The following is a 115,019-nucleotide window of genomic DNA, read 5'->3' as shown; positions in this document are numbered from 1 at the left end:
TCGAGACTGGCAAGCGGCTCATCAAGCAGCAACAAACGAGGCCGGCTCAATAGAGCTCGGGCAATCGCTACGCGTTGTTGCTGACCTCCGGACAGCTGCTGAGGATAGTGGCGCAGCAACCTACTAATTCCGCACAAGTCGGCAATTTGCTCCACAGCACTCTGAGTACCTCCCTTCTTCTCAGTTACTGGAGCCCGCTTAGCACTAAAACAAAGATTACCGGCTACATCTAAATGAGGAAAAAGCGAGGGGTCTTGGAACACCATACCGACCCCACGCTGCCAAGCGGGCTGCGTTGCCGCACTGCCAAGCCACGTGCCCCATGGCGATTCAATGCTACCGGTTACCCCCGGATGAATACCCGCAATGGCGCGTAATAATGAACTTTTGCCACAGCCCGATGGGCCGAACAGTGCTGTAATGCCTTGCAGGTCAATGGAACTCGACACCTGCAAGAGAAAATCTCCTTGCTGTGCTTCTATGCTGATATCAAGGCTCATCTTTCACCCGCCGACATTAATTTATTTCGGCCATTCACACTATACACGGCGAGTAACACCAACATCGAAAATATAAGAAGGCCAATGGACAGTAAATGCGCTCGTTCATAATTTAATGACTCAACATGATCGTAAATAGCTATCGACACCACCTGTGTTTCACCCGGAATATTGCCACCGATCATGAGCACCACTCCAAACTCTCCTAGCGTGTGCGCAAATGACAATACAGCAGCGGAAATTACCCCCGGTTTTGCGAGTGGTATAACAACGTGCCAGAACCTGTCCCACGGGTTAGAACGAAGAGTAGTTGCTACATCGAGAAGCTTTGCAGGAATGGCAGTGAAGGCATTTTGCAAAGGCTGCACAGCAAAAGGAAGAGAATATATTACCGAGCCTATCACTAACCCCGAAAAGCTAAAGGCTAAATGATTGAGTCCTAACGCTTCTAAGCTTCCTCCAATAGGCCCATTAGGCCCAAGTGCAACAAGCAGATAGAAACCTAATACCGTAGGAGGCAATACCAAAGGTAAAGCCACAATGGCTTCGAATAAGGGTCGGGTTCGGCTTTTGGTTTGACTAAGCCACCATGCAAAAGGAATGGAAATAACTAACAATATGAAAGTGGAAATGAGCGCCAACCGTAAGGTGACCCAAATGGCTAATAGATCATTTCCAGTCATGGCAGCATAAACCCATGAGCTTGAAAAATAGCTCCAGCGTCCTGTCGCAAAAACGTAAAAAAATGCTGCGCTTGTTCGTTCATTATTCCATGCTCTGTAAGCATCATACCCTGAACAATAGGAACGTAGCCGGTGTCTATGGGGATTGCTGAGTAACGTCCAAAGGTTGCTAACTCGGCACTATTTAACACTGTCAGCGCACTAATACCTATTTGCGCCCCGCCGCTTCTCACTAAATGAGCCACTTGCGCCGCGCTCTCCGCAAAAACTAAGTGCTTGGTCAGTGCTTCCCCATTATCCAGTTGAGTAAGCCAGGCTAACGCCATTTTTCCATATGGAGCGGTTTGAGGATTGGCAATCGCGATGCGCCTTGCATTCTCTAGATCCGTCAAACTTGGCGTGTGCTCTTGCGCGTGCCAGAGGGCAATGCTACCCAGTGCATAAGGCACCGCCTCACCATGACGACTGTTTCTCTCTCGAAGCTGTTGAGGGTATTCTATATCGGCAGACATAAACACATGAAAGGGCGCGCCATTTTGAATTTGACTAAAAAATCGCCCAGAAGGGCCAAACACCGCCTCCACATTGCTTTGCCGGTGTTTCTTTTCAAAGGCCTCTATTAAAGTCGGCATGACATAACGTAGATCAGAGGCAGCTGCAACTCGGATTGTTTCACCAAACGCGCTAGTAGAAAGAAAAGCGCCGATTAGCAACAGGTAATAACGTGCTTTCATTTCTGATCATTCCATCGCTGTACGGCGTGCTGATCGCTTTCCTTCGCCTCCACCCAGTAACTTGCCTCTTTAGTGACCTCTTTTTTCCAAAACGGAGCCCGTGTTTTCAAAAAGTCCATCAAGAACATGCTGGCTGCAAAGGCGTCTGCTCTGTGCTTTGCCGCCACCCCAACAAACACAATTTGATCATTCAGTTGCAAGTGGCCGATACGATGAATGATTTGAATAGGGCCGAGCTGCCAGCGCTGACGAGCCTCATTACTAATACCTTGCAACGCTTTTTCGGTCATTCCGGGATAGTGCTCTAGAAACATGCCACTCAATTGCGCGTCAACTAACTCTCGTACTAAACCGGTAAAGGTTACCACCGCACCATAGGCTGCGCTCCTGCGTAGCTGTTCATAATTGTCCGCCACTGAGAAGTCCTGCTCTTGAATACGGATGGTGGTAGTCGCTGCCATAATCAGCCTCCTGTAACGGGCGGGAAAAACGCCACTTCGTCACCAACGGCGAGCGGATGTTCTGTATCACAAAGCTGCTGATTCACTGCACAAAGTAAGGTCCCCTGCTGCAAATGAGGCTTCCAACGTGGATTCTGCTCTATCAGTTGCTGCAACAGCTCATCGACACGACTCGCAGTTGTCTCCATTTCCACATTCGGCGTTCCTAGCTGCTCTTTTAATGACGCAAAAAATAAAACCCTTATCATCATGATTGTGCTACTCCTGCGTTTCTTGGTTCGCTGAACGCCAGTGCCCTGATTTACCACCTATTTTTTCAACTAACTGAATGCCACCAATAACCATGGCGGGGTCGACTGCTTTTGCCATATCGTAAAGTGTTAGCGCAGCGACAGATGCAGCAGTAAGAGCCTCCATTTCAATACCCGTTTTGCCTTCCGTCACGCAGGTGGCCAATACATGAATTTGGCCTTGCTGTGGCTTTGGTGCAATGTCAATCGTTACCTTGTTGAGTGGCAAGGGATGACATAACGGAATGAGGTCGCTGGTTTTCTTGGCAGCCATAATGCCCGCAATACGGGCGGTAGCGAACACGTCGCCTTTTTTTTCAGCCGCTCGCTCAAGTAACTCCACTACATTTACCGCTGTTGTTAACACGGCTTGAGCACTTGCTTGCCGCCGAGTGGCCTGCTTGTCCGTGATGTCAACCATATGAGCGGCGCCATCCTCACTAACGTGGGTGAGTTTAGCCATTGCAAACTCCTTTCTGAATATGCGCGACAAAGTTACATGGTCCTTGGCGGGCGTCCAGTTGTGGCGAAATTAATTGCGTCCAAGCCAGCTCCGCAGCACTCAGTGAACCTGGAATTGCGAACAACACCTTATCATTGACCAACCCCGCAAACGCTTGGGACTGTAGTGCCGATGAGCCAATTTGCTGGAATGAAAGCTGTCGGAAAAGCTCACCGAATCCAGGGATGGTTTGTGCTAGTAAGGGTTCTATAGCCGCTTGAGTACAGTTTCCTTGAGCAAATCCGGTTCCACCATGAGTAAGGATAACATCCACTTGCGAATCACCTATCCACGCACTTACCTTGGCTCTTAATTCATAAAAATCATTGCCGCAAATTTCATGGTGTGCGAGTAGGTGGCCCTTGGCTTGTATCTGGCTGTCAAGCCACTGCCCGGTGCTGTCGGTTGCTTCCGTGTGTCGATTTGAAATACTCGCTCGAACAATTCGAAGCGGTACAAAATCATTGGCTTTGCTCATACGCTCTCCACTCCTGAGGGGTATTCGTATTCATCAGTGCTTGCGGTGTTCTACAGGCTCGCTCTTGAACCGAAAGTGCCTTTAGAAAGCGGGCAACGGAACAGTGTTCATTTGGGTCTGACAGCCACTGATGTAAAAGGGCTTTGGTCTCACCTGTATTGGGGATTACACAAGGCAATGGGTTGTTCTCAAACATCACACAGTCACCCTGCGCAGCAAGTAACTGATGCAAAAGTGCAACGGATAGTCGCGGCTGGTCCACCGGAACCACTAAAACACGTTGGTACTTACAGTAAGGTAAACAGGCTTCAATGCCTGCAAGTGGACCACGCTGCTGGACTTTATCTGCAATGGTAGAGAAACCCTCTAACGCGCAGTTTCTACTGATGTGGATATCATTTAAACCCGCATGCTGTAAACATTCATAGGTTCGCTCTAATAATGTTTGCGGCAACGGGCTGGTCGATAATTTTAGCAGTGCTTTATCTGTTCCCATGCGAGAAGACCGCCCGCCGGCTAAAAGAATGGCGCTTGCCTCAGACACACTCATCGATTTTAACCACCGATAATCGAGAGGTTTTTAGTCGAGCCTGTTTGCTTGTCGTGCAAAAAGTGACTCACTTTCTTGCCTTGAACCGACTCCTGTATTCTCTCCATCAAGGGGCCGGGATCATCGCTTTGCATTAGGTCACGAAGACTAATATGGTTTTCGGTAAATAAGCAGAGAAACAGCGCACCACGGCTAGATACGCGAAGTCGGTTGCAATCTGCACAAAAATCTTTGCTGTAGGGCATGATTAGCCCCATCGAACCAGCAAATTCGGGGTGCACAAACTCCTGTGCGGGCCCCGCGGTTTTGCTTTTCAGGCGTTGCGTCCAGCCTTGCTCCAGTAAGGTTTCTTTAATCGACTCGCCATTTATGTGATGGCGTCGATAATAGGCGTGATTGTCTCCAGTTTGCATAAGTTCAATAAAGCGCAAAGACACGGGTCTCGTACGAATATATTCGAGAAATTCAGGTAACTCCTTACCATTGTGCTCTTTCAACAAAACGGTATTGACCTTGACACGCTTTAAGCTTGATTGCGAAGCACGATCGATTCCCTCCAGAATTTCCGGTAACTTATTCTGTCCGGTTACTAAATGAAATGTGCTGGGGTCAAGACTGTCTACGCTAACATTAACCGCGTCTAAACCGGCTTCTACCCATTTATCTAAGTCTTTCATTAACCGATAGCCGTTGGTCGTCATTGCTACCTCTTCAATACCCGGCACCGCTTTGACCGTACGTATCACGTCAACCAAATCTTTTCGTAAACAGGGCTCACCGCCGGTTAAGCGCACTTTTCGTGTTCCGAGCAGAGCAAAAGCGGTAACAACTCTTCGAATTTCATCGAGATTTATTTCTTCTTTGCGCGAGGTACAATCGGGGCCGTCAGGCAAACAGTAATCACAACGAAAGTTACAACTTTCTGTTAGGGAAAGTCGCAAATAGGTAAAACGACGGGCATACGCGTCTTGTAGCATGTTCTCACCTTTCCAAAGTCGGGAGGTTAACGCGTTTCCATGCTAACCCTGGTGGCTGAATTGCCACGGCGCACTGTCCATACAAGTTGTAACATAAGAAGCAAACTTGCTTAGGCGCAGCCGCTCGGCGGATATGCTCTAGACTAATCGATACCGCAATGAACTTTTATTCACATGAAGGGAGTGCCACGCATACCCCATAGGGGATACCTCGATGCCAACTCCTTTTACAATGGTTTAGTTAAGGCGAGAAAAATAATTGCGGTTAACGTTGTTATGGCGAGGCTAAACGCTACCACTCGGTAGTTGGGTTGTAACGGCCGATGCAGCGCAAACCAACCAAAGCCAATGTAAATCACAACACCTATAATTTTCACTGTAATCCATAAGTGCTGGCCTATCTGCCACCGAGTCACTAGGAGCAATGCTATGGCGGTTGCTAAAAGCAGTGTATCGTTCACTGGTGGCAAGCGTTTCATCCAGCCTTGGTGCGCGTAATCGTTCCCCTTAATGGAAAGCATAAAACGTATTACAAACAAGCTAATCGTAATACAGACCGTACCAATATGAAGAATCTTTAGCGCCAAATAGCCACTCATTATGCTTTCCTTAGTTTTGCGACCAGTCGGGAAATACAATCCCCTCTTTTAATTGCTTTAACTCAGGCCTATGCTCAAACGCAATTCTTTGTGCCAAGGCTTCACCCTTCGCTGTTAAGTGCACCTCAATTTTTCGCTTATCGCTTTCAGAGCGCACACGCGTCACCAAGCCTAATGCTTCGCAACGGTCCACCAACATTACGGTGCCATGGTGTTTAGCCTGTAGCTTTTCCGACAGTTCCCCCACGGTCGCCCATTTTCGTGCTTCAAAGCTTTTTGTGTGGAGTAATAATTGATATTGCAATGAGGTTACCCCATAGCTTTTACAAATTTCTTCGCTACGGCGAAGATAAACGCGCAACCGATAACGAAACTCAGACAGCCGAGAAAATTCCGATGGAGTTATTTCACTCATAATTTCTACTCCTTTGAAAGGCAATGCCTCACTTGCGAAAATGTTGCCAACCCCAACTCACCGCGTTATCCCGCCGTTCGCAGTTTTCAGGGGTGCATTTTAGCCCGTAAAGGCTTTATACTCGAGGGGCCTTTTGCCTTGCGGCGGCCCTCTTTTTGAGGCGTCATTTTATGGCGATGTAACTAGCCTACCAATAATGCAAGGTTAAACAATAACTATTAGGAACTAAGCGAATGCAAAAGAAAACTCTTACCGCGCTAGCGGTTGGTTTGGTGCTTTCAATGTCAGCCTGTTCTGACCAGCCGGCCAACACGAACGGCGCTGCCGACACTGCAGCCCAATCGATGCAAGCTGCCAATGCCGATTTTTATGCCAACAACCCGTTTGCGCAACCGTCGTCATTGCAATACGAAGCGCCCGACTTCCGTATTATTGAAGACGAGCATTTTATGCCTGCTTTTGAGCAAGGCATGGCTGAACACAAAGCAGAAATTCAGGCGATTATTAACAACCCTGAAGCGCCAACCTTCGAAAACACTATTGTTGCCATGGAAAAGAGCGGTGAGCTTCTTTCTCGTGTATCGCGTGTATTTTATAGCCTCAGTGGTACCGACAGCAACGAAGCACGGCGTGCATTGCAGCGCGAGTTGTCGCCTAAAATGTCGGCCCACTCCGACGATATTAACCTAAACCCAGATTTGTTTGCGCGGGTTGAAGCCGTTTATAACCAACGCGACTCGCTCAACCTCGATGCAGAGTCGGAGCGTCTACTGGAAGTTTATTACAACCGCTTTGTACGCTCTGGTGCTAAGTTGACCGCTGAACAACGCCAGCAAATCCGTGCTTTGAATGAAGAGCATGCCAACCTCACCACGCAGTTCTCACAGAACCAGTTGGCCATTACTCGAGCCATTGCTGTGGTAGTGGACAGCGAAGAAGAGCTCGACGGTATGTCGGCTTCGCAAATTCGTGCAGCGCGCACTGCAGCAGAAGCGGCGGGTCACGAAGGCAAATACCTGATCAGCATTACCAACACCACGCGCCAGCCTGTGCTTGCGTCACTGAACAACCGCGAATTACGCCAGCGCGTTTGGGAAGCTTCGGCTTATCGTGGTACCTCTGGTGAATACGACAACCGCCCAATTGTGAAGCGTTTAACAGAAATTCGGGCCGAGCGCGCGGAGCTCTTAGGGTACGAAAACTGGGCACAGTACCAGCTCGAAAACACCATGGCGGAGAAGCCAGAAAATGTGTACAACATGCTTGGTAGTATGGTGCCTGCAGTAGTAGAAAACACACTGCGTGAACAAGCCGACATTCAACGCATGATTGGGCGTGAAGGCGGTGATTTTGAAGTACAACCTTGGGACTGGGCATATTATGCCGAGAAAGTTCGCCAAGAACTGTACGACATGAACGAAAGTGAAGTGCGCGAATACTTTGAGTTCAACCGCGTATTGCACGACGGCGTGTTCTATACCATGTATCGCTTGTATGGCATTACCTTCAAGCTTCGCGAAGACCTACCGTCTTATCACCCAGACGTAGAAGTGTACGAAGTGTTTGATCACGACGGTACGAGCATGGCTATTTTCTATGCCGACTACTTTGCCCGTGAAGGCAAGCGTGGTGGTGCATGGATGACTTCTTTCGTAGGTCAGTCTGGCTTGCTTGAGAAAAAGCCTGTGGTTATTAACGTAATGAATATTCCAAAAGCTCCTGAAGGCGAGCCTACGTTAATTTCATACGACCATGTTACAACTATGTTCCACGAACTAGGCCATGGTATTCACGGCATGTTCTCGAAAGTGAAATACCCAACGCTTGCTGGCACTTCGGTGTCGCGCGACTTCGTTGAGTTCCCCTCTACCTTCGAGGAAGACTGGGCCGCATACCCAGATGTGCTTACCAATTACGCCAAGCACTACGAAACTGGCGAGCCGATTCCTGCAGAATTACTGCAAAAAGTGCTCGACTCACGCAGCTTTAACCAAGGCTTCGACACCCTAGAGTACATTTCGGCGGCACTACTCGACATGGAATGGCACACTTTAGGTACCGACGCTAACGTAGAAGACGTGGAAGCATTCGAAGCTGCCGCCCTTGAAAAGCATGGCGTGAACCTTCCTGCAGTTCCACCGCGCTATAAGTCAACCTACTTCAACCATTCCATTGGTGGTGGTTATTCAGCAGGTTACTATGCATACATGTGGAGTGAAATTCTAGCCGCCGACGCCTTTGCATATATGCAAACTCAAGGTGGTTTAACCCGCGAAAATGGGGGTATGTACCGCCGCAATATTCTAGAAGTTGGTAACTCACGTCCGCCAATGGAATCGTACATTCAGTTCCGTGGGCAAGAGCCAACAACCGACGCGCTGCTGATTCGTCGTGGTTTAAAAACAAACGTAGACTAAGCTTCTGGAGTTCGCAGTAAGCTAAATCAAAATGCCAGTCTTACGACTGGCATTTTTTTATACCTCTAGCCGTTCAAGTAACGCGACGAGGTCCGAATTACCTTCCGCCAACGCCTGCGCTTGTTGGTAATGCTGCTGAGCACTTTCCTGCTCGTTAAGCTGCTGGTAAATAGCACTTAAGCGTGCATGCACAAAGCCATTTCCAATGTTTTCTGGAACGTTATTTTCAGCCAATAACGTAAGTAACCTGTCGCGCCCTTGTTCCAGCGCCAACCCCGTTTCGGCAGCCATTTTGCCCCACTGATAGTCAATTTGCGCGCGTTGCTCTGCACTCACTTGCTCGGGTTCAGCCTGCACAAGACGGTCGATAATTTGCAGTTGCTCGAGTACCTTCGAACGATCGTCACTGTTATTGCGCATAAACACATAGTTCATTCGTGCACTCACAAGGTTCGGATAAGCTTCAAACCACGCGTTGTAAGCCTGCTCAATTGCTTCGTATTGGTCACTTTCACTGTTCATTAAAAAGGTAACCCGCAGCGGAAACTGCCAACCGCTCTCGAGCGCTTCTAGCCTCTCCATCAACCGACCTGCTTTTTCCTTGTCACCACCAACAATACCGGGCGCAGCAAAATAGAACATAGCTAAACTAAACACTGACACCTCATGGTTCGGATTTATCTCCACCGCCTTCTCCCAACTTTTGCGCATGCTTCGGGCAATAAATGGCATACGCATCATCGACGCGTCATTCATTTTCAACATGTCAACTTGGCCGGCTATAAAATGATAGTCAGCGGTATTGCCGTGAGCGCGCTTGAGCGAATCGAGCGCCCGCTCCGCGGCACGCCCTTTACCTTGCTCAATCAGTGCGTACACCTCGTGAAACGGCTCGGCAATGCCGCTACGAATGTCCATGGCCTGCGCTGGCAACATGAGCCCCACCAACATGAACAGACAAATGAGCGTTTTGGCTTTTAACATGGCTAGATATCCTTGTAAGGTTTAGGCGAGCATATCCGCTTTTGAACAAAAAAAAAGCGCTGGGTTCATGCCCAGCGCTTATTATTTGTTAACAAATGTTTTTTAATCGTCGATTGCACGTACTCGGCGTTCTTCATGAACGTCGCCATTACTGTCGCGCCGGCGCTCAATGATGACTTCCATGCGTTTACGGGCTTCGTCGTGGCGTGCCGCAGCTTCGCGTGCACGCGCTCGTGCTTCCTCGCGGCGTTCTTCACGAAAGCCTTGTAAACCGTCGCTAAAGCCGGCCAAGTCAATCATGCCAGTACCGTCTTGGTCAAGCCGAGCAAACATCGCTTCGGCGCGCTCACGGGCTTGCCGCTCCATCACTTCGGTCATTTCTGGCAACGACACATAGCCGTCGTTATCCAGGTCAAATTCAATAAATTGCTGCTCCCACGCGCGTGTTCGCACTTCGCGAATGCGTTCCGGCGAAGGTGGGGTTGGTGGCATGGGTGCCACAGCAGTGTCGATATGCTCAAACCACATGGTGCGGTTTTGCTCTTGCGCCATAGCAGCACCACTGAAAGCGAGTAGGACGGCTACCGCCATTGTTGTTTGCTGAAATTTAGTCATTAGGTTTTCCTCTCATTGGGTTCCGGTTGGGTCACTCACCCCACGAATATGCACCCACACTGTGCAGCAAAAATGGAGCAATTATGGAGAAACTGTGGAGTTTTGATAAACAAACCGGTAGCCCGCTCCATAAACAGACTCGATAAATTCAACATTCGGCGCTACCGCATTGAGCTTCGCCCGCACGTTCTTTATATGGCTGTCGACCGTACGGTCACTCACTACGCGGTGGTCTGGGTAGGCTTTGTTCATCAGTTCCTCGCGACTAAACACCCGCAGCGGGCGTTCGGCGAACGTCTGCAATAATTTAAACTCCAATACGGTGAGCGGTACCACCTGGTTATTCCAACTCACTTGCATGGCGTCGGCTTGAATCACTAAGCGTACATTGTCGCTGTGTGGCTGTTCATACCAACTCGCGCGCCGCAACATCGACTCTACGCGTGCCACAACTTCGCGGGGGCTAAAGGGCTTCACCAGGTAGTCGTCTGCGCCCAACTTAAGCCCTAAAACGCGATCAAGCTCGTCGCTTTTTGCGCTAATAAACAGAATTGGAACCTTACTGCGTTCACGAATTTTTCGACACACTTCTAAGCCGTCGAGCCCCGGCATCATAATATCCAGTAACACAATACTTGGCGGCTCTGTGCTGGTTTCTAAGTCAGCTAACAGCGTGTCGCCGCGCGTGAAACAGCTGCAGGCAAAGCCTGCGTGGGTTAAATAATCGCGCAGTAGGTTGCTGATCTCTAGCTCGTCGTCTGCTATCCACACCCGTTGCATCATAAGGCTGCCTTTTTTGTGGGTGTGGGTGTGGGTGTGGGTAAAGGTATGCACAGTCGCACACAGAGCCCCCCCAGAGTAGAGGGCGAAAATTCTACTCGCCCGCCATGCGCTTGCAGGATACTGCGCACGATTGCCAACCCGAGCCCACTTCCACCTTGGGCTCGGTTACGAGACAAGTCGGGCCGGTACAATCGTTCACCCAATTGGCTGCAATCTGCGGCGCTAACACTCGGCGCCGTGTCGTCGAACTGCCAACAAATTTGCTGTGAATGAAAGGCCAGCGTGCAGGCTACCTGCCCCGGCGCAGACGTATACCTGAGGCTATTCTCAAATAAGTTAACTAACGCTTGTTCAATTCGAACATAATCACAATAAACAGGCTGCGCCTGCCCCGTACAATTAAAGTGCAAGTTCAATCCGGCCGCTTCGTAACGATAACGCACACGATTGACAATACGGCTGGTTAATTCAACCACATCTGTGGGCTGCATTGTGTAGTGCAATTTTCCATGATCAGACTGCGCCAGCAAATGAAGATCTTCAGTGAGCCGAACAAGCTGCAAAACTTGCTCATATAAGCGCTGTTGGTGTTGCGGGTCTGCATTGCGAATACCGTCTTGCACCGCTTCAAGGTCGCCGCGTAATACCGTTAACGGTGTTCTCAGCTCGTGAGCTATGTCTGACAGCAACTGCTGGCGCTGCGTTCTCCCCGTCTGCAAAGCTTTTGCTAGTACCGCCATATCCTGTGTAAGCGCCGCTACCGGGTCACGCCGAGTCGCCTTTGTATGCGGGCTATCGTCCGTAGCTTCCACCTCATAATTACCCTCTGCAAGTGCTTGGCTTACCGCAGCCAAGCGCGTCAATTTGCGGCGCAACCAAAGGCTAATCCATGCAGCACTGAGCGCCGCCAGCACTACCGCAACTAAACCCGCATAAATAAATGCGTGCCCTTGTTGTGCGCGAAACACTTCGTCGATGGGCCCCACCGCTATTGCCGGTTGCGGTGCACTAAGTAATCCAACGCTCTTTGTGCCGACCAACACCGGAACCGTAACCGGGTTGTCAATCGCATTACCAAAAACCGGTTCGCCTTGCTCGGTTACCAAGCTCAACGCGGTGAATGCTAACTGGTCGTCGAAATTGAGTGCCCCAGAGCGGTTAAACAAGTCGCGTTGCACTTGCCGTAAGGCACGCTGCCAGATCAGTAGGCTCGGTGTATCGGGTGCCGATTCCTGCGCGTAGTAGTCGGCTAAGATAACGGCCACTTGGCTCAGCCGCTGGCGTTCCTGAGCAACCTGATAATTACTGAAATTATGCAAAAAATAAGCGCGCGAGCCAAAAATAAGCACCGCAATGAGCACTAAGCTTGTACTACAAATGGTTAAAAATAGGCGAATTTGAGTGTTCATGGCGTAGCAAGATCGTGCAAGGGCACTTCAGCAAAGTAAATCGCTGAGCGCGGGCCGTGGCTGGAATAATAACTTACATAAGCTGTGTCGTTTTTTATCACTAAACCGGCGTAACTGGTGTCGCCTGCGGAAGGCAAGCGCCCACACTCAGTTAATGCACCGGTATGTTCGTTCACCCATACCAAGCTGGTGCGCGCCGACACTAATTCACCGTTGTTATAACCGTACAAACGCACAACGGCCAACAGTTTACCATTTGCGAGTACTTGCATAACGGGGCCACCAATGCGTTCCGAGCTCTCCAGCCAATGCCATTGAGTATAAGGCGGGTCTGCCCAACCCAATAAAGCCGCTTGCGGGTCGCGGCGCAGCAAGCAATAGGCTTTTTGCCCTACAAAACATAGACCAGCTTCATTTGAATATTCCTGCACCTGTGGCCCACGCATGCGTTTTACCAAAGGCTCAAAGTCAACTGCGTTGGTGGTGCGGTAAAGCCGAGAATGGGAGTCGCCACCAGTTTTATAGCTAATGCCTAAGCCTTGTTGCTGGGTATTAAAAGCAACGCGCCACAACCATTGGTCGGGTTCACCAGCCGTTTTTGGGGCACTCCAGCCGTGCTTTTCACCTGTGCTAACCCAAGCAAACACTTGGTGAGAATAGCCGTGCTCTGCGCGCGGTACCCACATGGCGACCAGCAAAACTAACTCACCTTGTGGGTTTACAACTAGCTTAGGGTCGCGTAAGTCGCCACTCATTTCGAAATAGCCCACCGTGCGCCAATTTACTTTATTGGTGGAGCGAATCACGCGTATTCTGCCGTCACGCTCCATGTGCCCGGCAGATTCTCGGAACGCACACCACCAAGCACCTTGGAACCAAGCTAAGTCGGTAAAGGCATTATGCGGCGCCCGGCTCCAAATCCTGCGGGCAGAAAACAAAGGTAGCGCTTCACTCATTATGCACCGTGCCAATTTGCGTCGCCATATCGCGCAGCGCCTGATGCCACGTTGAGCTCAATGCCGACACTAAATTTGCATAGTCGGAACCTTCAACAGCAACCTGCTGGTCGGCAATACCACTTTGAATAAAATGCTCGTCGGTGTTGCGTAAGAACCACTGCACCCGCACTCTGGCTTGGCCTTCATTATTTAAGTGAAACGCGTCCACATAAAAATCAATGCGGTAATCCATAGTACGCAAGTAGCCGGTACTTAATAATGGCACCCACTGGCTATTGGGCATCAGCTGCGACATGCCTTGACGAAATTGCCGCTCAATTTGCTGTTCCAGCCTGTCTGCCCAGCGGTGTTGGCGGGTCAACCGCATTTCATTTGGCGCCTCTTCCACTACTAACGATGAGCCCGACAAAAATTCTGCAAGCCGAATGGAGCCCACGGCAACTCGAATATTGGCGTTACTTTCTGGCAACGTAAAGGCGGGCTCTGTAAGTACAAAATGGCGGATCTGCGGCGGTTCACTCGCACAACCCACAAGGCCTAAGCTCAGGGCAAACATTGAGATTAAAAATACTCTCATGGGTTTCTCCTAATCGGTGGATCTGCCGGTATTTCGGTGTCAAAAAAAAGTGCCCGCGGACTGTCGCGCAGCGTTTCGCCAAACGGCTCTAGGTCTCGTAATATGCTGTTAAGTCGCTCAATGGAGCGCGTCAGTTCGTTGTACGCAGGCGCGTCTATAGAATAGCCAGCAAAGGTACGCTCTAATTCATCGAGCGCCCGAACGAGCGCACTGGGTAATTCCAGCATATCTTCTTGGGCTAACAGCACACTCAGTTGTTCGCTGGCGTTGGCAATAGCTGCCAGTGTGGCCTCCGAGTTTTCTAGGGTTTGCGTGGCGGTGTCTACAAACTCACTTAAACGAATGTTGTTTAAACTATCCAATAGCGCCGTTAATTTTTGGTCCAGCTGGGTAAAGCTATTGGTCACCGAAGGAAATAAAGGAAGCTCTGATTCCACCTGCGTCAATAACAACGGTTCGTCTGGATAAAAGTTCAAGTCGACGAATAATGCACCGGTTAACAAATTACCCGCTCGTAAACTGGCACGTAACCCTTGCTGAAACATAAGAGGTAACTGCTGTTGCCAGCGGCTCAATGCCTCGGCATTCACCTGCCCGCCCAAACGCTCGGGCTCAATACGAATAACCACGGGTATTTTCATTTCAAGCAACGAAGCCGAAGAGCCGACTACGCCCCGATACGGCACTTGCTCTACAGTGCCAACGCGAACGCCTTTATATTCAACCGGCGAACCTTTATTCAGCCCACGCACACTGTCTTCGAACAACACAATAAAGCGAACCACCTCAGTAAAGCGTGCTTGCCGAGCGTCTTCTTCACTGCCATAGAGTTCGAAAGCGCTACTTTGCGCCACCACTGGGCCTGGATCTGAACCGTCGAACACGGCGAAACTCACGCCACCGCCAATTAAAGACTCAAGTGAGCCTATCTCTACCCGCACGCCTTGCGAGTCGAGATCCATTTTTGCGCCAGCACTCATCCAAAAACGAACATTTTCGGTCACCAGTTGGTCATAAGGCGCTTGCACAAAAACCTGGTAATTCATATGGCGCTCTTCTGGGTCAAAATCGATACGCTCAACCCGCCCCACCCGATACCCACGAAACAGTACCGGGTCGCCCACGCCTAGCATACCGGCGTCGGCCGACTGTAATTCTATTCGCACGCCTTGCATGGAACTCGGTGTAATCGGCGGCGTGTCGAGTGCCACAAAGCGGCGTTGGTTGTCGGCTGCTTGACCAGGTTCCAACTGAATAAACGCGCCCGACAACAAGGTGGTTAAACCGCTAATACCTTCACGGCCTACCCGCGGCTTTACCACCCAAAACTCGGTACCGCTATTCAGTAGGCGTTCCGTGTCTTGGTACATGCGCACCTCAACAATTGCACTGGTGAGTTGTGCCGATAAGCGCACCGACTCCACACGGCCCACGGCAACGTCTTGCGCTTTCACAAGTGTTTTCCCTGCCTCAATACCTTCGGCACTGTCTACCTCAATGGTTACCAAAGGGCCGCGACTGGTAATAGTGTCGTAGGCCATCCACACGCCAATAGCGAGGGCGACAATAGGCACCAACCATACGGAACTTATGCGTCGGCTTACTTGTCGTTCTGCGCGCACAAGCGGCTGTTTTTCTGAGCTCATGGTTTTTGTCCAGTTTCAATCATGTTAAGCGTACTGTGTTGTTCGGAACTCGACTGCCACAGTAGCCGAGGGTCGAACACCATGGCTGCGATCATGGTAATAATAACCACTGCAGCGAAGGCGGCTGCCGCTGTTCCCGGATAAATACTAAGAATAACGCCAGCCTGAATGAGTGCCACCATAATGGCAACTACAAAAACGTCTATCATCGACCAACGGCCCACGAGTTCGGTGTAACGATACCAACGCATTCGCCGTTGTGTCGCTTGTGCCTGTGGGTGCGCGGCAAGCCAACACAAGTAACTTAACACTAAAATTTTCGCAATGGGCACAATAAAACTAGCCACAAAAATTACCAGTGCAACGAAGTAACTCTCCATTTCAATCATTTGCAGAACCCCACCTAAAATAGTGGAATAAGTGGTACCGCCCACACTTACGGTTTCCATCATGGGGTATAAATTTGCGGGTACATACAGCACCACGGCGGTGAGTAGCAGCGCCCAGGTTGCTTGTAGCCGCTGTGGCGAAGGCCGCGCGAGTGGGGTATGACAGCGCATACAGGTGGGCTGCGTGTCGTGGTTAATTAAGCCGCAACATGGGCATCCCACAGCCTGCTGTTCAGTCGCCGTGGCGCCAGTTCGAATGCCGAGCGGTGGTTTTGGCTCGCCTTTTAACGCAAACCAAAGCCAGTCGGCGTCTACTAAACTTACGGTTTTCACCAATAAAACAACGTAGCCGCAAAAAGCAACAAAGGACCAGCCATAGTCAATTTCTGCCATGCCCACAAGCTTGGCTAAGCTCACCAATACGCCCACCAAAAACACGTCGGTCATCAACCAAGGTTTCATTTTGCTTAAATTTCGGGCTAACACCATAGCGCCAGGGAATACACGGTTGTCGAGTCGCTTTTGCGCTATCACGCTGCTATACAAATACAGCACCGAAATAAGAAATATGCCGGGTAAAATTATAATGGCTAAAGCAATAAGCAAAGCAAGTAGCGGCCAGTCGTTATTGAACATGGCCAAGGCGGCGTCGGCCAGCACAATCTCTTGCCGGTTGCCAGCCAACGTAAAGGCAAGGAATGGAAAAGGAAGAGTGAGCAAAAGCATGGCTAGCGCGCCACTGCCATAAGCGAGAACCCGTTGGCCGGCACTACTATGGCGATGCGCAAGTTCGCGGCCACAGCGCGGGCAGCACGCCACTTCGTTGGCTCGTAGCACTGGCAACGCCGACACCCAGTCACATTCTGGGCAGGCTCGCCAGCGACGGCTACTCATTACGACTCGCTTTTCTCGTTAGCAGCAAGCAAGGCTTCAACCTGCTGCTCTAATGCGTCTATGCGGGTGCGTAAATGCAATACCATGTTCTGTTGCACCTCTAGTTCGTCGCGCGTTACCACGTCGAGCTTACCCAGTTGTTGCTGTAGGCTTTGTTTTACTTTTTGTTCAAGATTGTCGGCAGCACCCCGAACACCCGGTGGAATACTCTCGGTGATTTGGCGGGCGAGTTGCTCAATTTTTTTTCCGTCGATCATGATTATTCCTATGTTTTAGGGCTTGGTTTATGCGGTTAATATAGCACGCCTTTTGCTGTATTCCCGGATTTTACACAAGCAAAACACATTCAGCCTAGCGTGCTTTTAAGGTACACTTCACCGCACATTAAATCTTCATTTAATACAGGTCGTTCGCCTTCATGCAACTCAATCCGCAACAACAAAGCGCTGTAGAGCATACAACCGGTCCGCTACTGGTTTTGGCCGGTGCGGGGAGCGGCAAAACGCGAGTAATTACCGAAAAAATTGCCCATTTAATTACCGAATGTGACTACCAACCACGCCATATTGCCGCCGTTACCTTTACCAACAAGGCCGCGCGAGAAATGCGTGAGCGTATAGGTCAGCGGTTAGGGCGGGCTAATACTCGCGGCCTGCGGGTGTCGACCTTTCACACGTTAGGCCTCGACCTCATTCGGCGAGAGAGTATGCATTTGGGCTTTAAGCCGGGCTTTTCCCTATTCGACGACCAAGACACCTACGCGCTTCTCAACGCCTTAAGTGAACAAACACTGAACGGCGACAAAGCCCTTATCCAGCGTTTACAACAGCAAATTGGCCAGTGGAAAAACGCCATGCTGCTTCCTGATCAACTTCACCTGGGGTCAGACCCCGACGCACAGCTTTTCGCTCAACTTTACACCGACTACCAACGCCATTTAAAAGCCTATAACGCGCTCGACTTCGACGACCTTATTTTGCTTCCTACCTTGTTATTGAAGCAAAACGAATCGGTACGTACGCGCTGGCAACAGCGCATTCAGTATCTGCTGGTAGACGAGTATCAAGACACTAACACCAGCCAGTATCAACTGGTCAAACTCTTGGTAGGTGACCGCGCGCGCTTCACCGTAGTTGGCGACGACGACCAAAGTATTTATTCATGGCGCGGCGCTCAGCCCGAAAACCTTGCGTTGTTGCAAAGTGACTTCCCGTCGTTAAAAGTGATCAAACTCGAACAAAATTACCGTTCCGTGGGGCGGGTGCTAAAGTCGGCCAACATACTCATCGCCAATAACCCGCACGTATTCGAAAAGAAGCTGTTTTCACAAATGGAGTATGGCGAGCCGTTGCGGGTGATCTACGGTCGCAACGAGGAAAATGAAGCAGAGCGGGTTGTTGCCGAAATTGTTCGCGAGCGTTTCCTAAGCCAAACACGCTACGGCGAATATGTAATTTTGTATCGCGGAAACCACCAGTCGCGGGTTTTTGAAAAAGCCCTTATGGCAAACCGTATTCCCTACAAAATTACTGGTGGACAGTCGTTTTTCGCGCGCGCCGAAGTAAAAGACATTATGGCGTACTTACGCTTAGTGGTGAACCCTACTGACGACAACGCCTTACTGCGTATTATCAATACACCGCGGCGTGGCATTGGCCCTAGCACGTTGGAGCGCATTGGCCAACTCGCGCACCAGCAAAATATAAGCTTGTTCGAAGCCTGCCAACACCCAGGGCTCAAAACAATTCTGGCAACCCGCGCTTATCAAGACGTTGAGCAGTTCAGCAGCATGATTACACAAGCCATGCGCGACGCGAGCGGCGATCAAACCGATATTATCGCTGCGGTAAAGACGCTGATTCAACAAACCGGGTACGAAGACTTTTTGTTTGAAACCAGCCCGAGCGCTGCAGCCGCAGAGATGCGGGTAAAGAACATTAATGAACTTTACCGCTGGGTGGTTGGCATGATTGAAGGCGACGCCGATCATGACCCGATGAATTTGGAGCAAGTGGTTGCGCGGTTGGTGCTGCGCGACATGCTGTCGCGCCAAGACGAAGAAGACGACAGTGATCAAGTACAGCTGATGACCCTGCACTCCTCAAAAGGCCTAGAGTTTCCCTATGTATTTATGGTGGGCATGGAAGAAGGGCTGTTACCGCACCAAACCAGTATCGACAACGACGATATAGAAGAAGAGCGCCGGCTTGCCTATGTGGGGATTACGCGTGCGCAGCAAAAATTAACCTTTACCATGGCTAAAGAACGCCGTCAGTTTGGTGAGTTAATTCGGCCGGAGCCAAGTCGCTTTTTGCTTGAATTGCCACAAGACGACGTAGCATGGGAAGACCAAAAAAAGAAAGTAAGCGAGGAAGAGCAGCTCGAAAAGAACGCCGCCCATGTTGCGCGCATTCGCGCTATGCTGAATCGTTAACCCGTCGTTTCGGCACGCTAGCAACTAACGCCGATTGCGGCGACGCTAGTTCTTCAGGTTTACTGAGTAAGTGCCCCTGACCAAAATGAACGCCTAATTCATGCAGCTGTTTGAGTTGGCTTTCCGACTCTATGCCTTCTGCGGTGAGGCGTATGCCAAGCTCTTCGCACAGGGTAACCACGTGCCGGACCATAGCTTGCGCCCGATCTTTCTTCGCCACTTGGGCCACAAAGCGATGATCAAGCTTAACCATGTCGAATGGGAAATTATAAATAAATTGCAGCGGCCCTGAACCACGACCAAAATCGTCGAGTGCCAACTGTACGCCAAACTCTTTGAGCCTGCGTAAACTTGCGAGCAAGCGGCGTGGGTCTTCGTTCAGCAGTGCTTCTTCGTTAAACTCAAAAACTAACGCAGTCGCATTCACGCCCAGCTGCTCAACCGTATCCATAATACGCTGCACATGCCGTGTTCTTAATAAATGTTGAATCGACAAATTAAGGTGTATTGGTGCGGTTTTTAAACCTGCTTTGTCGCGATCACACAGCAGTTCACAGGCTTGAGCAAGCATCCAATTGTCGAGTTCTAAAATAGCGCCTGAACGCTCGGCTAGAGCCATAAAGTCGGCGGGCCGAACAATTTCGTCACCTTTCTTCCAGCGCATCAGGAGCTCATAGCCCGCAACGGTTTTTACGTCTAGGTCGTAGAGTTCTTGGTACCAAAGCACAAAGTCTTCGTTCACTTGCGCGTGGCGCAGCGCCGTTTCTTGATTAATTGCCGCCACCAAACCACTGCGAATGGTTTCGTCGAACACCACATAGCGGCCTCGGCCCATGCTCTTCGCTTCGTACATGGCGGCATCGGCGTCACGCAAAAGCCGCTCTACCGTGTCTGCCTCGTCACGCCATGTGGCAATACCGATACTGGCGCCACTAAAATGCTCCTGCCCTTCCAACACGAAGGGCGCACGCATAAGCTCAATAATTCGAGCCGCAACGTCTTTAACGTCGTCAAGGTGAACAATACGGTCGAGTAATACCACAAACTCGTCACCACCAAGCCGCGCCAGTAAATCGTGCTCCCGAATAGTTCCACTCAAACGCTCACTCACCTCGAGTAAGAAGGTGTCACCGGCGGAGTGCCCTAAGGTGTCGTTAATGTTTTTAAAGCGATCAAGATCAACAAACAAAATGGCAAAATATTCTTTATTTCTTCGCTTTTGCGCCGCTAACGCTTGCCGTACACGATCGGTAAACATGGCGCGGTTCGGTAGCCCTGTAAGCGTATCATGGTGCGCGTCGTGGTAGAGCCGTGCTTCTATTTTCTTCCGCCGCTCAATTTCTTCAACGAGCTCTTCGGTTCGTTCAGCAATTCGTTTTTCCAGAAATACATTGGCGCGAGCGAGCTTTTCTGCCGAGCGCCGACGCTCAATCGCCACCGCCACGTGCTGGGAAACGAAATTTAAGAGCTCAAGGTCGTCTGTGCTGTAGCGCTGTTCGTCGCTGTACGTTTGTACTGCCAGCACACCAAACACTTCGCCGTTCATGGTCAGCGGCGAGCCTAGCCATTCGCGCGCTAATTTACCGTGGTCTCCCGCACTTACTACTTCGCCGCGCCGGATTAAGTCGTCGCGTTTGCTTGCATTCACAAACACCGGCCGGCCGGTTCTCAGTACGTACTCAGTTAACCCTTTTTGTAATCGGCGTTGCCGTGCCTCAAAGCCGCTTTCGTCAACATAATACGGGAAATATACTTGCTGCTGATTTTCTGTCAGCAGTGCCACATAAAAGTTATCGGCGTTTAATAATTTGTCGATTTGCCGATGTAAATCGCTGTAAAACGCGCGCATATCTTCGGCGGTATTTGTTAACTCAGAAATGGCGTAAAGCACGCTGGTTTGTAGTTCCGCCTTTTCCCGGTCCGTGACTTCTTTTAATAAGTTTTCGTTGGCAAACCGTAATTCGGCGGTTTGATGCTGAATTTCCTTTTCCATCCATTCGCGTTGCCGGAAACGCTCTAAGGCATTCACCACGTGCTGCGAAACGAACATCAGAAGTTCTAGATCGTCTTCTTGATACCGCACTTCCTCTGCGTAGCTTTGCACCACCATGGCGCCAATTACTTCGTCGCCAAGCACCAAAGGCACCCCGAGCCAATCAACCGGCAATGCCCCCATACTTTGCACTTCGCCACTTTCGGCTAACTCTTTAATACGTGCTTTAGTTGCAAGGAGCGGCTCGGCCGTGCGCAAAATATAGCCGGTCATACCACGCATAAGTGCGTCTACCGGAACTTCAGCTATGAAATCGGCGGAGTCATATTCGTCGGCAAAATAAGGGAAACTAAAGGAAGTGCGGTTTTCGTTATAAAGGCAAATATAGAAGTTTCGGGCAGCCATAAGTTGGCCAATAATGCGATGCACCGAGGCATACAGCTGCTCCATGCTTTGTGCAGAACTGGCTAATTCAGAAATACGGAAAAGCGCCTGCTGAATGACTTCAGCTTGCCGATACTTCTGAGTCAGTGACTTGAGCCGCTCAACCACTTTTTCTAAGCGTCGAACTTTGTCTGCGTCACTCACCTGTACACCTTTCGGCGGCACTTGCGAAAACGAACTCACTCGCTCTCTATCCCTCATTTTCTTGCTTTGTTAATGTTAGTTGTCTACCTCTACGGGCGTAACAAATCAACTCAGCAAACACATTCAATATGCGTGTTGTTATATGATTGTTGTTAAGGCTTCAAGTGTTGAGTATAACTTGAGCGTTCGAAGATGAAAAGCATTCTGGTTCGACCTCGGATATAAAAAAACCGCCCGAAGGCGGTTTTCTAGCTAATTAATTGATCTCTAATTAATTATAGGTCTGAAATCATGTATTCAATTGCGGCGAGAATTTCATCGTCAGAACAATTCATACAAGTACCACGCGGTGGCATGGCATTAAAACCATTGATTGAGTGGTCGAGTAACACGTCCATACCTTGGGCAATTCGTGGTTCCCAGTCTTCTGCCACATTACGCTTCGGCGCACCCAGTACACCGCTGTTGTGGCATGCAGCACACGATGCATTAAATACTTGCTCTCCAGAGCGTTCGCCCGCCTGTTGCCCTGCTGACGCAGTGTTCTCTTCCGCACCTGCAACCCGTACTTTTGCAACTGGTTTAATACGTTCAGCAATAGCTTCACGCGACATGTCTTGTGTTGCCGCCATTACACTTCCTGCCACGGCAACACCCGCAACAACAGCTAGAATGTGTTTCCACTTAAACTGGGTTAAAAATTTCACGATACGCTCCTGAGCTTTATTACTGCCGAAACTGAATACAATTTTCGCCGATTATACGGTTTTCAAGCCGTAACGTAAACGGATTGATGAATATGTATTCAACCTACTTTAATCTACGCCACATTCCCTTGATAAAGATCAATGATAAACTGAAGCTACTGCGACTTATATAGAGGCAAATGTGAGCTCTGTTGCCAACACTTTACACAAAAACCTTGATCAGACAAAACCACTACAGCGAAAAATTGCTTTACTCGATCTAGACGCGTTTTTTGCGGCCGTAGAAGTTCAAAAAGATCCCAAGCTGGCCAAAGTGCCTTTCGCGGTGGGCGGCGGTGGGGAACGTGGCGTTGTAGCAACCTGTAATTACTTAGCGCGTAAATTCGGTGTTCGTAGCGCTATGTCGGGTTATAAAGCCCGCAAGCTGTGCCCAGAACTTATTTTTGTAGCACCAGACATGGCCGCATACCGAAAGGTTTCGCAACAGGTAAAAACCATATTGCTGGGTTACACCTCGTGCGTTGAGCCGGCATCCATTGACGAATTCTATCTTGATCTCACCCATGTTACGGTTCATCACGGTAGCGCGACATTGATTATGGAGGCCATTCGCAGCGAACTCCGCGCGCTGGGCATTACCGCTTCTGCTGGTATTTCGAATCAGAAAATGGTGGCTAAAATTGCTTCCAACCACAATAAACCAGACGGCCAGTTTGTGGTTCCACCCAAGCAAGTGGTGCCTTATTTAGCTACGCTACCCTTAGCAAAAATTCCGGGAGTAGGCCCTAAAAGCCAAGAAAAACTGGCCATAGCAGGGTTTCGAACAGGTCGTGATGTACAACAAGCCGAGCTCAGTAGAATTCAAAGCGTACTTGGTGAACACAGTGGCTATATTTTGCACCAACGCTGTTTGGGGTTTGACCCACGCGAAGTTGAAACCGACCGCGTGCGCAAACAAATTAGTGTTGAAGACACATTTTTACGCGACATTTACGGGTTGAAAGAGGCCGAGCAGCTACTCGAGAACATGTTGCTGCCAGCCCTGCGCAAACGCCTTAAACAGCAAAGTTGGCAGCAAACCCGTATTCGTACCCAAACCATTAAACTTAAATTCAATGATTTTCAGCAAACTACCTTATCGCGCGCGGCCAACAAGGTATCGCCGTCACTCTTTTACCAATTATTGAAAGAGGCATGGACGCGGGCGAACGGCCGTGGTGTGCGTTTAATGGGCGTTGGTATTACCCTGCCCGATCCCGACGAAAATCGTCAGTTAGAGCTGGATTTAGAGTGACTGTGCCACCTGCGCTGTGGGCTGAATGCGGCAGTTCCCTTGCAGCGGCCGCTGTGCCGGATTAAACCCAAGCTCATTGAGCAGGTCATTGGCATTATAGTAATAGCCAAGCAACCACAGCACGTAACGCACGTCTACATGAATTAACCGATGATGGGTGCGTTCATACACCCATTCGCTCATGGTCGATTCGGCCATAAGGTCAAACACTAAACCCACCAAGCGCCCTTCGGTGTTAAATGTCGGTGAGCCCGAACTGCCTAGTGTACCGTCGGCTGTACTAATAAAGTTTACCGGTACGGAGCGGCGCGACACGCTACTAAAGCATTGCTGGCCATGGCGCTCCACCATAGTACGAAAGCGCCTTGGTAACGACTGATCTTCCGTTTCAATCAAGTGATCTCTAAATACATCTAAGTAAGTTAGCGCTAAGCGAAAATGATTGGGGTTGTCGTCGGGCCGATACCCTAACACCTGGCCTTCGCTAATGCGCAAGGTGCGATTCGCATTTGCTGGCAGCGTTCGCCCTTGGGTTTGGTCGAATTCCCGCTGCGCGGCAATCATTCGCGGGCGCGCATAAGCAATACGGCCACGGCTGTCGATTTCACGCGCGTCCATGGCCAACCGGTCGTTAAATGTTTGGGTGGCAAACATAAGCCAAGGCTCTTGTGAACTTTCAATATCTTTTAACGGCCGCTCAAACCAAGTTTCTCGTTGATCGTCGTCGAGCAACTGCGGCTCGGTGTACAGTTGCTCAACACGCGCTTGCAACTGTTCCAAGGTTACCCCGTCTTGGAGGTTGAAAAAGGCGGTAACTGCAGGCATTTGTTGGCTGGCGGGTAGCTCCTGGTAACGCTGTAACAAATACACCAGAATTGCTTTTTCGAGCTCAATATCAAGCCGACCCGCAAAAGATTCAAGCTGCGCCTGCAAGTTATATAAATCGCGCTGTTGAAAACCTCGCGCGCGAATATCTGCAGGTAAGGTTTGTTCATAAGCGTAGCGGTGCACCAATAACGCCGAACCTGGTAAGCTTAGCTCTTGTAAAAAGCGCCACCACAGTTGCTGTGGCATCCATAAACGGTCTTCGGCGAGTTGCTGCTGCAACGTCCACCACGCATTACTATAGGTTGCCTCCCGCTCGGCGTCGGCCAACCAATTGAGCAACGCCACCTGATTACGTTCCGACTTTTGCTGCATACCATGCTCTTGATACTCACGCAGCTGCGCTTCTAAATTAGTAATTTGGTTTTGCAAACGCAACAACGTGGGCTGATACCGAATGGAGCGCATCTCGTCGCCGCTTACATTGTCTTTAATAAGCTGATAAAAGTCGCGCAAATAACGTAAGTGTTGCGGATATTGCTCACTAAAAGCCCACTGCATTTCGGCGGCCGTTCGAAAGCGTTGGGTTGTGCCCGGATAACCCGCCACACGCACCATGTCGAAAAACGTTAGGTGGGAGTCTGCCACTTGCGCGAAGTCGCCGGACTGATAGGGAATATTCGTTTCATTGTAGTCTGCCGGATGGCCGTTGGGGTCGGTATAAACCCGCATAATTGCAACGTCTGCGGCAAAGCGCGGCCATTGCCAGTTTGCCGCTTCGCCACCGAATAATGCCACCTCATTTGCGGGTACAAATACCAACCGAACGTCGCGAAAACGCTGCTCACGTACTAACAAATAATTTAAACCGTCTTGGTGTTCTTGCACCTGGCAGCGCTGGTGCGCAAAGGTACTTTCACAGGCTGACAAAATACGATTCCGATTACGGGTTAAACGTAAATGGCGCTCGCGTGGTGACATCCGCTCTGTTACACCCTCTAACATGGCAGCGGTAATGTCTTCTTGAGAAAGGGTAATGGAGGCAAAAAAACCCGGCGCAGCGGGCAGTTCCTGCGACTGTTCTTCGGCTAAATACCCACGCCGACGAATGCGCCGGTTTTCGGTACTCAGCATTTGCATGGTTTCTTCAATACAATGGGCATTCGTCATCAGCAGCCCTTGTGCCGATACAAATACACCGCTGCACGAGCCAACCCGCACCACTGCTCCTAATGGAATGTTATTGATAAGATCGGGTTGTTCACTGGGCAACCACATTCCTTCTGAAGCACGCGCAGTCATACCAAAGGCGAGTAACACCAAACCGGCACCCGCAATTAATCCATTAAAAAACTGCTTCATATATGAGCCTTTGTGCTGAGCATTTTGCTCGAGAAAAAAATAGCAGCCTAGTGTGCCGTTAACAGGACGCTTACTATAACCGATTTACGCACATTTTACATAAATGCAACACACATAGTTTCGGTGCGTTCGGTTAATTTTTCTGCTACAATCCCGCGCTTTCAAAAAGCGACTAAAAGGAGCACGCGCCATGGCCTCCGTACTTATATTAATGGGTTCCAAATCAGACTGGCCCGTCATGCAACATGCTGCCACTATGTTAGAAGAGCTTGGCGTGAGTTGGGAAGCGCGCGTTGTGTCTGCGCACCGCACACCCGACTTGTTGCAAACCACTATGGCTGAAGCCGAACAAACCGATGTAAAAGTAATCATTGCGGGGGCAGGTGGTGCTGCGCATTTACCCGGAATGCTTGCGGCCTTTACCTGCCTGCCCGTTTTTGGTGTACCGGTGCCCTCGAAACAATTGAAAGGGCTCGACAGCCTGCTATCCATAGTACAAATGCCCAAGGGTGTTGCCGTTGGCACGCTGGCCGTAGGCCAAGCTGGGGCCGCGAATGCGGGACTTTTGGCGGCGCAAGTTTTGGGTACCACTAATCCTGCTATTCAAGACGCTGTTCGCGCTTTTCGCAGCAAACAACGCGAAACTGTACTTGAAAACAGCACTTTGGAGCTCGACAAATGAACGTGCTGATTCTCGGCAATGGACAACTTGGTCAAATGCTGGGGCAAGCCAGCATTCAACTCGGCCACGAGTGTTTGCTGGTGAATACACGCACGAATCAAGTTATGCCTGTAGGTGCGCATACGGCTGTTTCGCTTTCCCTAGAACAAGCCGTAGCATGGGCCGACGTGGTGAGTTGGGAGCATGAGCAAATCTCCGACCAACATGTAGCGTTAGCGCAACATAAATTACTGACAGATCCGGCGCAAATTAAGCCTCTTACACACCGACAGCACGAAAAAGCACTGTGCGATGAATTGACTTTAGCGACGTCTCCTTGGCAAGCTTTTCAAACCGCCAGCGAGCTCGAGGCTATTCTTCAGCAATGGCAAGGCAAAGCTGTAATTAAAGCCGCCGAAGGTGGCTACGACGGCAAAGGGCAATGGCGTTGGCAGCCAAATGACCCTATTGCACCGCTGCTGGAAACTGCAGGGCAACAACCGGGCATTGTGGAAGCGATGATCCCCTTTAGCCGTGAAGTTTCTATTGTAGGGGCGCGACACCGCGACGGTAGTATTCATTGTTATCCGTTGGTGGAAAATGTACACACCCAAGGTATTCTCAGTTATACCCTTGCTAATCTCACGGCCATTCCAGCTCACTTACAAGCCACTGCAGAAGCATGGTTCGCAAAACTTACCGCTCATTTAGGTTATGTAGGTACACTTGCTATTGAATTTTTCGTAGTTGGCGAAGGCGACAGCGCAACCCTGCTTGTGAACGAAGTAGCACCAAGGGTTCACAATAGTGGTCACTGGAGCATGATTGGCAGCAATTGCAGCCAATTCAGTTTGCACATGCGCAGCTTAACGGGAGCACTGATCCCCCCCCTGCAAAACAACCCAGTACTTATGTTGAACGTTATTGGCGTAGTTGAAATTCCAGCGACACTATGGCGTGACCCATCGGCGCAGCCGTTCTGGTACGGTAAGGAAGCTCGCCCTGGTCGTAAAGTGGGCCATGTGAATGTTCAGGTGCAAGATATCGAGCAGGCCAAAGGCTACATTAATACCTACACGAAAGCGCTTCACATTTAAAATCAACCCCTTAGGCAATAGTTACGCGCCAATTTGAACCAATTGGCGCCGGTTCTCGTTCTAAAACTACATTTATTTTGGAACCGAACCATGCGCACTGCACGGCCAACACAAGAGTATGTTTTTATGCAAGGACGAACTGAGCCTCAACCCCGTTATTTCACTTGGGCGGCACTTGGCCTATTCACTTTACTGCTGGCAGAATGGTCGCGCTGGTTCGGTATTCAAGGCAGCGAAACGTCTGCTATTTGGCCACCAGCTGGAATATTTCTTGGCGCGTCGCTCGCGCTTGGCCTGCGAGCCCTTTGGGTGCTCGCACCGGTTATGCTGCTTTGGTCAATCGGTTTTCAGGGCATGCCGCTCAGCATGGCGATAGGCGGTGTACTGGGGCTGAGTATTGGTACTGCGGTCGCTCATTTCTTAATTGTCCGCAGCCGCAAAACCATAGAGCCCCAGCACCGTTTGAACCACTTGCCGAATCTCTACTTTAAAGGTGCGGTGCTCGGCTCGGGCATTTCTGCACTCATTGGGGCGCTTACATGGCGCCTTACAAACCCCAATGTTGCCGAATTTAACGTACAAGACATCTGGCTCGTTTATTGGTTATTCGAAGCGCTTGGCGTTATTTTGTTCGCTCCACTTTATTTGAATCTGTTTCGCGCGCCACGGATATTCATTTTTGAATTCATTGCCGATCTCAAAACCCGTAGAATTCAAGTTTGGCTAGCGCTCGTCGTTACCGCTTTAGTGATGAGTGTTGTACTCGATAGCGTTGGAGACGGCCGCTACGCGCCCATTTTTGCCTTTGCCTTATTCCCGCTTATTTGTTGGTACGCAGTAGAAGGCCGCACCAGCAGTTTGAACTTACTTATCCCTATTTTTGCCGGTATTTTTGTGTATTTCTCACTTTATAATATTGCCGGCTTACCCACAGTCAATAACTTCACCGACTTATTACGGATACTTATGCAAGTGGGTATTTTGGCCGTGATGGCACAGCTTGTGGGTGCCATAAACCGCCAGCGAAATGACTTACTGCAGCGGTTTCGAGACTTGTCTGAGCAAGACTTCTTAACCGGCTTAGCAAACGACCGAGGTATTGACACTGCACTTCGGCACGCCATAGACAAAGAGGCAGAGTCGGGTAAAACGCAGTGGCTTATTTTTATTCAGCTGCCCGATATTCAAGCCATTAAAGATCTGTTGGGGCTCGAAGGAGCCGCTCGGGTGGAACGTTCAATTGCAGCCCAACTCAAGGTTGCTTGCCCCGACGCAACCTTAGCAAGAATAAACCAAGGTCGGTTTGTGGTATTGCAAAATGCAGACTCGCCTGAGCGCATTGAGCAGCTTGCCGCTGAGCTTTACCACAGCTTAACCGACCCAAACGAGAAAGACGACTTGGCAACTCGCCTACGAATTTCCATGGGCGTAGTGCCCATTAACGGCACACTGAGTTCACCACGGCAATATTTAAATGCAGCAGCCCACGCTTCTACCATAGCCCGCAGCAAAGCTTTAAGTTTGCATTGGTTGGCGAACCCAGAACAGGTTGCCAACTCCCATTTCGAGCTTACTAAGCGGTTTGAGCGCTTAAAGCACGCCATTGAAGAAGACAATCTGGTGCTCTACGCACAAGAAATTCGCCCATTACACGCCAATAATGGCCGTCTTTCCTTTGAAATTTTAGTGCGTATGCGCGACAGCGAAGGCAATATTCTGACACCGGGTGAGTTTTTACCTGCGGCAGAAGCATTTGGCATGATGCCTGTATTAGACCGCTGGGTAATAGAAAACACCATGAAGTTCTTAGCCGAACAAAGCCCCTGTATCGATAAATTGCAAAAGTGCGCTATTAATCTGAGCGGTGCGTCACTCTCCGACCCCGAATTTGCTAGCTTTATAGGCAGTTGCTTACAACGCTACCAAGTACCACCCGCCTGCATTACCTTTGAAGTGACGGAAACCGAGGCTATTCGCAATCCAGCAGAGGCATTGCAATTTATACACGATGTACACGAGCTAGGTTGTAAGGTTGCCCTCGACGACTTCGGCACGGGCTTGGCGTCGTTCGACTATTTACGCCAATACCCTTTCGACGAATTGAAAATAGACGGTGTGTTCATTAAAGAGCTGATTGCCAACGATGTAGACAAAAGCATTGTTAGCGCTATTTGCCAAGTGGCGGGTGCCATGAAACTACAAACCGTAGCTGAATTTGTGGAAGACGTAAGTTGGTCTGAAGTGTTAGCAGGGCTTGGCGTGGATTTCGCGCAGGGGTATGGTATTGGAAAGCCACAACCACTAAGTGACATTTGCCATGCCGCACAACAACCAGCCATTTAGCGAAGCGCAAAACCATAACCATCAACCTTCACACTACATATTGGCACTCGACCAAGGTACCACGTCTAGCCGTGCCTTGGTGTTTAACCGTAACTTAGAGGTACTGGGCCGCGGCCAGCATGAGTTTGCCCAGCACTTTCCTGAGAATGGTTGGGTGGAGCATGATCCGGAAGATATCTGGCAAACCACCCAAGCCGCTATAAAAGACGCCCTCGCAGCCGCGCAACTCAGCGCCCAAGACATTGCTTGCATAGGCATTACCAACCAAAGAGAAACCACCGTTTTATGGCATCGAGAAACCGGCAAACCGCTCTACAACGCCATTGTATGGCAAGATCGGCGTACCGCTGAGCGCTGCCACGCATTCAAAGAACAAGGGTTAGAGCCTGACATTCAAGAGCGCACGGGGCTGCTGCTCGACCCCTACTTTTCCGGAACTAAATTACAATGGTTACTCGACAACGTTACGGGCGCGCGCGAACAAGCCGAAAATGGCGAACTCTGTTTCGGCACCATCGACAGTTTTCTATTGTGGCGACTCACCGGGGGTAAGGCCCACGCTACCGACGCCAGTAATGCCTCTCGCACCATGCTAATGAATATAAACAACGGTGAATGGGACCCGAAATTGTTGGAGTATTTCAATATCCCACCCGCGTTACTGCCAAAAATTTGCGACAACGCCCATGCCTTTGGGCATACCGACAAAGCTTTGTTTGGTGCGAGTATTCCCATCACCGCCATGGTGGGCGACCAACAAGGCGCGCTTATGGGGCAAGCCTGTATTCATAATGGCCAAGGCAAAAGCACCTATGGCACCGGCTGCTTTCTGCTGATGAACAGTGGCGACACGCCCTTAGTGTCGGAGCACAAACTACTTTCAACCATCGCCTGGCAACTGAAGGGTAAGCGCACTTACGCTTTAGAAGGAAGTATTTTTATGGCAGGCGCTATTGTGCAGTGGCTCCGTGACAAACTAGGAATAATTAAAACCGCCGCAGAAACCGAATCCTTAGCCGAAAAAGTGCCTTGGAGCCAAACGGAACTGCTTATTCCCGCTTTTACCGGTTTAGGTGCGCCCTATTGGCAACCCCATGCACGGGCTGCACTATTTGGCATGACCCGCGACACCGGCCGCGAGCAGATTGCTGCGGCGGCATTGCGCAGTGTTGCGTTGCAAACTGAAGATCTACTCAAAGCCATGCGCGACGACGGCATTCACCCCGAGCAACTGCGCGTAGACGGCGGTATGACCGAAAACAATTGGTTTTTACAAGCGCTAGCAGATGTGACCGGTTATTCTGTGGTGCGCGCCAGCAGTAGCGAAATTACGGTGCGCGGGGCCGCATTTTTAGCGGGTTTGCAGTTCGGTTTATTTAGTAACCTGCACGACATCGAGTCACTTTCTGGCAGTAATGGGGAATTTACGGGCACCCTCAGCGCCAGCGAAAGGCAGCAGCAACACAAACGTTGGTTGGCGGCCATCGATAAAGTTCGCTAGAATGCTTGCCCTTTTTCTAAACGGCCGCTGTACGTAAGGGTCGTGGTTTGTACGCTGATAACGCACGAGGTGAAATTGAACACTAACAATGAAAAGCTTTTCCAGCTTGCGACCGAAGCTATGCAGCGCTCGTATTCGCCTTATTCTAAGTTTCCCGTAGGCGCAGCCATTCGTACGCCTTCTGGGCAAACATTTTTAGGCTGCAATGTTGAAAATGCGTCGTACCCAGAAGGAACCTGCGCCGAAGCCGGCGCTATTGCCGCCATGGTAATGGCCGGTGAACACCAAATTGAAGACATATTCGTGATTGGCCAAGGCGACGGCTTAGTAACGCCATGCGGCGGCTGCCGGCAACGCATTCGCGAATTCGCCACCGCCAAAACGCGTATTCATATTTGTGGGCCCGAGGGCGTGCGCCAAGTATTCACGCTCGACGCATTACTGCCACATTCTTTTGGCCCTGAACATCTCGACTAAGGAGCTGCTATGAGCACCGCAACCCAAGCCACCGCCACGTTGGCATTTTCCTTATTGGATTTAACCAGCTTAACCGACAATGAAACGATCGCGGATATAGAACAACTGGCAGAGAACGCGTCACTCACCACCGCAAACGGCGAACGCCTGCAGGTTGCAGCGCTTTGTGTTTATCCGCGCTTTATACCTTATGCGCGCAAGGCGCTCGATCAGCGTGGGCTAGAACGCGTGCGTATAGCGACTGTAAGCAACTTTCCGCATGGCGGTAGCGACATTGATATTGCGGTAGCAGAAACCAAAGCCTGCGTGGCCTATGGTGCCGACGAAGTAGACGTTGTGTTTCCCTATCACGCTTTTCTCGCCGGCGACAAACAAACTGCGTCGTTACTTATAAAAGCCTGCAAAGCGACCTGCGGCACGCATGCACTGCTCAAAGTCATTTTAGAAACCGGTGAATTAGCAACACCACAAGCCATAGCAGAGGCCAGTGAGTTAGCACTTGCAGCCGGCGCCGACTTTATAAAAACCTCAACCGGCAAGGCAACGGTAAATGCAACGACAGAAGCAGCCCATTTAATGTTGCAAGCCATAGCAGGCTATGGCCAACGACCGGCGGGTTTTAAACCTGCTGGGGGCATTAAAAACCTTACCGACGCCACTGTTTATATAGAGAAAGTGCGCGCACTGCTCGGTGAAGAAGCCGTAAGCCCAGCACGCTTTCGTATTGGCGCAAGCTCAGTTCGTACAGATTTAGCACAGGTGCTTGGCGAAACTCGCACCTCCACTCAACCCCAAGGAGGGTATTAAGTATGTTACCCCAAGAGATTATTCGCGCGAAGCGCGACGGCAAGGAGCTCTCGCGGGAGCAAATCGCCTATTTTGTTCGCGGTATTACCGCCGGTTATGTTTCCGAAGGCCAAATTGCAGCGTTTGCCATGGCGGTATTCTTTAAAGGCATGAAAATGGCCGAGCGCGTGGCGCTCACCGAAGAAATGCGCAATTCGGGTAGTGTATTGACTTGGCAAAGCCTGAATCTTCCCGGCCCGGTGGTGGACAAACATTCAACAGGCGGCGTAAGCGACTCCGTGAGCCTTATGCTCGGCCCGTTAGTGGCTGCCTGCGGCGGATATGTGCCCATGATCGCAGGCCGCGGGCTCGGCCATACCGGCGGTACTATCGACAAACTCGAAAGTATTCCGGGTTATAATGTTGCACCAACTGAGCAAGACTTTAAACGCATTGTAAAAGAGCTCGGCGTGGCCATTATTGGTCAAACCGGTGAAATTGCCCCGGCCGATAAGCGTTTTTATAGTATTCGCGACGTAACCGCTACGGTTGACTCCATTCCGCTCATTACAGCCTCGATTTTGTCGAAGAAATTGGCTGCTGGGTTACAAGCACTTGCCATGGACGTAAAAACTGGTAATGGCGCTTTTATGGTTGAACAAGAAGACGCACGGCAACTCGCAGAAAGTATCGTTACCGTTGCGAATCAGTCCGGTGTACCGACCTCTGCCACTATTACGGATATGAACCAAGCATTGGGCTCAACCGCAGGTAATGCCATTGAAATGCGCGAAGCCATTGACTACCTAACAGGTAAATATCGTAACCCGCGCTTGCATCAAGTTACCCTCGCACTCGCCGAGCAAATGCTGTTACTTACTGGCCTCGCCAGCAATGCCGCCGACGCGCAAAGCAAACTCAACCACGCACTCGACTCTGGTGCTGCCGCCGAGCGCTTTAGCAAAATGGTGCATGCATTAGGGGGCCCTACAGACCTTATCGAGAACGCGAGTAAGCACTTACCTTTAGCGGCAATTACGCTCCCTGTTTATGCAAACGGCGAAGGTTATGTGAAACGCATTGAAACCCGCGACGTGGGCATAGCCGTAGTAACCTTAGGCGGTGGTCGGTCTGAGCCAAGCCAACGTATTGACCATAGTGTCGGCTTAAGTGAGCTAGTGGGTATTGGCGAACAAGTAAGCGCGAATAAACCAATAGGTGTGGTACATGCGCGCACCGAGGAAGAAGCGCAAGCTGCCGCGCAGACCTTACAGCAGGCGTACAGCGTGAGCCCACAACCGGTAGAAGCACCGCCTGTGGTATACTCGGTGTTAAACCCAAAGTAAAAAAGTATGCGATAACGAGGGAAAACTAATGGCCCGTGCAATTGTTCTGATGTTTGATTCCTTTGGCGTAGGCGCCGCCGACGACGCCGCTGCTTTTGGTGACGTTGGCGCTAACACATTCGGCCATATTGCAGAGGCATGCGCCGAGGGTAAAGCGAACGAGCAACGCAGCGGGCCATTGTCGCTACCCAATTTAACTGCGCTTGGTTTAGCGCGGTTAGGCGCAGAAGCCGCTGGCCACCCCTTTCCGGGGCTAAATCAATCCGTTGAACCCACCGCTATATTTGGCTTTGCTCAAGAGCTGAGTAACGGCAAAGACACCCCCAGCGGACATTGGGAAATGGCCGGAGTGCCGGTGCTTTTTGACTGGCACTACTTTCCAACCACAGTGCCCACCTTCCCTGCAAGCCTCACCGACGCGTTGATAACAGCAGGCGACCTGCCGGGTATATTGGGCAACTGCCATGCTTCAGGCACGACTATTATTGCGGAGCTTGGCGAAGAGCACATGGCGAGTGGCAAGCCTATTTTCTATACGTCTGCAGATTCCGTGTTGCAAATTGCCGCCCATGAAGAAACCTTTGGGTTAGAGCGGCTCCTTAAACTGTGCGAGCAAGCGCGCGAGCTACTCGATCAACAAGGGCTCAACGTAGGCCGCGTAATCGCTCGACCGTTTTTAGGCGACACTCCAAACAATTTCAAACGTACAGCAAACCGGCGTGATTACTCAGTACTCCCGCCCGCGCCTACGGTATTAGTGAAAAACCAAGAGGCCGGTAACGAAGTGATCAGCATTGGCAAAATAGCCGACATATACGCCCACCAAGGGATCACTCAAAAAGTAAAAGCCAGTGGCAACGACGCGCTGTTTGACGCGACATTGCAGGCCATTCGTACGGCGCCGGAAGGCAGTATTATTTTCCCTAATTTCGTTGATTTCGATATGGAATACGGGCACCGCCGTAATGTTGCGGGCTATGCGCGTGCGCTCGAAGCGATCGACAAACGTTTACCCGAACTTATTCGTGAACTGCGTGAAGACGACGTGGTATTTATTACGGCCGACCATGGCTGCGACCCAACTTGGGAAGGCACCGACCATACCCGCGAATACGTACCGGTTATAGCCTTTGGTCCTAAAGTTACGGCGAAAAATATTGGAAAACGCGACACCTTCGCCGATATTGGCCAAAGTATTGCGAGCCACTTAGGGCTCGCACCACTCGAATACGGCAAGAGCTTTTTATAAAACCTGCTGCAACCAGCGTGAAATGTCTTGAATCTGTGGTCCACACACTTGGTGGGCCATCGGGTAGGTTTGGTGAATCACGCTATAACCCTTGCCTTCTAACCATTGCTTCGCTTGTTCACCCAGCATTGCTGGCACGATAGGATCTTGGCTGCCATGTTGCACAAGTATCGGCGTTGATTGCTGAGCTGCGTTCGGCTCAATCGAGTCTTTGGTCGCCAAGTACGTAGACAACGCCATAATACCCGCCAACTTTTTAGCAAAGGTTAAACCCGCTTCATACGCCACCGCGCCGCCCTGCGAAAAGCCAGCCAGCACAATACGCTCCGGCGCAATACCGCGCTCGATCTCACGCTCAATCAAAGCGTGTGCCGCATTCGCCGAGGCTCGCAATTGTGCTTCGTCAACGCTACGCTCAATCGACATTTCCAAAATATCGTACCACGCAGGCATGGTCATGCCGTTGTTAATGGTCACCGGTATTTTCGGTGCATGAGGAAAAATAAAGCGCGCATGGGTGCCTTCGGGCAATTGAATATGGGGCACAATGGGTTCAAAGTCGTGGCCGTCGGCCCCCAGCCCATGTAACCAAATAACACTGGCATTGGCGGTGCCATTCGCAGGCTCAATTTCTACGCAAGGAAGGTACTGCTCTGTCATTCCTGAGTCCTTATTCATCAGTTAATTCCGTTGTTATGGAAAGTTCATTATTGCTAATGGTGCGGTGTACCGGGCATTTATTGGCAATTTCAAGCAATCGTTCACGCTGTTCCGTGGTTAAATCGCCTTCAATTTTAATATGCCGTTCAATACTTTCGTCGCTGCCTTTGCCTTTGTTGTGTTTAAGATCAACAGTAACCTTCTCAAGTGGCCATTCCTTCCTCTTGGCGTACATACGCAAGGTCATGGAGGTGCAAGCCCCTAATCCCGCGAGCACCATTTCCATGGGCGCTGGGCCCTCGTCGGCCCCACCTAGGCTTTCGGGTTCGTCGGCTAACCAGCGGTGATTATAAGTGGTCACCTGTTGTGTGTAGGGCGCTATTTTTTCTTCCACCCGCACACAACCTTCCTTTACTTCATGGCTCATGAATTGTCCTCTTGCTGACTTTCCTGTTGCTGAAAATTTTTACAACGCATTACTTGAAAAATAAAACACGAGTACCTAGATCAAGTTGTGCAGGGGTGGGGCTCCATGAGCACACTCAAACTGCATAACATTATATCGCTCAAGAGAGGATACACTATGAACACGATTGATTTAACACCACTTTATCGTAACAGCGTTGGCTTCGACCGCTTGGCCTCATTACTCGACAACGCCCTTCGCGGCGACACTGGCACCGGCGGCTACCCTCCGTACAACATTGAAGCCACCGAAGAGAACCAGTATACCATTACCATTGCCGTTGCAGGCTTTGAGGAAAATGAGCTCGACATTCAGGTAGAGCGCAGCATACTTACCGTGCGCGGTAAAAAAGCCGAAGACGACAGCAATCGCAAATACCTTTATCAAGGCATTGCAGCACGCGCTTTTGAGCGCAAATTTAACCTCGCCGAACACGTAGAAGTAACCGACGCTGAACTACGCAACGGCTTGCTCAATATCTATTTGGTGAAGGAAATTCCGGAAGCCATGAAGGCGCGCAGTATTAGCATTAAAAATGCCGACCGCGCATTAGAAAATAAAGGGTAAGCAACCCCCAACAAAAAACCCGGCGAGCGCCGGGTTTTTTATTAGCTGAAATTTATTCCGCGGTTTTAGGGTACACCTTCACCCACTCTGTTAACATGCGAACACCGTAGCCCGTTGCACCGGCAGGGTGAATACCACTCGGGCCGTCAACCTGTGCATTACCCGCCATATCAATATGAATCCATGGCGTGTCGCCCACAAAACGTTGCAATAACATAGCGCCAGCACTTGCACCCGGCGAACCGGTGTTTTTCATGTCGGCAATGCGGCTTGAAATTGAGCGTTCAAAACGTGGGTCTAAAGGCAAACGCCAAACCCGTTCGTTCACCGTTTCGGCTGCTTCAGCTAAGGTTTCATACACCAGCTCATTGTTCGCAAACACCGCCGAAAAGTCAGTCCCTACCGCAGTCATTTTGGCGCCGGTTAGGGTGGCAATGTCGGCAATAGCGCGAGGGTTGTAATGCTCACGCACATACCATAAGCCGTCAGCCAAAATAAGTCGCCCTTCGGCGTCGGTATTCGCTACTTCAATGGTTAAGCCCGAGCCCGTAGTGACCACGTCGCCCGGCAATAAGGCTTCGCCAGAAATAGAGTTTTGCGACAATGGTACGACACCCACTACGTTTTGTTCCAAACGCTGACCCGCAATGGCAGCCACCGCGCCCACTACAGCCGCGCCACCCGCTTTATCGGTGGGCATACGGTGAATTGACGCAGCGTTGGTCTTTAAGTTGTAGCCGCCGGTGTCGTGAGTGTTTCCTTTACCCACCAATGCAATTGGCTGCTCGCTACTACCTTCCCAATGCGCAATTAATAGGTGTGCCTTATGCTGGCTACCCTGCGACACTCCATAAAGCGCGCCCATACCCATTTCCAGCACTTGCTCAGGAGTAAGAATAGTAACGTTCACGCCTAACGGCTCAAGCGCTTGGCGAGCATATTCGGCAAAAGCGGCCGGATAACCTGCGCTACCCGGTAAATTAGTAAGCTCACGCGCTAGAAAAACGCCCTGAGCTAAGGCTTGCATAGCTTCAAATTCGCGCTCAGCATGCGAACGGCTGGTTACATGGTAATGATACGTTTGCGCTGGGCGTGCCGCCGGCGAACTTTGGTAGCGGTCAAAACGGTAGTTGCGTAAGTCTACGCCGTGCGCAAGCTGCGCTAAAATACGGCCATTGTAAACAGGGTTGCTAATTAGCTCAGCGTTCACCTGCACAGTTTCCGCCTTGGTGTTGTTAATCATGTTCGCTAACGCCGCACCCGCGTCTTCCACTTTGGTTCGCGCGGCTTCCGCAGGGTCGCCCACGCCAACTAAAATAAGCCGTGTAACACCCAGCCCAGCAGGTGCATTTACCGTTTCTTGTTGGCCCATTTTCCCTTCGAACCCAGCCACTTCGGCAATACGAGCCACTTGTTCAACAGTGCTGGTGCTCCAGCCTGCAAGTTGAATAGCTGCGCCTTCTGGCACAACGACAACAAGGGTGTCGGCTTGCTCAGCCGCTTGAGTTGCAATAACCGTTTGCGTTGACAAGTACGAAGTAACCAACGGATTCTCAATCGTGGCGTTCGCACTAAATGAAGCACCAAATAATGCCATGCTCAGTAAGCTGGCTTTCATAATCGGCTTAAGTTTCATTACTTTTTCCTTGGTTTTAGTTTTCAAATTCATTGCATTCGATTGCATGGTAAATAAACAATTAACGCAAGCGGTTTGCGTTATCTTGTGAAAAAAACATGGTGGAGAGCTGATCTGCCGGAAGTGGCCTGTTAATCCAATACCCTTGGAAATAATGGCACCCTTGCTCCGCTAATAGCTGAAGCTGCTCGGCGGTTTCCACCCCTTCCGCAACCAGCTCCATATTCAACGACTCGCCAAGCGAGATAATGGTTCGCGTTAAAGTACGGCGGCTTTCGTTGGTATGCAGCGACTGCACAAACGACTGATCAATTTTTAGCTTATCGAGCGGTAACCGGTTTAAGTAGCTTAGGGACGAATAACCGGTGCCAAAATCGTCGAGCGCGAACTGTACACCATGAGCGCGCAAGGCCTGCATTTTTTCAATTGCATTCTCGGTTTCATCCATAAGCATCGATTCCGTAATTTCCAACACCAAGTGCGCAGCGCTGGCTCCAGTTTGCTGCAAAATGTCGAGCACTCGCTGCACAAAGTCATGCGCCCGCAACTGGCGCACACTGATGTTTACCGCCACCATAAGATGAGCAGTTTGCGGTTCGCTATGCCAGCGCACCAGCTGTTCACAGGCCGCTTTTAGAATCCATTCACCTAACGCAATAATGTCACCCGACTCTTCCGCAATGGCGATAAAGTCGGCAGGGTTTACGCGGCCGCGTTCAGGGTGGTTCCAGCGCACTAAGGCTTCCACGCCTGCAACTTCGCTTTTTGCGTTCACCACACATTGATAGTGCAGCTCAAACTGGCTTTGTTGAATGGCCACCGGCAAGCTTCGCAGTAATTCCATACGCTCAGAAAGAAGCGACTGAATACTCTCATCGTAAAATAATTGTGTGTTGCGCCCTGCTGCTTTTGCCTGTTGTACCGCCTGCTCCGCCTGTTGCACCAGTATGTCTATGTCGTTACTAGGGCCATTGCTTGCTAATCCGTTACTTGCAAATAAATGCCGGCTCTGACCGTTGAACAGAGTAATGCCCATGCTGGCCGTTATTTTTTGTTGCGCTCCCTCAACTGTGAATGGGCAGTCAAATACCCGCGCGAGCTCACCCGTTAAAGCTCGGGTTTGCGAGGCCGCTACTTGCGGCTCCGCTGCTAGCCGAGTTTGCACCACCACAAATTCATCACTACTGAGCCGGCCGACAACATCGTTTTCCCGAATACCTTGCTGAAGCCGTTCGGCTATTTGTTTTAAAATAAGGTCGCCACCAGTTTGGCCGAGCGACTCGTTAATAATTTTAAACCGATCAATGTCGATCACAATTAACGCGCAGTGTTCGGGTTGCTTGGCCAGCCTCGCTAACAGCTGCTGAATACGCTCACGCACTAAGCGCCGATTCGGCAACTGAGTCAGGCTGTCGTAAAAAGCTAATTGATTAATCTCAGCTTCCGCTTTTTTGCTCGTAGTAATGTCAATCAACACACCATTCCAGCGCCCTTCATGCTGGCTGTCTGGCACAGCGCGTAATTCGAGCCAACGTACTTCGCTACCGTTAAGTAATCGGCCGCGCCATTCAAACGGCTCGTTTGCCGCCACAGCTTGGCTGCTAACATGCTGGTATTCATAGCGGTCTGCCGGGTGTATTTTCTCTTCTGCAAGGGCAAACACTTTATTCAATGGAACCTCTGGCGAAATTCCAGTGATTTCGCGCGCTCTCTGGTTCACATACAGCAAAGTTTGTTTGTGGTTCGCGTCCACTTGGCCTTGGTACACCCCAACCGGGAGCATTTGGGTAAGTTGGTCGTATTGTAATACCGAGTGATTAAGCTCTTCATTCAGTTCACGCAGGTCTGCGTCGGCCACCGCTAGTAAATTTCGCGCCCGAACGTAGCCGTAATACAGCGCACCAAGCGCCACCAACCACACTAAAAAGGGTAGCAACAACGAACTCAACCAGGCTTGCACCACTTTGCGCTTGTCGCGCATGGCAACCGCCGACATACCGTATTCCGGAATAGACTCCACCCATAAGTAATAAGGTAGCGTGCCTCCCGCCACCTGATAGGGCCGGTCGTAAACCGTGAGGCCCGGCTGGCTGCGTACAATAGCCATAAGCGGATTCGACACCGGAGTAGAAAACACGCGATCGCGACGTTCTATGGTGAGCGGCAAGGGATACAAATAACCCAAGTATTGGTCATTACGCACCAGTGCAATTTCTAACCCTTCGTCCACTTGCATACGCGACCATGGCGCGTCGGGTGCGTCGAGCCGAAGCCCCGCCGACATCACCGCAACAATCTCATCATTAGCGTCGAAAATAGGCGCGCGCAACGGAATCAGCCATTCTTGCAGCGGTTCAAAGTAACGCGGCCGGCCGACCTGAAAACGCCCTGTTTCCAGTACCCGTATGAACTCTTCCGCTGTAACCGGATCAGCCAACATGCTTGGCACCTCAGTGACCAGCTGATCCACACTACCCACCACAAACTCACCCGAGGTGTCGAACAGTGCATAACCGAGCATTGCACTGTGGCTGCCCTGCGCCCTGCGTAAGTAACTTTCGCCACGTTGCGCCGACTCCAACGTACCGCGGTAGATAAGCTCTTCGCCGAGTGCGCGTAAAACAGTGTCTTGGGTGGAGAAGTAACTGCGGAAGCCTTGGGTTAACACACCACTAAGGTAACGCAATTCTTGTTGCTGAGCACTGAGGGTTCTTTGCCAAGTAATACTGGCGACCAACAGCGCCACCGCCAGAAGAATAACAACAGTTAAGTACACAAACGCACGTAGAATGCGATTGCGCTGTTCAGCAGGCTCACTCAGGGGCTTGCCTTGCGAGTTACGGACGCGAAATAAAATAACTACAGCCTCTTTACCACCAATGAACCGGCAGACTTACCACAGAGCAGGCGCCCATTGCACCATTCACTTTCTCTAATATTGGTAATCTAACCAGTTCGGCGTAGTGTTGCAAGCCCAAGTGGAAGCCCTTAGAGCAACTGCAGAAAACGCCCGCTTTGCCACATCCCCAACATAAGGCCAGCAAAGCCACCACCGTAACCAAAAGTCATGCCCAGTAGTGCGCCATAAAGATTGCTTTTGTAGCGTTTCAAGCCCTCTCCGCTTTGTTTTGCTTCAGCTCGTAAGCGTGGCCCAATAACTCCCCAAACCGCACGATTTTGCCGAACCAATCCAGCGATTAACGCAAGATAAGCCAGCACGGGCAACAGCCAACCCGCGCTAAAAGCATAAGCAGCGGTTAACAGCATACCGCCTAGGGCAACCCAGGCTACGGTGTAATTACGAATACCAATTAAACGGTTTCGCTCCTGTGCATTTGTCGCCATTTTTATCGGCCCATGCATGCCTGCAATAACACCTACCACAGCGACCAAAGCGGCCAAAAAAGCACCGCCCAATAACCAGAGTAGCTTACCGATCCAAGTGCTCGACTGGCCCGCCGCATAGGCTGAGCTCATAGCAACCGACACAGGTGCAGCTGTTGTCAATACGCCTTTGGCCAGCAAAGCCGCAACAAAAGTTGCGGGCAACGCAGACTGTACAACGGCTCTGCCATACTGCTTTAACCAAGCCTCTTTCAATGACTCACGCACTCGTTGTAAGCGCTTACGTATGGTTGCTTCAGGCATGCCGAGCAGTGTTGCAACGTGTGCGCTCGACTGGTCTTCGCGGTAATAGAGCAACACCAGTTCATGACTTTCAATCGGCAATTGCAGCAATAAATGCCTTACCAGTAAGTTTTGTTCATTGCGCTCAAACTCCTGCTCGGTACTTTGATAAGTGCTATAGCTCGCCAATAAATGCTCAGCCTCTTCACTACTCAGCCGCGCTTGCACTTTATTCGTGCGTAAATAGTTTAATGCTCTACGCCGCGTGAGCTGCCTTATCCAGGGTAAAAAGCTCGCGCTGTTCTTGAGCGTATGCAGTTGCTGCCACACCTGCACAAATACGTCTTGCGTTACGTCTTCGCTGGCGTCTAAATCTTTTACTATAGCCAGTGCAATACAACTTACCGTGTTTCGGGTTCGTGTGAGCAGTCGAACCAATGCCTGTTTGTCACCGCCCTGCGCTGCAACAACGTCGGAACTTATCGCGTCTATTACCCCCGTGTTCATTGTGTATGCTCCAAAATACGCTGAACAAGCCATTCGGGCTGTTCTAACATTATAAAATGGCGTGCTTGCGTATTCATCACCAGCGCAGGCCCTTCTTGCGCAGGGAGGTTCTCAAGCTGCTGCCGGTACAAATTCTCAGCCTCGCCACGCATAGCTTCGGGCAATGCGCCACTTGCGCCAAGAATTAACACGGGTTGCTCAATGGTATGCAGCGCACCGCGGAGGTCCCACATCAAGAGGTCATGCACTGCAACACCCGCAACACCGGGGGCCGACTCAGCACTCATTTTCATGATCCATTGCTGATGCTCCCGACTTTCTGCGTGAATGCCTATATTTTGCAACATGGTATGTTCCAAGGCTTCGGCATTCGGCAGGCCGCGGTAGAAAGCCAACATGTTTTGCGCCGGCGCCGCCATTTGTTCTGGTGTTGTTGTTGGGTCGCGGGTATACACCGGAGCTAAATAAGGTAAGCCGTCGATTGACACAACGCGGCCAATTTGCGCAGGCGCTTCCACCGCCAGTGCCAAGGCTAAAAACCCGCCCAGGCTATGCCCTACAATAACTGGCTGAGTAAGCCCCTCAACCTCTACATAGGCAAGCAGCTGTTGCTGAACTGCCCGCAGCCAACCCGGCTCCGGCGCTTCGTTACCGTTGATCGCAGGTGTTCGGCCAAAGCCTTTTAATTCAATGAGGTGAAGTTCGAAATGCTGAGCCAGCTCGGCCTCAATGGGGCTCCACACGCGCGCGTCGGACATTAAACCCGGAATAAGCACCATGACAGGGCCAGAGCCCTTCTTAGTAACGTGAAATAGCGGAGTTGCTTCATTCGCCTGTAAAGTGCTAGCGGTAAACAAGCACAAAGCGAGCAATAAATAGTGAATGTAGTTTTTCATAAACAGCCTCTTGTGGTGTTGCAGTAAGTTTCTCCACCTAGACACCACCACAAGAGTAACTGTGACATATTTTTCGCACCAATTTTGCAATTCGCGCTAATTTTGCAACAAAAACAACGCCGACTGCGGAATTTGCGCCGCTCGACCCATTAAAGTCACCGTCGACTGCTGAATAATTTGTTGCTTGGTAAGGTCTGCGGTAGCGACAGCATAATCGGTGTCCATAATTTTGCTTTTCGCTCCACCTACATTCTCCGCCATATTCATCATATTGCGCATACTCGACTGAAACGCATTTTGCTTCGCACCCAATTCCGCTCGGGTCTCCGCAACTTGCGTAAGCGCATTGTCTAACGCGCTCAATATTTCCGATGAGCCCCCACTATTGGAACTCGTGTAAGTTCCAATCGAGCCTGCGGTCATATCAATAAAGTCGGCATTATTGGTTGATTCAAAGGCGATACGAAAGTCAGGCTGCACCCCGTTGGTGATCACGTCTTCGAAACTGGGCTCCGCGGAACTTACCACCGCACCACCTAGAGTGCTGTTAATGGCGTTAATCAACAGGTTATTGTCGGTTGCACCGTTGCCAGTAAAGTTCACCACCACTTCTTCGTAGCTCGCTCCCGCGTTATTCGAAACCGCAAAGCGCCGCTCACCAGCACTGTAGGTATTTTCAAATAAAACAATACCTTGGTTCGCACCTGGGTAAGCACCTGCACCGGAAATATCGCTTGCTGCCAGTGCTGGCCCACCCGTTACAGTTGCTGTAGCTACGTTCAAGCCTTGTAGCCCAAGCTCTGTTCGGTTAAAGCCTTCTGCTAGTTTGGTGAGGTCAAGCTCCATCACTTGACCCTTGTTCGCACCGTCGGAAAACTCGCCTCTAAAGCTGCCGTCGAGTAGTTTTTTCCCACCAAACTCGGTGGTTTCCGCGGTTCGGTCAATTTCGTCAAGTAAAGCATTCGCTTCTTTGTTCAGCGCTATTTTATCGGCAGCGCTTAAAATTCCATTTTGCGCTTGAACGGCCAGCTGGCGAATGCGCTGTAAACTTTTTTCTGTGCCTGCTAAAGCTCCTTCTGCTATTTGCGTAATCGCAATACCGTCGTTGGCATTGCGTACTGCTTGGTTTAACCCTTGAAACTGGCCAGCTAACCGGCCCCCTATTTGTAAATTTGCTGCATCGTCTGCTGCACGACTAATCCGCCTCCCCGTCGACAACTGCTCGAGCGCGCCATTCAGCCCGCCCGAGGATTCGAAGAGTCTTTTTTGTGCATTCAGCGACAGCATGTTGGTTTGTACAACAATAGCCATACACTGACCTCACTTTTGCTATGAGCTCATGGGTAACTCCCTATTTTGCCCAACCCCTCGACTTCAATTTTATGCACTCGTGTCCGTGCTGTGCAAAAAACACTGTGTTGGCTAACTTTTTTCGGCTTCCTCAAACTTTACTTTAGGGGTAGTTGTTAATTTTTTAATTAACATGCGGTCATTAAAAGACCAGCCACGCCACATACGCAAAAGTAAAGCTCACTAAATACGCCAATCCCAGCCATGCCCATAGCCGCATTGCTGGTGTTAACCTTTGCCGGCGAACCAAACTGTAATTTAGCCAGGCAAACAACGGCGTGGTGGTAAACGCCAGCGCCATTGCAAAAGTCAGCATAGGGCCCAAAGCACCGGAAAAAAATACAATAATAAGGTAGCCAGAAGCGCCTTGCAGAAGCAAAAATGTATTTAATAGCGTCGAACTAGAGGCTTTTGGCCTTAATTTGCCCCAACATTCGCTCAAAATTCGCGAATAACCATCCAGCACCGTTAAGGTGGTGCCAAACATACACACAAACGCAATAAAGGCGACCAACCAGCGTGACCATTCACCTATAGTGGCCGCGTACATGTTGGTAAGCTGCTGCGCAAACGCACCCCCTGCCAGTGCAATTTCCGTGTTCGTGCCAAACTGAATTAACGCACCCAAACTAAGGAAAACCAAAGCCAATACCGTGGTGCTCCAATACCCCAAGTTAAAATCCAGCATGGCGAAGGGCCGCGTGTCCGGTTGTTTTTTATATTTCTCCTGCAGCCACAAACTATTAATTACCGACACCTCAATAGGTGCTGGCATCCACCCCATCATGGCAATAAGAAAGCCAAACATGGCCAGTTGCCAAGGGCTCGGCGCCACGTAGTCGGCCGCCACCGCCGCCCCTTGCTGCCACGCAATAGCCAGTGCCGCCAAGGTAGCTACAGAAAGCAACGCCATAAACACCTTCGCGGTTTTGTCGAGCAGTGGGTACTTGCCAATCATTAAAAACGCCCAACACACCAGCAACAGAAAGCCACTCAACCACAGAATATGGGGCGGGCTGGGCACCAGCCAGCTGGCAAAATACTGTAACAGCGCCGCGGTAAGAATCAGCACCCCCGCCGTGTTCACCACCGCCGCCACAATACTCAAGGCCACAAAAACCCAAAAGTAACCCCGGCCTTTACGCCAATAACCCTCAATAAGGCTATGATTTTGCTCCGCCGCATACGACACCGCAAAACGAAAAAACGGATACTTCAACACATTCACTAGCAACACCACCCACAACAACTGCCAGCCAAATAACGCACCCGCCTGCGTAGACGCCACCAAATGCGAACCACCAATAGCCGCCGTCGCCATAAGCAGCCCCGGCCCTAACCCCCGTATAGAACCCTTCGGAAAAACAGCAGAAAGCATGAACAAAACCCTCAGTGCCAACAAGAATAAAACAAAACTAGCGCAGCTCTCGGCATTCAACAAGCACAAGATAATTCCGCGCAAGCCTAGACATTAGCGCCAGAATTCCCTAAAATCGCCGCCTGTTTCGCCTGCATAGCAGCGCCAAAACAAAAAACAAAGCGCCCGTAGCTCAGCTGGATAGAGCGCTGCCCTCCGGAGGCAGAGGCCAGAGGTTCGAATCCTCTCGGGCGCGCCAAAACGTCAAAACCCACCTTCATGGTGGGTTTTTGCGTTTTAGTGCCTGGGAGATGAGAACCTCTTCAGGTTCGACAAAACGGCAGGAAGCCGTTTTGGACGTATGAGCGCAGCGAATGCGCCCGCAGGGTGAGCGCCATGGATGGCGCGAATCAATCCTCTCGGGCGCGCCATTTCCTTGGCCTGTAGTGATTTTCTTCCTTTCGTATTTATTCTTAAGTCTTCTCTTTGATACTTTTTCGGTGTGACCGTTAGCTGTTTTGGCTGATTTTTCTGTGAATCAGGGCTGTGACAAATCTGTGACAGATTTGTGCCACGACAAGAAGCACATAATTTGGCTCTTCAATAAAATGACCGTTAGCTCAAGTCTTTATGACACGGGTTCTTGCCATTGCTCTCGGGTACGGTATGCTCGGCTCATATGGTTACCACCTTGTCGATTAAACTTAGAGGTAGCCTATGGCTTCAAATTATGGCTGAATAGGTGCGGTTTCTGCGACGCTTACGAAAGTCCCATTTGATGTGCCCAGGCGACGGCAAATGTCTTCAACCTTAGCTCCGGCCTCATGCTCTTTGATGACCTTGATGATTTGTTCTTCCCTATAACGTTTTTCATTTCAAAATCTCCACTTAACCCATCTTATTGGAAATTCCATTGATATCATGGTTCTATTCTTGGGGGAGAGTTCACAGTCTTACGCCATAAAGTGCAAGCCCGTGAAAACGATTAAGCGAGCCGCCATCCTAAGTTGTTCGTCATCGCCCACAGGATATTTTGCGATATGACCCCAGCCTGCGAAAATCAAAAAGCGGGAATCGGAGTCTGCGTCATCTATGGTGTCTGCAATATTCTGAGCCTGGGTTTGTTCGCGAACTCCAAGGGCAGAAGCCCCTTCAGGCACTTCCTGAGTCGGTTCATAACCAAATACCTCAAAACCCAGGTCATGAGCTCGCTCTACCATTGCGGCAAATGCCGGTTCATGGGTATAAAAGCCTTCATCGGGATATTTATCGCCCGGCCCAAATGACTCAAAACCAATATATGTGAAACCTTGATCTTTAAAGCTTTCTAACATATTCAGCGGCCAGACTCTGGACGCCAGGTGGAAGTGGTTTTCGTTAATCATCACGACTTTATAGTCATTGAACGCGGTTTCTGCCCAGTGCTCTGCAGACGATAGTGAAGGGTCACCATCCTCGAAGCATTTATCAGGTAAAGGCAGCATTCCTTCGATGTCGTAAACTAAATCCTGGCGGCCTACAAAGGTATAGTAGGTAGCAAGCATCTGCGCTCGATAGCGCTCCGGCTCCAGTTTTTGCACCAACTCATAAGTCTCTCCAAAAGCACCGTACTCTAAAAGCGGTTGCATCTCCCGAGCCTGGCTTGAAAGCGATAAGACCGCGAATAAAGTGAGCAATAAGCGCTGAGAAAGTTCCTTATAATTAATCATAGTATGTCCTTATCATGATCTTAATGGCAATGTATGTCCTTAGGGCGTAACTCAGACTAGCTGAATTCGCAGGCGAGTTACTAATCTAAGTTATACATGGCAAAAAAATTCGACACACAGACTCAGATAATTTTTTCACAATCACAATTTTTGCGTTGGGTAATGGTCATTTTTTCTAATTGGGTTATGTGACTAAGGTCGACGGTTAACGATCGAAAAAGGTGTGCTTTTTGCGGGCTCCCAATAGAGCGCCTCTGCTATACGTGAATGCGTATAGATAATGGTTTATACGAACTCGCGTATAGGCTCGATATTATACGCACACGCGTATACACCTTGACTTATACGCGTGTGCGTATAATACTGGTTTTAGACGAACTTGCGTATAAGAGAGGATGTAATGAAAATCACTGATCCCAAAGCATTATCGATCTACCTACGGGATGAACGAAGACGTCGCGACCTGAGTCAAGCTAAGGTTGGTGATTTAGTTGGACTTAGGCAGGGGACGGTCTCTAAATTTGAGTCCATGCCAGAGAAAATGCAGCTCGATACGTTGTTTCGCTTGCTGTCCGCTTTAGAGCTCGAGCTGGCAGTGAAACCCAAAGGTAGCATTCTGAAGGAGAACGTTGATTCGTCAACGCGTGGTGATAAATGGACTGAGGAGTGGTAATGAATACGCTCGACGTCTATATGAACGGCTACCGCGTAGGTCACCTGAGTCGAAATGATTCCGGCGCCCACGTATTTCGTTATGATGAAATGTGGATTGATAAAGATGGTGCACGGCCAATATCTTTGTCTATGCCTTTACGTCATGACGCTTATTCAGGGCGCGAGGTTATTAACTTTTTTGATAACCTGCTGCCTGATAACGAGGAAGTTAGAGACCGGATAGTTGCCCGTTATCAAGTCGACTCCGATCAAGCATTTGACCTACTGGCGGCTATTGGGAAAGATAGTGTTGGTGCATTACAGTTCGTTCCGGCAGGAGAAAAGCCAGGAAATATTCGTGAACTGCGTTATGAAAAGCTCACCGAAGAGAAGTTAGAGCGTGTTTTAAAAGGCTACCAGTCCAAGGCGCCCTTGGGCATGCTTCGGGAGTTGGACGATTTTAGAATATCAATTGCTGGGGCTCAGGAAAAAACAGCCTTGTTAAAAATAGATGGTGTATGGTGTATTCCAAGTGGAAACACGCCGACTACTCATATCATTAAACTTCCGATTGGGAAGATTCAAAGCCACGATCACACAATCGATTTAAGTGACAGCGTCGAAAATGAAATGCTCTGCTTAAAAATTGCACGAGCATTCGGTTTTGAAGCACCGGATTGTGAGGTGATTATCACACCAAATGTTAAAGCCCTAGCCATTGAGCGCTTTGATCGTAAGTATTCAAGTGATCACTCCTGGTTAATGCGACTCCCTCAAGAAGACTATTGCCAGGTGCTTGGCCTGCCATCTGCACGAAAATACGAATCGGATAACGGTCCGTCGATTGCCAATATTATGAAACATCTTCAGGGGTCTGCTGATCCCACACGTGATCGTGAGACTTTTATGGGGGCACAGGTGCTTTTCTTTCTATTAGGCGCGACTGATGGGCACGCAAAGAATTTCTCTGTGCATATTGAACCTTATGGGGCTTTCCGTTTAACGCCTTTATACGACATTATTTCTGCTTATACTGCTGTGGGTGGAACAGGCCTCAATATTCGCGACTTGAAACTTGCGATGAGCTTGCGGGGGACGGGGGGTAAAAAGTGGAACATTTATCAAATTTTTAAGCGACATTTTTTAAACGCGGCGAAAGAGGCTGAATTCAGTCCGACCAGAATGAGCGAAATTATCACCGGCATGTGCGACCAAGTTGATGAGGTCATTGAGCGAGTGAAGAACGATTTGCCTGATGACTTCCCCACGAGCGTCTCGACACCAATCTTTGATGGTATGCGGGAGCGTAAACATCGACTACTTATCGAATGAGCACTTCTTAGTGTTTGGTGTATCTCGCCAATTATAAAAAAGCTCTGAGATTAACCATGAATAACACCCTACGCCCGCAGGGCGAAGGGTGCCAATACTTCAGTCAAATCGTTAATTTGGGGTTTCGAGGAGACCCTCGAAATTAAAAATTACTGGCTAATGGTCCATTTTGACTTAGTAACTTGTGCCAACTTTTGCAGTGGTCTGATTTGTTCCGTTCTAATGTGTGGCTAAACGTCTTAGCCTCGAAACTCATTAAGTTATTGATATACCGATTAAACCCATTTTCGCATAGTTAACGCGATATTACCCAGTTTCGTAGGTTTTTGCTCCGGAGTCAGAGGTCGCTCCACAACCAGCACCTTTCGGTCTATTTAGGACGATACAAGAGTTAGCTAACCTCAACAAGAACAAAAATCATACAGTTACATGAGTGCTATTTATGTCGGCTGCACGATGTTGTTGAGTTCAAACAAACAGTTTGACTAACATTAAATCCACGTCAATAATTAACGTATATAGACAGCATTGCAAACCAATAAGAGCATCACATGCTAAATCACGAAGCAGGTAAAACGCTAAAGCAAAAAGTTCCGCTTGGTATGATAGCAACGAAACGTTGGCTACAAGAGCAAGGGTTAAGTTTACACTACATCGACAACTCCATCCGAAGAGGAGCTTTAGTCGTAGCCGTTCCCGGTGTCTATTACCGAGATGAAGCACGTCCGACTTGGCAGGGCGTGGTCGCTTCACTGCAGCGAATGGCAACGTTCGCAGTCAATGTGGGGGGGCTGACCGCTCTAGAGTTAAATGGTGTAAGCCATTACGTAAACCAAAGTGGAAAACGCACGATTGGTCTATATTGCCCTGAGAAGCTTCCTGGATGGGTTGATAAAATTGGTGTGGAAGCTACTTACGAATGGCATGGAACGAAGCGATTGTGGCCTGAGTCACTCATGCACGACCAGCGCGTTCTACGTCCTTATGAATGGTCAAAAGGTCTTCCGGAAATAACGTGTTCGTGCGTTGAAAAAGCCTATCTGGAAGTACTCAACGAGGTGCCTAAGCACGTCAGTTTCGAGCATGCTGACGCGCTTCTTCAGGGGTTACATAACTTGTCACCTCGTAAGTTGGATACGCTGTTAAAAGGCTGTCTTAATGTAAAAGTGAAACGGTTATTTTTTTGGTTAGCGGAGCGTAATCAACAACCCTGGTATAAATACTTGAAGTCTGAGGATTACGACTTAGGAGCAGGTAAGAGAGTCGTGGCGGTAAATGGTCGCCTAGAAAGCAAATGGCAAATTACGGTACCCAAGGAAATGTAAATTATCATGGATAGAAATAGCATTTATTATCGCCAGGTTCAGTTGCTTATGCAGGTGCTTCCATTTGTTGCTGCTCATGACTGTTTTGCGCTCAAAGGCGGTACAGCGATTAACCTATTTGTCAGGGATTTTCCAAGGTTGTCGGTTGATATTGACCTCGTCTTCTTACCTATGATGGATAGGGGTGAGGCACTTCAAACAATCACAAGTCACCTAGAGCAAATAGCGGGAAACCTCACCGCAAAGCTGCAAGATGTGACTGTCATACGCTCATTTGAAGTTAAAAAGGACGCGCTCCGTTTATTGGTGGAACGTGATGTTGGCGGTAGAAAGGTTCAGATAAAGATAGAACTGTCACCTGTTCTTCGAGGAACGGTCTACGAATCAAACGCTTTGAGTGTTACTGAAGCGGTTGAAAATGAATTCGGATTCGCGGAAATTTCAGTGGTCAGTTTTGCCGACCTTTATGCTGGTAAAATATGCGCCGCACTCGATCGGCAACACCCGAGGGACTTGTTTGACGTCAAACTACTCTTGGATAATGAGGGCCTCACGGATGATATACGTAAAGCGTTAATTGTTTATATGCTCAGCCACCCGCGTCCTATTTCGGAATTATTACGACCCAATTTCAAAGATATTGCTGCTCTTTATGAGGGGGAATTTAAGTCGATGGCGGACATTGATGTCCCGTTAGCCGAGCTTATGGCTTCGCGTGAGGAAATTGTAAAACGTATGCATGCTACATTTACTGACGACGAGAGAGCGTTTTTTTTGACGTTTAAGTCACGCAAACCGGATTGGTCATTACTCGGACTTGCCAGTGTTCAGCAGTTGCCTGCTGTTCGTTGGAAACTGAATAACCTTGAAAAAATGAATGAGGAAAGGCACCAGATAGCTTATAACAAACTTAAGGAAGCTCTCAGTTCATAACGCGTCGTGTTCTTCCAAAACAACTGAATCGCCGCTTGCGTCCATACGCCGCAATCATCTCGCATACTTTCTTATTAAAGATGCAATCGTTTGCTTTTCAGTAGACTCTTTCATCTTGAGACCCTCGTACCGAAGGCTAGTTTTGAAGTTCTCGATATTTGGAACAAAGCGCTCTCGTTTGTTGCCATGAGTTTTTGTGGTTTTCATTACCATGTCCCTCATACTGAAATGATTAAATTATAGGCTACTCTACGTACCCAAAGTCCAGTTTAAAGGTGGAATTTTTTCCACCTAAAAACTCAGATTTTCCGGATATTCAGAATTTTTTGTCGTGAGGCAAAGGTCAAAAGTTGAAATTCCGGCGTCGGTTTTCTGTGACTAACTTTGCCATTAAATGATCTCAAAAGTGCCGATTTTGATGCCAAGCAGAAAGCCACAACACCGCTTAAAACCTTGCTATGCCTAGCTTTCACGATTTACATCCGAACCCGATACTACCCTCCGGAGGCAGAGGTCACAGGTTCGACTCCTGTCGGGTGCGCCATATTTTACATGCACTTCCGCGATAGTGGCCACTAACAGAAAAGGTTCTCGGGACCATTTCGGTTGAAGATGAACTTTTGGTAGCGGTAAGTGACTTCGGTCAAGGCATTCCTGAGCAAGATATCCCGTTTATCTTTGAACCTTTTTATCGAGGAAAGAACAGTACACAAAGCAAGGTCGAGGGTGTTGGTCTTGGGCTTTATTTATGCGCGCAGATCGCCCGTGCACATGGCGGGCGCCTTGAAGTTAACAGTGAACTTGGCTCTGGGAGCTGTTTTCAGGCGCACTTACCTGTTTTATGAAGCTTCTATATATGACCCTTGTGTGCGCTTTTAACTCGATACATGCGTTGATCTGCGAGCTCTAAGAGCGCTTTAGATGTTGTTGCATCCACTGGGAAGTACGCGACACCGATGCTGACACCCACCGGTTTAGGGCTGTTGTATTTTCCTGCAAGTTGACGTGTTGAGGTCTCAAAACGACGTACTAAGTCCTCAATGAATGTTTTCGACTTCACTCCACGCAACACACCCACAAACTCATCACCGCCGACGCGGGAAAGTACATCCTTCTCACGCAGCTCAGACTTGAGTTTGGTTGCAAGCTCTACCAAGAACTCATCACCGGCTCTATGCCCAACGTGATCATTGAGCGACTTGAAATTATCCAAGTCAAAATAAATCACCGCAGTCATGTGCGTGTTAGTTTCTGTATTGACAACATGTTCGAGCTCTTTTTCTAGCGCTCGGCGATTTAACAATCCCGTTAACGGATCTTGGTTTACCAAGCCTTCTAAATGGTCTTGTTTTGCTATCAATTCTGAAATGTCACTCGACACACCGATATAGTGACTGATTTCGTGGTCATCATTGTACAATGTGTCTATCGTCAGAAGCTGCGGATAGGCTTCTCCAGACTTCTTACGGTTCCACAGCTCCCCCCGCCAATGACCCGTTTCAGCGAGTTGCTGCCACATGGCTTGATAAAACGACTTTGACTGTCTACCTGAAGAGAGAATTGAGGGGGTTTTGCCTAGCACATCTTCTTTTCGATACCCCGTTGAGGTTTCAAAAGCCTCATTAACGTCGGTAATGTTGCCCTCGCTATCAGTTATCATTACCGCCTGATTCGTGGCCAAGAAAACTGCAGACATCAATTTAAGCTGTTCACGTTGACGCATCTCATGCGTCACCTCATGCAAATAACCATGCCAGATAATTGAACCATCTTCTTGACGGCGAGGCGTTGATTTCCCCTCTACCCAAATTTCACCTTTGGTAGGGTGGAGCACACGGTAGCTCGCAATCCAGTCTTCAAGCGACTCCATGGACTTAATAATACTTTGCTCCACTGCAGGGCGATCCTTCGGAGACAAAACCTCCATGACAATCTGGGCATCTTGCGTAATCTGTTCTGGCGTGCAGCCATAAATTTCTTCAACCATGGCGGACGCGAAAGGGAAAGACGCGTGGCCGTCTTTATCAATCTTGTATTGAAACACGAACCCGGGCAGATTATCGGCAAACAACTCTAACTTTTCTTTGAGCCGCGCGATTTCCTTTTCCTTTTCCCATTGTTCTGTAATGTCTACGTGAATGCCATACATCCACTCCGGGTTGCCATCTTGATCCCAAGTAAAAACCTTACCCTTGTCCAATACCTTAACCAGATGCCCATTTTTGTGGCGCATTCGCGCTTCACAAACATATTGGTCGGTCTTACCGGTAAAATAATCCTGCAACTTCTGATTGGAAATCTCTAGATCTTCTTCATACACAAACTTCATCCAAATTTCGATTGAAACAGGAGATATTTCATCTAGCGTATAGCCGACAATATTTGCCCAAGCTTCATTAAAACGCGTTTCACCAGTCTGAACATTCCAAACCCAAGTTCCAACGTTTCCGCCGGACAAAATAAGGCTGTTGTCTGACTTCAGTATATCTTCCAAAGATTGGGTCACAGTTAATTACCAAAAATTTATATGAGTCATTTATAATATCTACTATATTGTAGTTGTACACAATGGCAATAAAATTGATTTGTTTCAATTCTTTTGCATTTATCATGAGCTTTACGGCGCCTTACAAGCCGCCGCTATTGGAAACGACTTTTGAACATACACCCCTCACATCAATCTGATTTCAACAATAGTCGACTCGTATTCGCCCTCATGTTGTGTATTGCTTTCTTGGCCTTTACTTTCCAAGCTGGAGAATGGGTATCAATTCAACCTGCATTCCTTACTTTACATACGATCTTTGAAGTGGCTTCAGTCGTTGTTTCCGTGCTCGTTTTTTCTGTGGTTTGGAATACGCGTAAATTTACGAAAAATTCAAACTTATTGGTCATGGCATGCCTGATGTTGATGGTGGCGGCTCTCGACTTTTGTCACACCTTTTCGTACGCAGGTATGCCAGACTTTGTGACACCATCCTCGCCAGAGAAAGCTATTAGCTTTTGGCTGGCTGCGCGCGCCGCAGGCACGGTCGGATTGCTGATTCTTGCATTGCAACCGTGGTGGCAACTCCCCAAACTTAACAGCTACCAAGTGCTCTTATGGGTATCTTTACTCACTTTAGCCGTCATTTACACCGTGCTATTTCAGGCGCACCTCATTCCAGAAACATTTACTCCCGACACTGGTTTAACCCCTTTCAAAAAGGGCTTTGAATACAGTTTGATTACATTAAATGCAGTCGCCGCGTGGTTATTTTTTCGAACGCTCAAAAACAAAAAGGCGGGCACGAATACAAGCGCGCTTCTCAATGTGGCCCTCATTGTTGTTGTGAGTGAATATTTTTTCACTTTATATGCCGACGTAACCGACATTTACAATTTGTTTGGTCATGTATTTAAAGTGTTCGCCTACTTTTTCTTATACCGAGCCATTTATGTAGAAACCGTCGTTTTTCCTTATCTGTCTCTAGCGGAAGCAAAACAGCAATTGTCGACCACGATCAGTATGCTGCCAGATTCCATTTTCGAAATAACAAAGCACGGTAAAATTGTAAAAGTTTACGCAAACCCTGACCCTCGCAGCCTAATACCCCACAATCCCGTCGGTCAGAACCTTTTTTCTGTACTTTCGGTTGAGGCTCGTAACTTAGTTGAGCAGGCAATGCAGCAAGCCACCGCATCAGGCCGAAGCGAAAGGCGTATTTTTGAATTAAGTGATGACTATTTCGTTGAAGCCTCTTTGGCGCTCAATAAAAATGCATCCGGTGAGCAGCTCACCTATCTTGTCGTTTCTAGAGATGTTTCGGACCGTGTAAAACAAGTGGAGGAAATTAGGACACTCTCCATGGCGGTTGATCAAAGCCCTATTCCCATTTTAATCACCAATACAAAGGCTGAGATCGAGTATGTGAATCAGGCTTATCAGACATTCTCTGGATATAGCACCCACGAGCTTCTCGGCAAGAACCCAAATATTGTGGCTTCTACCAAAAACAATCGCGCGGTCTATGAAGAGATGTGGCAAAACCTCACTCGTAATGAAACGTGGCAGGGTGATTTGATTAATATCGGCAAGCAAGGCAAGGAAGTCATTCAAAGAGCCACCATTTTCCCAATTTTAAACGAGCAAGGCCTGACTTATAAGTACATCTCATTCCAGCCAGACGTGACGGAACTGCGAGAAAGTCAGGCACGAGTCGATCAACTATTCTATTACGATGACGTTACGAAATTACCGAATCACAATGCGTTCGAGGCTGCTTACAATAACCTCAAAGATTTAAAGGGTGCTGTTTTTTACATAGATTTAGACAATTTCAAACTCGTAAACGATGGCTTGGGCATTGATGCTGGAAAGCAAGTCCTGTTGAAGTTAGGCGAGGCGGTATCAAATGTCATCACAAAGCATGGGAGAGCGTTTCGGTTATCTGGTGATGTCTTTGCATGTTTAGCACCAGCGACACCGGCAAATGAAGCCGCACAACTGGCAGGGGCGCTTCTGACTGCAATCAGAAGGCCTGTTCAGATTAATCAGGAAATTGTGGTAGTTACCGCGTCAATAGGCATTCACATTTACCATCAGAAATCAGACTCAGCCGAAGATACGCTAGGCGCTGCAGAGGCGGCGATGTATCACGCGAAACAAAGCGGCAGAAACAATTTCCAATTCTTTGAGCCTCGACTTCAACAAGAGGCAAGCCGTCAGCTACAAGTACTCAACGCACTAAACTTCGCCATTGAAAACAACGAATTCCATCTCGTATTCCAGCCGCAAGTGAGCGTACATAAGTCTGCGCCTTTTGGAGCGGAAGTTCTTATCCGTTGGGAATCCTCTTCACTTGGAATAATACCTCCAGACGAGTTTATACCATTGGCAGAAATGGGAGGACTCATTGGTGATATTGATCGCTGGGTATTCTTGCATGCTGTGGAGCAGCTGCATCAATGGAAGGCAGACGGTTTAAAAGACTTCCAACTGTCGATCAACCTGTCTGCGGTTCAATTCGAAGATCCTGATTTGGTCGATAAGTTAGTGAGTACCCTGGAACCACTCAATGTATTGCCGTCTGAGATTGAACTTGAGCTTACGGAGACCGTTGCAATGAAAAATCCTGAGAGCGGGCTGCACACTATTCAAGCGTTGAGAGCTGCCGGATTTAAAATTGCGCTAGACGATTTTGGAACCGGACATTCCTCAATTAGTTACTTGCAACGCTTCGGAGTCGATAAACTTAAAATTGATAGAGCGTTTGTGAGTAACCTGCATCGCTCGAAAAAGAGCACTTCTATTGTAAAAAGTATTATTGATTTGGCCCATGGCTTGGACATTCAGACTATCGCGGAAGGCGTTGAACTAAAAGAAGAATTGAATAAGTTAGCGGAACTTCATTGCGACGAAATTCAGGGGTATTACTTCAGTAAACCACTCACTGCACAAAACCTACGCGCCTTTATCGACGCTCAACAGAACCACCCGCATTAATTTAGTTCTCTCTCCCTTGGTTAATCTACTCGCTGGAGTCACGAACACGATCTGTCATGTTATTTGATATAGGTCAAACCTAAAGACACATGGCATTGGAAGCGGTCTATGGGTAAACATTTTGCGCTTGTACCGTTCGTGCTTTTATTAAGTATTGCGCTCGCTTCGCTGCCGGCAGCGGATTTCCAAGAGATGTTTTTCTCTTCCGAAATGGTAAGTTCAACTTGGCTAATCAGTTTGTCTGCTGCCTTTGCACTCTCTTTAGTCCTTTGGTTTTTTCTAAGCTTCGGATACTTGTGGAGTATTTTTCGGCGTAATCTCGCCTATCGAAAACAAGTGAAGCTCATCTTCGCAGACGAGGCGAACCGAAATTTAAACTGGATCATTCTCACTTCTTGCCTCATCACTTTTACATGGGTTTATTCTCTTATCGTTCTAGCCGCAGAGAACAAACTCCAGCAATTTGGCTTTTCTGAAACGGGTGTGCTCATTTTGTTGTCGATCGTCGTGTGGCTATTTGCGCACAAGGGCATCAAGCAGCAAGGTGGGTTTAGTGATACAACTGAAACAGCAGATGTCATTTCTGAGGTCACTCAAACGAAAGCCTACCAAAATTCAGCACTTCGCGAGACTGATTTGGAAAGAATCGCAGAGAAATTAACCGTTGCACTAGCAAGCGACAAATTGCATCTCGATTCAAGTCTCAACCTAGTCAAGTTAGCCCGCAACATCGCCGAACCCGCTCAGTATGTTTCACAAACCTTGTCACAACACCTCCATACCACCTTTTTCGACTTTATCAACAAAGCACGGATTGATGACGCAAAGAAGCTGCTTGCAAGCACAAATGACTCTGTTTTGGATATTGCCTATGCCACGGGATTCAATTCGCGGTCAGCATTTTACAAAGCATTCAAACAATATACGCAACAAACGCCTCGGGAATTTCGGCTGTCCTTCCCACTTGGGAAGGACGAACGTTCTCCTTAACCCTCGTACCATCTCTATGGCCCCGGATCGGCACTTTCACAAAATCACGACACCTAAAATGTTCAGCTAACCGCATGAAGATTTATCGGTGCATGACAGACAGGAAAATGAGCATGAGATTTTTAACTCAAATGGTAACGAGCCTTTTTCTTTTGGCGACGGCGACGAACATAGGGGTTGTGTACGGGGGTACGGTAACACCCCACATTGAAACCATGATTGTTAATAAAGTCATCGCTGCCTATGGTGGCGATGCCTTACTTCATGCAACCCACGTTAAGGTGGTGGATTACAACAAAGGTCCGTGGCCCGGAGAAGGAGAATCACCCGAAATTCCAGAGTTATGGCGTATTAACGAAGAGCTTGTTATCGACTTTAAGAATCAGCGCAAAAGTTTGCTCTCGTATCGAGTACCTCGTACCACGCTTGACCTGGAAAAATGGATCCAAGAGGGAAATACGACAGTCGTGTACGATATTCTTCATGAGAGATATGCTGAAGAGAACTGGGCCAATTTTGATCGTTTAGGCGCTTCGCTTGAGCGGAGTAGCGATACATTGCAGGCCAAACGCTTAGCTAACCTTGCAGCAGATCTTGAGTATCAAGGTGATGAGTATTTTCGTGGCCGCTTACAGCACAAATTAGGACTCACGCACGCTTCCGGTGAACGCTACACCTATTTTATCGATAGTACCTCTGGGCTCATCCATAAAATATTGCGCCAGCATCCACGAGCAGGAGAGTTGCTTTATGTGTTCTCTAATCACAAAACGGAGGGGCAAGTCGCGTTTGCTCGTGATATGAATTTTTTCGTGAACGGTGAGCTCCGCCTTATTTCAGTGCACCGTGATTTTGTAATTGAGCCCGATTTACCAGAAGCATTCAGCAGGTTTACTCACTTTACCCCATGGGGTGAAACCTTTGATTCCAGCGAGTTCACCTCAAAGAAACTCGCGGATGGCGTGTATCAAGCTGGCACCGGCAGAGCACTTACGGTCTTTCTCGAGCAAGCTGATCACTATATTGCTCTCGGCGCAGCGGATGCCTTGGAAGAGAACTTTGCAGCGATAACAGAGCTGTCTATGCAAGAGAAACCGCTCAAGTACTTTGTTGTCACTCACCACCATAACGCCAATTTACGTGGGTTAGATAATGCGGTAGCGATGGGCGCCACACTGGTGGTTGCGGAGCAGCATGCAGAGGTGATCTTGGGAAGCCTCTCCGCTGAATTAGATAAAGCGCAACTGCACATTGTGCCGAGCCGAACCCCATTTGATTTGGGCAATCTAAAGCTATTTGATATCGCCACCGCACACGCTCAACATTACTTGTTAGCCTACTTACCTAGCGCAAAAATGGTGATCGCGGAAGATCACTATGTGACCGCTCTACAAACCGCTAAACCCCGAATTTATCATGACATGGTGCGCTTCGCTCACGCCCTCGCTGAGCTCAATCTTGACATCGACACACTCATCGACATTCGTGGTTGGCGTCAATTCAGCATGAAAGAATTCACCGAATGGACAACTGAATTCACACCAAAATCGTGCCCCGCGGGCTATAAGATTTGTGCCCATGGTTAAGTTACATGTTTTGCGTACAACGCTTCTTTTGCTGACGGTGCTGGCTTATGGTCTCTTTGTCGCGAGCCCACAAAAGTTAGCTCCAGAGTGGAGCGATCGATATACAGCCGCCACACACCTGTTGCAGGGGCAATCAGAAATGCTTTTACAGCAACTTTCAGAGCAAACATGCAACACTGTAGAAGCCTTCTATAACAGCCTGGAGTCAATCATACCGGAACCATTGAAGTGGTGGGCTGAGATATTACGAGCGCAAGAGGCCAATTCGTTATGAAGCTTATTACGCTTAACACACTCAAGGTTTTGCTGATATCACTTGTAGCCCACCCTATTGCCAAGGCTGCAGAACACATTGTACCGCCGATGGTTAATGTTCCCGCAGGGGAGTTTATGATGGGAACTACTGGCGGTGAGCGACAAGCGCAACCTGTTCATCAGGTAACTTTGGCTGCTTTTCAACTGGGTAAATACCCGGTAACCGTTGCTGAGTTCCGTTACTTCGCGCTTGCTACGGGGTATAACCCCAACAGTACCTGTAACGATTTTATTGACGCTGAAGGATTACGCGGGCCAGAACACCAAGGCGCAGGCCGTTGGGACCAACACCGCTATAGCTACAGCGATTATCAATCGGTCACCTGTATTTCTTGGCAAGATGCAAATGCCTACGCCACTTGGTTGTCTGAACAGACCGGTCAGCAATACCGACTGCCTACCGAGCAGGAATGGGAATACGCCACTAAAGGGAATACCCAAAGCCGATATTTCTGGGGCGATGACCCAACCCAAACAGAGGCGTGCCAATACGGCAATTTTGCTGATTTATCTGGCGAGCAGAGTAATAACCAACTTTATGGTTACAGCAACAAAGGGTTTGTGGAACACCTGAATTGCGATGATGGAGAACCATACAATGCCATTGTCGGTCTATACCGCCCCAATCCGTTTGGGTTGTACGACATGGTCGGTAATGTAAGTCAGTATCTGAATTCATGCTTTGATCCGAGTGGTTATCAGGTTTCCCTTAACAATCCAGAGATTCATGCTTGTGAGTTTATCGCGACGCGCGGCGGTAATTGGCATTACCCATCGCAACCTCATACCAACCGTGGTCGCTTTAAAAGCGAAGGTTGGAATGTTGCGGCTAACATTGGCTTTCGTTTAGCGCTAGACGGTCACGATGAATCGATTGCTCCGTCCACGGTTAATTTTGAACAGCAACTACAACAGGCACAGCTAACCAGAATAGCAACACGCGAGTCTTTGCTCGCCGCAGTTGAGCATGTGCACTTATTTGCCGTTGAAAACGGTAATCTAATGCTGAGTTGGAAGCCAAGCGGCGATCCGCGGGTTACACACTATGATATTTACCGTTCAACATTAAAGCTGGCCCAATATCTGGGAGGGTATTATCAGAATTATTATGAAAAGGCCTATTCTGTTACGGCCGGTACCACAGAACTTGAACTAGACCTTCCCAGCACTGACGAAAGCTTTATCGTAGTCGCTCGAGCCGAGTCCGTTTTAGGGGTGCCTTCAGAGAGAGTGACCGCGCAAACGCCGTCGCCGGCCTCCCCCATTCCGGGTCGGATTACAATGAGTCAACTCACTCAGTTGCATCATGCGCCTTTGTATTACTTTCCTGCTAATACAGAAAGACCTGAACGTTACTTGGTATTTAAAACAAATAAGGCAACTGAACAGCAAACGGTCACCCTGAAGTTTGAAACTGAAGTAACTCAATCTGGCTGGTATCAGCTGAACTATCATGGAAGTAGTTTCCAAAACGGTGATTTTTTCAAGGTATGGCAAGGACGAAAACTGGCAGGCACGATTGCTTATGATCGTGAGATTGACGATACACAATCAGCTCGTCATCGAGTCTACCTAGAGGCGGGGCGGTACCCGCTAGAGATTACGGTATTGAGGCAAGACTTCGATCGCTGGAGATTAAGCTGGATTGAGTTGCAGCTAATCTAGCCCACCGCGCGGTCGACGGCCTCGTCAATTTCTTGCACGCGTTCAATCAAATCTAAAATATGACTACTCTCGCAAAAGCTCGCCTGAAATGTTTGTTGAAATTGAGGGTCTCTGGCTCTTTGAAGAGTGCCATTGAAAAGGGTTGTCTTCGTGTTTTGGTTCAAATCTGAATCTCTTATCCCAATCAAGGTATCGAGGGTTAATTTAGAGAGTGTCTCCGAATTTTCGCCTTGCCCAATGGCGTGCTGGCACCTTCCTGCGGTCAAGTCCGAAGTTGCAAGCGTTTGAATAATATACTCAAAGTTAGTTTGCACTAACTCCAACCCTGCTCCTTTGTTTTGGCGTGCGTCCACTGAAAAGTGAGTGAGTAAAAGAGAAAACAAAAGAATTATTCCAAATAGCCGCATGGTTGCTACCTCAATATTGAAGAGTCTTGATAAAACTCGAAAATTTATAACCCTTCTCATCCTAGACTAGAGGCTTTGTTTTTTCCAAACCTTCTCGAAGGGCAATAAAATTAACGCTTATTTCAATAGTCATCTAAGCTTTTCTTGTATTGAGCAAGAATTACTAAGCGCTATCAAGGGCTAAGCGTCATTATGAAAAATACAGAGAAACAACGCAGTGAAGCACGATTCCGTAAACTGTTTGATGACACTCAAGCTATGTCTATTCAAGGCTATCGAGCCGACGGAACGGTTGTTTACTGGAATGATGCTTCAGAGAAAATATACGGTTACTCTGCCCATGAGGCGCTTCAGCAAAGCCTTTATGATTTGATCATTCCTCACGAAATGCGCGCAGAAGTGAAGCAGGCTGTCGCTTGGATGTTTGAGCACCAACAAGGAATTCCGCCGGCGCGACTCAATTTAAAACACAAAAATGGAACCACCGTGCCTGTCTATTCGAGTCATACTGTGGTCGCGTTGCCTAACGACGAACCCATTATGTTTTGCATGGACGCTGACATGCGTGCGTTAGAGGTGGCCGAGGCTGAAGTACAGCGACTTTCGTATTATGACCCGCTCACTGGATTACCGAATCGTCGCCTCATACTGGAGCGTCTCGAGGCATTGATGCGTGGCATCAATGGAAACCATGCGTTAGCCGCCTTATTAATCGTCGATATCGATAATTTTCACAGCATCAACGAAAGCTTAGGTTACAGTAACGGGGATCGCGTTCTGGTTCACTGCGCCCAAGCTTTGCAGCAAGTCAACAATCCTTGCAACGACAATATCGCACGCCTTGGGAAGGATGAATTTGTTGTGTTGTTTCCTTGTACGGCTCCCTCATTCGACGGCGCAGCCACCCAAGCTGAACAACACGCCACTCAGATTCTAGAAAGGGTTGAGGAAAGGCTCACGCTCAACAACCAAATACATCAATTGAACGCATGTGTGGGTATTACACTTTTTAGATATCCTGGTGAATTAGCGGGCGATGAGTTAATTCGCCAAGCGGATATCGCGTTAAAAACCGCGAAGCGTTCCAATAAAACATCGATTCGCTTTTTCGACCCAGTCATGGAGTCTGCAGTGAAAGAGCGAGTGCAAATTTCTCAGGCACTCAATCATGCAATTGAAAATAACGAATTGGCGCTGGCATTACAGCCACAAATTAATAAACAACAACAGCTTATTGGATTTGAAGGATTATTAAGGTGGCATCATCCAAAATTCCCAAACATCTCACCAGACGACTTTATCCCCATCGCTGAAGCCGATGGCAGCATCATTGAGTTGGGCAATTGGGTTTTGGAAAAGAGCTGTGAATTGCTGGGGCAATGGGGAACTAACGAGGCACGTAAACACCTTAAGATTTCTATCAATGTAAGTTCAGTACAGTTTCGCCGTGGCGATGTTGTTGAACGCGTGAAACATGTTATCGAAAAGACGGGCGCTAACCCCTGTAACCTGAGGTTAGAACTTACTGAGAGTATTACCGCAGAAGACATCGATTTTGTAATTACGCAAATGCAAAGCCTTCGTCGCCTCGGGGTCACTATTTCATTGGACGATTTTGGTACTGGCTATGCTTCTTTGGCCTATCTCACGAAATTGCCACTCGATGAACTAAAAATCGATAGGGCGTTTGTTAGAGATCTAGATAAACAAGGCAAAGGGGCGCTTTTAACAGAGACCATTATTAGCTTGGGTCGAAGTATGAATTTACTCGTTATTGCAGAGGGCGTGGAAACACAACAACAGTTCGAGAAGTTACAAAGCCTAGGGTGTGACTATTTCCAAGGATACCTTTTTGGCAAACCCAGTACCGACCCTGAAAAATATTTCCCTAGTCCTTGTTCATTATATTAGCGCTTTCCTTTAGGCTTACGACTCGGCCGGCGACCCTCTTGCGGCTTGCGATCATTTTTGGGGGGGCGCTGACCTCTTACAGGCAGTGGTGTTTTGCCTGTGAGCTCCACATCGGCAAAGCCTTCTAATTTTTTCCGCTCAATCGGTTGGCCAATGAGTCTTTCTATTGCTTTGAGAGTTTTAAATTCTTCGTCCATTACCAACGAAATGGCATGCCCCACCTGCCCTGCTCGGCCTGTGCGACCAATACGATGCACGTAGTCTTCTGCTACCTGCGGTAGGTCATAATTAATTACGTATGGAAGTTTTTCAATATCTAACCCACGTGCCGCAATGTCTGTAGCCACCAACACTTGCACTTTACCCGCCTTGAAGTCGCCCAGTGCTTTAGTTCGCGCGCCTTGGCTTTTATTGCCGTGAATTGCCGCCGCTAAGAATCCATCGCTACTGAGTTGCTTTACGAGTCGGTTCGCACCATGTTTGGTGCGAGAAAACACGATGACCTGAGGCAGATTCAAATTTCTAAGAATTTGCATGAGCATGCGCGGCTTTTGGCTTTTCTCCGCCGCATACATAATTTGTTCAATCCGCTCAGCCGTTGCATTTGGTGGTGCCACCGAAATCTCTACCGGATTGTTTACGAGTCCTTTCGCCAAGGCGCGAATATCGTTCGAAAACGTTGCCGAGAACATCAATGTTTGTCGCTTAGCAGGCAGTAACTTAATAATCTTTTTAATATCGTGAATAAAGCCCATATCGAGCATGCGATCGGCTTCATCGAGCACTAAAAGTTCAAGTTTCGGGAAGCGAATGGCGTTTTGCTGATACAAATCGAGTAAGCGCCCCGGGGTCGCCACCAAAATATCCACGCCTTTACGCAGTTTCATCATTTGCGGGTTAATTTTTACCCCGCCAAACACCACGGCGTAGTTCAATGGCAAATTCGCACCATACGTGGCAACACTCTCCCCCACTTGCGCGGCTAATTAACGCGTCGGTGTAAGAATTAGGACTCGTGCCGTGTTTGGTTTCGCGCGCTCGTTATCCTTCAGCATTTCAAGAATAGGCAATGTAAAGCCCGCTGTTTTGCCGGTGCCCGTTTGCGCGGCAGCCATTACGTCATTTTTAGCCAAAACGGCAGGAATCGCTTGTGCTTGAATGGGAGTGGGTTCGGTATAACCTTGCTTGGTGAGGGCAGTCAGTATTTCAGGGCAAAGACCTAATTCAGAAAATGTCATGTATCAATATGCAACTTTTTAACGGTATGAGGGGGTATTCTACTTCAGAGCGATACTAAATCGTAGGATAAAGCAGCAAATCCCCAGTTATTTCTGTTAAACTCCCGCCCTTCTGGCCACACGCCGTTTGTTTCCGCTTATTAATTGAGTACCCGTTCGTGATTTCAGCTGCAAATATCACCATGCAATTTGGTGCAAAACCGTTATTTGAAAATATTTCCGTAAAATTTGGACAAGGCAATCGTTATGGCCTGATTGGTGCCAATGGTTGTGGCAAGTCCACATTTATGCGCATTCTAAGCGGTGAGCAAGAGCCTTCGAGCGGCAATGTGTCGGTCACCCCTGGATTACGCGTAGGTAAGCTGCGCCAAGACCACTTCGCCTATGAGGCTTTTTCTGTTGTAGACACTGTCATAATGGGCCATGAAACTCTGTGGGCCGTGAAAGAAGAGCGCGATCGCATCTATGCCAGCGATATGAGCGAAGAAGATGGCATGCGCGTGGGTGACTTAGAAGTCGAGTTCGGTGAACTCGATGGTTATACAGCAGAACCAAGGGCGCAAGAATTGCTCGCGGGCTTAGGCATTCCTCACGAACAGCATTTTGAGCCCATGTCGGCGCTTGCACCCGGTCTAAAAATTCGCGTTCTACTGGCGCAGGTGCTTTTTTCTGACCCCGATATTATGCTCCTCGACGAGCCGACCAATAACCTAGATATCAACACCATTCGTTGGTTAGAAAACATTCTCGCGGCGCGCCAAAGCACTATGATTATCATTTCGCACGATCGTCATTTCCTTAATAGTGTGTGCACACATATGGCGGATATCGATTATGGCGAGTTGCGTTTGTACCCGGGTAACTATGACGACTATATGTTTGCCTCCACACAGGCGCGTGAACAGCTACTGCAAGACAACGCCAAGAAAAAAGACAAAATTGCCGAGCTGCAAAGTTTCGTAAGCCGCTTTTCAGCCAATGCTTCAAAAGCTAAGCAGGCGACTTCGCGTGCCAAACAAATTGAAAAAATTCAGCTCGCCGAAGTGAAGGCTTCGAGCCGCATGAGCCCTTATATTCGTTTTGAAAACGAGAAGAAACTGTATCGTCTAGCGCTAGAAATCGAGAATCTGAGTAAATCGTTTGAACAAAACCATGTGCTGAACCAGCTTTCCACTCATATTGAAGTCGGTGAGAAGGTCGCTATTTTGGGTAGTAACGGGATTGGTAAAACCACACTGATTAAGTGCTTAATCGGTGATTACACACCCACCAGTGGCAGCTATAAGTGGTCTGAAAATGCCAATATTGGCTATTGCCCACAAGATCATGGCAACCTGTTCTCGCAAAAAATGAATGTATTTGAGTGGATGAGCCAGTGGATGCAACCGCACCATGATGAGCAAAACGTGCGTGGCGTTTTAGGTCGTATGTTGTTTTCGCAAGACGACATTAAAAAACCCGTAAAGATTCTTTCTGGTGGCGAGAAGGGTCTCATGATTTTCGGCAAACTCATGCTGCAAAGTCCGAATATTTTAGTGATGGATGAACCGACCAACCACTTGGATATGGAATCGATTGAAGCGCTGAACTTGGCGCTTGAAAACTACAAAGGCACCTTACTTTTTGTAAGCCATGATCGTGAATTCGTATCGTCACTCGCTAATCGCATCATCGAAATCACGGATACCGGCATCCGCGATTTTGCGGGCAGTTACGACGATTATTTGCGCCAGCAAGACTCGGTTTAACGGCCCGCAAGGGCACTTTAAAGCAAGCGCGCACGGCAGCGACGGCCTTTTAGCTTGTCTTGTGTAAGGATAGTAAGTGCTTGCTTCGCCTTATTCTTAGAAATCGCAATAAAGCTCACTTGGCTTTGTACCGCAATTTTACCAATGCTGGCGAAGTCGAGTGCATCGTTCTTCGTAAGTGCGCCCACAATATCACCCGGGCGAAGTTTGTCTTTCTTGCCCGCCAAAATTTGAATCGTTGCCATATCTGCAGGTTCCGGCCGCTTGTGATCTTTAGGGTTTCCTTTCGGGAGTGCGCGTGCATCCCCTACTTCAGGCATAACCTCTTGCAGCAACGCAAACTTATAGTCATCGGCACCCGTCAAAAGCGTAAGCGCGACGCCCTTTTCGCCGGCACGCCCCGTTCGGCCCACACGATGAATATGGGTGTCGGCGTCGTGCGCGAACTCAACATTAATGACTAAATCCAAAGCTTTTATATCCAAACCACGCGCCGCAACGTCGGTTGCCACAATCATGCGTACACTGCCGTTGTTCAAGAGCATCAACGTTTGCTCGCGTTCCTGTTGCTCCAAATCACCATGCAACGCTCGTACGCTAAAGCCATGATTTTTGAGGTGCATGTGTAGCTCATTTGCAGCGCGTTTGGTATTACAAAACAAAATCGCGTTCTTCGGTTGCCTATCGAGCAACAATTGCACTACCGCAGCTTCGCGTTCATTCCCGTTCACTTGGTAAAAGTACTGCTCAATGTGCGTACTCTCACCTTCCGTTTTTACCTCAATTTGCACGGGAACGCGCATATATTTGCGGGCGATTTGGGCAATGGTTGGCGGATAGGTAGCGCTAAATAAGAGTGTTTGACGTTCTGTAGGCGTTGCCTGAATAATCGTGTCGATATCGTCTTGAAATCCCATGTCGAGCATTCGATCGGCTTCATCTAGCACCAACATATTTAAAATTGAAAGCTGCAGCCGTTGTTGCTTTAAATGATCAAGAATACGACCCGGCGTACCCACAATAATGTGAGCTCCATGCGCTAACGAATGTGCTTGAGCACGCGCTGGTGCACCACCGCACAAGGTGAGCACTTTTATATTTGGCTGATTTTGCGCCAACTTTCGAACTTCAGTCGCTACTTGCTCAGCAAGCTCTCGCGTTGGGCAAAGCACTAAGGACTGTACATCAAACACACTCGGATCAAGCTTGGCCAAGATCCCCAAGGCAAAAGCCGCTGTTTTACCTGAGCCGGTTTTCGCTTGCGCAATCACATCCTTTCCCGCCAACACAAGCGGTAAACTCTCAGCCTGCACTGGAGTCATTTCAAGATACTGAAGCGTATTTAATGTTTCTAACTGTTCTTTGGAAAGTTCTAAATCTTGAAAGCGGGTGCTTACCATGGGCTAGGGTCCTTGCAGGCGCGTGGCCCGAAACAAAAACCCAAGTATACCCTGAATCAGACACGCTCAACAGAACATGACTTTTAGCACATGGCGTTTTAACAACTATATGCAAAAATTTAGTCTATGGTTGAATATAAATTACTCTTCGGCAGCCGCTTATGATCAAGACAACTTCCGACATTTGGCATATGCGTGGTGAAAGCATGACGCGTATCGAAACATTTTTTGCTGCAGCATGCGCATTTGCTGTAACCATGGTCATTATTTCAGTAGGCTCTATTCCTGATTCGCTCGCGGAACTTGTGCAAGCTACCAAACAAATTCCTGCCTTTGTCGCGAGCTTTAGCGTACTCGCATGGGTTTGGTATACCCATGCAGTTTGGAGCCGTCGCTTTGGGTTAGAAGATGCGAAAACAGTGGTGCTGAGTTGTAGCCTTATTCTGTTAATACTGATTTATATGTATCCGCTAAGGATCATGATGCAGGGAGTTTTCGCTTTACTCACCGACGGCTATTTACCGGGCATTATGGAGTTTTCAGAAGATTGGCAAATTCGGTTTCTGTTTATGCTGTTCGGTTTTGGCTTTCTCTTGATGAGCCTCAATTTGGTTGCGCTCTATGCACACGGTAAACGAACTCCGGTGACTCCTCCCCTGAGCGAGGCAGAGAAATATGAAGCTGAAAGCGAAATCATCACATGGGCTGCCACGGCATTAATTTCCGTCATCTCTCTCTTGTTAGCTTGGTTGCTACCCGTCCACTGGGTCGGCTGGGCGGGTTACACCTTCTTTTTGTTATTCCCAGTACTCATCAGCATCGATATATTTCGACGAAAGAGGGCGCCTTAATTGCCAAGTCTTTGTGATAGTGAAGCTTCACAACCAACCCTTTTGATGCGCGATGCGGGCGGCTTCCACGCGATTGCTCGCATGCAGCTTGCTAATGGCTTCGGAGAGGTAATTGCGGGCGGTACCTTCGGCAATGAAAAGCTTCTGGGCGATGGCCTGTGTGCTTAAACCTTCGCCGGCAAGACGCAGCGCTTGCCGCTCTTTCTCGGTGAGCGGATCTTGATGTCCAATCGCTTGCATCAACAGCTCGTTACTGATGACTTGCTGCCCAGCAATCACCTGCTGCAATGAGCTTATTAACACTTTTATCGGGGCGTCTTTTAGCAAAAAACCGTTTACGCCAGCATCGATAGCCCGTTTTATATAACCGGCACGGTTAAACGTAGTGATAATTACACAGCGTACTTCTGGCTGTGATTGTTTTACCCATTGCACAAGTTCTAAACCGGAGAGGTGTGGCATTTCAATGTCGGTGAGTAACACATCATAAGTACTACTTTGCAGCCTTTCTCTCGCTTCCTTGCCATCACTCGCTTCCTCTACCTCATAGTCGGTCTCTAATCGAATCAAGCTTGCCAATGCAGTGCGCACCATAGCTTGGTCTTCTGCTAACAGAATTTTCATCGCTGGCCCTCTATTGCCTTAGGAAACATAAGTGAAACCTCACAACCCGACTGAGCTGAAAAATTGGCCGTGCCGCCCAAGGTTTGCATGCGTAACTTAACGCCTTGTAGGCCATTACCAATTTTCAGCTGTTCGCATGATCCGTTATCTTCAATATTAATTTGGTAGGTGTCTGCGCTTTCATTAAAGTGGATTTTGCACAACTGCCCTTTACTATGGCGAATAATGTTGGTGACTAATTCTGTGAGCGCTAGCACAACGGCGGTTTCGCGCTCCGTATTCATCACCGGCGGCTGGCCGGTAATTCGCGTTTCAAAACCAGCGTCTTTCAGTCGTTGTGTCAGTCGAGTTAGCTCGAGCGTTAAACCGCCGTGCTTGTAACCTGAAACGCTTTGGCGTACTTGCGACAAACTGTCTCGCGCAACCTCACTTAGTTCAGCGAGTTGTTGTTTCGCTTCTTTATACTGCTGCTTGGCCAACTGCGCTTGCGCTAGATCAGACTTCAAAACAATGCTTGAGAGTGTATGGCCCAAAATATCGTGCAAGTCTCGGGCAATACGCTCTCGTTCCACACGCGTTGCCAACCGCTCTATTTCTTCTTGGCTTTTTCGTTCTGCCTCTGCATGGCGCTGCCGCAAACGCTCCACTCGGCCAAAAATGGCCACCGTAATCACAATCACAGCACCATAATGGAAGAACAAATCCCATCGTGTGCCCACACCGAATTGAAACACCGCAAGGGTTGCAACAAGACCTATTACACTGGCAAGTGCGATGGGCCACCGATAAGCAAAACCCACGAAAAACCCGACATAACTGAACAGCGCGACGGAGCCCGGATTCAACGGTGTGGTAGCCACAGCAATAAAGTACATAGCGAGGATGGGGAGCAGCATTTGCTCAGGCTGCAAATTAAAGCAATATAAATACAGCCCCACAAAAACGATAAGCGCAACAACGAGCACTGCAATTTCCCACAGCGGATAAGGGAAAATCACCAGCGGCAACACATAGAAACCTAAGTTAAATAGATAAATCCACGCGTATTTGCGCTCGTTTTGAGTGCTGTGTGCGGTCATTTTTGCCTCACTCTGAAGAATTCCAATCTCATTATGCGATCGGCCCCAACTAAACACTAGTGACAGTTGTCATGTGTAATTGCTGACATTTGCAACTGCCGGCAGCGCTTAGCCCTCCCTAAACTAGCATTCGACCAAGTATGTTTAACAAATAAAAGGCGTGGCCTCATGACTTCTCAATCAACGCAAAAACCGGTGCTCACTATTGAGTCGCTTACCAAATATTACGGGAAAAAGTTGGCGCTTAACCAAGTGACTCTCCGAGCATATGCAGGCGAAGTCATTGCGGTTTTAGGCAAGAATGGCGCGGGCAAAACCACCACCATTCATTGCGCGCTTGGCTTGCATAATTTCGACTGTGAACACATGGAAATTCTCGGCGAAGTATGCACGCGCTCTGAACGCTCTTTGTCCCTCAAGAGTCGAATCGGTGTAATGATGCAAGTCGGCTCGGCCAATGCCAACCTCACCGTGTTTGAGCAACTCGATTTATTTTGCAGTTATTATCCAGGCGGATATACGCCCGCTGAACTTCTAGAAATCTTTTCATTACAAGCAATAGCTCATCAGCGCTTCGGCAAACTCTCTGGAGGACAACGGCAACAAGTGCTTTTCGCATTAGCCTTGGCAGGAAAGCCAGATTTGCTCTTCCTTGATGAACCGACGGTCGGTATGGATATTGAAGCACGCCATCTACTGTGGCGCCAGATTAACGCGCTTAAGGAGCAAGGGTGCGCCATCGTGCTTACCACCCATTATATTGAGGAAGCAGAGCGACTCGCCGATCGCGTCGCGATCATCCACAACGGCCAAGTTATGCAACAAGACACCCTAACCGCCGTCATTGGCGAGCAGCAATCACTTGAAGCCGCGTATTTATCATTTATTCAGGAGCAAGCTCATGGCTCACACTAATTCAATGAGAATCCGCAACATTTACCTAAAAGAGAGTTTTTATGACTTATTGAGTCTTTGGAGAACCCCCTCATTTTTTCTACCAGCGATTCTATTTCCCGTGGTTTTTTATATCTTCTTTGGTGTAGTTTTTAACTTTAGTGCCGCCCAAAGTGAGTACATGCTGGTGTCCTACGCGTGCTTTGGCATGATGGGCCCAGCCATGTTTAACTTCGCAACCGCCGTTGCCAGCGATCGCGCACATGGTTGGCTTACTTTAAAGCGCATTTCACCCATGCCTTTCAGCGCTTACTTGGTGGCAAAGTTATTTAGCAGCACCGTATTCGCTGCAATAATTGCACTTATACTTTTTGTCGTCGCCGCAACACTGGCCGATGTTGAGCTTTGGGAATGGCAGTGGCTTTCACTTTTTGCAGTGCTTATCGTTGGCTCACTTCCGTTTGCGCTCATCGGCCTTATTCTCGGTTTATACCTATCTGACAAAGCAGCGCCAGCAATCGTAAATCTCATCTATTTACCGATGGCTTTTCTTTCGGGGCTTTGGGTACCGATTCAGTTTTTACCAGAGCTTGTAGGCAAATTCGCTTATGCCTTGCCAGCGTTTCATTATTCACAGCTAACGCACAAGGTGATCGGCACCGATTTACAGCAACCGGTATGGTTACACTTAGCTTTCCTTATTGGCTTTACCGCTTTGTTCATCGCCATTGCCCGTTATCGCTTTCATCGACTCAGCAAATAATCACTCTTCAAAATTGAGGCACTTAGCAATGAAGCAAAAAATTGCTCTCTTACTCTCGGTGGTTGCAGTGGTATCCGTATTTCTGTTGCTACCCACGCCTGCTCATAATCCAAAAGCAGAAGGCCAGTCTTTTATTCTAGGACCGGTTCAGATCTTCGATGGTGAAAAAGTGGCAGATGCTTCATTCATCGAAGTGCAAGACGGTATGATTGTTGCTCTCCATAACGCTCAACCCGAGAGTGACTTAGCGTTCATTCAAGGTAACCATCAATGGGTGATGCCCGGCCTTATCGATGCACATGTACATGCTTGGGGTGGCGCACTAGAAGACAACCTTGCACGCGGCGTAACCACCGTTATAGATATGTTCGGCGACCCGAGATTTCTTGCGCAACATAAGCCGAAACGAAGCAATAGAGAGTTTTCCAACCAAGCAGACCTATTTGGTGCAGGGCTACTGATGACAGCTCCACAAGGTCATGGTACTCAATACGGTATCCAAGTCAGTACGCTGAGCCATGCAGATCAGGCGATGTCACTTATCTCTGAACGCATTCATACCGGCTCAGACTTTATTAAAATTGTTTATACCCATAAAGACGCGAGCTATGCACATGCGCCCTCGATATCAAAGACAGAGTTAGAAGCATCTATACAAGCGGCGCACGCTCAAAATTTGATGGCGGTAGTACATATCTCCGATGCGCGATCGGCAATGGATGCCGTTCAAGCCGGCGCCGACGGCCTTGTTCACAGCTTCTTTGATGAAGTCATTAGTGACGAGCTGCTTGCTCTGATGAAAGACAGTGGCGTTTTTATAATTCCGACCATGGTGGTTTATGAAGGCATGTTGCGCGGGAGTATTAATGAGCGAGCTTTATTCTCGAATAACGATTTAAATATAGAGCGTTCCGCCCGTGCAACGCTCTCACGAACGTTTAATAACACAGAATTCCCAGTGCACTTTTATACCAACTTGCTCGAGACGACCCAAAAGCTCCACAGTGCGGGTATTCCAGTGCTTGCAGGAAGTGATGCGCCAAATCCGAACACCGCACATGGCTGGTCATTGATCATTGAGCTTATGTTGCTTGAAGAAGCCGGATTACCCGCTCATGCAGTGCTCAGCGCTGCCACACAGCAACCCGCACTGGCGTTTAACTTACCTGAGCGTGGCATGATAGCACCCGGTATGCGCGCCGATATACTGCTTCTACAAAACTCACCTTTCGAACAGCTTGATACGCTGCTCGCACCGAAAGGAATTTGGAAAAATGGCTACAGAGTGAAGTGACTCGCTAGTTGAAAACAACTTCATTGTCCAAGCCCATATTGTGACTCGCACCTGCCGAGAGTTTCCTGAATAACATTCGCTGATTCCAGCCCTTGCTGGATTCGGCGACCACGATTTTGCCCTTCGGCCAACACCTGTTGCTCCAATTGCACAGCATTCGTGTCAGGGTTAACTTGAATATGTCTGCGCATCGCAAATCTCGTGCGCTCCGACGCCATTGCGCGCTGCGCAGGATTGAATGCTCCTAATAGCCAATATGAGACAGCACAGTCAAAGTCACTGGTTAAATCAATGGCCGTTATCATTGGCGTGAACCCGTACAGATCGTCACATGCAGCCAATGTTTGGATAGCACTTAGTTGGGCACTTCTATCTTGTGAGTCAATGTCGTCCTTTATTGAGGCCTCAGGAAACAAAACAACGGTTCCATTCACTCCTAACTGCAAGGAATTCGATTGTCCTTGTACGAATCGATTGAGATCTACCGCAAAATTATTCCCACTTCCAGATATTGAGGGGTTGAGTTGATAAGTTCGAATTAAATGCCAAGCACGTTCTCTAGTATCGATCTGTTCATATTGCTTTATGGTTTGACTCGCATTTTGGGCATGACCTACTTGAAGATAGTTGACTGCACAACGTCCTGCTCGCTCTAATTCATCATTCGCATTCGCTAAACTTACATACGCAAAATAAACGAGAACGCTGCAAAAGATTCTGGACTTGGAGCACACTGAATAGGTTTTCATGTTCACATTCCGAACGAGATAGTAAATCTAGGTATAGCAATAGCTTCTCATACTTTCAAATACTCAACTTGCTCCTCATTACACAGACTTCTGTTGCTCAATGCTAGGCATCGCCAAATAATAAAGCACAAGCAGCACGCCAAACGGCACGAGGTACATGAGCTGCCACCACACACTTTGGCCGGTGTCTCTGAGCCTACGGGTAGAAACAGCAAGGAAGGGAATTAGCAGAATAATCGCCACCGCACTGGCCACTGCCAAGTGAATGGTTTCCGCGAGCGCTAAAATAAGTACAAAGAAAATAAAGAACCACCAAAATTCATAGCGATCTGCGCGGCTTTGAAAATCATCAAAGTCTTTCAGGGTATTCAATATACTTGTAAACGCGCGCTTCGGTACTGGTTGGTTTGAACTGGTGAGTGTTTGCGCATCGACTTCAAATACGGCGGCCAAGGCTTTCAATGTTTCTTGTGAAGCCGTGCCTCGTTTCTCCAAGCGCTGAATGGTTCTTAAATTGACACCGCAAAACTCACTAAGCTGCTCTTGCGACCACCCCTTTTGCACGCGTAATTGTTTTACTTTTTCGCTATTAATATTCATGCCGCAGCAACTCCTTGTTGTGCTTGATTGCTTCCCTGCAACTTACCACAACTTAAATATAGCGCTACGGCATTCATACGGCATGGGTGCGACACCACATAACCGCTCTACTTCACCGAACAGGTGTTGATACCCAGTACGCGGTATAAACCGCAAAAGCGAAATACACCGGTAGCTATGAGCGCCGCGCCTAAAATCCACCATAGATTCCCTGCGCTTACGCTCCACACAATGAGTGCTGCACCTAAAACAATTCGAATGAAGCGATCGACCGTACCTACGTTTGACATAATTACCTCTACGATTTGAAGGAACCTTTGAAGTGTGGCTTGTTTTTGCAAATTGGCAACCCCACTAGCTTCGAAACATAAAGTAAACCGCACCAATTAGACACAAGCCCGCCCACACGTAATCCAGCTTGAAGGGCTCTTTCATGTATAGAATTGCGAAGGGCACAAAAACGCTAAGCGTGATCACTTCTTGTAAAATCTTTAACTGACCCAAGCTCATTACGGTATAGCCGATCCGATTTGCGGGTACTTGAAACATATACTCAAAAAAAGCAACGCCCCAGCTGAGTACCGCCGCCAACACCCATGGCTTGCCGTTCAGCTCTTTTAAGTGCGCATACCACGCGAAGGTCATAAACACATTACTGCATGTGAGAAGTACAATGGTTGTAATAATTGGATTCATAATAGCAACTACCCGGTTGTAACCACTGCAGCGGGAATAATTACCGCTACTAATACGGCTACTTCAATCGCCGCAATCACCTCTTTGGTTACTTCGCCCAGCACTTGGCCTTTGAAGATTCGCTCGAGTTGTTCTTTGTGCGTTTTGAGCTCTTCTTTGGTGAAGATCGCATCGAGCACCCGAGTGCCTTTTGCAATGGCGATTAAAAGGGCCGTGCGGGCCTCCACTTGCTCCGGTTCTTGAATTACCGCCGCCTTTGCTTCGGCGATTAAAATCGCCTCCACTTCAGTACGCGTCAGCGGATAGAGTCGCTGCTCGAACACCCAGAGAATCTTTTTGATTTTCAACTCGAGTACACCGTCATTCACCAGTGGCGCAGCAACCCGATGCTTTAGATTTTTTAGACCCGCAAATTTAGTCACCCAATCTTTCAGCGGCTTTTCGCGTTTCGAAGCTGCAATCGTTTGCAGCACCTCAGTAAGCACTTCATCGCCACAGGGTTCGGTGCTTTTCACAAATACCTTTTTCTTTTTACCCTCAAGGCCAATACGCTCTTGCAAAATAAGCTCTGCCAGCAAACAAGCGGCTAACCCATATTGCAAATAGCTGGTCTTTACGGTGCCCTTCTCGTCGTGCAACGCTAACAATAATAGACCGTGGTGGAGCAAAATGACTGATTTCAAATTAACCTACCTATGTTCATGGTCAAACCTTCATGAGTGTTATTATTGCAAAAAGTTAAGCATACTTGCTGAGTCTCAATTAAAACTAAAGGTGAATTCTCCATGCGTTGCTTACGTACTCTTTCCACTCGCTGTTCCGTTCTACTATTGGCGATGTTGCTCTGGTTGCCGATAGCGAGCGCCAATACCGCCGTAGCCGACCTCGCTACATTTACCGAAAACCTCGATAAACGGGAAGGTTACTTCAATCTTTATATAGACGTCGAGCAAGACCGTGTTTACTTAGAAGTACCACGACATGCGCCCGCGTTCATTTTTCAAAGCAGTTTACCTCGAGGTGTTGGCTCGAACGACTTAGGGCTCGATCGTGGCCAATTGGGCAATACGCGCTTAGCTGAGTTTAGCATTCACGGTCCGCGTGTGTTGCTGATCGAGAAAAACACACAGTACCAAGCCATTACAGAAAACGAAATGGAGCGTTTGAGTGTTCAAGAAGCCTTTGCAGAATCAACATTGTTTGGGTTTGAGGTGGTAGCGCAAAACGAGCAATCGGTATTAATTCACTATACGCCTTTTCTTTACACCGACATTCATAATATCCGTGGGCGCTTACAAAGCTTAAACGAGGGGAGTTTTACGGTTGACCCATCACGCTCTGTACTCTGGCTTGAACGCACCAAATCATTCCCACGAAACACTGAGTTAGAAGCTAAAGTTACCTTCACGGGCACGGGCGCTGGCCGCTACTTGCGCTCGGTCACCCCAGACGCCAGTGCACTCACCGTGCATTTACACCATTCGTTTATTGAATTGCCACCGGCCGGCTATAAACCACGCGCCTTTCATCCGCAAAGTGGTTATTTTGCACGAGGTTATGAAAACTATGCGGCGCCTTTACAAGAAGACATGACAACCCAGTTTATTCCTCGTCATCGGCTCGAAAAGCAGAACCCAGAGGCGGCACGCAGCGAGCCTGTGGAGCCCATTATTTATTACCTCGATCCGGGTGTACCGGAACCGGTGCGCACCGCCCTCATTGAAGGCGCATCGTGGTGGAACGAGGCGTTCGAAGAGATTGGCTACATTAACGCATTCCAGGTGCAAGATTTACCCGCAGATGCAGACCCAATGGACGTTCGCTACAACGTAATTCAGTGGGTACACCGCGCCACCCGCGGTTGGTCTTACGGCTACTCGGTTGTTGACCCGCGCACCGGCGAAATACTGAAAGGGCATGTAACTCTGGGCTCACTGCGCGTGCGCCAAGACATGCTCATTGCACAAGGCTTACTGGCGCCATTTTCGCCCGAAAAGAACACCGGCGAATTACTTGCAGAAATTGAACGAATAGCACTGCATCGCATTCGCCAACTTTCGGCGCATGAAATTGGCCACACCATAGGTATTGCCCATAACTTTGCAGCAAACTCGCAAGGTCGGGCGTCTGTAATGGACTATCCGCACCCGCTCATTCGCATGAACGCTGCGGGCGACATTTCTCTGCAAGATGCATATGCCACGGGTATGGGGGTTTGGGACAAGTTTACCATTGCCTATGGCTATACTGAGTTCCCAACCGATGAAGCTGAGCAACAAGGGTTAAATGCGTTGCTCACGCAGGCACGAGAGGCCGATTTTCACTTTATTTCCGATCGCGATGCTCGCGCGCCACATGGCGGACACCCAACCGCCCACCTATGGAACAATGGTGAGAGTGCGGTAGAGGAGCTTAATCGACTCATCTCTGTGCGCCAGCACGTACTAAGCCAATTTGGCCTGCACAACCTCGCCGACGGAAAACCATTGAGCGACCTAAAACACCTGCTGGTTCCCATGTTTTACCTACACCGGTACCAAGTTGAAGCCGCGGCGAAATTAGTTGCAGGGGTTCACTACCGCTACTATGTGAAAGGAGAGCAAAGCATAGACTATGAAATGGTTGCAGCGAGCGAGCAACGTGCCGCCACGCAAGCTTTGCTCGCCACATTAACGACAGAGTTTCTGTCTATTCCGCGCTCGGTTGAACATCTGTTGGTTCCAAATGCATACGGACGATCAGACTCGCGCGAAGACTTTCCTACTCGCATGGGGCTCTTTACCGACCCAGTAACGATTGCAGAAGCGAGCGCGCAACATACGTTATCTATGTTACTGCATCCGCAGCGACTAAATAGATTGCACTGGCAACATGCCACCCAGAACGAAATACAGTCTCCGGCCGAAATCGCAGAAGCATTACTTACTCAGGTATGGGGGGCGCTAAAAACAGAAGCGCACCCCATTACTCACCGTACCGCCTATCTCACTGCCTATAATTTAGTGACTACCGCACTTGATAGCCGGACTGCACCGGAAGTTCGGGCTGCATTACAAGCTACTTTGGGTAAAAAAGCGGAAGCATTGGGCGAAGACGCCGATGGTTGGCGTTATAAAAGCGCCGACTTTAGCGCTTACCTTTCCGCATTGGTTTTACAGGCGCTCAATGAGCAAGCGTGGCCGGAACAATTTGAACCCGCTGCACTGCCTCCTGGCTCTCCTATTTAACGGTTCTCACATTTCACAGAAAACCACACCTACGTTGTTGCAGGGCGCTGAAAAAAGCGCTCTGTAACAAGCCAAAGTGCGCAAAGGTATAGTCGGCGAGGTTGGCAAAATAGGGCAATGCTTCAAAATTCACTAAGCAGGTTGCCATGTTTGCATTGCGGCCCGCTTGCAAATCGTACTTGTAATCACCAACCATCATAAGGGCCGACGTTGGCAGCCGAAATTGTGTAGCAACATTGATTAGCGCTGCGGGGTCTGGCTTTGGGCTGCTCATTTCTCGCGTAACAATGTGTTTAATCGGTATGGCGTTATTCTTCACTTTTACGGCGGTTGCCGTTGCCGAGTTGCGAGTGACAATTGCCATGGGTATACCATTTTCAGCACATTGCTCGACAAATGAACGGGCATGGGGTAACCAAGTACTGCTCTCTGCGTCGGCCATTTCATGGCGATAAACAATATCGGCTGCGGCTTGCTTTTCCGCGGCGGGCAAGCGCTCAAGATAACTCAGAATGTCGTCAGTCGGCGAGCAACCAATTTCCTGTCGAATAGCCTCAAAGTTTAGGGACGACGAAACTAACGTACCGTCGAGATCGAAAATAATGCCCTGAATATGTATCAACCTGAACCTCAGAAAAAGAACGCCTAATTACTGCTAACACTACGAACTATTTCCACAATCGGTTCGCCCATTTAGGCTAATTACTTAATCCTTAAACACGACAACCCGAACAAATATCAGCTGTTGGTATAGCGGTAAAACTTTCTGCCAGTAGCTGCTTTAAGGGTTCTGAGCAATAATGCTCTCGCGTAACATGTGGGTGCGACCGCAACCGGCCTTTTAACACGTTGTTGCCTACGTCGGTAAGTAACGGATTGTTCGGATCAGTGCTCGGCCCTAACGCTCGTGCTTTCAACTCAGGCGGCAACGAGAGCACAGGTACGGTGGCTGAGAGCTGCGCGCCCATAAAGAATGCAATAGAGTAACGTTCTACACCTTGAGTGGGGCTTTCTACCTTGTGGTTCGTTGCTTTTAAAAACCCATTCGACGCCATTTCCAGAAGTTCGCCGATATTTACTACTAACGCGCCCGGAATGGGTGCTACATCTACCCATTGGCCGTCCCGCTCTACTTTAAGGCCGCTTTGCCCGTCTTGTATAACGAAGGTGAGATAACCGGGGTCTTTGTGAGCACCCACCCCCTGCTCTGCGGTTTGCTGGGCAGGATAACGTATCAGCTTAGCATGAGTATATGGCTGTTCGCCCAAGGTTGCGTCGAGGGCATTCGGGCTCACTCCCAAGGCTTTGCACAGTTGCTGTAGCAAAGTTACGCTTACCGCGCTTAACTTGGTTTGCAAGTACAGTAAGGCCGGCTTTAGTGTCGGCATCGCAGCAGGCCATAAATTCGGTCCAATGAGTTTTTGCCATGGTCGGCGCAACTGTTCAGGTGCAAGCGCTATTTCTTCGTTCATCCAGTCGAATTGCTCTCTTGCGTCCAATCGACCTGAGGTCATTTCACTGCCTACCGCGTTATAGCCTCGGAAATGCGGCGAATGAATCATATCTATCGTCTGCTTTTCCTTTTCGGAAAGTAAGAAAAATCGATGGCTTAATGCCAAATAGTCTTGCAGTGTCCGGGCGCTTAAACCGTGATCAACTAAATAGAAAAAACCCACTTCGCTCGCGGCCTGCCGCAATTGCGCTAAGCCTTCGCTAGAATTGAGCGATGCCATAGAAATAATGGGCAACGATGCAGCGTTCATAAACACTCCTTCTCCAATAACTGTGCACAATATAGGCTGCTCCACAGCATTAATGAACGATCCAATTTTTCTAAGTTAGACTGTTTTGGTCTAGCGATAGCTTTATCTCCTTGTGTTTCATAAATGGAACAGTAGTTTCCATTTTAACCATCTAGTTCCAATATTGCTTGTATAGTAAGCTCAGTTCATCAAAGTAACGCCTGTTGTTTAAATGGGTGCTTTTAAAGAGAAGGAATTAATTATGAGTAATAAAGCGATCGAAGTTTTCACTCAGCGCCGCAGCCAATATGCACTTGGTAAAAATGTTGAAGCCAGCCAGGAGGCGCTCATTCAGTTAATTCAAGAAGCCGTGCGCCAAGCACCTTCTTCGTTTAACTCGCAAAGTTCACGTGCAGTCATTCTGTTCGGCGAGCAGAGCGACAAGTTTTGGCAGTTGACCAAAGACGCGCTTCGCCCACTTGTGCCGGCCGATGCCTTTGGCGCTACTGAGGGTAAACTAGACTCGTTCGCCGCGGGTGTAGGTACTATTTTGTTTTTCGAAGACCAGAACGTAGTAAAAGGACTGCAAGAGCAGTTCCCACTTTACGCAGATAACTTCCCAGTTTGGTCTGAACACTCTACTGGTATCGCTCAGTTTGCGGTGTGGACAGCACTGGCTGAAGCCAATGTAGGTGCAAGTTTGCAGCACTACAACCCGGTGGTAGATCAAGCCGTAGCGGAAACATGGAATATTCCAGAGTCGTGGACTTTGCGCGCGCAAATGCCCTTTGGTTCGAACGAAGGCGAATTTGGCGAGAAGAGCTTTATGGACGACAGCGAGCGCTTCCGCGTATTCTCTTAATCGTTCTAACGTTATAGCAACGCGTAAAAACCGAGCACCGCAAGGGCTCGGTTTTTTTATCCGCACAACGGCTGCTACTTAACCCAAGTGATCACCTGTTGAACAAGCTTCTGAATACCGGCTTCAGCTTCACATAAATTTTGGGCGAGCATGTAAGCGGGCGTGGTCACTACTTTATTCTCGGTATCCGTCACAACCGCGTCGACAGCGCAGTTCAAATGCACCCCGCCCATGGCTTCAATGGCTTTAGCAACTTCTGCATCGTTACCCACAGTGCACTGAACGCCTTGGCCGTAAACTTCCGGCAATAATACCGGCGCAATACACATGTAACCTGCTGGCTTTTTAGCAGTTGCAAATGCTTTGCATACCGACAATATACCTTCATGTACCGTCATTTCGGCACCTTTTACCGCAAAATCACAGAAGTTCTTTGCCACCCCAAAACCACCCGGAAGCACAAGAGCGTCAAAGTTCGCCGCATCAAGCTGATTCAGAGCCTGTACATTACCGCGCGCAATACGAGCCGACTCTACCAATACATTGCGCGCTTCCGAGCTTGGCTCGCCTTTTGTGTGGTCTATAGTGTGCATTTGCGTAATATCGGGCGCAAAACATTGGTAACAAGCACCAGCTTTCTCAAGATGCAACAATGTCAGCACGGCTTCGTTGATCTCGGCTCCGTCATAAACACCAGAACCAGACAATAACACTGCAATTTTTGCCATCCATTCACTCCTTTTTTCCAGAACCCGACCCAAGTATAGGGCATAATAATTTTATTTAAATCGCTTAGTGGCTGTCACTGATTGGCGCGTCAACAATACTGCCGTCGACTAAATTGATGGTTTTATCGCAGCTGGCCGACAGCCTTGGGTCATGAGTGACAATGAGTACAGCGCAGTGACGCTCGGCCTGTATTTTACGAAACAGCGCGAACACGTCTTCCGCTGATTTTGTGTCGAGGTTTCCCGTAGGCTCGTCGGCCAGTAAGAGCGCAGGGTTTGTCGCTAAAGCCCGCGCTATCGCTACACGCTGTTGCTGCCCGCCAGAAAGTTCATTGGGTTTGCGCTGCATGTACTTTTCTAAGCCCACGGCTGCAAGTAGCTCGCGGGCACGCTCTCGTGCCGCTGGCTTCGGTTTACCGTGCTGCAACATGAGCGGCATCAGTACATTATCGATAGCAGAAAACGCCTGAATTAAATGATGAAATTGGAATACGAAGCCAAGCGTTTCACCGCGCAACTCGGTTCGTTGCTGGTCACTCATGTTTCGCGTGGGTCGGCCTTGCACATACAGCTCCCCTGCTGTCGGCTGGTCGAGTAAGCCCATAATATTTAAAAGCGTGCTTTTACCCGAGCCCGACGGCCCAACTAACGCGGCAAAGTCGTCTGCGGCTAGGGTGAGGTCAATGCCATGGAGCACTTCTACTTCATTTGGCATACCTATGTTGTAAGACTTACGCAAGCCTTCTAGGCGCATAATTTCTGTAGGTTTAGACATAGCGAATAGCCACCACAGGATCGAGTTGAGCCGCTCTGCGGGCTGGAATTGCGGCAGCAAACACGCCCGTTATCGTCGCAAGCGCTACCGCCGCCGCAATTAAGGAAGGCGGAACCGGAATGTAAAAAAGCCCTGGACCAAAGCTATTGAACATCGCCACCAAGGCATAACTGGTGAGCACTCCAACAACAGAGCCGAGCAATCCAAAAAGCGCCCCCTGCAACAAAAACACACGCAGAATTTGCCCTTGTTTTGCTCCCGTTGCCCTTAAAATACCAATTTCGCGGGTGCGCTGCACAACACTTACCGACAGCACACTCGCAATGCCAAAGGCTACGGAAATACCCACAAATACAATAATCATATTGGTTGAAACACTCTGCGCACTCAATGCGTTCATCAGCTGTGCGTTGGTGGCAATCCAGCTTTCAGATTTTAAGCCGGTTAAACGCCCAATACGTTGGGCTATGGTTTCGGCGGTAAAAATATCTAACACCCGCAAGTCGATAACGGTTACACCGCCCACCAGCCCCAGCATGGACTGCGCTTGTCTTAAATCCAAATAGATATACCGAGCATCAAGTTCCCGAACGCCAAGTTCGAAAATACCCGCTATGTTTACCACTCGGCTGAACTGCTGGCCTGTGTCGAGGCGAATTTTACTGCCCACCAACACACCAAGCTCTTCGGCCAGTTGCGCACCAATAAGTACATCGTCAGCGCCAATGCTCAACCGGCCACTCACTAAGTAGTCTTGCAAGGGCACTATGTTCTGATAACGTTCCAACGTTACGCCAACCAAAGCCACCGACTCTATTGCGTCGCCCCGCAACACCAAAGCGGGTCCTGATACCATGGGCGACACTGCAGTGAGCTCAGCCCGTTGGTCGAGTGCAGTGACGATTTGTTGCCAGTTATTGATACTGCGCAGGCGCTGCGCACGTTTGTCTTCGAACACAAACTGCACCGTATTATCGGCCACCGGCGCAAGCAAATTTTCTTCGTCGGGCTGCAGCAAACGAATATGGGCCTGAGTGCCCAAGGTCCGATCAATCACGTTTGCTTGTAGTCCCTGAATAAGTGCGCTTACAAACACGATTACCGCTACCCCAACAGCCACACCAATAGTGATCATTAAGGTTTGTGTTTTCCCCTCGCGCAAAAAGCCAATTGCGAGCAACCATTCAGTCCAAAGCTTCTCAAAAATACGCATTAACGGCTCGCTGTCGTAACTGTTTCTTTGGCCTCTTGCACACGCACACGATCGCCGGCGCTCATGTTATCAGCGCGTTCAATGATAACGAAATCACCAGCATTTAAGCCGGAAACCACTTCCGTTTGCGTTAATCCACGCAGTCCAAGCGCGACTGACCGTTGTTCAATTTTATTATTACGCACCGTATATACTGTGGCTTCACTGCTGTTGGTTCGAAAAATGGCTTCGTTCGGCACCACCAACGTATTCTCTCGTCGCGCCGTTTCAATATTTACTGATACTGTCATATCTTGGCGCAAAAACTGCTCGGGAGCAGTTACGGTTAGGCGTACCTCAATGGTTCCACGTTGCGGATCAACGGCGGGGGCAATAAAACTCACCTCGCCAACGAAGGGCTGCTGTGGGTAAGCGTCTGCGATTACCTGAGCATACTGGCCAACGGCCAGTTGGCCTAAATTGCGCTCGTCGAGCTGCGAGCGAACTTCGAGAACTCCGTCGAGTGCCACCGTAAAAAGAGCTTGCCCAGGTTGGGCAATGTCACCATTTTCAATTGAACGTGTAAGCACCACACCGGCGGCCGGTGCACGAATTTGGGTTTTATTGAGCTGCGCTTGCAGCGCTTCCAATTGGGCTTCTAAACCCTGTTGTTCAGCACCATTTTCAGCGAATGCGACAACATTGGTCCGTGCTGTATTGAGGTTGAGTTGTGCAAGATCACGCAGCCGAAGTGCTTGTTCGTAGGCTTCTTGGGGAACCAGCGCCGCAGCAAGGAGGTCGGCACGCCGCTGTAACTCGCGTTCAGCTTGGGCATATTCAATTTCAGCACGGGCAAATTCAGTATTAGCTTGGGGGCGTAGCCGCTCAATTAAATCAGCTTGGGCAATTTCCAGCTCACGTATTTGGGCCTTCAGCGTGTCGGCTCGCAGCTCCAAAAGTAGCGCCCCAGCTGCAACGCGATCCCCCTCGTTCACATGCCGGGCAACGACTTCTCCCGCTACTTCAGTGCCCACGGTAAGCCGCGCTTGGTTGGTAACACGACCAGAGGCGACTACCCTTTGTACCAAAGGCGCCTGTTGCACTGTATAAACCGCTACGGTAGGCCCTTGCCACCAGCGCCAGCCCGTAAACGCAAAGGCCACAACAAGCGCTAGTACCAGCACATAACTTTTCGATCTAAATGCCACGCCCATTCTCCGGCAACCCCAACATCACCTCATAGTAGCGAACTGTGCCCGCCTTAGTTAGCCCTTTCTGCGTTAAGGGTTGCACCAGCGGCAATATTGCGGATTCGCCGCGTTGTGCGCAACCCGTTCGCTGCGGGAAAAACCACAAGCGTCACAGCATACGGTTTCACTTAAAGCTTGTTCGGTAGGCAAGCTGCACTGTTCACAGGGTAGGCCTTTGTTTATCTGCTTCACCACAAAATTCGGCGCCTCGCATTCTGGACAAAGCGCCTGCAACCGACGCGCTAAGTCTTCAGCCGCTTTGGTGATCATACGCTGCCGAGGTGGGCAATAAAGTGCTCGTAAATCGGGTTCTACCGTTAACGGCCATACACGTAAAGAATAACGTTCCCCCAGCGCAATGGCTTCTTTGAGCATGGTTAAGTTCAAACCTTTAAGCAGTTCATCACCAATGTTAACAATCCAATGCATACCTTCTGCGCTTGGTGTGGTGAGCTGGTCAAGCGCTTCGCTATTGTTAAGTACTACAGATTCGTAGGGAAAGGGTCCACTCGCTGCGGCATAAATAGTGCGGTTGTGCTTCGGTTCGTAATAGCAAAGAATTTCCTCATTCCAATTCACTATTCCGGGCAAAGGGCCGCCGCCAAAGCTACCTTCACTCCCTAAACCAATATCTAATCCTGTTAACGCAATTGCTTGTTTGGCTTTTTCCAGCGCACAAGCGTGGGGCGAGAGCGTGCGCTCAATCTCGCCAGCAAAAGTGCCAAGTTGATCCGTATTCCAGTTGCTATTTTCCACCACCCTCACGCCGAGCTTGGCCAACGCAGGTGCAATCAATTTACCTTTGTCGTGCTGCGTCACTAATACGGCAAACGGCATGATTAAACTCCTTCGTTTTGAATCTGGGTTTGTTGCCATTGGTCTCGGTAAAAACGTGTAAAACCACCGTTCTGTTGCCATTGCAGCACATGCAGCCAGTCGTTATTAATCAGTTGTTGCAACACCTCGTGTTGTGCGACCACCTGAGCTATGGCCGCCTGCTCAGCGGCAATAATGACTGTAAGCCGCTGCGGGGTATGCAAGCACTGCTCGCCTTTAAATACCGACTGCTGTGCCAGCCCTATGCGCAAGTCGCCGCCATTGCCTTCAAACACACCAATGCTGCCGCCGACCGCGTTGTGCAGTACTTTGTTACCGCTACCAAATTTAATGGGATCGCAAACCGACAGGTTGTATTGCATGTTAATCCAGTGCGCCACCACCATAGGCGCTGTCATGAGCAGCTCCAGTACTTTTTGGTTGGGGTCAAGGTGGGCTTGGTAATCGTGTAAAAATGCCCGGCCAGAAAGGTTTACGCCTTTACTCCATGCCCGTGGAGCGATAATAAATGCGGCGTTATTGGCAAGGCCCCATTCAGGGCGCTGTTGTGCCCAGTCTTGCGCACGAGCCTGCATGAGCTGGCGCTTTTGCTCTGCACTCAAGTGCCTATTTTCAGGCTCAAAATTGGCAATGCGCTCACTTTGCGCAACCTCTTGTGCTTTTGCAAATACATGGGCGAGTGGCAGCGGTGTATTTTCCTCACGATGCGGCGACAGCAACCGTATCTGGTCAGTGGTTGTATTATGCACGGCAGCCACAAACTCGGTGTGTTCGGGAATACTAAAGCCACGCGCCTTTAAGCCAGCACGTACCTCGACATGATTCAATATTTGCGCGAGCACCCGTGCATTTACCTCGCCACTTTGCCCACAACAGGCGCCGCAGTCGAGTGCAGCGGCCTGCAAATTATTTTGCGATTCGCTGCTATGCCCAACGAGCAACACTAGCGGCGCAAAATTGTCAAAGCTCATGGCGGTTAACACCGAAGCGGCAATGTCGGTTAGCTTTTCTAAGGAAACTTCATCGCTTTCGTTCGCAACCGACATGTTGTTGATTGTCCATTCTGAGGCGTGGCTCAAGTCGTTAACAACGTGGCCTAATACTCTGCCTTTCAATAGCTTGGGTAAGTAGAGCAGACCCATACTCTCAACCATAGAGAATGAAGACGGTGCCGCATAAGACCACGTTTGCATGCGCGCCTTACGATTCAGTTTTTGCAGCCGCGCCTCAATTTCCGGCTCTGCTAAAACCTCGGCAACCGTCAGCGCCGGGCTCAATAACCCGGGCGTATGCGAGCGCACAAAGGGTGTTCCTTTTGGCTGATACGCCAGCGGAACCCCAAAAAAGCCCGCAAAACCTTTGGTTTCAATACCCGCATGTTGTTGCTCAAGTGCTCGGCGCATTACTTCTGAGCGCACGTCAATACAAAATACAGCCTGTAGCCACGGAGTTTCGGCGTGGTCCGGTTCGGCTTTTTTCGCTGTGAGTAGCCGCTCTACATTACGCTGATACTCAATTTCTTGCGCCAGCGACCACACCTGCAAGGTAAAAAGGCGCGCCTGATGTGCGGCCTGCAATTCTGGTTTGCGCTGCCAAAGTACGCGAAAATCATGCAAACTTCGCCGAAAAAGAGGTTCGCTGTAGCGCTTTAAATAAGTGAATACCAACCATTCCCAAGCCATTCGAATTGCCAAGAGTTCGCGCATTTCGTTGGCATTCACATTGGTTGCATAGTAAGGGTCGCCAGTAGGCGTATGGCTTTGCCATTGTCGGTATGCAACCCAAGACGCCCAACCATGAATGTCGTACAGGCAAGCCAAGGCAAACTGCTCAATATCCTTTTGCTTTAATTCCATTTCCTTAATTACAAAGGCAATAGCGTGGTGGGCATTGGTTGGCAATTCTTGCAATAGCCTGCGCAGTTTCGGCGCCGAAAGCACAATAGATAAACCATAGTCGACTCTAGTGACTTCTAACCAATGTCCATAAAGGGCGCTATTCTGCCCTCCGGCACCTTGCTTACGGCCTAGCATTGGCCGCAACGACTGAAAATGCGCGGCACAGAACTGGCTTATTTGATGCACAATTTCTTCTTGCCAGCGCATTGCATTACGGCCACGAAATTGGTCTGCTTGTGCTGAATCCACAGTTACAGAAAACAAGGTAAGGGTTGGTGTGTCGTTTTGCGCTTTCAATTGGCTCACCAATTGCGCACTGGGCATATTAACCCCCAGTCGTTTGCCTGCGCGCGCTAGCGATTGGTCTGTTATTTTACCGTCTGCATAGGCTTTTTGATAAAACGCCGCCGGCGCGTAGCCCTTCACATTTGCCAGCAAGCTTAGCTCTGAAGCCGTTTTTGCATAGGGTTGGTCTTTAAACTGCCACCACGGGTTTACCGCTATGCTCTGATCGAGCGGCCAGGTCGGCGCAATTCGGCTGCATGCGCGTGCAATTGCAAACTCAATGGCGTCGCTCTGCTGCTCGGGTTTCAACTTAGCGTTTGCCATATAATCCCTCCTTTTTTGTCAATAACGCAGCTGAAGCGCGCGGTTGCGTATGGATAGGCCAAATAACTAGGGTTAATCGGGTTGACCATTCGTCGAGGTAAAGCCCCGCAAAGAGCATCATCGACAGCTTCTTTGCAAATTTTGTATTGGGAAACATATGCAGCAGTAAACTGGTGGTAATGAGCGCCACCACGAGGGCAGAGATCCAAAGGTCGGCGCCACTCAAAAACACCGTATGCACGGGCATGCTGGGCGGAATAAACAAGTGAGCAATTAACTTTAATCCGAAGTAAGCACCCACTAATACAAGAGCTGTGAGCCCGTAATGTTTGAGCTCACCTTGAATGAGTGTGCCATGGCGCTGTGCAACGAGCATCGTGATTGCGCCGATAAGTAATAACAAAACACTAAGCAGCACCATAGGGGCGGCTGCAAAGAGCTGGTTGGCAACGTTAGCGTAAGCCCATGTAGCCGTTAAAACGAGCCCTGTAGCGAGCACAAATGCAACGAGCCAATGTTGCCATGGTACGGTTGCAGCGGGGCTAAGCCGACGCAGCAGGGTTTGATTTACTGCACTGCCGGCGCTCAAAAAGGCGTAGGCTTTATAGATAGAGTGAGCAATTAAGTGCACCAGCGCTAACTCATAAAGCCCAAGTGCAATTTCCACCAGCATCATGCCCATTTGCGCGCTGGTGGACCACGCCAGCTTCACCTTAATACTAACGCGGGTAATCATGATCAGCGCGCTCAGCACGGCGGTAAGACCTGCTACCACCAATACCAGCCATTGTGCTGCCGGCACGGCAAGGGTAATGGGCGCAGTGATAAGCAACAAAAAACCACCCAAGTTCACCACGCCGGCGTGCAGCAATGCCGAGACGGGCGTGGGCGCTTCAACCACCTGAATAAGCCAACCATGCACCGGCAATTGGGCACTTTTCAACAACGCCGTAAGTGCTATGAGAACAGCTGCAGTCTGCACGCTGGGTGCAAGTAGCGGTTCGGCTTGCCACGCCAACAGCACTTCCGACAGATAAAAGGTTTGAAAGTGTGTGCCCAGTAACACCAAGGCGAACAACAAGCTTAACTCTGCCACTCGGGCCACAATAAATTTCTTGTGCGCGGCTAATTTCGCCCGCGGGCGCTCTGGGTAAAAGGTTAAGAGTTTGTGCAACGACAAACTAATAGCCACCCAAGCGCCCCACAATAACAAAAGATGATCGCTCAAAATAACCAGAGTAACCGCACCTAATGTGGCATACAGCCAACGCCAATAAACAGGCTTACGGGGCTCTTCTGCTAAGGCCTGTTTGGAGTAGGTCACTACCGCCCATGCCACCAGAAAAATCATTGCCAGTAGCAGAAGTCGCAGCGGTGTCACCGCCAACAAGGAGCCTTGAGCTGGATACATATAAGCAAAGCACGCGCCAAACAATGCGCTTACCGCCGCTACGACAATGGGCAAACGGCGCGCTAAACTCCGGTGGGCCGCAACCCACAACGTACCGATTACAAACCAAAGAAAAATTGAACTTATCATTTCGTTACATCGTCCCTAAACTCAAGTGCGACGAGTGTGACAAAATAAAGTTAATCTATAAAATAGATAAATCTTATAGTATTGTTCTATTTTACTTAAACCAATTCACCTAGGCAAAACCTCATGAGGCGGCTGAACTATAAACATCTTTATTATTTTTGGCGGGTTGCGTCAAGCGGAAACCTTACCTTGGCCGCCAAACAGCTTCATGTTTCGCAATCGGCGCTTTCCATGCAAATTAAACAGCTGGAAAGCATGCTCACAGTTACCTTATTTAACCGTGAAAACAGGGGGCTAATACTCACCCCAGAAGGCAAACGCGTACTCGATTATGCGGAGGAGATTTTTAGCGCAGGAGAGCGACTCGAAACGCTTGTTCGTTCTGGCTTCGACGCCGACAAAGTACATGTAAATATTGGTGTGCATTCTAATTTGTCACGGAACTTTGTGGAACGATTTGTAAGCCCACTACTGACCAACGAAAAGGTGACCTTTACGCTGCATTCCAACAGCATGGAATTGCTTTTAGAAGGGTTATCGAGCCATGACCTCGATCTTGCACTCACTAACTTGTTGCCGCAGAACACGGCTAGTAAGCACCGCTGGAACAGCCAATTGGTGTCGCGCCAACAGCTCGCAATTATTGGCCCGAGTGCAACAGCCATTGATGGCAGCGGCTTCCCCGCAGGCTTTGCTGACTATGAATGGATTTTGCCCAAACAAGGCACTGAAATTCGCAATAGTTTCGATACCCTATGCGCAAACTACTTATTTAAACCCATCATTCGTGCGGAAGCCGATGACATGGCCATGCTCCGACTACTGGCCCGCGACACAAATGCGCTGTCGGTGCTCCCCCCAGTTGTGGTGCAAGACGAAATAGCAAACGGCCAACTCCGCGTTATTCAGCCCCTCGCTCATGCCTATGAGCACTTCTACGCCCTCACCTTGCAGCACAAAAAACTGCACAAAACCATTCGAGCACTTCTACAACCGGCCGGAACCGACGCCATAGGATCGACTTGACCGTTTAACGCGTTAAAAACTCAAAGCGCGTGCGCTCGTCTTCTTTAAATACGCCGCCGAGCGCGGTGGTTTGCGTACTTGAATTGGCGTCCATGACACCGCGCGCTTTCACACAGTAATGCGTTGCGTTAATGGTTACCGCGACATCTTTGGTGTCGAGTAATACTTGTAGCGCAATTAATATTTGCCGAGTGAGGCGCTCTTGTACTTGCGGGCGCTGGGCAAAAAACTGTACTAAGCGGTTAATTTTGGAAAGCCCAATCACCCGCTGATTCGGTATATAGGCGACGGTTGCCATGCCGTCAATGGTTACGAAATGGTGTTCACAGGTGCTATTTACACTAATGTCTTTCACCTTAATCATTTCGTCCACTTCCATTTGATTCTCAATTACGGTTATTTTTGGGAAGTTCGCGTAATCAAGACCCGAAAAAATTTCGTGTACATACATTTTGGCAATCCGGTGTGCGGTTTCCGCTAAGCTGTCGTTGCTGGTATCTAAGCCCAACGCCTCGATCACAGTGCCCATGGCCTCTTTAATGCGCTGGTACTTTTCGTCTGCAGACAACCCATTCTCTACCATAGGCGTTTCTAAGCCGGCGTCACTCAATGCCTGCTGAACTTGCTTTGCAGCTTCTGAAATCATTTTTACCTCTCTGTACCTCCCGCAAACTCGGCAAGGTCCTTTCAATAGTGTCTGGCTTAATTACGTAAAAAGCCCCGCTTATGGATGTCGCTTCTTGCAAACCTTTTTACAATTCTTGGCTAAGCTTTTGGTATTAACTAAGAGCACCAGACAATCGTTACTGTCTATTTTACCTTCCCACAACACAAAATCCGAGCAATCTATTGCTTTCTATCTCAATTAGCGCCGGACAGGCTGGTGGTTAATTCGCCGCATTCCTGTTAAACTCGCGCGCTTTCAACTTGTGTATGGCCGCTTTGTTCGTGCCCGCCTTAATTAATTGAGTACCCATTCGTGATTTCAGCTGCAAATATCACCATGCAATTTGGTGCAAAACCCCTTTTTGAAAACATTTCCGTAAAGTTCGGTAATGGCAATCGCTACGGTTTAATTGGCGCCAACGGCTGTGGAAAGTCCACTTTTATGCGCATATTGAGCGGCGATCTGGAGCCATCTGCTGGGAACGTGTCGGTAGAGCCCGGCTTGCGGGTTGGTAAACTGCGCCAAGACCAGTTCGCTTACGAACAATATTCCGTGGTCGACACCGTAATTATGGGGCACGAAGCGTTATGGGCAGTGAAAGAAGAGCGCGATCGTATTTATGCCAGCGATATGACCGAAGAAGACGGCATGCGCGTGGGTGATCTTGAAGTTGAATTTGGCGAAATGGACGGCTACACCGCAGAGCCCCGCGCGCAAGAACTGCTCGCCGCACTCGGTATTCCGAACGAGCAACATTTCGAGCTTATGGCGGCATTAGCGCCTGGCCTTAAAATTCGCGTACTGCTGGCCCAAGTTTTGTTTTCCGACCCCGACATTATGTTGCTCGACGAACCCACCAACAACCTCGACATTAATACCATTCGCTGGTTGGAAAACGTACTGGCCGAACGTAACAGCACCATGATAATTATTTCGCACGATCGTCACTTCTTGAATAGTGTGTGCACCCATATGGCGGATATCGACTACGGTGAATTGCGTTTATACCCCGGCAATTACGACGACTACATGTTCGCCGCCACACAAGCGCGCGAACAATTACTTTCCGATAACGCTAAAAAGAAAGACAAAATTGCCGAGTTGCAAAGTTTTGTCAGCCGCTTTTCTGCCAATGCTTCAAAGGCGAAACAAGCCACCTCGCGGGCGCGACAAATCGAGAAAATTCAGCTTACTGAAGTAAAGGCGTCGAGCCGCATTAGCCCCTATATTCGATTTGAGCAAGACAAAAAGCTCTACCGCTTGGCGTTAGAAATTGAAAAGCTGAGCAAGTCTTTCGACGACCACCAGGTGTTGAATCAACTATCCACTCATATTGAAGTTGAAGAAAAGGTAGCGATTTTAGGCGCCAATGGTATTGGTAAAACCACCTTACTGAAATGCTTGATGGGCGATTACGCGCCAACGAGCGGTAGCTATAAATGGTCTGAAAACGCCAATATTGGCTACTGCCCGCAAGATCACGGTGACATGTTCCCACCGAACATGAACGTGTTTGAATGGATGAGCCAGTGGATGAAGCCCGAGCACGACGAACAGAACGTGCGCGGTGTACTCGGCCGAATGCTGTTCTCACAAGACGACATAAAAAAGCCAGTGAAAATATTATCGGGGGGAGAAAAAGGCCGGATGATCTTCGGCAAGCTGATGCTGCAAAGCCCTAACATTTTGGTAATGGACGAACCCACTAACCACCTCGATATGGAGTCTATCGAGGCGCTGAACATGGCCTTGGAGGATTACAAAGGCACGCTTATTTTCGTCAGCCATGACCGCGAATTTGTGTCGTCGTTAGCCAACCGTATTATTGAAATTACCGACACCGGCGTTCGCGACTTCAGCGGCAGCTACGACGACTATTTACGCCAACTCGGCTCCTGAAGCTAGTTGCTATATAAGGTGCGCCCTGCAGCGGCGCCCTTTCAGCTTATTTTGCGTGAGTACATTCAGAGCCTGTTTGGCTTTGTTTTTTTCTACCGCCACATAGCTTACTTGCGCTTGTACGGCAATTTTTCCAACCTGCTCCGCGCTTATCTGCTGAGTGCTGGTTAAAGCCCCCACAATATCACCAGGTCGAATTTTATCTTTCTTGCCCGCCATAATTTGAATGGTGGCCATGGCCGCAGGTTCTGGTGTTTTTGAGCTTGACGCATTGGCTTTAGGCAGCGGTCGGGAATCTCCTAGCGCTGGCATGGCTTCTTGCAATAGGCTGAATTTATAGTCGTCTGCAGAGGTAAGCAGCGTTAACGCCAAGCCTTTTTCTCCTGCTCGGCCGGTACGGCCAACGCGGTGAATATGAGTTTCCGTGTCGTGCGCCATTTCAACATTGAGCACTAAATCCAGTGCTTTAATGTCTAGCCCTCGAGCCGCTACATCTGTTGCGACCACAATACGCACACTGCCGTTGTTCAGGAGCATTAGGTTTTGCTCACGTTCTCTTTGCTCTAAGTCGCCATGCAGGGGCCGCACACTAAAGCCATAATTACGCAACAAGGTGTACAACGCATTCGCACTGCGCTTGGTATTGCAGAACAAAATTGCATTGCTCGGGTTACGATCCAGCAACAACTGAATGACTGCGTCTTCACGGTTTTGGTTACTTACCTGATAGAAGAACTGTTCAATAAGGCTTGCATCCGTTGCTTGCTCTATCTCCACATGCTTGGGGGACTGCATAAAAGCCTTGGCAATTGCAGAAATTTCGGCAGGAAATGTGGCGCTAAAAAGTAAGGTTTGGCGCTCAGCTGGTGTAGCCTGAATAATCCGCTTCATATCGTCGGCAAAGCCCATGTCGAGCATACGATCCGCTTCGTCGAGCACCAAAAACTTTAATGACGAAAGGTCAATTCTATTCTGGCCTAAGTGATCCAACACCCGACCCGGGGTACCCACAATAACGTGAGCCCCATGTTCGAGCGACTGTATTTGCGCGCGCGCCGGTACCCCACCGCAGAGCGTCAATACCTTAATATTCGGAAGGTTTCTCGCGAGCCTACGGATTTCTTCGGCCACTTGCTCGGCGAGCTCACGGGTAGGGCACAACACTAAGGCTTGCACTGAAAAATCACTCGGTTCAAGCTTGGCAATAAGCCCTAAGCCAAACGCAGCGGTTTTCCCTGAACCCGTTTTGGCCTGAGCTATTACATCTTGCCCCGCTAAAATTGCCGGCAAACTCTCTGCCTGAACAGCGGTCATTTGGGAGTATCCAAGGCCCTGCAAGGTTGTGAGTTGTTCGCTCGAAAGACCCAAAGTGGAGAAGTCTAGGTTAGAGAAATCAGTAGTTGCCATTTGCTGCCTGCCTATACAGGCATTGCGCCTGAAAATTAAAGGCTAAGTATAGCAACGATGGCAGCAAACCACGACTGGTTAGGTCTGTTCAAAATAAAACACCTGCTCTACTGGCCTATTGAAGTAAGCCGCAAGCTTCAGTGCAATAACTACAGAAGGGGTAAAGCGCTTGGTTTCTATAGTACTAATCGTTTTACGAGACACCCCAATAGCGTCAGCGAGCTCCTGCTGCGACACACCTTTTTGTGCGCGCAAGGCAGGTAGCTGGTTCAACAGCCGCTCATCCATGTTCAGCGTCTCCTTGCTCACGCATTTCCCATAATACGGAAGCGGCCCATACGCTGGTGCCTACCACAATCAGCATTAAGCTAAAACTACTCACGGTTACATAGCTACCCAATGTGGTTTCCGACCACTTCTCGCCAATCAGAAAACCGGGAATTAGCACTAACAACAAGCCCACGAAGGCTCGGGAGTTAGCCTTGCGGCTGGTTTCACGGGTAAATTCGTCGCTGTAAACACCAAAAATTTCGCGCCAGCCACCACAAAGTTTGTAGTTATTCACGCTTAAGCGGCTCACCACGCCAATGAACAGCATAGCCACTAACACCATTAAGGCTTGTGGAAAGAACCCCGTATTGACGCCCGCATAACCGAGCCATTTGTCGACCAATAGAATTGAAAAGTACACACCTGTAATTAACGACACCCATGCCGCGTACTTAAGAGACTGCGCTTGCGCTTCTGGTGACCAATCTGACATAACTTTATCCTCATTATGGGCACCACATTGACACCCTTAGGTATCAATATATAACCTTAGGGTATCAGATTGCAACCCTAGGGTATCAAAAAGTTATTCGCCATCGGCAACGCGGTACGGCGCAGATTGGCACTGGCTTTCTTCAAAAAGCGTGGATTCGGCACTTTAATCCAGTTATTACCACAATCAACGCTCATGCAGTGATAGCTGGATTGCTTGCCGTGCTTGCGCTCGAACGTGAGATAGCGCGCCGGGAGTGTGGGTTAAAGAAACTGTTAAACAATTTATCAAGATTGATACAGCTTTGCTGCAATGCAATCGCATCAAAGTCTTTGAACCAGTGGTATTTGCTTTATTTTTCCGCCACTGTCAACAACGGCTTATATTCCCGCCCGATTGGGCGAGGGTTTGCTGCGTGTTTGCTCACTTCACCTCATTAAATGGCACGCGCTACTTTTATACCAGATTTACAGCGAGGTGTAGCCTGTCGAAAGCTCATATTTTTCAGCGATTGCCCAGTTACTTAGGCCGCGACAAGGAGCGTTTGAGGCTCTACTCTAAATCGTGCAGTTCAGAATACTGCTTTATTCACGGAGGAAACTTTAAATATGCAAACATTCCTAATTAAAAAATCACGCGTGCAAAAATTAATTCTGAGTTCGCTGCTCTTGGCGTTAAGTTCAGCCAGCGTTTATGCGAGCCAACCGTCTACGCAGTTTATCGACGCCAGTTACGCCACTATGGACGGCGGTAGCAATGGCGCTGGCATTGTATTTAACACAGCCATGTCGGACCGTTGGATTGTGAACGGTGAAGTGTTCTACAGCTCCGATTCTGCAATGGGCGCTAGCCTAGACACCGCCACACTGGCATTAGGGATCGACTATCTTATGCCGCTTAATAGCCGCACCTTTTTGCAAACTGGGCCATTAATTCTTTATGCCAAAATAGACTATTCCGACAGTTTTGGCGGCCAAAGTTGGAGCGTGTCAGACTCCGAAACCGGTTTTGGCGCCCGTGCCGTTTTTCGCCACATGCTCTCTGAGCCACTGGAAATAAGCGCAGGCGCTTCTCTGTATAGTTTTGGGGGTAGCACCGATACAGACTTCTCAGCCGGTGCTCGGTACTATTTTTCGGAACGGTTATCCGCCAGCGCTAAAATTTATTTTAACGAAGGCTCATCTATGCAGTTCGGCGTTGGCTATCATTTCTAGCCGATAGTAACTTACCGTTAATTGGGCTCTTTTAAAATGGCCAAAGGCATCGCCACTTGGCCATTTTCATCGCTTACATACACTACGTTGTCGGTAATCATTACGCCCCAGTGCATGTTACGTTGCACCATAGCACTCAGCGCTTGGTGTTCGTTTTCTGGCAAGGCAACAATCGACAAATTGTTTATGTCTGCAATTTTAGGGAGCGTTTTATCGGCCCACACACGAATGTTGCCATACGCCACAACGGAACATAATGGCGCCTTTCGACTGCTTTTCAGCATGCGTTCAGGGTCAGGTTGGCCTACGTCAATCCAATGCTCGATCACTCCTGCTAAGTTAACTTGCCATAACGCGGGTTCGTCGGCGTCGGAAAGGCCCCGACCAAACTTTAAGTGTTCATGATAATAAAGCGCGTAAGCCAGTATTCGGGCCGTTAAACGAAGTTCAGTTTCGGAGGGATGGCGCGCCACCACAATTTTTACGCTGTCGTAAATACCTTGGTCTACATTTGAAATGTCGAGCTCAACTTTATACGGAGTTGCTTGTAGCGCCATGGGTGTCCAATGTTGGTTAAATTCGCCGCTTATAAAAGCAGCGAAAGAGTGAGAACGAGGCGCTATAGTAACGCGAAAGCATTTATTTGTGGCCTATTTATCGCTTGGTATGAACAAAGTACCCGCTTTACCCGTAACAGGTGTTTGAAGTTCTGTTGAGGTGCAATCATGTTTAACTTTCTAAAGCGTAACCCGACTAAGGCCCTGCGTAAGCAATATGCGCAAAAATTAGAGCAAGCCATGAATGCCCAAAGAAAAGGCGACATGCGTTTGTATGCTGAACTGACCGACGAAAGTGAAAAAATTTGGGCTGAAATTGAACGCGTAGAAGCGGCTCAGTAAGCAACGCTTGGAATGTCAGCGTGAAGCCGCTAGTAGTCGCCGTCGAGATAAAACCACTGGCCTTGCTCGCACACAAAACGCGACTTTTCGTCGAGCATTTGTAAGTTTTCTCCGTCGTGATAAAACGCACGAAAATGCACAAAACCTTGATTTCCCTTTGCGCTGCTGCTTAAAACTTGCAATTTTACCCATTCGGGATTGTTCTCTAACTTTAAAACGGGTCGTGTACTTTTGTGCCACGTTTGCATTAAATACGCTGCATTTGCGAGCGCAAAAGCACTATATCGCGAGCGCATCAGCTGTTCTGGTGTTTGTGCAACCTGTTGCTGTAAATGCAAAGGTTCGCAGCAGCTTGCATAAGCTTGCCCTGAACCACAAGGGCAGGCCTTTTCTGTGTCCGCCATACGTTTTTGTCCTCGAACTCGGCTTCGTTACGAAGGGAGGAATTGTAGAGCGGTGTATGAGAGAAAGAAAGAACAAAAAAGCGCCGTAGGTTTCCCCTTGGCGCTTAAAAATTTAACAGTTTAATTAGAACGACCAACGTACCCCGAGCATTGCCACGAGCGGGTCAATGGTTACATTCACTTGCTCAATCGTCGTGCCATTTACGCGCACAGCGGCGTCGGTGTCGAGTTGAATTTTACTCACCATAAAGTGAACCCCTACGGTTTCCGAAACGGCGTAGTTAAAGCCCGCTTGCAGTGCTAAACCCCAAGAATCATCGAGTTTAATCGATACCCGATCCGTGGCTGTGGTCGCGCCAATTGCTTCAAGCGTAGTGACCAATTCAGCATTAGCCTTAGTATTAAAGAACGTAGTGTAATTAATGCCCACACCCACAAACGGCTCAAACTTACTATTGCTTACATTAAAGTAGTATTGGCCCATTAGAGTGGGCGGCAGGTGCTTGGTTTCGCCAATGCGCAAACCGTCAAGTGTTCCCGTACCGCTAATGTCGTGGCTAAAAGGCGTTGCTGCAATAACCTGCACAGCCCAATTCGAGTTGAGTTTATAGTCGAAGGTTAAACCCAGTTGTGTGTTGTTATTCACACTTACACCCGTTGAGTTCGCTGGCAAACCCGCCACTGTTTCCACTACGTTGAGTGAGCTACTGCTGTCGCTTGGCATTACGCTAATGGCACCCACATTTACCGACAATTCGGCAAATGCAGGGGCGGCTGAAAGGGCTAAACCGGCGAATACGGCTAAGGGTAAAGATAGTTTCTTCATAAACACGCTCCTCATTTCAAGATGAGCGTATTTTGCGCTTTTGGCAGGCGGAAAACTTGCGCTAGGTCAATGTTTTGAAATGGTTTGCCACGGTTAGCGAGGTTCTTTGTTCTACATCAAATTTCGGGCGAAAGGTCACCCATAAATGCGCTCGCTACGGTAAACAATCCGACAACCAAATCAGCGCACTCACGTCGGCACCTAAACTTGCTGCGTAATCCGCATAAGTTTGGCATTTTTCCGGCGCCGGGTTTGGTTCTCGCGCCAAAATCCATAGATAATCAAAGTTCGGCCCAATAACAAGCGCCATAGAATAGTCGGGCTCTAATTTTGCAATGTTATACGCACCGTAAAAGGGCCCAAAGAACGACACTTTTAAACGGCCAATATTAGGCTCGCCGACAAAATAGGCTCGGCCCTCTGCTTCGTTCCACTCACCTTTTTCTGCGTTGTAGCCGCGATTAATAACCCGAACCCCGCCGTCGTCGCGCATGCTGTATTCTGCGGTCACCCGAGTAAGCCCTCTTTCAAACCGATGATCCATGCGGGCTACTTCATGCCATTCGCCGAGGTAACGTTTCAACGTAAAAGGGCTAACCGGCTCCACCGAGTCGGGAACACCGGTGCATCCTGCCAACGCAAAGGAAGCAAATATGAAAAAGGGCAGTGCAGGCAAGCGACTGCGCCACAAAGTCTTCAAAAACGAATAGCTAAACATCGAAATCCCAAGAAATTATCACGTTATGCCTCAGTATACGTTAATCTCGAATAAACGGGTTTTCAGTTCAAAGAGGCACCGCATGCACTATTTGTCGGCAACCGCTCAAGCAGAAGCAATAAGAACAGGCTCAATATCCAGCGAAGAGTTAGTTCATGCGCAATTGGCACGTATTTATAACGTTAACGCGAAGCTTAATGCCTTTATTTACAACGACCGCGAACGCACGCTTAAATTAGCCCTGCGTGCCGACATGGCGTCGGCGGAGGAAAAGGCGGCGCGACCACTGAACGGTGTGCCTATTTCCATTAAAGAATGCTTCTTGTGGCAAGACACCCCTTCTACAGTGAACTTTCCGCTTTATAAAAACTATGTGGCAAAAGAAACCTCGGTTTTGGTGGATCGCCTGCTCAATGCCGGTGCGGTTATTCTTGGCAAAACCAATGTGCCAACGCTGCTCGCCGACTCACAAACCTTTGGCCCGCTTTACCCTACGGCAAATAACCCCTTTGACCTGTCGCGTACCCCGGGTGGCAGTACTGGCGGCGGTGCGGCGGCTGTTGCCGCGGGCTTGTCGGCGCTAGAACTCGGCAGTGATATTGGTGGCTCTATTCGTAATCCCTCTCATTATTGTGGCCTATTCGGCTTAAAACCAACGGAAAACGGCTATGCCTCCGACGGCCATGTGCCGCCCTATCCGGAACAAAATGTGGGCGTAAGTGTAATGAACCACACCGGCCCTTTGGCCCGCAGTGCGGCTGACCTTGAACTTGCCTATTCAGTGCTTTACCAACCGGACTGGCAGCGCAAGCGCTACTTGCCGATCAATACAGCGCCCGACGCCAGCATTGATGCGCAGTCTTCGTTGCCGCTGAAAGGCTTTAAAATTGGTTATTTCGACACGCTTTATGGCTTACAAGCCGGTAATGACGTGCGTAAAGCCATGAGCACGCTCAGCTCTACCTTACAAGCTCAGGGCGCTGAGGTAACGAGAATTCGCATCGACACTCAACTGGCAGAACGCATGCTCAAGCTATGGGGACTGCTGTTCGGTTTTATGATGGGGCAAAACTTGTCGTGGCCATTACGCAAATTGTTCTACTTGAAATTCACCCCCGCGCTGAAGGCCTCCCGTTTACCTGCGGCTGGCGAATTAAAAACCGGTTTAAGCTTAAACTTCAAAGCCTTTAGCGCAGCGCTTCGCGAGCGTGAAGAACTTATTGCGGAGGTTAATCGTAGTTTTGCAGGCTTGAACGCGGTGATTAGCCCCACCTCGCTGGGCCCTGCTTTTTCGCATAACCCGAAGCACAAAGGTATTGTGCTCGACGGCGAAACCATTCCCTATATTGATTACTGCTTTCCGTTTGTGGCGTTTTACAATCTCACCGGCCACCCAGTGCTCACGCTGCCCACCGGCCTTAATGGCGAAGGTTTACCTATTGGCTTGTCGTTGAGCGCGCCGCACCATCATGAAAGTGCACTTTTGGCGTTGGGAAAACATTTAGAGGCCTCGGGCTATGCGTTTACACCACCCGAGACTTTTGCGTAAAACTCAGAACTCAGAACTCAGAACTCAGAACAAAGTACTGTGAACTAGACCTCAACAGGATAGCCGGCTTCTTTCCAAGCGTTAAAACCGCCCGCTACAGAAAATACTTGGGTAAAGCCCATGTTTTGCAAGGCATCGGCGGCGAGCGCCGAACGCGCTCCAGAGCGGCAAATCAAATACACGGGCTGATTTGCCAGCTCGTTTAACGCGGCATTTGTGTCGCAATGGCTACTCACCTGTGGATGTTGGTGAATGCGCATTTCTAACACGCCACGCGGGTAGTTTACGCTGCGGTCAATAAACCCTGCTGCAAACTCGTCGGGTTCACGCACGTCAATTACAATGCTGTGATGATTTTCCATCACCTGTGCAAGTTCCTGCACGCTCACTTCGCTAATACGCGTTTTTGCTTGCGCTACAATTTCATTTGAATTCTTAACCATTCAATACTCTCCTTTAAGCCATTTCCCTAAACCGAGTTACAACACCGAGCGAACCAACACAAATACACCCATAATCACCAGAAATACGGAGAAGCCTTTTTGCAATTTTTGCTTCGGTAACCGGGTACCGATATAGACGCCGAGCCCGCTACCCAAAACCCCGCCGAGAATCATGATTGCGAGTACAGGCCAATTGAAGCTCTGATCAAGCGCGCTTAGCACTTGGTAGTATTTGGCAAATCCCACCACCGACTTCATGGCGATAATAAACAAGCTCGTACCAATGGCTAACGGCAGTGCCAAACCGCCCAGTAAAACCAACGCGGGAACAATGAGAAAGCCGCCGCCGACGCCCACAAAACCAGTAATAGCACCAACAAGGAGACCGTCTGCGATAACTCGACCAACCTGAATTTTCTTTGGTAAGTCGGTTACCGGCGCATCGACTGGCTTGTTCCGCCACATCAGCACTGCAGCAATGAGCATCAGCACCACAAACACCAAGAGTTGCCAACGCGGGTCGATATAAGCTCCAGCCCAAGCACCGCCATAGGTTCCCAGCATGCCAGGCACACCAAATAACAATACATGCGGCCAAGAAATAAGCCGTTTACGGATGTGCAAGCTGGCACCGAACAAGCTAATGCCCGCAACCACTAATAGCGATGATGCGATAGCCATGTCAGCGGGCATATTCACAAGGTACATTAATACCGGAACCGTTAAAATTGAGCCGCCCGAACCAAATACACCAAGGCTAAGCCCAATCAGAATGGCACCGATTACTGCATTGATCATGGTCGTTCCTTTATTTTTCGGCGCGTTGTGCGTCGCCTCATGCTGTCAAAACACAATAAAAACTTATCGAAAGTTCAACTGCGTACCTCAGTTGTTACAACTGATTAATCGGCACCTTCAAATACACAGTGCCCGTTTCGTCGGCGGGCGGCATGTGCCCTGCACGAATATTCACCTGAATAGACGGCAATATAAGGCGCGGCATTTCGAGCGTTGCGTCTCGTGCTTCACGACGCGCAACAAAGTCGGCCTCAGAGGTGCCACCTCCTACATGAATATTATTTGCCTTTTGTGCCGCGACCGTAGTTTCATATTCATGCTCACGACCTTCGGTGGGGTAGTCGTGGCACACATAAATTTTGGTTTCTGCAGGCAATGCCAAGAGCTTATGAATCGATTGATACAAGGTTTTTGCACTGCCACCAGGGAAGTCACAGCGCGCGGTGCCAACGTCGGGCATAAATAAGGTGTCGCCAACAAAAGCGGCTTGTTCATTAATAATGTAAGCCAAGTCTGCTGGCGTGTGCCCCGGCGTATGCAGTACCCGAATGTTTAAATTGCCAACCATAAGCACATCGCCGTCGTCAAACAGCCGATCGAACTGTGCGCCATTGGGCAAAAATTCTTTTTCTAAGTTAAACACCTTTTTAAAGATGTTTTGCACTTGTTTAATTTCAACACCAATACCCACTTTTGCGCCGAGTTTTTCACGAAAAAACGGTGCGGCCGAAAGGTGATCAGCATGGGCATGGGTTTCTAACACCCACTCCACATTAAGCTTTTGTTCGGTTACATAGGCGAGAATTTGTTCTGCACTGTCTGTTTTCGTGCGACCTGACTTGTAATCGAAATCCAGTACCGGATCGATAATCACCGCCTTCGCAGTGGTGGGATCAGCCACAACGTAGCTAAAGGTTTCGCTGTCGCTATCGAGAAAAGCTTTTACGGTAAACTGCTGTGTCATAACGCCTCCTGAATGCGGGTGAGCACAATATTGCCCACCCATGATCACTATATGGCCTAAACCTACTTACAGGCTTTTCTTGCTAAAGTACCAATCGGTGTACTGGTAGCCTTGGCCTTCACGGGCAGCGGCTTCGTCCATAGTGGCTGGTGGTGGAACAATAACGTCGTCGCCTGGCTGCCAATTTTCTGGAGTTGCCACTTTATGGGTGTCGCTGGTTTGTAACGCTTTCAGCACACGAAGGAACTCGTCTACGCTACGGCCGTTGCTCATTGGGTAATAAACCATGGCACGTAACACGCCTTCAGGGTCGATAATAAAGGTAGCGCGAACTGCTGAAGTGTCGCTTGCTCCCGGTTGAATCATGCCATATTTGTGAGCAACTTCCATGGACAAGTCGGCAATAATTGGGAAGCCAATTTTCACCCCAAAGTTTTGCTCAATGTTACGCGCCCACGCAATATGTGAGTGCACACTGTCAATCGACAAGCCTAATAACTCACAATTTAATTCAGCGAATTGCTCTTGGCGTGTCGCAAAGGCAGAAAACTCAGTGGTACATACAGGGGTAAAGTCAGCCGGGTGAGAAAATAAAACAACCCATTTACCTTTGTAGTCAGACAGTGATTTTACACCATGAGTTGTTTTCGCGGTAAACTCAGGTGCTGGTTGGTTCAATTGTGGGAATGTTACAGTTACGTCAGTCATTTTTCGTCTCCAAGAGTGTTTAGGCTTGCGCCCTTTGATTAGCGACTGCTAATATGGCATAAGCTTATAACTTTTGGAACTATAAGCAACAGATTGTTTTAATCGTTTTTCTCGATAAGGATTTTTAATGCAGTGTGCCAGTGCGCTCGAAGCGCTTGATATTATTCAAGACAACGACTTAATTTGGTGTCATTCCATGGCGGCAACCCCGCGGTTTTTATTGGAAGGTTTGGTTGAGCTTGCCCCGCACCGAAAGAATCTCACCCTTATGCAACTGCACACGGAAGGAAGCGAGTGCTTAAATACACCTGAGTTAGCAAAGCATATTCGGCAGCGCGCATTCTTTGTTGGACGCTCCACGCGTAGCGCAGTACAGAACGGCTTGGCCGACTACGTGCCGGCGTTTTTGTCTGAAATTCCGAAAATGTTTCGCAGTGGTGAGCAACCGGTTGACGCCGTTATTGTTCAAGTTTCGCCACCCGACGCGCACGGCTGGTGTAGCCTCGGCGTTTCGGTTGAGGCGACCCGAGCAGCCGTACAAATGGCGAAAAAAGTTATTGCATGGATCAACCCGCGCATGCCAAGAACCCATGGCGACACCAACATTCATATTCGTGATATCGACCGCTATGTTATTCATGAAGCGCCCATGTGCTTGCACGGTGCGCCAAAGCAAAATGAAATTACACGCACTATTGGTGAGCAGGTTGCCAGTTTAATTGGCGACCGTGACTGCCTACAAATGGGCATTGGCGCCATTCCTGATGCCACCCTTGCCTGTCTTGGCAACCACAAAGATTTAGGCATTCATACGGAAATGTTTTCCGACGGCATTTTGCCTTTGGTACAAAGTGGCGTTATTACCAACGCATACAAGCGCAAGCACCGCGGCCGTATTGTCACCACTTTCGCTATGGGCTCGCAAGCGCTCTACGACTTTGTGGATGACAACCCAGAAGTTGCGTTTTTAGATGTGGAATACACCAACGACACCTCGGTAATTCGCAAAAATCCACAAACGGTATCTATTAATAGCGCCTTACAGGTCGACTTAAGTGGTCAAGTGTGTGCCGACTCCATTGGTACGCAAATTTATTCGGGTGTCGGCGGGCAAATGGACTTCGTTCGCGGTGCTGCACTTTCTGAGGGCGGCCGCTCGATTATTGCCCTGCCCGCCACTGCAGCAGGCGGTTCGGTCTCGCGTATTACCAGCTTGCTCAATCCCGGCGCCGGCGTGGTGACTACCCGAGCTCACGTGCATTACATTGTTACTGAATATGGCGTTGCCAACTTACGCGCTCGTTCCATGCAAGAACGCGCGCAAGCGCTGGTAGGAATCGCCGCACCTCAGTTTAGGGAGCAACTGGCCGTACAAGCGAAGAAAGATTGGGGGCTTAACGTAAAAATTTAGCGAATTGACTCTGAACATGATTAAAGGATAATAGTTTTCATTTAGAATGAAAACGCATTGCCGCAACCCTGTTTTTGAAACATAGCTTTTGAATAAAAGGCTCACGAACCCAAAGGAAGCATAATGAACACATTTAGACACTTTCAGTTGTCGCTTATTGCAGTAGCGTTGATCAGCTTAACCTCGCTCGCAACACATGCAGACGACCGCATCAGCCACTACCGTGGAGAGGCTTCGCCTACCCTCGAGATCGCCGTGCAAAACCTGCACAGTGCCAATGCCCAACTTGCCACACTATTAAGCGGTGAGCTGAGCGCCGAAGATTTAGGTGAAATTCACGAACTCACTTACACACTCGAAAATGCACTTGAGCGGCTCACCATTGAGCTTGAAGATATTGCAGACGACCTTGAGGAAACACATGTGGGGTCTGAACGAATGGCCTACGACAAAGTGAAAAGTGCAGGTGCTCGCTATTTGCAGGCCATTCGCGTACTTATTCCTGAGCAGTAATTCCTGAAAAGGATTCACAGCTTTCGGGCGATAAATTGGCATACGGCGCCCTCGCCGTTATGCCCCGAGCCTTCCACAATACTGCGCACCGTATTTTCGGCATGAAGCATCTGAAAGCCGCTAAACGCCTGCTCGAGTTCATGCAGGCTAACCATGAGTTCTGCGGTCGGCGGCCCGCCAGTGCCCCGCCCTAATTGCTGCTCGTTGTAGCATTCCACCAACAGCCAACCGCCAGGTTGCAAGGCACAACACCCTATTTCCTTTGCCTGTAAGCAGGCTTTCGGCATGGGCACGCAAAAAGTCATTTGACTCTGTGCCATAATGGTATTCAGCTTTATTGTATCGTTCGTCCCAAGGGTTCATGGTTGGCCTCTTGCAAAATCTGAAAATTCCGACAGAAGCTGTACAATATCATGCATTACTAATTTAAAGGAGCTTCCCCATGTCGAGTCGTGCCAACGCCACTTTGCATATTCCTGTTACCGGCCTCAGCTGCGCCGGATGTGTAAGGCGTGCTCAAAGCGCCATCGAACAGGTTGAAGGGGTTGCCGAAGCGGCGGTTAACCTTGCCAATGAGCAAGCCGACATTACGCTTCAGCACAACGCCAATAGCAATAGTGTTATTGCCAACGTGGCCGCACAGCTTAAAAAAGCAGGCTACCCCACTCGGGTGGAAGAGATTCAACTCAGCCTCAACGGTATGCACTGCGCCAGCTGTGTAGGCAAAGTCGAAAAAGCTTTGCGGTTGGTTGCCGGCGTACTGGATGCGCGCGTGAACCTTGCCAACGAAACCGCCCGGGTTGAGTTTATTGCCAGCACACAAGGTGCCGACGTGCGTATTCGTGATTTGCTGCAAGCAGTAAAACAAGCCGGCTATAGTGCAGAAGTGCATGAATACCAGCAGCAAGACCAAGCACACACTAAACAAAAGGCGTATCAGCAACTGAAACGCTCATTTTGGCTTGCGTTTGCACTAACGCTGCCGGTGTTTTTTGTTGAAATGGGGAGTCACTTTATTCCCCTTATTCATCAACTCGTTGAAAGTAGCATGAGCCTTGAAGTGAATTGGGGCCTACAATTCATACTCACCTCGTTGGTTATGTTCGGCCCTGGCTTACGCTTTTATAAAGTCGGATTACCTGCGCTCTTCCGCGGCACGCCAGACATGAACTCTTTAGTTGCTATGGGTACTCTTGCGGCGTGGGCTTATTCTTGTGTCGCACTCTTTTTCCCTGAATGGTTACCCAGCGCTTCACGCTTTGTATATTTTGAGCCCGCAGCGGTTATTGTTACGCTTATTTTGTTAGGGCGCTTGTTAGAGGCACGCGCGAAAGGCCGCACTGGCGAAGCCATTAAAAAACTACTGGGCTTGCAAGTAAAAACAGCGCGGGTGAAATCTAACAACGGCTTTCAAGATGTGAGCCTGAGCCACATTGAAATTGGCGATACTATTCAGGTTCGGCCGGGTGAGCGTGTTGCGGTAGACGGCGTTGTTATTGAAGGTGAATCACACCTCGACGAGTCCATGCTTACTGGCGAACCCATGCCTGTGCGAAAAACCATAAACGACAAGGTGGTTGGCGGCACGTTGAATACCAACGGCACGCTGCTTTATCGTGCTGACAAAATTGGAGCAGACACAGTACTGGCGCAAATTATTCAGCTGGTAGAGCGAGCACAAGGTGCCCGCTTACCCGTTCAGCATTTGGTGGATAAAGTTACCGCTGTGTTTGTTCCCGTGGTTCTTGCTTTGGCGCTTGTTACACTACTGGTTTGGCTAATGTTTGGGCCTGAGCCAGCGTTAACCATGGCATTGGTAAACGCCGTTGCGGTACTTATTATTGCCTGCCCTTGTGCCATGGGTCTGGCTACACCCGTTTCTATTATGGTGGGTACGGGAAGGGCCGCCAACGACGGTATTCTCTTTCGCAAAGGCGAAGCCTTGCAGCAGTTACGCGACATTAAAGTGGTTGCATTCGATAAAACCGGCACCCTTACTGAGGGCAAGCCGTCGTTACGCCGAGTGGTAAGGGCTGCACATGCACAGTTTCCCGAAACCGAGCTTTTGAGCCTTGCTGCAAGTGCCGAAGAGCATTCCGAACATCCTATTGCTCGCGCGGTGGTGGCTGCGGCTAAAGCACAAAAGCTCAAGCTGCAGCCGACACTCACTTTCGAGCAAATCAGCGGCATGGGCTTAGAGGCGCAAGTCAATGCACACACGGTGTTAATTGGCGCTGCACGATTAATGCAAAGTCGTGGCATTGCGCTCGGTAACCTGGAGCAAAGCGCCGACGACTTTGCAAGTGAAGGCGAAACACCCCTTTTTATTGCCGTAAACGGGCAGTTAGAGGCGCTGATTACTGTTGCAGACAAAGTGCGCGAGAGCACAGCAATTGCCATTCAAACCCTGCATGGTTTAGGTTTAAAAGTGGCCATGATTACCGGCGATGCCAAACACACCGCTCACGCTATTGCCAAACAGTTGGGTATTGACCATGTGGTCGCGGAAGTTATGCCAAACGGTAAAGTAGACGCAATTGAAGCGCTCCAGCAAGCGCATGGCTGTGTTGCTTTTGTTGGCGACGGTATTAACGACGCCCCAGCGCTTGCCAAAGCTAATGTGGGCATTGCTATTGGCTCGGGAACCGACGTAGCCATTGAGTCTGCCGACGTAGTACTGATGCGCAGCGATATCACCAGCGTTGCTCACGCCATTGCTTTGAGCCAAAAAACCATGCGCAATATAAAGCAGAACCTGTTTTGGGCGTTTGCCTACAATATTTTATTAATCCCTGTCGCTGCCGGTGTGCTTTACCCCATTTGGGGGCTGCTCCTTTCGCCCATGCTCGCTGCCGGTGCTATGGCCTTGTCGAGTGTATTTGTAATCACCAACGCACTGCGTTTAAAAGATATCAACAAAGAAGCCTAGGAACCTTATGAACTATTGGTTAGTAAAAACCGAGCCCAATGAATGCAGTATCGACGACATTGCCAATGCAACGCAGCAAACCATGCGTTGGGACGGTGTACGCAACTACCAAGCACGCAACTTTCTTGCCGCCATGGCGCTCAACGACTTGGTTTTTATTTACCATTCCAGCTGCACCAAGGTGGGTATTGCTGGCATCGCTAAAGTAGTGAGAACGCACTACCCCGATCCAACCCAATTTGATCCAGAATCGGCTTATTTTGATAGTAAAAGTAAGCCTGACGAACCGCGTTGGTATGCGGTTGACCTGCAATTCGTGGAAAAATTCTCGCGAGTGATCCCGTTGCAAGAATTAAAGCAGAACCCCGCTTTAACCAACAACAAGCTCGTACAAAAAGGCAGTCGTTTGTCAGTAATGCCTTTCAGCCAACAGGAGTGGAATGCTGTTTATGAATAACGCAACACACGCAGAATCAGACACTAACATCGCGCAACTCTCTGCAACTGCGCAACGCTTAATCCGCTCCACCTGCTGGTTCGAAGGGAAATGGCAAGCTGCACGCTCTGGTGAAACCATTACCGTTTCAAACCCTGCCACGCAAAAAACCATTACCACAGTACCCGCATTAAGTGCCGAAGAAGTGGAGCGGGCGATTGCCAGTGCAGCTATCGCATTACCCGCATGGCGCAAAAAAACTGCACAAGAGCGCAGTAAAATACTCAGAACATGGTTCGACTTGATCATGGCTCATCAAACCCCGCTGGCGGAGATTATGACCCTTGAACAAGGCAAGCCACTGGCTGAAGCGGAAGGTGAAATTGCCTACGCTGCTAGTTTTATTGAGTGGTACGCCGAGGAAGCCAAGCGCATTTACGGTGAAACCATTCCCGGACCCAATGCCAATACCCGTATTGTTGCCACGCGAGAGCCTGTGGGCGTTTGTGTAGCGATTACGCCGTGGAATTTTCCAGCAGCCATGATGACCCGAAAAGCAGCGCCAGCACTGGCTGCGGGCTGTACTATGGTGGTGAAGCCTGCGTCGGACACGCCACTTACGGCGCTCGCATTGGCCGCACTTGCAGAACAAGCCGGCATTCCCGCAGGTGTTCTTCATATTGTTACCGGCTCGGCAAAAACCATTGGCAAAGTATTTAGTAGCAGTGAAACCGTGCGCAAGTTGAGCTTTACCGGCTCCACCGCAATCGGCGCGCAGCTTATGGCGGACTGTGCACCCACCGTTAAACGCGTGTCGTTAGAGCTTGGCGGTAATGCCCCCTTTTTAGTATTCGACGACGCCGATTTAGACGCGGCGGTACAAGGCGCTATCGACAGCAAGTTTCGAAATGCTGGGCAAACCTGCGTGTGTGCAAATCGTATTTACGTACAACGCGCTGTTTATTCGCGTTTTCTAGAAAAATTTGCAGCTAAAATAGAAGCATTAAAAGTAGGCGACGGCTTTGAAGACAACGTTGTAATCGGCCCGTTAATTAACCAAGACGCGGTTGAAAAAGTAGAACAGCATATTGCCGACGCAACCGAAAAAGGTGGCCACGTGTTAGTGGGCGGCAAACGTCATGAACGTGGCGGCTTTTGGTTTCAGCCAACGTTGCTTGCCGATGCCACACAAAACATGCTGTGTGCCAGTGAAGAAACCTTTGGCCCACTTGCGCCGGTATTTCCTTTCGACACCGAAGAAGAAGGGATAGCACTTGCGAACGCCACAGAATTTGGCTTAGCTGCGTACTTCTATTCCAACAACCACTACCGCATTCGGCGAGTTTCTGAAGGCATCGAGGCTGGCATTGTAGGCATTAATACCGGCCTTATTTCAAATGCAGCGGCGCCATTCGGCGGCGTTAAGTCGTCTGGAATTGGGCGCGAAGGCGGCAAGCATGGCCTCGACGAGTACACCGAAGTGAAGTACTTATGCTTTGGCTAACACTTGCATCGGTTCGGTATTAGCACTCCATTCCATTAAGCGCCGCGCTCTAGCAAATAGCGCTCAATGGCAAACACATGGGGGTCGTTGGCGTTGAGTGAGCGAAGCGCCTCGGCTAATCGCAGTACATATTCGTCGTTCGGCCCACTTGGACCACGAGCATTGGCAATATGCCGAGCGATTTCTCGCTCGTCGGCTTCACCTTCCGCCGCCGGCCCAAGGAATGCTTCATTGTGTTCGGTGGCTATGTACACTAAACCTTGGGTACTTTGCGGCGGCTCGCTTTGTAAGTGCAAGGTTGTGGAGAGCCGCAAGTAGCCGTTTTTCTCTCGGTGATCGAGGTGTTCAAACACTTGCGGGCTCACTTTGTAGGCCATACCCATGCATACCGCTCCAGTGTGCGGCAACAAGGTAGCTACGCGGCCCGGTGCGTCGGGCGTACCGCGATGATCATGAGAGCCTTGCCAAAAACGGCGCTGCCAGTTTTCAATGTACGCTGGTGTACGCTGCAAATAGTCAAAGTCCACTTTATAAATGAGCGAGCCATAGCCAAATAGCCAAACAGGCTGGTTGGCGTCAAGCGTGCAGCGGCTTTTGTTTAAGGCTTGGGTGTCGTGAGGCGCTTTTTCTTCTGTCATTTATACCACTTTGGAATAACGGGTTTGTCCTTCATGTAAATACAGGTCAAAGGTACTACAAATAGAGCGAACAAGCAGCTTTCCAACGGGCAGTACGCGAATGGAACTTTCGGATATGCTCACCAAGCCGTCGCGCACGAAGGGCTGCAGGCGCACTAAACTGTCGGCAAAATAGTGCTCAAAATCAATTCCCCATTTGCACGCAAAAGCCTGAGTGTTTAATTCAAAATGGCAAATAAGCTCCGCAATTAAGTCGGCACGAATACGGTCGTCTACACTTAGCGTTACCCCTTTCGCAACCGGCAGTTTATTTGCCAGCGCCAAGTCAGAATAGGGTTTCACGTCTTTCTCGTTTTGCCAAATAACGCCGTCGACCTGGCTTATAGAAGACGCGCCGAGGCCTAACAAAGCGTTCGAGCCATGGGTGGTATAACCTTGAAAATTACGTTGCAATTTACCCGCCCGTTGTACCCGCGCCAGCTCGTCAGTTGGCTTCGCAAAGTGGTCCATGCCGATTGCTTGGTAACCGGCATCGGTAAACTTCTCAATACCAAGCTGTAGCATTGCTAATTTGTGTTCGGTGCTGGGTAAACTGTCGTTTTTAATTTTTCGCTGACCGGCGAAGCGACTTGGTAAATGCGCATAGCTGAACAAAGAAATACGATCCGGCGCCCATTCAACAACTTGCGCTAAAGACCGTGCAAAGCCCGTGAGGGTTTGCATAGGTAAGCCATAAATAAGGTCTAGGTTAATAGAGTCGAAGCAGAGTGTTCGTGCCATTGCAATGTGAGCGGCCACCATACTGCTCTCCTGCACTCTGTTAATGGCTATTTGAACGTCTTCATTCACGTCTTGCACGCCATAACTGACACGATTGAAACCGAGTGACTTTAAGTGCGCTAGCTTTTCTAAAGTGCAGCTGCGCGGGTCAATTTCAATACTAATTTCGTGCCCGGCATTCACGTTCAAACCCAAATGGGTTTCCAGCATATTGATCAGCCGGGTGAGCTGCACCTCAGTAAGGAAGGTTGGGGTTCCCCCACCGAGGTGCAGCGAACCGACTGTTCGGTGCGCTATCAATGGCTTGTAAAGCTTTATTTCGTGTTCCAAGGCGGTGAGATAGTCATCGGCTTTCCATTGATGGCGCGTAATTACTTTATTACAGCCGCAGTAGAAGCAAAGTTTATGGCAAAAAGGCAAATGTATATAGAGGCTCAGTTGCTGACTCGAGCGTGCTAAGGCACTTAAAATCGGCTGCTCTAGCATTGGCGACACCAACGACAGCGCAGTGGGGTATGAGGTATAACGCGGACCATGAATGTTGTAGCGGGTAATGAGCTCCGGTTGCCAACCAATGTTCGACATAATTCACCTTACTGCAGGTCTTAAGGAAAACAAAGTGTATAAAATCACTCCTTTCGGGTTATTGATCTGACACAATAATGGCATGGCTTTGCTACAATATGGCCATATTTTTCGGGGTATTCCAAAACGAGTAATCATTTATGGCAAAATCACTCGCAGAACAACTCGCTAGCGCTGGCCTTGTTAACGCCAACAAAGCGAAGAAAGTGTCGCAAGAGCAACGCAAAAAGGCCAAGCTTAAGCGTAAAGGCCACATGCAAGACGAAGTGCAAGCGGAAGAAGCGCGTAAACAACAGTTGCGCGAGCAGCAAAAGCAGCAAGCAGAACGTGACCGACAGCTGAACCAGCAGCGCAAACAAGAAGCGGAAGAAAAGGCGAAACGGGCACAAGCAATGCAAATGTTGCAGCATGGCGAGCAAAATATTAGTGGCGAAATTGC

Annotated in this window: 107 protein-coding genes, 1 tRNA gene, 2 pseudogenes and 1 riboswitch (2 of these 111 running past the window's edge); of the genes and pseudogenes, 41 read left to right on the top strand and 69 right to left on the bottom strand. The window is 49.2% G+C overall.

Going from position 1 to position 115,019, the window contains the following annotated elements; translation table 11 throughout:
* The 11 genes from DQW12_RS05570 to DQW12_RS05520 all read right to left on the bottom strand — a co-directional run.
* Positions 1 to 500, bottom strand: the 5' portion of a protein-coding gene (locus DQW12_RS05570; protein WP_113906860.1) for a molybdenum ABC transporter ATP-binding protein. The gene continues 538 nt to the left of window position 1, outside the view; only the first 500 of its 1,038 coding nucleotides appear in the window; it begins with the start codon at positions 498 to 500; its stop codon lies beyond the left edge, outside the window.
* Positions 497 to 1,183: a molybdate ABC transporter permease subunit gene (gene modB / locus DQW12_RS05565; protein WP_113906859.1), complete on the bottom strand. Its 687-nt coding sequence runs from the start codon at positions 1,181 to 1,183 to the stop codon at positions 497 to 499. The genes DQW12_RS05570 and modB overlap by 4 nt, the downstream gene beginning before the upstream one ends.
* Entirely contained in the window at positions 1,180 to 1,917 is a 738-nt protein-coding gene (gene modA, locus DQW12_RS05560) for a molybdate ABC transporter substrate-binding protein (protein WP_113906858.1), read from the bottom strand. The genes modB and modA overlap by 4 nt, the downstream gene beginning before the upstream one ends.
* Entirely contained in the window at positions 1,914 to 2,378 is a 465-nt protein-coding gene (gene moaE / locus DQW12_RS05555) for a molybdopterin synthase catalytic subunit MoaE (protein WP_113906857.1), read from the bottom strand. The genes modA and moaE overlap by 4 nt, the downstream gene beginning before the upstream one ends.
* Before the next feature lie 2 nt (positions 2,379 to 2,380).
* Entirely contained in the window at positions 2,381 to 2,629 is a 249-nt protein-coding gene (gene moaD, locus DQW12_RS05550; protein WP_232819894.1) for a molybdopterin synthase sulfur carrier subunit, read from the bottom strand.
* Positions 2,630 to 2,636: 7 nt separating this feature from the next.
* A complete protein-coding gene (moaC, locus tag DQW12_RS05545) occupies positions 2,637 to 3,131 on the bottom strand; it encodes a cyclic pyranopterin monophosphate synthase MoaC (RefSeq protein ID WP_113906856.1) in 495 nt (164 codons plus the stop codon).
* A complete protein-coding gene (locus tag DQW12_RS05540; protein ID WP_113906855.1) occupies positions 3,124 to 3,648 on the bottom strand; it encodes a molybdopterin-binding protein in 525 nt (174 codons plus the stop codon). Before DQW12_RS05540 ends, moaC begins: the two co-directional genes overlap by 8 nt.
* Positions 3,632 to 4,198 (bottom strand): molybdenum cofactor guanylyltransferase, encoded by a 567-nt coding sequence (gene mobA, locus DQW12_RS05535; RefSeq protein WP_113906854.1) that lies wholly within the window; start codon positions 4,196 to 4,198, stop codon positions 3,632 to 3,634. The genes DQW12_RS05540 and mobA overlap by 17 nt, the downstream gene beginning before the upstream one ends.
* Positions 4,199 to 4,203: 5 nt before the next feature.
* A complete protein-coding gene (gene moaA, locus DQW12_RS05530) occupies positions 4,204 to 5,175 on the bottom strand; it encodes a GTP 3',8-cyclase MoaA (protein ID WP_113906853.1) in 972 nt (323 codons plus the stop codon).
* Positions 5,165 to 5,317, bottom strand: a riboswitch (molybdenum cofactor riboswitch). (Overlaps the previous gene by 11 nt.)
* A gap of 85 nt (positions 5,318 to 5,402) precedes the next feature.
* Positions 5,403 to 5,774 (bottom strand): SirB2 family protein, encoded by a 372-nt coding sequence (locus DQW12_RS05525; protein ID WP_113906852.1) that lies wholly within the window; start codon positions 5,772 to 5,774, stop codon positions 5,403 to 5,405.
* A gap of 10 nt (positions 5,775 to 5,784) precedes the next feature.
* Entirely contained in the window at positions 5,785 to 6,189 is a 405-nt protein-coding gene (locus DQW12_RS05520; protein WP_113906851.1) for a MarR family winged helix-turn-helix transcriptional regulator, read from the bottom strand.
* A 233-nt stretch (positions 6,190 to 6,422) separates the two neighbouring features.
* On the opposite strand from DQW12_RS05520, the gene DQW12_RS05515 reads away from it, so the two are divergent.
* Complete coding sequence (locus DQW12_RS05515) at positions 6,423 to 8,606, top strand: M3 family metallopeptidase (RefSeq protein ID WP_113906850.1); 2,184 nt, start codon at positions 6,423 to 6,425, stop codon at positions 8,604 to 8,606.
* Positions 8,607 to 8,663: 57 nt separating this feature from the next.
* Here the strand turns inward: DQW12_RS05515 and DQW12_RS05510 are convergent, their stop codons facing one another.
* From DQW12_RS05510 to ubiK, 9 genes are all read right to left on the bottom strand, one after another.
* A complete protein-coding gene (locus tag DQW12_RS05510) occupies positions 8,664 to 9,590 on the bottom strand; it encodes a tetratricopeptide repeat protein (protein WP_113906849.1) in 927 nt (308 codons plus the stop codon).
* A gap of 102 nt (positions 9,591 to 9,692) precedes the next feature.
* The gene (locus DQW12_RS05505; RefSeq protein WP_113906848.1) at positions 9,693 to 10,205 is read right to left on the bottom strand and encodes an EF-hand domain-containing protein; all 513 of its coding nucleotides are present in this window, start codon (positions 10,203 to 10,205) and stop codon (positions 9,693 to 9,695) included.
* 81 nt (positions 10,206 to 10,286) lie between these two features.
* Positions 10,287 to 10,988: a response regulator gene (locus DQW12_RS05500; RefSeq protein ID WP_232819893.1), complete on the bottom strand. Its 702-nt coding sequence runs from the start codon at positions 10,986 to 10,988 to the stop codon at positions 10,287 to 10,289.
* On the bottom strand, positions 10,985 to 12,397 hold the full coding sequence (locus DQW12_RS05495) for an ATP-binding protein (RefSeq protein WP_113906847.1): 1,413 nt from the start codon (positions 12,395 to 12,397) through the stop codon (positions 10,985 to 10,987). The genes DQW12_RS05500 and DQW12_RS05495 overlap by 4 nt, the downstream gene beginning before the upstream one ends.
* Positions 12,394 to 13,353, bottom strand: coding sequence for an exo-alpha-sialidase (locus DQW12_RS05490; protein ID WP_113906846.1), 960 nt, complete (start codon positions 13,351 to 13,353; stop codon positions 12,394 to 12,396). The genes DQW12_RS05495 and DQW12_RS05490 overlap by 4 nt, the downstream gene beginning before the upstream one ends.
* Entirely contained in the window at positions 13,346 to 13,933 is a 588-nt protein-coding gene (locus DQW12_RS05485) for a PqiC family protein (RefSeq protein WP_113906845.1), read from the bottom strand. The genes DQW12_RS05490 and DQW12_RS05485 overlap by 8 nt, the downstream gene beginning before the upstream one ends.
* Positions 13,930 to 15,579, bottom strand: a complete 1,650-nt coding sequence (pqiB, locus tag DQW12_RS05480; RefSeq protein ID WP_113906844.1) for an intermembrane transport protein PqiB — start codon at positions 15,577 to 15,579, stop codon at positions 13,930 to 13,932. The genes DQW12_RS05485 and pqiB overlap by 4 nt, the downstream gene beginning before the upstream one ends.
* Entirely contained in the window at positions 15,576 to 16,862 is a 1,287-nt protein-coding gene (locus tag DQW12_RS05475) for a paraquat-inducible protein A (protein WP_113906843.1), read from the bottom strand. Before DQW12_RS05475 ends, pqiB begins: the two co-directional genes overlap by 4 nt.
* Positions 16,862 to 17,119, bottom strand: a complete 258-nt coding sequence (gene ubiK / locus DQW12_RS05470) for a ubiquinone biosynthesis accessory factor UbiK (protein ID WP_113906842.1) — start codon at positions 17,117 to 17,119, stop codon at positions 16,862 to 16,864. The genes DQW12_RS05475 and ubiK overlap by 1 nt, the downstream gene beginning before the upstream one ends.
* A gap of 161 nt (positions 17,120 to 17,280) precedes the next feature.
* Here ubiK and rep point away from each other — a divergent pair, with 161 nt between their 5' ends.
* Entirely contained in the window at positions 17,281 to 19,296 is a 2,016-nt protein-coding gene (gene rep / locus DQW12_RS05465; protein ID WP_113906841.1) for a DNA helicase Rep, read from the top strand.
* Here the strand turns inward: rep and DQW12_RS05460 are convergent.
* Positions 19,280 to 21,916, bottom strand: coding sequence for an EAL domain-containing protein (locus tag DQW12_RS05460; protein ID WP_232819892.1), 2,637 nt, complete (start codon positions 21,914 to 21,916; stop codon positions 19,280 to 19,282). The genes rep and DQW12_RS05460 overlap by 17 nt on opposite strands.
* 236 nt (positions 21,917 to 22,152) lie before the next feature.
* Positions 22,153 to 22,584, bottom strand: coding sequence for a c-type cytochrome (locus DQW12_RS05455; RefSeq protein ID WP_370444350.1), 432 nt, complete (start codon positions 22,582 to 22,584; stop codon positions 22,153 to 22,155).
* A gap of 181 nt (positions 22,585 to 22,765) precedes the next feature.
* On the opposite strand from DQW12_RS05455, the gene dinB reads away from it, so the two are divergent.
* Positions 22,766 to 23,878, top strand: coding sequence for a DNA polymerase IV (dinB, locus tag DQW12_RS05450; protein ID WP_113906839.1), 1,113 nt, complete (start codon positions 22,766 to 22,768; stop codon positions 23,876 to 23,878).
* Here the strand turns inward: dinB and DQW12_RS05445 are convergent.
* Positions 23,870 to 26,065, bottom strand: a complete 2,196-nt coding sequence (locus DQW12_RS05445; RefSeq protein WP_113906838.1) for a S46 family peptidase — start codon at positions 26,063 to 26,065, stop codon at positions 23,870 to 23,872. The genes dinB and DQW12_RS05445 overlap by 9 nt on opposite strands.
* A 190-nt stretch (positions 26,066 to 26,255) precedes the next feature.
* On the opposite strand from DQW12_RS05445, the gene purE reads away from it, so the two are divergent.
* The 8 genes from purE (at position 26,256) to DQW12_RS05405 (ending at position 35,525) form a co-directional block, all read left to right on the top strand.
* Positions 26,256 to 26,747 (top strand): 5-(carboxyamino)imidazole ribonucleotide mutase, encoded by a 492-nt coding sequence (gene purE / locus DQW12_RS05440; protein WP_113906837.1) that lies wholly within the window; start codon positions 26,256 to 26,258, stop codon positions 26,745 to 26,747.
* Positions 26,744 to 27,823 (top strand): ATP-grasp domain-containing protein, encoded by a 1,080-nt coding sequence (locus DQW12_RS05435; protein ID WP_113906836.1) that lies wholly within the window; start codon positions 26,744 to 26,746, stop codon positions 27,821 to 27,823. The genes purE and DQW12_RS05435 overlap by 4 nt, the downstream gene beginning before the upstream one ends.
* A 126-nt stretch (positions 27,824 to 27,949) precedes the next feature.
* Positions 27,950 to 30,166, top strand: coding sequence for a sensor domain-containing phosphodiesterase (locus DQW12_RS05430; RefSeq protein ID WP_198683910.1), 2,217 nt, complete (start codon positions 27,950 to 27,952; stop codon positions 30,164 to 30,166).
* Entirely contained in the window at positions 30,141 to 31,667 is a 1,527-nt protein-coding gene (gene glpK / locus DQW12_RS05425; protein WP_113906834.1) for a glycerol kinase GlpK, read from the top strand. Before DQW12_RS05430 ends, glpK begins: the two co-directional genes overlap by 26 nt.
* Positions 31,668 to 31,742: 75 nt before the next feature.
* Complete coding sequence (gene cdd, locus DQW12_RS05420; protein WP_232819891.1) at positions 31,743 to 32,144, top strand: cytidine deaminase; 402 nt, start codon at positions 31,743 to 31,745, stop codon at positions 32,142 to 32,144.
* 9 nt (positions 32,145 to 32,153) lie between these two features.
* Entirely contained in the window at positions 32,154 to 32,951 is a 798-nt protein-coding gene (deoC, locus tag DQW12_RS05415; protein ID WP_113906832.1) for a deoxyribose-phosphate aldolase, read from the top strand.
* Between the two features lie 2 nt (positions 32,952 to 32,953).
* Entirely contained in the window at positions 32,954 to 34,276 is a 1,323-nt protein-coding gene (gene deoA / locus DQW12_RS05410) for a thymidine phosphorylase (protein ID WP_113906831.1), read from the top strand.
* A 28-nt stretch (positions 34,277 to 34,304) separates the two neighbouring features.
* Complete coding sequence (locus tag DQW12_RS05405; protein ID WP_113906830.1) at positions 34,305 to 35,525, top strand: phosphopentomutase; 1,221 nt, start codon at positions 34,305 to 34,307, stop codon at positions 35,523 to 35,525.
* On the opposite strand, the gene DQW12_RS05400 is transcribed toward DQW12_RS05405, so the two are convergent.
* Both DQW12_RS05400 and DQW12_RS05395 read right to left on the bottom strand, forming a co-directional pair.
* Complete coding sequence (locus DQW12_RS05400) at positions 35,520 to 36,185, bottom strand: alpha/beta hydrolase (protein WP_113906829.1); 666 nt, start codon at positions 36,183 to 36,185, stop codon at positions 35,520 to 35,522. The two genes, DQW12_RS05405 and DQW12_RS05400, sit on opposite strands and share 6 nt — an antisense overlap.
* 10 nt (positions 36,186 to 36,195) lie before the next feature.
* Positions 36,196 to 36,612: an OsmC family protein gene (locus DQW12_RS05395; RefSeq protein ID WP_113906828.1), complete on the bottom strand. Its 417-nt coding sequence runs from the start codon at positions 36,610 to 36,612 to the stop codon at positions 36,196 to 36,198.
* Between the two features lie 156 nt (positions 36,613 to 36,768).
* Between DQW12_RS05395 and DQW12_RS05390 the strand changes: the two genes are divergently transcribed.
* Positions 36,769 to 37,218, top strand: a complete 450-nt coding sequence (locus DQW12_RS05390) for an Hsp20 family protein (RefSeq protein ID WP_113906827.1) — start codon at positions 36,769 to 36,771, stop codon at positions 37,216 to 37,218.
* 52 nt (positions 37,219 to 37,270) lie between these two features.
* On the opposite strand, the gene DQW12_RS05385 is transcribed toward DQW12_RS05390, so the two are convergent.
* From DQW12_RS05385 to DQW12_RS05360, 6 genes are all read right to left on the bottom strand, one after another.
* Complete coding sequence (locus DQW12_RS05385; protein WP_232819890.1) at positions 37,271 to 38,854, bottom strand: leucyl aminopeptidase family protein; 1,584 nt, start codon at positions 38,852 to 38,854, stop codon at positions 37,271 to 37,273.
* Positions 38,855 to 38,915: 61 nt separating this feature from the next.
* A complete protein-coding gene (locus DQW12_RS05380; protein WP_113906826.1) occupies positions 38,916 to 41,630 on the bottom strand; it encodes a bifunctional diguanylate cyclase/phosphodiesterase in 2,715 nt (904 codons plus the stop codon).
* Positions 41,631 to 41,842: 212 nt separating this feature from the next.
* Positions 41,843 to 42,988, bottom strand: a complete 1,146-nt coding sequence (locus DQW12_RS05375; protein ID WP_113906825.1) for an RNA polymerase sigma factor — start codon at positions 42,986 to 42,988, stop codon at positions 41,843 to 41,845.
* Complete coding sequence (locus DQW12_RS05370; RefSeq protein WP_113906824.1) at positions 42,985 to 43,884, bottom strand: alpha/beta fold hydrolase; 900 nt, start codon at positions 43,882 to 43,884, stop codon at positions 42,985 to 42,987. Before DQW12_RS05370 ends, DQW12_RS05375 begins: the two co-directional genes overlap by 4 nt.
* A 96-nt stretch (positions 43,885 to 43,980) precedes the next feature.
* Complete coding sequence (locus DQW12_RS05365; protein ID WP_113906823.1) at positions 43,981 to 45,195, bottom strand: flagellin N-terminal helical domain-containing protein; 1,215 nt, start codon at positions 45,193 to 45,195, stop codon at positions 43,981 to 43,983.
* Between the two features lie 181 nt (positions 45,196 to 45,376).
* Positions 45,377 to 46,612, bottom strand: a complete 1,236-nt coding sequence (locus DQW12_RS05360; protein WP_113906822.1) for an NRAMP family divalent metal transporter — start codon at positions 46,610 to 46,612, stop codon at positions 45,377 to 45,379.
* Between the two features lie 161 nt (positions 46,613 to 46,773).
* On the opposite strand from DQW12_RS05360, the gene DQW12_RS05355 reads away from it, so the two are divergent.
* Positions 46,774 to 46,850, top strand: a tRNA-Arg gene (locus tag DQW12_RS05355).
* Between the two features lie 505 nt (positions 46,851 to 47,355).
* Here the strand turns inward: DQW12_RS05355 and DQW12_RS05350 are convergent.
* Both DQW12_RS05350 and DQW12_RS05345 read right to left on the bottom strand, forming a co-directional pair.
* Positions 47,356 to 47,463, bottom strand: a pseudogene (locus tag DQW12_RS05350) (transposase); the annotation flags it as partial.
* A gap of 81 nt (positions 47,464 to 47,544) precedes the next feature.
* On the bottom strand, positions 47,545 to 48,300 hold the full coding sequence (locus tag DQW12_RS05345) for a hypothetical protein (protein WP_113906821.1): 756 nt from the start codon (positions 48,298 to 48,300) through the stop codon (positions 47,545 to 47,547).
* 400 nt (positions 48,301 to 48,700) lie between these two features.
* On the opposite strand from DQW12_RS05345, the gene DQW12_RS05340 reads away from it, so the two are divergent.
* From DQW12_RS05340 to DQW12_RS05325, 4 genes are all read left to right on the top strand, one after another.
* Entirely contained in the window at positions 48,701 to 48,973 is a 273-nt protein-coding gene (locus DQW12_RS05340; protein ID WP_113906820.1) for a helix-turn-helix domain-containing protein, read from the top strand.
* Entirely contained in the window at positions 48,973 to 50,286 is a 1,314-nt protein-coding gene (locus DQW12_RS05335) for a type II toxin-antitoxin system HipA family toxin (protein WP_113906819.1), read from the top strand. The genes DQW12_RS05340 and DQW12_RS05335 overlap by 1 nt, the downstream gene beginning before the upstream one ends.
* Positions 50,287 to 50,837: 551 nt before the next feature.
* Positions 50,838 to 51,611 carry a type IV toxin-antitoxin system AbiEi family antitoxin domain-containing protein gene (locus DQW12_RS05330; protein WP_113906818.1) on the top strand — a complete coding sequence of 258 codons (774 nt, stop codon included), beginning with the start codon at positions 50,838 to 50,840 and terminating at the stop codon, positions 51,609 to 51,611.
* Between the two features lie 6 nt (positions 51,612 to 51,617).
* Complete coding sequence (locus DQW12_RS05325; protein ID WP_113906817.1) at positions 51,618 to 52,544, top strand: nucleotidyl transferase AbiEii/AbiGii toxin family protein; 927 nt, start codon at positions 51,618 to 51,620, stop codon at positions 52,542 to 52,544.
* A gap of 54 nt (positions 52,545 to 52,598) precedes the next feature.
* Here the strand turns inward: DQW12_RS05325 and DQW12_RS13680 are convergent, their stop codons facing one another.
* Complete coding sequence (locus DQW12_RS13680) at positions 52,599 to 52,751, bottom strand: YhfG family protein (protein WP_269800924.1); 153 nt, start codon at positions 52,749 to 52,751, stop codon at positions 52,599 to 52,601.
* 392 nt (positions 52,752 to 53,143) lie between these two features.
* Here DQW12_RS13680 and DQW12_RS13765 point away from each other — a divergent pair, with 392 nt between their 5' ends.
* Entirely contained in the window at positions 53,144 to 53,389 is a 246-nt protein-coding gene (locus DQW12_RS13765) for a sensor histidine kinase (RefSeq protein ID WP_113906816.1), read from the top strand.
* Positions 53,390 to 53,394: 5 nt separating this feature from the next.
* On the opposite strand, the gene DQW12_RS05315 is transcribed toward DQW12_RS13765, so the two are convergent.
* Positions 53,395 to 55,050 carry a GGDEF domain-containing protein gene (locus tag DQW12_RS05315; RefSeq protein WP_113906815.1) on the bottom strand — a complete coding sequence of 552 codons (1,656 nt, stop codon included), beginning with the start codon at positions 55,048 to 55,050 and terminating at the stop codon, positions 53,395 to 53,397.
* Between the two features lie 210 nt (positions 55,051 to 55,260).
* Between DQW12_RS05315 and DQW12_RS05310 the strand changes: the two genes are divergently transcribed.
* From DQW12_RS05310 to DQW12_RS05290, 4 genes are all read left to right on the top strand, one after another.
* Complete coding sequence (locus DQW12_RS05310) at positions 55,261 to 58,029, top strand: EAL domain-containing protein (RefSeq protein ID WP_113906814.1); 2,769 nt, start codon at positions 55,261 to 55,263, stop codon at positions 58,027 to 58,029.
* Positions 58,030 to 58,137: 108 nt separating this feature from the next.
* The gene (locus DQW12_RS05305) at positions 58,138 to 59,019 is read left to right on the top strand and encodes a helix-turn-helix domain-containing protein (RefSeq protein ID WP_113906813.1); all 882 of its coding nucleotides are present in this window, start codon (positions 58,138 to 58,140) and stop codon (positions 59,017 to 59,019) included.
* A 113-nt stretch (positions 59,020 to 59,132) separates the two neighbouring features.
* The gene (locus tag DQW12_RS05300; protein ID WP_198683909.1) at positions 59,133 to 60,605 is read left to right on the top strand and encodes a hypothetical protein; all 1,473 of its coding nucleotides are present in this window, start codon (positions 59,133 to 59,135) and stop codon (positions 60,603 to 60,605) included.
* Between the two features lie 270 nt (positions 60,606 to 60,875).
* Positions 60,876 to 62,585: a formylglycine-generating enzyme family protein gene (locus DQW12_RS05290; protein ID WP_113906811.1), complete on the top strand. Its 1,710-nt coding sequence runs from the start codon at positions 60,876 to 60,878 to the stop codon at positions 62,583 to 62,585.
* Here the strand turns inward: DQW12_RS05290 and DQW12_RS05285 are convergent.
* Positions 62,582 to 62,992 (bottom strand): hypothetical protein, encoded by a 411-nt coding sequence (locus DQW12_RS05285; RefSeq protein ID WP_113906810.1) that lies wholly within the window; start codon positions 62,990 to 62,992, stop codon positions 62,582 to 62,584. The genes DQW12_RS05290 and DQW12_RS05285 overlap by 4 nt on opposite strands.
* A 192-nt stretch (positions 62,993 to 63,184) precedes the next feature.
* Between DQW12_RS05285 and DQW12_RS05280 the strand changes: the two genes are divergently transcribed.
* Positions 63,185 to 64,903, top strand: coding sequence for a putative bifunctional diguanylate cyclase/phosphodiesterase (locus DQW12_RS05280; protein ID WP_113906809.1), 1,719 nt, complete (start codon positions 63,185 to 63,187; stop codon positions 64,901 to 64,903).
* Here the strand turns inward: DQW12_RS05280 and DQW12_RS05275 are convergent.
* Positions 64,900 to 66,141 (bottom strand): annotated as a pseudogene (locus DQW12_RS05275) (DEAD/DEAH box helicase). The gene DQW12_RS05280 and the pseudogene DQW12_RS05275 sit on opposite strands and share 4 nt — an antisense overlap.
* Positions 66,142 to 66,299: 158 nt before the next feature.
* Between DQW12_RS05275 and DQW12_RS05270 the strand changes: the two are divergent.
* Positions 66,300 to 67,889, top strand: a complete 1,590-nt coding sequence (locus tag DQW12_RS05270) for an ABC-F family ATPase (RefSeq protein WP_113906808.1) — start codon at positions 66,300 to 66,302, stop codon at positions 67,887 to 67,889.
* A 17-nt stretch (positions 67,890 to 67,906) separates the two neighbouring features.
* On the opposite strand, the gene dbpA (DQW12_RS05265) is transcribed toward DQW12_RS05270, so the two are convergent.
* Entirely contained in the window at positions 67,907 to 69,289 is a 1,383-nt protein-coding gene (gene dbpA / locus DQW12_RS05265; RefSeq protein WP_113906807.1) for an ATP-dependent RNA helicase DbpA, read from the bottom strand.
* 161 nt (positions 69,290 to 69,450) lie between these two features.
* Here dbpA (DQW12_RS05265) and DQW12_RS05260 point away from each other — a divergent pair, with 161 nt between their 5' ends.
* On the top strand, positions 69,451 to 70,140 hold the full coding sequence (locus DQW12_RS05260; protein WP_113906806.1) for a TMEM175 family protein: 690 nt from the start codon (positions 69,451 to 69,453) through the stop codon (positions 70,138 to 70,140).
* Between the two features lie 27 nt (positions 70,141 to 70,167).
* On the opposite strand, the gene DQW12_RS05255 is transcribed toward DQW12_RS05260, so the two are convergent.
* Together DQW12_RS05255 and DQW12_RS05250 are read right to left on the bottom strand one after the other, a co-directional pair.
* Positions 70,168 to 70,764: a response regulator transcription factor gene (locus DQW12_RS05255; RefSeq protein WP_113906805.1), complete on the bottom strand. Its 597-nt coding sequence runs from the start codon at positions 70,762 to 70,764 to the stop codon at positions 70,168 to 70,170.
* Positions 70,761 to 71,843, bottom strand: coding sequence for a sensor histidine kinase (locus DQW12_RS05250; RefSeq protein ID WP_113906804.1), 1,083 nt, complete (start codon positions 71,841 to 71,843; stop codon positions 70,761 to 70,763). Before DQW12_RS05250 ends, DQW12_RS05255 begins: the two co-directional genes overlap by 4 nt.
* Before the next feature lie 168 nt (positions 71,844 to 72,011).
* On the opposite strand from DQW12_RS05250, the gene DQW12_RS05245 reads away from it, so the two are divergent.
* The 3 genes from DQW12_RS05245 to DQW12_RS05235 are packed head-to-tail and all read left to right on the top strand — an operon-like array spanning position 72,012 to position 74,794.
* Positions 72,012 to 72,758 carry an ABC transporter ATP-binding protein gene (locus DQW12_RS05245; protein WP_113906803.1) on the top strand — a complete coding sequence of 249 codons (747 nt, stop codon included), beginning with the start codon at positions 72,012 to 72,014 and terminating at the stop codon, positions 72,756 to 72,758.
* A complete protein-coding gene (locus tag DQW12_RS05240) occupies positions 72,745 to 73,500 on the top strand; it encodes an ABC transporter permease (protein WP_306418741.1) in 756 nt (251 codons plus the stop codon). The genes DQW12_RS05245 and DQW12_RS05240 overlap by 14 nt, the downstream gene beginning before the upstream one ends.
* 28 nt (positions 73,501 to 73,528) lie before the next feature.
* Positions 73,529 to 74,794 (top strand): amidohydrolase family protein, encoded by a 1,266-nt coding sequence (locus DQW12_RS05235; RefSeq protein ID WP_113906802.1) that lies wholly within the window; start codon positions 73,529 to 73,531, stop codon positions 74,792 to 74,794.
* A 20-nt stretch (positions 74,795 to 74,814) separates the two neighbouring features.
* Here the strand turns inward: DQW12_RS05235 and DQW12_RS05230 are convergent, their stop codons facing one another.
* From DQW12_RS05230 to DQW12_RS05210, 5 genes are all read right to left on the bottom strand, one after another.
* Positions 74,815 to 75,543 (bottom strand): hypothetical protein, encoded by a 729-nt coding sequence (locus DQW12_RS05230; protein ID WP_113906801.1) that lies wholly within the window; start codon positions 75,541 to 75,543, stop codon positions 74,815 to 74,817.
* Positions 75,544 to 75,621: 78 nt separating this feature from the next.
* On the bottom strand, positions 75,622 to 76,143 hold the full coding sequence (locus tag DQW12_RS13450) for a DUF805 domain-containing protein (protein ID WP_157957856.1): 522 nt from the start codon (positions 76,141 to 76,143) through the stop codon (positions 75,622 to 75,624).
* Positions 76,144 to 76,250: 107 nt separating this feature from the next.
* Positions 76,251 to 76,433 (bottom strand): YgaP family membrane protein, encoded by a 183-nt coding sequence (locus DQW12_RS05220; protein ID WP_198683908.1) that lies wholly within the window; start codon positions 76,431 to 76,433, stop codon positions 76,251 to 76,253.
* Between the two features lie 64 nt (positions 76,434 to 76,497).
* Entirely contained in the window at positions 76,498 to 76,839 is a 342-nt protein-coding gene (locus DQW12_RS05215) for a DMT family protein (RefSeq protein WP_113906800.1), read from the bottom strand.
* A gap of 8 nt (positions 76,840 to 76,847) precedes the next feature.
* Positions 76,848 to 77,522: a GOLPH3/VPS74 family protein gene (locus DQW12_RS05210; RefSeq protein WP_113906799.1), complete on the bottom strand. Its 675-nt coding sequence runs from the start codon at positions 77,520 to 77,522 to the stop codon at positions 76,848 to 76,850.
* Positions 77,523 to 77,624: 102 nt separating this feature from the next.
* Here DQW12_RS05210 and DQW12_RS05205 point away from each other — a divergent pair, with 102 nt between their 5' ends.
* Positions 77,625 to 80,066 carry a zinc-dependent metalloprotease gene (locus DQW12_RS05205; protein WP_198683907.1) on the top strand — a complete coding sequence of 814 codons (2,442 nt, stop codon included), beginning with the start codon at positions 77,625 to 77,627 and terminating at the stop codon, positions 80,064 to 80,066.
* A gap of 13 nt (positions 80,067 to 80,079) precedes the next feature.
* Here the strand turns inward: DQW12_RS05205 and DQW12_RS05200 are convergent, their stop codons facing one another.
* Together DQW12_RS05200 and DQW12_RS05195 are read right to left on the bottom strand one after the other, a co-directional pair.
* Complete coding sequence (locus DQW12_RS05200; protein ID WP_157957855.1) at positions 80,080 to 80,688, bottom strand: HAD family hydrolase; 609 nt, start codon at positions 80,686 to 80,688, stop codon at positions 80,080 to 80,082.
* 91 nt (positions 80,689 to 80,779) lie between these two features.
* On the bottom strand, positions 80,780 to 81,829 hold the full coding sequence (locus DQW12_RS05195; protein WP_113906796.1) for an isopenicillin N synthase family dioxygenase: 1,050 nt from the start codon (positions 81,827 to 81,829) through the stop codon (positions 80,780 to 80,782).
* Between the two features lie 241 nt (positions 81,830 to 82,070).
* On the opposite strand from DQW12_RS05195, the gene DQW12_RS05190 reads away from it, so the two are divergent.
* Positions 82,071 to 82,670: a nitroreductase family protein gene (locus DQW12_RS05190; RefSeq protein WP_113906795.1), complete on the top strand. Its 600-nt coding sequence runs from the start codon at positions 82,071 to 82,073 to the stop codon at positions 82,668 to 82,670.
* Positions 82,671 to 82,744: 74 nt separating this feature from the next.
* Here the strand turns inward: DQW12_RS05190 and elbB are convergent, their stop codons facing one another.
* The 7 genes from elbB to DQW12_RS05155 all read right to left on the bottom strand — a co-directional run bounded on the left by elbB (position 82,745) and on the right by DQW12_RS05155 (position 91,499).
* Positions 82,745 to 83,398, bottom strand: a complete 654-nt coding sequence (elbB, locus tag DQW12_RS05185) for an isoprenoid biosynthesis glyoxalase ElbB (RefSeq protein WP_113906794.1) — start codon at positions 83,396 to 83,398, stop codon at positions 82,745 to 82,747.
* Between the two features lie 64 nt (positions 83,399 to 83,462).
* Positions 83,463 to 84,173, bottom strand: coding sequence for an ABC transporter ATP-binding protein (locus tag DQW12_RS05180; RefSeq protein ID WP_113906793.1), 711 nt, complete (start codon positions 84,171 to 84,173; stop codon positions 83,463 to 83,465).
* Entirely contained in the window at positions 84,166 to 85,386 is a 1,221-nt protein-coding gene (locus DQW12_RS05175) for an ABC transporter permease (RefSeq protein ID WP_198683906.1), read from the bottom strand. Before DQW12_RS05175 ends, DQW12_RS05180 begins: the two co-directional genes overlap by 8 nt.
* Positions 85,386 to 86,573: an efflux RND transporter periplasmic adaptor subunit gene (locus DQW12_RS05170; RefSeq protein ID WP_157957854.1), complete on the bottom strand. Its 1,188-nt coding sequence runs from the start codon at positions 86,571 to 86,573 to the stop codon at positions 85,386 to 85,388. The genes DQW12_RS05175 and DQW12_RS05170 overlap by 1 nt, the downstream gene beginning before the upstream one ends.
* Positions 86,574 to 86,645: 72 nt before the next feature.
* The gene (locus DQW12_RS05165; RefSeq protein ID WP_113906791.1) at positions 86,646 to 87,452 is read right to left on the bottom strand and encodes a DUF6671 family protein; all 807 of its coding nucleotides are present in this window, start codon (positions 87,450 to 87,452) and stop codon (positions 86,646 to 86,648) included.
* A 2-nt stretch (positions 87,453 to 87,454) separates the two neighbouring features.
* On the bottom strand, positions 87,455 to 89,959 hold the full coding sequence (locus DQW12_RS05160) for a DUF2309 domain-containing protein (RefSeq protein ID WP_113906790.1): 2,505 nt from the start codon (positions 89,957 to 89,959) through the stop codon (positions 87,455 to 87,457).
* Positions 89,946 to 91,499 (bottom strand): NADH-quinone oxidoreductase subunit L, encoded by a 1,554-nt coding sequence (locus DQW12_RS05155; protein WP_113906789.1) that lies wholly within the window; start codon positions 91,497 to 91,499, stop codon positions 89,946 to 89,948. The genes DQW12_RS05160 and DQW12_RS05155 overlap by 14 nt, the downstream gene beginning before the upstream one ends.
* A gap of 123 nt (positions 91,500 to 91,622) precedes the next feature.
* Here DQW12_RS05155 and DQW12_RS05150 point away from each other — a divergent pair, with 123 nt between their 5' ends.
* Positions 91,623 to 92,525, top strand: a complete 903-nt coding sequence (locus DQW12_RS05150; protein ID WP_113906788.1) for a LysR family transcriptional regulator — start codon at positions 91,623 to 91,625, stop codon at positions 92,523 to 92,525.
* Between the two features lie 4 nt (positions 92,526 to 92,529).
* On the opposite strand, the gene folE is transcribed toward DQW12_RS05150, so the two are convergent.
* Complete coding sequence (gene folE / locus DQW12_RS05145; RefSeq protein WP_113906787.1) at positions 92,530 to 93,171, bottom strand: GTP cyclohydrolase I FolE; 642 nt, start codon at positions 93,169 to 93,171, stop codon at positions 92,530 to 92,532.
* Positions 93,172 to 93,504: 333 nt separating this feature from the next.
* Between folE and DQW12_RS05140 the strand changes: the two genes are divergently transcribed.
* Positions 93,505 to 95,091 (top strand): ABC-F family ATPase, encoded by a 1,587-nt coding sequence (locus DQW12_RS05140; protein ID WP_113906786.1) that lies wholly within the window; start codon positions 93,505 to 93,507, stop codon positions 95,089 to 95,091.
* A 9-nt stretch (positions 95,092 to 95,100) separates the two neighbouring features.
* On the opposite strand, the gene dbpA (DQW12_RS05135) is transcribed toward DQW12_RS05140, so the two are convergent.
* The 3 genes from dbpA (DQW12_RS05135) to DQW12_RS05125 all read right to left on the bottom strand — a co-directional run bounded on the left by dbpA (DQW12_RS05135) (position 95,101) and on the right by DQW12_RS05125 (position 97,261).
* A complete protein-coding gene (dbpA, locus tag DQW12_RS05135) occupies positions 95,101 to 96,498 on the bottom strand; it encodes an ATP-dependent RNA helicase DbpA (protein ID WP_113906785.1) in 1,398 nt (465 codons plus the stop codon).
* A gap of 78 nt (positions 96,499 to 96,576) precedes the next feature.
* Positions 96,577 to 96,786: a helix-turn-helix transcriptional regulator gene (locus DQW12_RS05130; RefSeq protein WP_113906784.1), complete on the bottom strand. Its 210-nt coding sequence runs from the start codon at positions 96,784 to 96,786 to the stop codon at positions 96,577 to 96,579.
* Complete coding sequence (locus tag DQW12_RS05125) at positions 96,779 to 97,261, bottom strand: hypothetical protein (protein ID WP_113906783.1); 483 nt, start codon at positions 97,259 to 97,261, stop codon at positions 96,779 to 96,781. Before DQW12_RS05125 ends, DQW12_RS05130 begins: the two co-directional genes overlap by 8 nt.
* Before the next feature lie 608 nt (positions 97,262 to 97,869).
* Between DQW12_RS05125 and DQW12_RS05120 the strand changes: the two genes are divergently transcribed.
* Complete coding sequence (locus DQW12_RS05120) at positions 97,870 to 98,475, top strand: hypothetical protein (RefSeq protein WP_113906782.1); 606 nt, start codon at positions 97,870 to 97,872, stop codon at positions 98,473 to 98,475.
* Positions 98,476 to 98,492: 17 nt separating this feature from the next.
* On the opposite strand, the gene DQW12_RS05115 is transcribed toward DQW12_RS05120, so the two are convergent.
* Complete coding sequence (locus DQW12_RS05115; RefSeq protein ID WP_113906781.1) at positions 98,493 to 99,032, bottom strand: YaeQ family protein; 540 nt, start codon at positions 99,030 to 99,032, stop codon at positions 98,493 to 98,495.
* Positions 99,033 to 99,200: 168 nt separating this feature from the next.
* Between DQW12_RS05115 and DQW12_RS05110 the strand changes: the two genes are divergently transcribed.
* Positions 99,201 to 99,374: a DUF6435 family protein gene (locus DQW12_RS05110; RefSeq protein WP_113906780.1), complete on the top strand. Its 174-nt coding sequence runs from the start codon at positions 99,201 to 99,203 to the stop codon at positions 99,372 to 99,374.
* Positions 99,375 to 99,403: 29 nt separating this feature from the next.
* Here DQW12_RS05110 and DQW12_RS05105 read toward each other — a convergent pair whose 3' ends face one another.
* From DQW12_RS05105 to DQW12_RS05095, 3 genes are all read right to left on the bottom strand, one after another.
* Positions 99,404 to 99,778, bottom strand: coding sequence for a YchJ family protein (locus tag DQW12_RS05105; protein ID WP_113906779.1), 375 nt, complete (start codon positions 99,776 to 99,778; stop codon positions 99,404 to 99,406).
* A gap of 124 nt (positions 99,779 to 99,902) precedes the next feature.
* On the bottom strand, positions 99,903 to 100,604 hold the full coding sequence (locus DQW12_RS05100) for an OmpW/AlkL family protein (RefSeq protein ID WP_113906778.1): 702 nt from the start codon (positions 100,602 to 100,604) through the stop codon (positions 99,903 to 99,905).
* Positions 100,605 to 100,758: 154 nt separating this feature from the next.
* Complete coding sequence (locus DQW12_RS05095) at positions 100,759 to 101,322, bottom strand: lipocalin family protein (protein ID WP_113906777.1); 564 nt, start codon at positions 101,320 to 101,322, stop codon at positions 100,759 to 100,761.
* Positions 101,323 to 101,404: 82 nt separating this feature from the next.
* Between DQW12_RS05095 and DQW12_RS05090 the strand changes: the two genes are divergently transcribed.
* Positions 101,405 to 102,871 carry an amidase gene (locus DQW12_RS05090; RefSeq protein ID WP_157957853.1) on the top strand — a complete coding sequence of 489 codons (1,467 nt, stop codon included), beginning with the start codon at positions 101,405 to 101,407 and terminating at the stop codon, positions 102,869 to 102,871.
* 44 nt (positions 102,872 to 102,915) lie between these two features.
* Here DQW12_RS05090 and DQW12_RS05085 read toward each other — a convergent pair whose 3' ends face one another.
* The 4 genes from DQW12_RS05085 to DQW12_RS05070 all read right to left on the bottom strand — a co-directional run bounded on the left by DQW12_RS05085 (position 102,916) and on the right by DQW12_RS05070 (position 105,784).
* Positions 102,916 to 103,314 carry a rhodanese-like domain-containing protein gene (locus DQW12_RS05085; RefSeq protein WP_113906775.1) on the bottom strand — a complete coding sequence of 133 codons (399 nt, stop codon included), beginning with the start codon at positions 103,312 to 103,314 and terminating at the stop codon, positions 102,916 to 102,918.
* 36 nt (positions 103,315 to 103,350) lie between these two features.
* Entirely contained in the window at positions 103,351 to 104,112 is a 762-nt protein-coding gene (locus tag DQW12_RS05080) for a sulfite exporter TauE/SafE family protein (RefSeq protein WP_306418740.1), read from the bottom strand.
* Positions 104,113 to 104,206: 94 nt separating this feature from the next.
* Positions 104,207 to 105,076 (bottom strand): MBL fold metallo-hydrolase, encoded by an 870-nt coding sequence (locus DQW12_RS05075; protein ID WP_113906774.1) that lies wholly within the window; start codon positions 105,074 to 105,076, stop codon positions 104,207 to 104,209.
* Positions 105,077 to 105,142: 66 nt separating this feature from the next.
* Entirely contained in the window at positions 105,143 to 105,784 is a 642-nt protein-coding gene (locus DQW12_RS05070) for a peroxiredoxin (protein WP_113906773.1), read from the bottom strand.
* A gap of 127 nt (positions 105,785 to 105,911) precedes the next feature.
* On the opposite strand from DQW12_RS05070, the gene DQW12_RS05065 reads away from it, so the two are divergent.
* Positions 105,912 to 107,195 (top strand): acetyl-CoA hydrolase/transferase family protein, encoded by a 1,284-nt coding sequence (locus DQW12_RS05065; RefSeq protein ID WP_113906772.1) that lies wholly within the window; start codon positions 105,912 to 105,914, stop codon positions 107,193 to 107,195.
* A gap of 123 nt (positions 107,196 to 107,318) precedes the next feature.
* Positions 107,319 to 107,708 (top strand): DUF6746 family protein, encoded by a 390-nt coding sequence (locus DQW12_RS05060; protein ID WP_232819887.1) that lies wholly within the window; start codon positions 107,319 to 107,321, stop codon positions 107,706 to 107,708.
* Positions 107,709 to 107,722: 14 nt separating this feature from the next.
* Here DQW12_RS05060 and DQW12_RS05055 read toward each other — a convergent pair whose 3' ends face one another.
* Complete coding sequence (locus DQW12_RS05055; protein WP_198683905.1) at positions 107,723 to 108,028, bottom strand: hypothetical protein; 306 nt, start codon at positions 108,026 to 108,028, stop codon at positions 107,723 to 107,725.
* Between the two features lie 122 nt (positions 108,029 to 108,150).
* Here DQW12_RS05055 and DQW12_RS05050 point away from each other — a divergent pair, with 122 nt between their 5' ends.
* Genes DQW12_RS05050 through DQW12_RS05040 form a run of 3 tightly spaced genes read left to right on the top strand, consistent with a single transcriptional unit; the run spans position 108,151 to position 112,577 of the window.
* A complete protein-coding gene (locus tag DQW12_RS05050; RefSeq protein ID WP_113906771.1) occupies positions 108,151 to 110,637 on the top strand; it encodes a heavy metal translocating P-type ATPase in 2,487 nt (828 codons plus the stop codon).
* A 7-nt stretch (positions 110,638 to 110,644) separates the two neighbouring features.
* Positions 110,645 to 111,094 (top strand): EVE domain-containing protein, encoded by a 450-nt coding sequence (locus DQW12_RS05045; protein WP_113906770.1) that lies wholly within the window; start codon positions 110,645 to 110,647, stop codon positions 111,092 to 111,094.
* On the top strand, positions 111,087 to 112,577 hold the full coding sequence (locus DQW12_RS05040; protein WP_113907215.1) for an NAD-dependent succinate-semialdehyde dehydrogenase: 1,491 nt from the start codon (positions 111,087 to 111,089) through the stop codon (positions 112,575 to 112,577). The genes DQW12_RS05045 and DQW12_RS05040 overlap by 8 nt, the downstream gene beginning before the upstream one ends.
* Positions 112,578 to 112,612: 35 nt before the next feature.
* On the opposite strand, the gene DQW12_RS05035 is transcribed toward DQW12_RS05040, so the two are convergent.
* On the bottom strand, positions 112,613 to 113,215 hold the full coding sequence (locus DQW12_RS05035; RefSeq protein ID WP_113906769.1) for a gamma-glutamylcyclotransferase: 603 nt from the start codon (positions 113,213 to 113,215) through the stop codon (positions 112,613 to 112,615).
* A complete protein-coding gene (gene hemN / locus DQW12_RS05030) occupies positions 113,216 to 114,580 on the bottom strand; it encodes an oxygen-independent coproporphyrinogen III oxidase (protein WP_113906768.1) in 1,365 nt (454 codons plus the stop codon). It abuts the gene before it with no gap.
* A 140-nt stretch (positions 114,581 to 114,720) separates the two neighbouring features.
* Here hemN and DQW12_RS05025 point away from each other — a divergent pair, with 140 nt between their 5' ends.
* Positions 114,721 to 115,019 carry the 5' portion of a DUF2058 domain-containing protein gene (locus DQW12_RS05025; protein ID WP_113906767.1) on the top strand. Its footprint extends 259 nt past the window's final position, so 299 of the gene's 558 nt are visible here — the first part of the coding sequence; it begins with the start codon at positions 114,721 to 114,723; the stop codon falls past the right edge of the window.

The organism is Aliidiomarina celeris (assembly GCF_003316875.1).
In the GTDB taxonomy this organism is placed as follows: domain Bacteria; phylum Pseudomonadota; class Gammaproteobacteria; order Enterobacterales; family Alteromonadaceae; genus Aliidiomarina; species Aliidiomarina celeris.
Note: the sequence above shows the minus strand (reverse complement) of the source record. Positions and strands in the feature narration are given on the sequence as shown.

What these genes read in the sequence shown, in the direction of transcription:
- DQW12_RS05190 (WP_113906795.1), top strand. Translation starts at nt 82,071, where the DNA reads ATGAGTAATAAAGCGATCGAAGTTTTCACTCAGCGCCGCAGCCAATAT.
- DQW12_RS05065 (WP_113906772.1), top strand. Translation starts at nt 105,912, where the DNA reads ATGCAGTGTGCCAGTGCGCTCGAAGCGCTTGATATTATTCAAGACAAC.
- moaA (WP_113906853.1), bottom strand. Translation starts at nt 5,175, where the DNA reads ATGCTACAAGACGCGTATGCCCGTCGTTTTACCTATTTGCGACTTTCC.
- DQW12_RS05375 (WP_113906825.1), bottom strand. Translation starts at nt 42,988, where the DNA reads ATGAACACGGGGGTAATAGACGCGATAAGTTCCGACGTTGTTGCAGCG.
- moaE (WP_113906857.1), bottom strand. Translation starts at nt 2,378, where the DNA reads ATGGCAGCGACTACCACCATCCGTATTCAAGAGCAGGACTTCTCAGTG.
- DQW12_RS05250 (WP_113906804.1), bottom strand. Translation starts at nt 71,843, where the DNA reads ATGACCGCACACAGCACTCAAAACGAGCGCAAATACGCGTGGATTTAT.
- elbB (WP_113906794.1), bottom strand. Translation starts at nt 83,398, where the DNA reads ATGGCAAAAATTGCAGTGTTATTGTCTGGTTCTGGTGTTTATGACGGA.
- DQW12_RS05365 (WP_113906823.1), bottom strand. Translation starts at nt 45,195, where the DNA reads ATGGCTATTGTTGTACAAACCAACATGCTGTCGCTGAATGCACAAAAA.
- DQW12_RS05150 (WP_113906788.1), top strand. Translation starts at nt 91,623, where the DNA reads ATGAGGCGGCTGAACTATAAACATCTTTATTATTTTTGGCGGGTTGCG.
- DQW12_RS05310 (WP_113906814.1), top strand. Translation starts at nt 55,261, where the DNA reads ATGTTGTGTATTGCTTTCTTGGCCTTTACTTTCCAAGCTGGAGAATGG.
- DQW12_RS05085 (WP_113906775.1), bottom strand. Translation starts at nt 103,314, where the DNA reads ATGGTTAAGAATTCAAATGAAATTGTAGCGCAAGCAAAAACGCGTATT.
- DQW12_RS05395 (WP_113906828.1), bottom strand. Translation starts at nt 36,612, where the DNA reads ATGAGCCATGAAGTAAAGGAAGGTTGTGTGCGGGTGGAAGAAAAAATA.
- moaD (WP_232819894.1), bottom strand. Translation starts at nt 2,629, where the DNA reads ATGATGATAAGGGTTTTATTTTTTGCGTCATTAAAAGAGCAGCTAGGA.
- DQW12_RS05500 (WP_232819893.1), bottom strand. Translation starts at nt 10,988, where the DNA reads ATGATGCAACGGGTGTGGATAGCAGACGACGAGCTAGAGATCAGCAAC.
- DQW12_RS05090 (WP_157957853.1), top strand. Translation starts at nt 101,405, where the DNA reads ATGCACTATTTGTCGGCAACCGCTCAAGCAGAAGCAATAAGAACAGGC.
- DQW12_RS05220 (WP_198683908.1), bottom strand. Translation starts at nt 76,433, where the DNA reads ATGTCAAACGTAGGTACGGTCGATCGCTTCATTCGAATTGTTTTAGGT.
- purE (WP_113906837.1), top strand. Translation starts at nt 26,256, where the DNA reads ATGGCCTCCGTACTTATATTAATGGGTTCCAAATCAGACTGGCCCGTC.
- rep (WP_113906841.1), top strand. Translation starts at nt 17,281, where the DNA reads ATGCAACTCAATCCGCAACAACAAAGCGCTGTAGAGCATACAACCGGT.
- DQW12_RS05405 (WP_113906830.1), top strand. Translation starts at nt 34,305, where the DNA reads ATGGCCCGTGCAATTGTTCTGATGTTTGATTCCTTTGGCGTAGGCGCC.
- DQW12_RS05520 (WP_113906851.1), bottom strand. Translation starts at nt 6,189, where the DNA reads ATGAGTGAAATAACTCCATCGGAATTTTCTCGGCTGTCTGAGTTTCGT.
- DQW12_RS05040 (WP_113907215.1), top strand. Translation starts at nt 111,087, where the DNA reads ATGAATAACGCAACACACGCAGAATCAGACACTAACATCGCGCAACTC.
- DQW12_RS05045 (WP_113906770.1), top strand. Translation starts at nt 110,645, where the DNA reads ATGAACTATTGGTTAGTAAAAACCGAGCCCAATGAATGCAGTATCGAC.
- ubiK (WP_113906842.1), bottom strand. Translation starts at nt 17,119, where the DNA reads ATGATCGACGGAAAAAAAATTGAGCAACTCGCCCGCCAAATCACCGAG.
- DQW12_RS13680 (WP_269800924.1), bottom strand. Translation starts at nt 52,751, where the DNA reads ATGAAAACCACAAAAACTCATGGCAACAAACGAGAGCGCTTTGTTCCA.
- DQW12_RS05475 (WP_113906843.1), bottom strand. Translation starts at nt 16,862, where the DNA reads ATGAGTAGCCGTCGCTGGCGAGCCTGCCCAGAATGTGACTGGGTGTCG.
- DQW12_RS05360 (WP_113906822.1), bottom strand. Translation starts at nt 46,612, where the DNA reads ATGCTTTCTGCTGTTTTTCCGAAGGGTTCTATACGGGGGTTAGGGCCG.
- DQW12_RS05525 (WP_113906852.1), bottom strand. Translation starts at nt 5,774, where the DNA reads ATGAGTGGCTATTTGGCGCTAAAGATTCTTCATATTGGTACGGTCTGT.
- DQW12_RS13450 (WP_157957856.1), bottom strand. Translation starts at nt 76,143, where the DNA reads ATGAATATTAATAGCGAAAAAGTAAAACAATTACGCGTGCAAAAGGGG.
- glpK (WP_113906834.1), top strand. Translation starts at nt 30,141, where the DNA reads ATGCCGCACAACAACCAGCCATTTAGCGAAGCGCAAAACCATAACCAT.
- moaC (WP_113906856.1), bottom strand. Translation starts at nt 3,131, where the DNA reads ATGGCTAAACTCACCCACGTTAGTGAGGATGGCGCCGCTCATATGGTT.
- DQW12_RS05290 (WP_113906811.1), top strand. Translation starts at nt 60,876, where the DNA reads ATGAAGCTTATTACGCTTAACACACTCAAGGTTTTGCTGATATCACTT.
- DQW12_RS05495 (WP_113906847.1), bottom strand. Translation starts at nt 12,397, where the DNA reads ATGAACACTCAAATTCGCCTATTTTTAACCATTTGTAGTACAAGCTTA.
- DQW12_RS05485 (WP_113906845.1), bottom strand. Translation starts at nt 13,933, where the DNA reads ATGAGAGTATTTTTAATCTCAATGTTTGCCCTGAGCTTAGGCCTTGTG.
- hemN (WP_113906768.1), bottom strand. Translation starts at nt 114,580, where the DNA reads ATGTCGAACATTGGTTGGCAACCGGAGCTCATTACCCGCTACAACATT.
- DQW12_RS05540 (WP_113906855.1), bottom strand. Translation starts at nt 3,648, where the DNA reads ATGAGCAAAGCCAATGATTTTGTACCGCTTCGAATTGTTCGAGCGAGT.
- DQW12_RS05390 (WP_113906827.1), top strand. Translation starts at nt 36,769, where the DNA reads ATGAACACGATTGATTTAACACCACTTTATCGTAACAGCGTTGGCTTC.
- DQW12_RS05260 (WP_113906806.1), top strand. Translation starts at nt 69,451, where the DNA reads ATGATCAAGACAACTTCCGACATTTGGCATATGCGTGGTGAAAGCATG.
- DQW12_RS05510 (WP_113906849.1), bottom strand. Translation starts at nt 9,590, where the DNA reads ATGTTAAAAGCCAAAACGCTCATTTGTCTGTTCATGTTGGTGGGGCTC.
- DQW12_RS05055 (WP_198683905.1), bottom strand. Translation starts at nt 108,028, where the DNA reads ATGGCACAGAGTCAAATGACTTTTTGCGTGCCCATGCCGAAAGCCTGC.
- DQW12_RS05490 (WP_113906846.1), bottom strand. Translation starts at nt 13,353, where the DNA reads ATGAGTGAAGCGCTACCTTTGTTTTCTGCCCGCAGGATTTGGAGCCGG.
- modA (WP_113906858.1), bottom strand. Translation starts at nt 1,917, where the DNA reads ATGAAAGCACGTTATTACCTGTTGCTAATCGGCGCTTTTCTTTCTACT.
- DQW12_RS05345 (WP_113906821.1), bottom strand. Translation starts at nt 48,300, where the DNA reads ATGATTAATTATAAGGAACTTTCTCAGCGCTTATTGCTCACTTTATTC.
- DQW12_RS05245 (WP_113906803.1), top strand. Translation starts at nt 72,012, where the DNA reads ATGACTTCTCAATCAACGCAAAAACCGGTGCTCACTATTGAGTCGCTT.
- DQW12_RS05155 (WP_113906789.1), bottom strand. Translation starts at nt 91,499, where the DNA reads ATGATAAGTTCAATTTTTCTTTGGTTTGTAATCGGTACGTTGTGGGTT.
- DQW12_RS05095 (WP_113906777.1), bottom strand. Translation starts at nt 101,322, where the DNA reads ATGTTTAGCTATTCGTTTTTGAAGACTTTGTGGCGCAGTCGCTTGCCT.
- DQW12_RS05130 (WP_113906784.1), bottom strand. Translation starts at nt 96,786, where the DNA reads ATGGATGAGCGGCTGTTGAACCAGCTACCTGCCTTGCGCGCACAAAAA.
- deoA (WP_113906831.1), top strand. Translation starts at nt 32,954, where the DNA reads ATGTTACCCCAAGAGATTATTCGCGCGAAGCGCGACGGCAAGGAGCTC.
- DQW12_RS05165 (WP_113906791.1), bottom strand. Translation starts at nt 87,452, where the DNA reads ATGCCGTTTGCCGTATTAGTGACGCAGCACGACAAAGGTAAATTGATT.
- DQW12_RS05075 (WP_113906774.1), bottom strand. Translation starts at nt 105,076, where the DNA reads ATGACACAGCAGTTTACCGTAAAAGCTTTTCTCGATAGCGACAGCGAA.
- mobA (WP_113906854.1), bottom strand. Translation starts at nt 4,198, where the DNA reads ATGAGTGTGTCTGAGGCAAGCGCCATTCTTTTAGCCGGCGGGCGGTCT.
- DQW12_RS05300 (WP_198683909.1), top strand. Translation starts at nt 59,133, where the DNA reads ATGAGATTTTTAACTCAAATGGTAACGAGCCTTTTTCTTTTGGCGACG.
- DQW12_RS05240 (WP_306418741.1), top strand. Translation starts at nt 72,745, where the DNA reads ATGGCTCACACTAATTCAATGAGAATCCGCAACATTTACCTAAAAGAG.
- DQW12_RS05285 (WP_113906810.1), bottom strand. Translation starts at nt 62,992, where the DNA reads ATGCGGCTATTTGGAATAATTCTTTTGTTTTCTCTTTTACTCACTCAC.
- DQW12_RS05280 (WP_113906809.1), top strand. Translation starts at nt 63,185, where the DNA reads ATGAAAAATACAGAGAAACAACGCAGTGAAGCACGATTCCGTAAACTG.
- DQW12_RS05235 (WP_113906802.1), top strand. Translation starts at nt 73,529, where the DNA reads ATGAAGCAAAAAATTGCTCTCTTACTCTCGGTGGTTGCAGTGGTATCC.
- DQW12_RS05230 (WP_113906801.1), bottom strand. Translation starts at nt 75,543, where the DNA reads ATGAAAACCTATTCAGTGTGCTCCAAGTCCAGAATCTTTTGCAGCGTT.
- DQW12_RS05195 (WP_113906796.1), bottom strand. Translation starts at nt 81,829, where the DNA reads ATGAACGCTGCATCGTTGCCCATTATTTCTATGGCATCGCTCAATTCT.
- DQW12_RS05340 (WP_113906820.1), top strand. Translation starts at nt 48,701, where the DNA reads ATGAAAATCACTGATCCCAAAGCATTATCGATCTACCTACGGGATGAA.
- DQW12_RS05435 (WP_113906836.1), top strand. Translation starts at nt 26,744, where the DNA reads ATGAACGTGCTGATTCTCGGCAATGGACAACTTGGTCAAATGCTGGGG.
- DQW12_RS05115 (WP_113906781.1), bottom strand. Translation starts at nt 99,032, where the DNA reads ATGGCGCTACAAGCAACTCCGTATAAAGTTGAGCTCGACATTTCAAAT.
- DQW12_RS05100 (WP_113906778.1), bottom strand. Translation starts at nt 100,604, where the DNA reads ATGAAGAAACTATCTTTACCCTTAGCCGTATTCGCCGGTTTAGCCCTT.
- DQW12_RS05105 (WP_113906779.1), bottom strand. Translation starts at nt 99,778, where the DNA reads ATGGCGGACACAGAAAAGGCCTGCCCTTGTGGTTCAGGGCAAGCTTAT.
- DQW12_RS05515 (WP_113906850.1), top strand. Translation starts at nt 6,423, where the DNA reads ATGCAAAAGAAAACTCTTACCGCGCTAGCGGTTGGTTTGGTGCTTTCA.
- DQW12_RS05060 (WP_232819887.1), top strand. Translation starts at nt 107,319, where the DNA reads ATGAACACATTTAGACACTTTCAGTTGTCGCTTATTGCAGTAGCGTTG.
- DQW12_RS05255 (WP_113906805.1), bottom strand. Translation starts at nt 70,764, where the DNA reads ATGAAAATTCTGTTAGCAGAAGACCAAGCTATGGTGCGCACTGCATTG.
- DQW12_RS05205 (WP_198683907.1), top strand. Translation starts at nt 77,625, where the DNA reads ATGCGTTGCTTACGTACTCTTTCCACTCGCTGTTCCGTTCTACTATTG.
- DQW12_RS05215 (WP_113906800.1), bottom strand. Translation starts at nt 76,839, where the DNA reads ATGAATCCAATTATTACAACCATTGTACTTCTCACATGCAGTAATGTG.
- DQW12_RS05305 (WP_113906813.1), top strand. Translation starts at nt 58,138, where the DNA reads ATGGGTAAACATTTTGCGCTTGTACCGTTCGTGCTTTTATTAAGTATT.
- DQW12_RS05160 (WP_113906790.1), bottom strand. Translation starts at nt 89,959, where the DNA reads ATGGCAAACGCTAAGTTGAAACCCGAGCAGCAGAGCGACGCCATTGAG.
- DQW12_RS05110 (WP_113906780.1), top strand. Translation starts at nt 99,201, where the DNA reads ATGTTTAACTTTCTAAAGCGTAACCCGACTAAGGCCCTGCGTAAGCAA.
- DQW12_RS05035 (WP_113906769.1), bottom strand. Translation starts at nt 113,215, where the DNA reads ATGACAGAAGAAAAAGCGCCTCACGACACCCAAGCCTTAAACAAAAGC.
- DQW12_RS05050 (WP_113906771.1), top strand. Translation starts at nt 108,151, where the DNA reads ATGTCGAGTCGTGCCAACGCCACTTTGCATATTCCTGTTACCGGCCTC.
- DQW12_RS05175 (WP_198683906.1), bottom strand. Translation starts at nt 85,386, where the DNA reads ATGCGTATTTTTGAGAAGCTTTGGACTGAATGGTTGCTCGCAATTGGC.
- DQW12_RS05385 (WP_232819890.1), bottom strand. Translation starts at nt 38,854, where the DNA reads ATGAAACTTAAGCCGATTATGAAAGCCAGCTTACTGAGCATGGCATTA.
- DQW12_RS05370 (WP_113906824.1), bottom strand. Translation starts at nt 43,884, where the DNA reads ATGAAAAACTACATTCACTATTTATTGCTCGCTTTGTGCTTGTTTACC.
- deoC (WP_113906832.1), top strand. Translation starts at nt 32,154, where the DNA reads ATGAGCACCGCAACCCAAGCCACCGCCACGTTGGCATTTTCCTTATTG.
- DQW12_RS05400 (WP_113906829.1), bottom strand. Translation starts at nt 36,185, where the DNA reads ATGACAGAGCAGTACCTTCCTTGCGTAGAAATTGAGCCTGCGAATGGC.
- DQW12_RS05070 (WP_113906773.1), bottom strand. Translation starts at nt 105,784, where the DNA reads ATGACTGACGTAACTGTAACATTCCCACAATTGAACCAACCAGCACCT.
- DQW12_RS05330 (WP_113906818.1), top strand. Translation starts at nt 50,838, where the DNA reads ATGCTAAATCACGAAGCAGGTAAAACGCTAAAGCAAAAAGTTCCGCTT.
- DQW12_RS05180 (WP_113906793.1), bottom strand. Translation starts at nt 84,173, where the DNA reads ATGTCTAAACCTACAGAAATTATGCGCCTAGAAGGCTTGCGTAAGTCT.
- DQW12_RS05445 (WP_113906838.1), bottom strand. Translation starts at nt 26,065, where the DNA reads ATGAAGCAGTTTTTTAATGGATTAATTGCGGGTGCCGGTTTGGTGTTA.
- DQW12_RS05120 (WP_113906782.1), top strand. Translation starts at nt 97,870, where the DNA reads ATGCAAACATTCCTAATTAAAAAATCACGCGTGCAAAAATTAATTCTG.
- DQW12_RS05125 (WP_113906783.1), bottom strand. Translation starts at nt 97,261, where the DNA reads ATGTCAGATTGGTCACCAGAAGCGCAAGCGCAGTCTCTTAAGTACGCG.
- DQW12_RS05430 (WP_198683910.1), top strand. Translation starts at nt 27,950, where the DNA reads ATGCAAGGACGAACTGAGCCTCAACCCCGTTATTTCACTTGGGCGGCA.
- dbpA (WP_113906807.1), bottom strand. Translation starts at nt 69,289, where the DNA reads ATGGTAAGCACCCGCTTTCAAGATTTAGAACTTTCCAAAGAACAGTTA.
- DQW12_RS05335 (WP_113906819.1), top strand. Translation starts at nt 48,973, where the DNA reads ATGAATACGCTCGACGTCTATATGAACGGCTACCGCGTAGGTCACCTG.
- DQW12_RS05505 (WP_113906848.1), bottom strand. Translation starts at nt 10,205, where the DNA reads ATGACTAAATTTCAGCAAACAACAATGGCGGTAGCCGTCCTACTCGCT.
- folE (WP_113906787.1), bottom strand. Translation starts at nt 93,171, where the DNA reads ATGATTTCAGAAGCTGCAAAGCAAGTTCAGCAGGCATTGAGTGACGCC.
- DQW12_RS05325 (WP_113906817.1), top strand. Translation starts at nt 51,618, where the DNA reads ATGGATAGAAATAGCATTTATTATCGCCAGGTTCAGTTGCTTATGCAG.
- pqiB (WP_113906844.1), bottom strand. Translation starts at nt 15,579, where the DNA reads ATGAGCTCAGAAAAACAGCCGCTTGTGCGCGCAGAACGACAAGTAAGC.
- modB (WP_113906859.1), bottom strand. Translation starts at nt 1,183, where the DNA reads ATGACTGGAAATGATCTATTAGCCATTTGGGTCACCTTACGGTTGGCG.
- dbpA (WP_113906785.1), bottom strand. Translation starts at nt 96,498, where the DNA reads ATGGCAACTACTGATTTCTCTAACCTAGACTTCTCCACTTTGGGTCTT.
- DQW12_RS05080 (WP_306418740.1), bottom strand. Translation starts at nt 104,112, where the DNA reads ATGATCAATGCAGTAATCGGTGCCATTCTGATTGGGCTTAGCCTTGGT.